Below are 115,343 nucleotides of genomic sequence, written 5' to 3'. Positions count from 1 at the left end.
CCACGAAAGCTGACTGACCTGTGTCAGACGTCGTCGTCTTCGTCGGCTTCGTAGGTGGCCAGCACCTGGTGCTCGACCGGATGCGAAGTGAACGAGCGCACGAGCAGGAATTTCCTCACGCGCCAGGGGATCGGCGGCAGGCTCATCGGATAAGCCGCGCCTTCGGTTCGCCGGGCGATGGTGATGTGCGGTGTGAAGGTCGGCGTTTCCGTGGAGATGCCCGCCTTCCGGACAGCACGGCCGATGTCCGCATGCAGGGTGCGCAGGGCGCCATGCTCGGCCGGCTGCAGCACCGCGATGTCGTTGCGCCACGTCCGCGAGCTGTCCAGCACGAGGTCCATGGGCTGCACCCGGACCTGGGCGAGCGCTTCACGCAGGCGCTTTTCGACAGCCGGGGTCTGGTCGCCGAAACAGTGGAGCGTCAGGTGCAGTCGCGGGCTGCGGGGAAAGTAGTGGCCCTTGGGCCAGATCCAGTCCTTGCGGTGGGTTTCGATGGCCGCTTGCACATCGGGCTCGGGAAACAGCGCGATGAGAAGGTGCCGTTGCCTCTCGAAGGCGGGGTAGTCCCAATCGGGTTCGGGGTCGTTCGGAAAAACATCGCCACGGTTGAAATCGTCCATTGCAGTTCTCCTGGAGAAAGAAGGATGAAAAGGCGGGTTCAGGATTCCGACGGCCACCAATGCTCGGCCGTCGTCCGGATGACGCGCGCCGCCTGAACGCGGACGTCATCCATTTCATTGCTGTCGTCGCCGTGGCCGTGTTCCCGGACCACGCGGAAGGGCCAGGTCGAGAGGCGGCCTGCACGTTGGCGCGGCTGCATCGGGTGCCGCCGGGCGGGGGAAGAAGAGGAGAAAAAAAGAACCTGCGCCGAGGGCGCAGGCGGATTGGCGGTGGTCATGGAGTCGCCTCGAATGTTGCTCTTGGAGACGATCTATTCTAGAGAAAACACTGTATCTATGTACAGTATATTTGCAGCCTATCGGGGGTCGTTGCCGAGCAGCGCATCGAGGTCGATGGCTGCCGCCATCGCCTTGTAGCCGGCGTCGCCCGGATGCAAATGGTCGCCCGAATCCATCGCCGCCTTCAGGCGGATCGGCCGCGCCGGATCGCGCAGCAGCGCGTCGAAGTCGACCACCGCGTCGAACGCGCCGCTTTCGCGAATCCAGCGGTTCACGGCCTGGCGCACCTTGTCTTTCTCGGGCGAGTGGTGGCCTTCGAGGCCGGAGCCTTCCAGCGCGCGCTCGTTGGGCGTGATCGTGCCGGCCACGATGCGCACGTTATGGGCGTGGGCCAGCGCGATCAGCTGGCGAAACCCCTGGATCAGTTCTTCCGCCCGCACCGCCGGCTCCTGCGGCGCGAAGGGGCCACCGGGCCAGCCGATGTCGTTGGTACCCAGCAGCACGATCACGGCGCGCACGCCCGGCTGCGCGAACGCGTCGCGCCCGGCGCGTTCGAGGCCGGCGCGGCCCATGCCGTCCTTCATCAGCCGGCCGCCGGAGATGCCGGCGTTCAGCACGCCGACGCCGCGCGGGGCCAGGCGCTCGGCCAGCGCATCGGGCCAGCGCGTGTTGGCGCCGGGCGTGGAGCCGTTGCCGTCGGTGATCGAGTCGCCCAGCGCGACGACGGTGGCCGGCGGCGTGGGTGTTTCGACCACGAGGCCGCTGACGTAGACGCGCGTGCTCCATTGCGATGCCGTGGCGGGTAGCTGCGCGGCGCCGGTCAGGTCGCCGCCGGCGACATACGCCGTCTCGCGCGCATCGAAATGAAAGCCCGCGGGCTGGCTGGGCTTCGGCAGATAGAGCGATACCGCAACCTCGCTGAGCGCGGGCAGCGGCAGGTCGACCGGATCGCTGACCAGCCGCGCGCCCGGCGGCACGGTCACCTCGGCCTGTCCGCCGAAGCGCACTGCGCGGTCGGTGCCTTCGACGATGGCCGAACCTTCGCCATGCCGCGCCACGCGGGCCGCGCCGATGTAGAGCGGCGCCGTGCCGCCTTCGTTGCTGATCACCACGCGCAGCCTCGCGCCGCCGATGCTCAAACGTGCCACCTGGCGAATGGTCTGCCGGTTGAACTGGAAGGGCAGGCCGTTCGGCAGCACGAAGTCGCCGCCCCAGATGGGCTGGGTGCTGGCCATCCAGCTGGGGCTCCAGTAAGTGGGGGCGGGCGGCGTGGTCTGCGCTGCCGATACGGCGGTGATGCCCGCGAGAGCCAGCGCCGCGGCACCGTGCTTGAGGATCGATCCGAAGGTGGATGCATGCATGTTCGTGTCCTTGAAAGTGAAGCGATGGCTCGACTTTCTTCCATGCAGGTTCGGAGGGGTAGATGGCAAAATTGCATCCAACGCATTCCAGAATCGAATACACCATGGACACCCTGCGCGCCCTCTCGGCCTTCGTGCACAGCGTCGAACTCGGCAGCCTCTCGGGCGCGGCCCGCGCGCTCGACACCACGCAGCCCACCGTCAGCAAGCTGGTTGCAAGCCTGGAGCGTTCGCTGGGCGTTCGGCTGTTGCGCCGCGCAGCCACCGGCCTGAGCCTCACGGAAGAAGGGCAACGCTTCCACGAGCGCGCCCGCCGCGTGCTGGAGGACTACGGCGATGCCGTCGCCGATGCGCGCGAGCAGGTGCAGCAGCCGCAGGGCCTGCTGCGTGTGAGCGCGCCGGTCACCATGGGCCAGCGGCACCTCAATGCGATGGCGGTCGAGTTCCTGCGGCTGTACCCCGACATCGAACTCGAGCTGGTGCTCGACGACCGCTTCGTCGATCCGCGCGAGGAGCGCATCGACGTCTCGCTGCGCGTGGGCGGTGCGTTGCCGCCGGATCTCGTCGCGAAGCACCTGGGCGCATGGCCGCGCGTGCTCGTCGCGTCACCCGATTACGTGGCCGCGCGCGGCAAGCCCCGCCATCCGAAGGACCTGCTCTCGCACGACTACATCCGCTACGCCGCAGGCGACGACGGCCTGCTGCTGCAGGGCCCCGAAGGCGCGGTGACCGTGCCGGTGCGCAGCCGCTACCGCGTGAACAACGCGGTGGCCATGCTCGACAGCGTGCTGGGCGGCGCCGGCATTTCTCTGCAACCGACATGGATGGTGGCCGACCACCTGGCCGATGGCAGCCTGGTGCGCGTGCTCGCGCGCCACACGGGACCGGCGCAGGAGGTGCACCTGCTCTATGCCTCGCGCCGCCACCAGCCGCTGCGCGTGCGCGTGCTGGTGGACTTCCTGGCAGAGCGCGTCGCGCAACTGCCAGGGGCAAGCCGTCAGTCGAGCGGCAAGCGCAGGTAGGTGCCGCGCAGCGGCTCCTGGCCCGCGCCGGGCTTGCTCCAGTCGCACACACCGCTCGGGAAGATGGTCTGCAGCCGCGCGAGGTCGGCGCCTGCAATCGTCACCGAATAGTCCGCGGCGTTCACCGGCTTGAGCTGGCACTTGAGCACGTCGTTCACCATGGGCGAGCCGGCCTGGATGCGCGGCGTCGTGAAGCGCGGGTACACCAGGTTGCAGCTGGCGGCCGGGTCCATCGATGCGGCTTCGTCGATGCGCGTGCCGGTCTTGTTCCAGCAGGCATCGTTGGCGCCGGCGGGCTTGTTGCGCACCACCTTGTCGGTCGAGGCGGGCGCCGGGTCGGCCGCCATGTTGTCCAGCCACTTGTTCATCAGGTCGATCGAGCCGCTCATGTAGTCGTAGGCCGAGGTGGAGCCCAGCGTCCAGATGATCTGGTTGTCGCTGCGGCCGTTGGCGCGCTGCAGGCGGGCCCGGATGATCAGGTCCTGCGTCGTGTCGTGGATGTCGCCCACCGCATCGGCGTTGCCGCGCTGCGTGATGATCGGGATGTTCGCAAGGCCCGGTCCCCGGAAGCTGTTCTTGAAGCCGCCGGCGTAGGTGAGCTTGAGCGCGTCGGGGTCGGCTTCGGAGCGCGCAGCCTGCGGATTGCCGTCGCCGTCGTAGCCGCCGACCTTCTCGTTCAGGTCGAGGAATTCCTTCACCGAGATCGCGCCGCTGTTCAGCGCCGCCAGGCCGTACTGCAGGCCGATGTTGTCCAGCGGACGGCGCGCCTCCTGCGTGCCGGGACGCTTGCCCAGCAGGTTCACGTTGGTCTGGAACAGGTCGCAGCGGATGCCGTTGGGATTGGTTGCGCGGTTGAACACGTTCGACACGTTGGCCGGTTCGAGGAAGCCGCAGCCCGTCGCGTTGTCCGACTTGATGATGCTGGCGAAGGAGAAGTCCCAGCTCATGCAGGTGGTGATGCCGGTCTTGGGGTCGGTGTTGAAGCCGTTCACCGCGGTCTGCTTGGCGGTGGTCCAGGTGGCCGCGTCGAGCTTGTAGACGTTGTTCAGGAGGCGGCACTCCATCACCTCGGGCATCAGCGTCTCGGGGAACGACACGATGGGCTGGATGCCGTCGAGCAGGCCCGGGTAGAGCTGCGCGATCAGGTACTGCTGGATCGCACCGCCCGAGCCGCCGAATCCGACGGTCCACTTGGGCACTTCGCCGAATTCCTCGATGACGTGTTCCTTCATCATCATCAGCGTCTCGCCCTGCAGGTGCGGATTGGCGTGCTGGTTGTTCCAGAGCTCGGTGGAGTTCATGAAGGCGAAGCCGCGCGACAGCTGGATGTGGCCCACGTCGCCCAGGATCGTCTCGATGGGATGCACGCCCTGGTTGTATTGCGCAGAGCCGCAGCAGTCGAAGTAGGTGACGAGCTTCTTGTTCCAGCCGGCGCCGGGCTTCCACGTGGCGGGCGAGTCCTTGGCCGGGTTGTCGAGCACCGCGAGCCGGTACACGCCGCGGTTGATGGTGCCCGACTCCACGCGCACGATGTAGGGCACGGTGACGCCGTCGTTGGTGGTGGTCTCGGCGAGGTCGGCCGGGCGCGGGCCGGTGGGGTCGGCCAGCGGCTTGAAGGTGTTGGCCTTGGTGCGGTAGTACCAGACCACCTGCGTGGTGGCCGAGCAGTTGGCGTCCAGCGCCACGCCCAGTCCGTTCTGCACGGTGCGGCATTCGTACGGCGAGATGTGCGGGCCCGAAAGGATCGGCCCGGTGATCGGGTAGTTGACCAGCTTGGCCTCGGTGCGCTGCGCCGCGACGTCGGCATTGCTCACCACCAGCGTGTTCACGCTGCCGGTGGTGCTGGCCGCATCGGTCGTGAGGCCGGTGACGAGGCCGCGCAGCACGCGCGCGGTGCTGTTGAACACCGGCACCTGCGAGGTCACGTCTTTTCCGTTGAGGCTCACGCGCACCTTGTCGAGCGCAACGCCCGCGGGCGCGGTCACCTCGATGAGCGTGTCGCCGCCGCTGATCATGTCGGGTGCAGAAGAGAGCGTCCTGATCTGGAACGAAGCCGGTGTCGGCGTTGGCGTCGTGGGCGGCGGGTTGGCGCCCGGAAAGAACGGAAACACCGGGCCGCCATCGGACCCCCCGCCGCAACCTGCAACGAGCAGCGCGCCGGCCATCGCGATGCCTGCTGCGGCAACCTGGACGCGGGGCCACGGAGAAACCCGCTTGTGCGGGCGGCGAGGTGTAGCGAGCATGGAAGTCTCCTTCTGTTATGTGTTCTGGAAGATTAAGGATGGACGTTCCACGCAGCGGTCGTCGCGACGACACATGAGGCGCCGATCGCTAGAGGTAATCCCTGATTCCGCACCGGCATCCGCGCCGTCGGCGCCCGCCATGGAAGACATGGTGCGGCAGTCGCGATGGGCCGCCGGCCTTGCGCCCGCCGACGTCGAGCACGTGCTGGGCAGCATGCAGGAGCGGCAGTTCGCGCGCGGCGCCTGCATCGCGCGGGCCGGGCAACTCGTCGAGCACTGGATGGGGCTCATCGACGGTTTCGCCAAGATGTCGGTGGCATCCGAAGACGGACGCGTCTCCACCCTCACCGGCGTCTCGGCCGGCGTGTGGTTCGGCGAGGGCTCGCTCTTCAAGCACGAGGCGCGCCGCTACGACGTGTTGGCGCTGCGGCCCACGCGGGTGGCGCTGATGCCGCGCCGCACCTTCGAATGGCTGCGCGGCACCAGCGTGCCGTTCAACCACTACCTGCAGGACCTGCTGAACGCGCGGCTGAGCCTCTTCATCGGCGCGCTGGAACACGAGCGGCTGCTCGACACCGATGCGCGTGTCGCCAATTGCCTGGCGAGTCTTTTCAACCCCGACCTGTATCCCGATGCACCGCGCTTCCTCGAGGTGGGGCAGGTCGAGATCGGGCTGCTGGCGAACGTGTCGCGGCAGCGTGTGAACGTGGCGCTGCAGCGCCTGCAGGCACTGCAGCTCATCCGCCTGGAGAAACGAGGCCTGACCGTGCTCGACCTGGGCGGGCTGGTGAACTACAAGACCATCGACACCGGCGCACCGCCCGTGCGCTGCGCCTGAGGCGGCTTCAGCGCCGCATCACTCCGCGCGGACTTCGAAGTACGCCTCGTCGGCCTCGCCGAGTGCGCGAAAGCCCGCCGTCTTCGCCGCGTCGTAGGCCTTGGCCCAGCGCGCGGCCAGCGCGATCTCGTCCTTGGTGAGTTCGTCGGCGCTGGATTCGCTGGCGTTCTCGAATGCCTTCAACGCCGGCTCGACCTCGTCGCCCAGCAGCTTGTCGAGTTCGCGGCGAAAGCGTGTCTCGGCGGTGGCAATGACGTCGGAGGGGGCGTCGGGAAAGTCGATCAGTTTCACGGTGTAGCTCATGGGCCGCGATGCTACGTGATGACCGTGTCGGCGCGCACAATCGCGGCCATTCCCTTCGACCCAGCCCGCCGCGCCGTGAACCTGCACCGCCTCGACCTCGTCTCGCTCTCGCTCTTCAACCTCGTGGTGCGCACCGGCAGCATCAGCAAGGGCGCCGAACTTGCGCACCTGGCGGTGGGCGCGGCGAGCAAGCGCATTTCCGATCTGGAGGCGGCAGTGGGCACCGAACTCTTCGAGCGGCATTCGCGCGGCGTCACGCTCACCGTGGCGGGCGACGCGCTGCACCGGCATGCGCAGCGCATCCTCAGCGACGTCGACCAGCTCGCGGCCGACCTGTCCGACTACGCCTCCGGCGTGGTGGGCGTGGTGCGCCTGTGGGTCAACACCTCGGCCGTGACGCAGTTCCTGCCGCGCGAGCTCGCGAGCTTCGTGGCGGCCAACCCCGGCATCCGCATCGAGCTCGAAGAACAGAACAGCAGCGAGATCGTGCTGGCCGTGCTCGAAGGCCGCGCCGACGTCGGCATCTTTGCCGACCGCACGCCCACGCTGGGCCTGGACATCGTGAACTATCGCGAAGACCGCCTGGTGCTGGTGGTGCCGCGCGGCCACCCGCTCGCGCGGCGCAAGAGCGTGCGTTTCGAGGAGGCGTGCGACTTCGACTTCGTGACCCTCTCGGGCGCCACCTCGCTCGCGCAGCGCCTGCAGGCGGCCAGCGAAACGCTGGGGCGGCGGCTCAAGCTGCGCATCCAGGTGCGCAGCTTCGATGCGATGTGCCAGATGGTCGCCGCGGGCATGGGCGTGGCGGTGCTGCCGCGCGAGGCGATACAGCCGCACTTGCGCTCGATGAACCTGCGCGAGATCACGCTGGAGGACGACTGGACCCACCGGCACCTGGTGATCGGCCTGCGCGACGCGGGCGCCGTGCCGCGCCACGTGCGAACCCTCATCGACCACCTTTGCGCGGGTTAACCCCTTCCAGCTTTCGCGATCCGCGAAAGCTGGCTGCGCGCCTTTGTCGTTCCCTCCGAAGAGCCGGCTGCCCAGAATCCGGGCATCGGATGCAGCGCACCGTCTGCACGCCACCGGAGACTTCAAACGCATGGCTTCCACGCTACCCACCCCCAGCGCCTTGCAAGGCGTTCGCGTCATCGAGATGGGCCAGCTCATCGCCGGCCCCTTCGCGGGCAAGACGCTCGGCGAATTCGGCGCCGACGTCGTCAAGATCGAGCCGCCCGGCAGCGGCGATCCGCTGCGCAACTGGCGGCTGATCCAGGAGGGCACCTCGGTCTGGTGGCAGGTGCAGTCGCGCAACAAGCGTTCCATCGCGCTCGACCTGCGCAGCACCGAAGGCCAGGACATCGCGCGCAAGCTCATCGCCGAGGCCGATGTGCTGATCGAGAACTTCCGCCCCGGCACGCTGGAAGGCTGGGGCATGGGCTACGACGTGCTCTCGGCACTGAACCCCGGCCTCGTGATGCTGCGCATCTCGGGCTACGGACAGACCGGCCCCTACCGCGACCTGCCGGGCTTCGGCGCCATCGGCGAGGCGATGGGCGGGTTGCGCCATCTCACCGGCGAGCCGGGGAATGTGCCGGTGCGCTGCGGCATCTCCATCGGCGACACGCTGGCCGCGCTACACGGCACCATCGGCGTGCTCACGGCGCTCTATCACCGCAAGGTCAACGGCGGCAAGGGCCAGGTGATCGACGTCGCGCTCAACGAGGCGGTGTTCAACGTCATGGAGAGCCTCGTGCCCGAGTACAGCGCGTTCGGCGCGGTGCGCGAGCCCGCGGGCAGCGCGTTGCCCGGCATCGCGCCGTCGAACGCCTACCGCTGCAGCGACGGCTTCGTGCTGATCGCGGGCAACGGCGACAGCATCTTCAAGCGGCTGATGCAGGCCATCGGGCGCGACGACCTCGGCACCGACGCGGCGCTCGCCGACAACGCGGGCCGCGTGGCGCGCGTGGAAGAGCTCGACCGGGCCATCGAGGCCTGGACGCTCGGGCGTTCGGTGGCCGAGGTGCTCGACGTCCTCGGCGCGGTGCGCGTGCCCGCCGGCAAGGTCTACACCGCCAGGGACATCTGCGAAGACCCGCACTACCGTGCGCGCGACATGCTGCTGCAACAACGCACGCGCGACGGTCACGACATCGAGGTGCCCGGCGTGGTGCCCAAGCTCATGGGCACGCCGGGCACGGTGCGCTCCTCGGCACCGGGCCTGGGCGACGACACGGATTCGGTCTTGGACGAACTCGGCTTCACTGCCGACGACATCGCCGCTTTGCGCGGCAGAAAGGTGGTTGCATGAGCGCCGCGCCGGGCCGCCCCAAGCAAGCTCGCACCGCAGTGCGAAGCACGGAGATATGCCAATGACCGCGGTATGGAACGGCGCCTCGCAGCGCATCAGGATGTTCGAAGTCGGCACGCGCGACGGCCTGCAGGCGGAAGCGGCCTTCGTGCCGACCGAGGACAAGATCGCGCTGGTCAACGCGCTCTCGCGCGCGGGCATGGCGAAGATCGAGGTCACGGCCTTCGTCTCGCCCAAGGCGATACCCGCGCTGTCCGATGCAGAGATCGTGCTGCGCGAGATCGAGCGCGTGCCCGGCGTGGTCTACAGCGCATTGGTGCCCAACGTGCGCGGCGCGGAGCGCGCCATCGATGCGCGCGCCGACGAGATGAACCTCGTGATGTCGGCCAGCGAGAGCCACAACCTCGCCAACCTGCGGATGACGCGCGATCAGTCGCTGCGCGGCCTTGCCGAGGTGGCGGCGCTCGCGCGGCAGGCCGGCGTGGCGGTCAACGTGTCGCTCTCGTGCTGCTTCGGCTGCCCGATCGAAGGCGACCTTGCCGAGAGCGACGTTTTCGCATGGTGCGGTCGCTTCATCGACGAGATCGGCGCGACCGGCGTCACGCTGTGCGACACCACGGGCATGGCCTATCCGGGGCAGGTCGCGCGGATGGTGCGCGAGTTCATTGCGCGCTGGCCCGCCACCGACCTGACCCTGCACTTCCACAACACGCGCGGCATGGGCCTTGCGAACGTGCTGGCATCCATCGATGCGGGCGCGCGCTGCTTCGACGCCTCGATCGGCGGCATCGGCGGCTGCCCCTATGCGCCGGGCGCGTCGGGCAACGTGTGCAGCGAAGACATCGCGCATGCGCTGGGGCTCATGGGCTACGACACCGGCATCGACGTGCAGGCGCTGATGGCGGCCGCGCGGCGCCTGCCGGCGCTCATCGGGCACGACACGCCGAGCCAGATCGCGAAGGCCGGACGCCGGCTCGACCTGCATCCGGCGCCGGCCGATTTCGCGGCCACGCGCGCGCGGGCCCTGGCGCGCGAGCACTGACCACTGATTTCCCATCGACTTTCACTTCAGTAGAAAACCAGGAGACAAAGACATGAAACAAGAGATGAAACGGCATCCGAATCCTTCATCCGTGTCACGCCGCAGCCTCTGCGCGCTGACCGCTTTCGCAGCGCTGATCGGCAGCAGCGCCTTCGCGCAGACCTACCCCACGCGCCCCGTCACGATGGTCGTAGGGGCCGCCGCCGGTGGCACGACCGACATCGCGGGGCGCATGCTGGCCGATCCGCTCGGCAAGGCGCTGGGCCAGTCGGTCATCGTGGACAACAAGTCAGGCGCCAGCGGCGTGATCGCCGCAGTGCAGGTCAAGCGCGCCGAGCCCGATGGCCAGACGCTCCTGATGCAGTACTCGGGCTACCACGTCATCTCCCCGCACGTGGTCAAGCAGAAGCAGTGGGCGCCCGAAGACCTGCGCGCGGTGGCCAATGTGCTGAGCGCGCCGCAGGTGGTGGTGGTGCGCGCGGACGTGCCGGTCAAGAACATGGCCGAGCTGATCGCCTATGCCAAGGCGCACCCGGGCAAGCTCACTTTCGCATCGTCGGGCCCCGGCTCGCTGCAGCACGTGACCGGCGCCATGCTCGAGCAGCAGGCCGGCATCCGCATCACGCACATTCCCTACAAGGGCACGGGGCCGGCGCTGCAGGACCTGCTCGGCGGCCAGGTCGACATGACCTTCGGCACGCCGCCGCCTTTCATGCCGTTCATCCAGTCGGGCAAGCTGCGCGCCATCGCCGTGACCGGCAAGACGCGCGTGGCGTCGCTGCCGGGCGTGCCGACGGCTGCCGAGGTGGGGCTGCCGAACCTCGACGCGACCTCGTGGTTCGCGGTGTTCGCGCCGGCGAAGACGCCGCAGCCCGTCATCGACCGGCTCAACGCCGAGATCTCGAAGATCGTGGCGACGCCGGCTTTCCAGCAGAAGGCGGCGGAGTTGGGCGCGATGGCCGACTACATGAACGCCAAGCAGCTCGACGAGTTCAGCAAGGCCGAGTTCGTGCGCTGGGGCAAGGTGGTGGAGGCCGCGAAGATCGAGGCGGAATGACCGGAGGCCGGCGGCCGCGCATCGCAGCCGCCGTGCGCATCGCGGCTACTGCACCGTGATCGCCTTGGCCGACAGCGAGGCGTCGAAGTTCAGCATCGCCGGGTACTGCGGCCAGTTGACGCCCAGCGCCGCGTTGTTGGGGTCGCCGCTGCGGGCGAACGCCGCGAGGCTCTTCATCATCGCGTCCGACAGCTCCAGCCGGCCCGGCTCGTTCGCCTTCGAATTCGCGAACTTCGAATAGAGCGAAGGGCCGAAGTTGCCGAACACGAACGGCAGGTCGAACGTGTGCGCGGCACCGAAGATGTCGTTGAACGGCGCCGGCGACTTGTCCCAGTTGAACTGGTACCACCACAGCGGCACGTTCTGCGCCTGCAGCACCGGAAAGATCTGCTTGCGCAGCGCGATGAAGAAGTACTGGTTGTACAGGTCGGTCCTCGCGTTGAAGCCGGTCACCGGTGTGGTGACCGGCAGGTACTGGCCGGGGATCCATTGCTCCAGCGACGTGGTTGGCGCCGCGTTCGGGTCGTAGCTGTAGGCCATCGCGAACACCGTGGGGTCGTCCAGGAGCCGGCCGCTGATGCCGCCGAACGCGGGCGAGGTGGCCAGGTTCTGCGGGAAGAGCTTGGTCTCGTCGCGCGTGTAGCCCGCCATCACCGGCACTTTCAGGAACTGCCCCGCGTTGATTGCCGCGATCGGATCGACCGGGACCACCGTGCCGTCGTTCAGCGGGTTGGAGGCCGACAGGCCCAGCGGCGCCAGCTTCTTGAGCACCGTCTGCAGCAAGGTGTCCGCGCTCTTGGACCGGAGGTAGGCGGCCAGGTCCGCGTTGCTCTGCCTGGCGATGTAGGTCGCCGCGGCCGCGTCGTCCGCCACGGTGCCGTCGGCCACGAGCAGGGCGCTCAGCAGCGCATTGACCTGGTTCGGCTTGGTCGTCGCCGTCGCGACGCCGCCGCTCAGCGGAACCAGCCGCTGGAACAGCGCCGGCTTGGCGTTGGCCACCAGCGGCGAGACCATCAGCGCGTAGATGTTGACGGCGCCGGCCGACTGGCCCATCAGCGTGACGTTGGCCGGGTCGCCGCCGAAGGCCGCGATGTTCGCGTTGACGAACTTCATGCCCTTGATGAGGTCCAGGATCGCGTAGTTGCCGGAGTCGTCGTTCGCATCCAGGCCGGCCTTGAGCTGCGGCGAGGCGAGGAAGCCCATGATGCCCAGGCGATAGTTCACCGTGACCACGACCGCGTTGGCCGCCTTCGCGAGCGCGGCGCCGTTGTAGACCGGATCGCCCGTGTAGCCGGTGATGTTGCTGCCGCCGTAGACGAAGACGATGACGGGCAGCTTGTCGGTCGCCTTGGCTGTCGACGGCGCCCAGATGTTGAGGTACAGGCAGTCCTCGGAGCCGGTGGTCTTGCCGATGGACGTGCCGATGGTCGCGTCGTACTGGTTGTTCTGGCCCGGGCCGTAGAGGCGGCCGGTCTGCACGCAGGCGTTGCCGAGCTTCTGCGTTGTCTTGACCGCGGTCCAGGGCGTCGGATCGACCGGTGCCTTCCAGCGCAGCTCGCCGACCGGCGGCTTGGCGAAGGGCACGCCCTTCCAGCTGTAGGTGCCGTTCGTCGCGGCATCGTCGGTGCCCAGGATGCTGCCGTAGACGGTGGCGCGCTGCAGGGGCGAGGTCGCGGCCGGAGGCGGTTCGCTGGGTGGCGGGGAGGTCGTGGCCGGGGGGAGGGGCGTGAACACGGGGTTGTTGCTCCCGCCGCCGCCGCAAGCGGTCAGCTGCAGCAGGGCAAGGACGGCGCAGGCGATGCCGGCGCGCAAGTGGCGAATCATGGTGATGTCTCCGTTTGTCTCTGTTGTCGTGGCCGTCAGCCAGGCTGCAGGCCGTCTCTGGCCCGCCGGCATGCGTGCAAGCAGGCTGGCGGGCGACCACAGTCTGGGCAGGGCGCAGGCCGAATCCAATGTGGCGCGCGCACATCGTTCGGGCGCGTTCTATGTGAGCGCCGCTGCGGGATTTCACCAAGGTGGTGCAACCGCCACTGCGGCGCATACTGCGCCAAACCCCACAAGCCGGCCCCTTCGGGGCCAGGGCGACTGTCAGGAGAAACGCATTGCAGCGAACCGACATTGCCAACCCGGCCTATTTCCACAAGGTCGTCGATTGCCAGTACGCCTGTCCGGCGCACACCCCCGTCCCCGAGTACATCCGCATGATCGCGCAGCGCCGCTACGGCGATGCGTACATGATCAACTGGGCCTCCAACGTCTTCCCGGGCATCCTCGGGCGCACCTGCGACCGGCCCTGCGAGCCGGCCTGCCGGCGCGGGCGCGTGGAGGAAAGCAATGCCCAGGCGCCTGAGCCGGTGGCCATCTGCCGCCTCAAGCGCGTGGCCGCCGACATGAAGGACGACGTGCGCGCGCGCATGCCCAAGCCCGCGGCGAAGAACGGCAAGCGCGTCGCCTGCATCGGCGCGGGGCCGGCCTCGCTCACCGTGGCGCGCGACCTCGCACCGCTTGGCTACGAGGTGACGGTGTTCGACGGCGAGGCCAAGGCGGGCGGCTTCATCCGCACGCAGATCCCGCGCTTTCGCCTGCCCGAATCGGTGATCGACGAGGAAACGGGCTATGTGCTCGACCTGGGCGTCGAGTTCCGCGGCGGTGAGCGCATCGACTCGATGAAGGCGCTGATGGCCGAGGGGTGGGACGCGATCTTCGTCGGCTGCGGCGCGCCGCGCGGGCGCGACCTCGACGTGCCCGGCCGCAAGGAAGCGGCGGCCAGCATTCACATCGGCATCGACTGGCTCAACTCCGTGTCCTTCGGCCACATCACGCGCATCGGCCAGCGCGTGATCGTGCTGGGCGGCGGCAACACGGCCATGGACTGCTGCCGCTCGGCGCGGCGCCTGGGCGGCACCGACGTGAAGGTGATCGTGCGCAGCGGCTTCGACGAGATGAAGGCCTCGCCGTGGGAGAAGGAAGACGCGCAGCACGAGGGCATTCCGATCGTCAACTTCCACGTGCCCAAGGCCTTTGTGCATGACCAGGGTCAGCTCAAGGGCATGACCTTCGAGGTGGTCCGCGCCGAGTACGACGACAAGGGCCGCCGCTCGCTGGTGCCCACCGGCGAGCCCGATGCCTTCTTCGAATGCGACGAGGTGCTGGTCGCGGTGGGACAGGAAAACGCCTTTCCGTGGATCGAGCGCGACAGCGGCATCGCCTTCGACAAGTGGGGCCTGCCCACGCTCGACAAGAACACCTTCCAGTCGACGGTGCCGAACGTGTTCTTCGGCGGCGATGCGGCCTTCGGCCCGAAGAACATCATCACGGCCGTGGCCCACGGCCATGAGGCGGCCGTGTCGATCGACAAGCTGCTGCGCGCCGAGCCGGTGTACGTGCGCCCCGCGCCCATGACCAACCTGGTGTCGCAGAAGATGGGCATCCACGAGTGGAGCTACGACAACGACACCTCCAACGACCTGCGCTACAAGGTGCCGTGGGCCAAGGCCGAGACGGCGCTCGCGAGCATCCGCGTGGAGGTGGAGCTGGGCTTCGACGCCGCCACCGCCTTCAAGGAGGCCGAGCGGTGCCTCAACTGCGACGTGCAGACCGTGTTCACCGAACCCGCCTGCATCGAGTGCGATGCCTGCGTGGACATCTGCCCGATGGACTGCATCAGCTTCACCGAGAACGGCGACGAGGCCGACCTGCGCGGCCGGCTCAAGGCGCCCGCGTTGAATCTTGCGCAGGACCTGTACGTGTCCGGCGGGTTGAAGACCGGACGCGTGATGGTGAAGGACGAGGACGTCTGCCTGCACTGCGGCCTGTGCGCCGAGCGCTGCCCCACGGGGGCCTGGGACATGCAGAAATTCCTGCTGAAGATGACGCCGGCGGGCCAAGCGCATGAGCAGGGGGTGGCGGCATGAGCGCACCTGTTCCGCAGATCGAAGGCATCAACGACTTCGTCATCAAGTTCGCCAACGTCAACGGCTCGGGTTCGGCCTCGGCCAACGAACTGTTTGCCAAGGCCATCTTGCGCATGGGCGTGCCGGTGAGCCCGCGCAACATCTTCCCGAGCAACATCCAGGGCCTGCCGACCTGGTACGAGGTGCGCGTGACCGAAGCGGGCCATCTCGGGCGCCGCGGCGGCACCGACATGATGGTGGCGATGAACCCGCAGACCTGGGACGCCGACCTGGCCGAGCTGGAACCCGGCGGCTATCTCTTCTACGACAGCACGCGGCCGTTGCCGCCCTCGAAGTTCCGCGACGACATCCGCGTGATCGGCATGCCGCTCACCGAGATCTGCAACGCGGTCTATCAGGACCCGCGCCAGCGGCAGCTCTTCAAGAACATCGTCTACGTCGGCGCGCTGGCCATCCTTTTGGGCATCGAGCCCGAGGTGGTCGAGAAGCTCTTCGGCGAGCAGTACAAGGGCAAGGAAAAACTGCTGGCCTCCAACGTGCAGGCGCTGCACCTGGGCTGCGACTTCGCGCGCGAGCACCTGCGCGAACCGCTGGGCATCCAGGTGCGGCGCGCCGACCGCGTGGGCAGCCGCATCTTCGTGGACGGCAACAGCGCGGCGGCGCTGGGCTGCGTGTATGGCGGTGCGACGGTGGCGGCCTGGTACCCGATCACGCCGTCGTCCTCGGTGGCCGAGGCTTTCCAGAAGTACTGCACCAAGTTCCGCGTGGACCCCGCCACCGGCCAGCACCGCTTTGCCATCGTGCAGGCCGAAGACGAGCTCGCCTCCATCGGCATGGTGGTGGGCGCCGGATGGAACGGCGCGCGCGCCTTCACGCCGACCTCGGGGCCGGGCATCTCCCTCATGACCGAGTTCATCGGCCTCGCGTACTTCGCGGAGATTCCGGTCACGCTCATCAACGTGCAGCGCGGCGGGCCTTCCACGGGCATGCCGACGCGCACGCAGCAGGCCGACATCCTCTCGTGCGCCTATGCCTCGCACGGCGACACCAAGCATGTGCTGCTGTTCCCCGAAGACCCGCACGAGTGCTTTGAACATGCGGCGGCCGCGCTGGACCTGGCCGACCGGCTGCAGACGCCGGTGTTCCTCATGACCGACCTGGACATCGGCATGAACCAGCGCCTGTGCGAGCCCTTCGCATGGGACGACGCCAAGGCCTACGACCGCGGCAAGGTGATGACCGCCGAAGAGCTGGAGGCGGGCCGCGATTTCGGCCGCTACAAGGACGTGGACGGCGACGGCATTCCATGGCGCACGCTGCCGGGCACGCACCCGACCAAGGGCAGCTACTTCACGCGAGGCACCACGCGCGATGCGTATGCGCGGTACTCGGAGCGCGGGCCGGACTACATCTACAACGTCGAGCGGCTGCTGAAGAAGTTCGCCACCGCGGCCACGCTGGTGCCTCAGCCGGTGCTGCGGCCCGCGGCAGAGAAGACCGACCTGGGCGTGATCTATTTCGGATCGACCAGCCCGTCGATGCACGAGGCGCTCGAGGCGCTGGAAGAAGAGGGCATCCACCTCGATGCGATGCGGCTGCGCGCGTTTCCGTTCCCCGAGAGCGTGGCGGAGTTCCTCGCCGCGCACCGGCAGGTGTTCGTGGTCGAGCAGAACCGCGATGCGCAGATGCGCAGCCTGCTGGTCAACGAGCTGGAGTTCGATCCGGCCCGGCTGGTGCGCGTGCTGCATTTCGACGGCACGCCGATCACCGCGCGCTTCATCGGCCAGGCCATCGCCGCGCATGTGCGGAAGACGGCCGGCGTCGCCACTGCGAAGGAATCCGCATGACCTATCTCGCCAAGCCACGGCTGCACCATCCGACGCTGGCCACCAACAAGGTCGGCTACAAGCGGCGCGACTACGAGGGCAAGATCTCCACGCTGTGCGCCGGCTGCGGCCACGACTCGATTTCCGCCGCGATCATCGAGGCCTGCTGGGAGCTGGACATCGAGCCGCACCGCGTCGCCAAGCTCTCGGGCATCGGCTGCAGCTCGAAGACGCCGGACTATTTTCTCGGCGCCTCGCACGGCTTCAACACCGTGCACGGCCGCATGCCCAGCGTGCTGACCGGCGCCAACCTGGCCAACCGCGACCTGCTGTACCTGGGCGTCTCGGGCGACGGCGACTCGGCTTCCATCGGCCTCGGCCAGTTCGCGCATGCCATGCGGCGCGGCGTGCGCATGGCCTACATCGTGGAGAACAACGGCGTCTACGGCCTCACCAAGGGCCAGTTCTCGGCCACGGCCGACCAGGGCTCCAAGAGCAAGAAGGGCGTGGTCAACACCGACAGCCCGGTGGACCTGGTGGCGCTGGCGCTGCAACTGGGCGCGAGCTACGTGGGGCGCGGCTTCTCGGGCAACAAGGCGCAGCTGGTGCCGCTCATCAAGGGTGCGATCAGCCACGGCGGCTCGGCCTTCATCGATGTGATCAGCCCGTGCGTCGCCTTCAACAACCACCCCGGCAGCACCAAGAGCTACGACTACGTGCGCGAGCACAACGAGGCGGTGAGCCGCATCGACTTCATCAGCGGGCGCGAGGAAATCACCGCCGACATCGGCCCGGGCGAGGTGATGGATGTGCGCCAGCACGACGGCACGCTGCTGCGGCTGCGCAGCCTCCACCCCGACTACAACCCCGGCGACCGCTACGCCGCGATGGCCTACATGCAGCGCCACCACGAGATGGGCGAGGTGGTGACCGGGCTGCTCTACGTCGACCCGCTGGCCACCGACCTGCACACGGCGCTCAACACCTCCAGCCGGCCGCTCAACACGCTGGACGCCGACGCGCTGTGCCCCGGCGCGACCGCGCTGGAAAAGCTGAACGCCTCCTTGCGCTGAGCCGGCGCCGGCGGCACCATCGACCTTACTTCCGGAGGGCGCACCATGGCCGAGCGCACCGTTTTCCAATCCGTCACGCGCAAGCACGTCGTCAGCCTGGGTCCGCAGGCCAGCGTGCGCGACGCCGCCTGCGTGATGACGCGTGCCAACTGCGGCAGCGTGCTCGTCATGGAGCTGCCCGACACGCTGCTGGGCATCCTCACCGAGCGCGACCTGATGACCCGCGTGCTCGCCAAGGGGCTCGACCCCGACCGCACGCCGGTGCGAGAGGTCATGACGCCCAACCCGATCTGCGTGCCGCCCGAGACGCTGGTGTCCGACGCGGTCGTGCTGATGCTGGAGCGCGGCTTTCGCCACCTGCCGCTGGTGTCGGGGGCGAAGATCCTGGGCGTGTTCTCGGTGCGCGATGCGATGCCGCGGGAAATCGGCGCGGCGCTCAGCCAGACGGAATTCAACGAGCAGGTGAACGACGCACTGGGTTGAGAAGCGGCAGTTGGCAGCCGTCTTGCGCTTGCCCGGTTAATTTGGCATGATGCGCGTAATGCCAAACTCGAAAATCAACGCCAGGAGTGCCGCCAAGGAGGCTTCGCACGAACGCATCGTGGCCGTGGCCGCCAAGGCCATTCGCCGCAGCGGCTACGACGGCACCGGCGTCGCCGACATCATGAAAGAGGCGGGCCTGACGCACGGCGCGTTCTACGCGCATTTCCCGTCGCGCGAAGCCATGCTGGCCGAAGCTGCCGTCCGGGCGTGCGCGGAGTCGGCGGCCGCAGCAACGGACGCCGCGGCCAGTGTCCCCACCGGCAAGGCCCTGGAGCGCATGCTGCGCGCCTACCTCTCGAAAGAGCACCAGGAGCACGCGGACATCGGCTGCCCCTTGGCCGCGCTGGGCTCGGAAACCCCGCGGCAGGCGCCTGAAGTGCGCAGCGCGACGACCCGGCACATCAAGGCGATGGTCGACCTGGTCGCCCGCCAGTTGCCCGATTGGGGGCAGCCCGGCGCCCACGAGCAGGCGCTGGTGACGATTGCCACCATGGTCGGCGCCTTGACGCTGGCCCGCGCGGTCGACGAGCCCGCGCTGTCCGAGCGCCTGCTCGAGACGGCCCTCCAGCGGCTGCTTCCCGCCGGCGCCTGATTTCAACCTGGAGGATGCCGGCCATTTGCTTGCCTTTAAATATGATGAACATCATGCGAAGTTCGATTTTTTCCTCCGCCAATCCCAAGGAAACACCATGAAGGCATTTGTTCTCGATCGGTACGGCAAGAAAGGTGCGTTGCGATCGGCGGACATGCCGATGCCCAGCCTGCGCGACGACGAGGTCCTGGTCGAGGTCCACGCCGCGGGTGTGAACCTGCTGGACGCCAAGATCAGGAACGGCGAGTTCAAGCTCATCCTGCCGTACCGCCTGCCGCTCGTGCTGGGGCACGACGTGGCCGGCGTCGTGGTCAAGACCGGGCCGCAGGTGCGGCAGTTCAAGGTGGGCGACGAGGTCTATGCGCGGACCGACGATTTCCGCATCGGCACCTTCGCGGAGTTCGTACCGGTGAAGGAAGCCTCGCTCGCGCTCAAGCCCGGGAACCTCACGATGGAGGAGGCCGCTTCCATCCCCCTGGTCGGCCTGACCGCATGGCAGGCGCTCGTTGAGAAGGCGGGGCTCGGGAAGGGGCAGCAGGTCTTCATCCAGGCGGGCTCCGGCGGCGTAGGCACCTTTGCCATCCAGCTCGCGAAGCACCTGGGCGCCACCGTCGCCACGACGACGGGCACGTCCAATGTCGAGTTCGTCCGGCGCCTGGGTGCGGACGTCGTCGTCGATTACCGCAAGCAGGATTTCGAAGACATCCTGAGCGGCTGCGACGTCGTGCTGAACAGCCAGGACGGCAAGACGCTCGAGAAGTCCCTGCGCGTGCTCAAGTGCGGCGGAAAGCTCATCTCCATTTCCGGGCCGCCCGATCCAGAATTCGGCGAGGCGATCGCAGCGCCCGGTTTCGTGCGGCTGGTCATCCGGCTGCTGAGCGCCGGCATCCGGCGCCGGGCGCGCGCCCGCGGCGTGGGCTATTCGTTCCTCTTCATGAGGGCGAACGGCGGCCAGTTGCGCGAGATCGCCCGGCTCATCGAGTCCGGCGCCATCCGCCCGGTGATCGATCGCGTCTTTCCCTTCGCTTCGACCAACGAGGCGCTCGCCTATGTCGAAGCCGGCCGTGCCAAGGGCAAGGTCGTCATCAAGCTCAAGTGAACCTGTTTTTCAACCCACAACCCCCTGGAGATATTTCATGAAGATCGAAAATGCAGTCGTCCTCGTCACCGGTGCCAACCGCGGCCTCGGCCTCGCATTCACGCGCGAATTGCTCGCCCGCGGCGCCCGCAAGGTCTACGCCGGTGCACGCGACCCCGCCACCGTCACGCAGGCCGGCGTCGAGCCGCTGCGGCTCGACGTCAACAAGCCCGACGAGGTGGCCGCCGCCGCGGCGCTGGCCTCGGACGTGACGCTGGTCATCAACAACGCCGGCATCGCGCAGGCCGGAGGTTTTCTCGCGCCCGACAGCGAAGAGGTCGCGCGCCGCCTCTTGGAGACCAACTTCTTCGCCGTGCTGCGCATGAGCAAGGCCTTTGCGCCGGTGCTCGCGGCCAACGGCGGCGGCGCGTTGCTCAATGTGCTGTCGGTCGCCTCGTGGGTGAACGGCGGCGAGTTGGCCGCGTATTCGGCGAGCAAGTCCGCGGCCTGGTCGCTCACCAACGCGCTGCGCAGCGAACTCGCGCCGCAGAAGACCCAGGTGCTGGGGCTGCACATGGCCTATGTCGACACCGACATGACCAGCAGCTTCGACGTGCCCAAGTCCAGCCCCGAGGACATCGTCCGGCGTGCGCTCGACGGGCTCGAAGCCGGCCAGGACGAAGTGCTGGCCGACGAAATCACGCAGCAGGTCAGGCGAGGCATGGCGGTGTCTTGAAGCAAGACTCGCCGGTGATCTGAAAGAACGTTCCAACGCGCACGACCACCGCGGGTGGCGTGCAATTGAAAGCCCCAGCGCCTTTTGGGGCAGAAAAAAGCCTGTGGATCTTTTTCGGGATTCACAGCGCTTTCTGGTCGCTCGCCAATGGGGAGCGGCCGCATGCTGCCGAGCAGCAATACGCACGAATTGGCAAGGCGCCTGCCAAATAGCGAACTCGTCATTTCACACCGGCTGCACGCCGGGGTGCCCGCATTTTTTTCCAATTTGATCAATTTGGCGGGAGTATTTATTGATATTCATTTGACGCCGAATAAATACGATTTTCACATCAAATGGAAATTGAATGCCAAGGGAGGCGGGTAAATCTCCTCCGAGAGATCATGATTTCGATATCAATCGATATCCAAATGATGATTAGAAATAATAACTATATTGAACTCCATCGATGGATGTGGTAAGAGTTTTATTCGTTAGTAACTTCATATTACTATTCGTGTTTATGAGTCAATTGAAAATACAAATAGGTTCGACAAAATGACTCCAAAATGCGACATGAGTCATTGCGGCACTCCATTCGTTTATTAAGATTAATTTCAAAACGAAATTTCAAAAAAATGCCCAGGGAGCGGAATGGCGCCTGCCATTCAATGGTTTTTCAACGGATGGATGGATCCCATGAATAGAACTTACCGCTCGCTCTGGAATGAGTCCCTTGGTGCCTGGGTTGCGGCATCGGAGATTTCCCACGCCCGCGGAAAACGCGGCGGCAGTCTCGTGGCGCTGGCCGCGGCAGGAAGCGTGTTTGCGGCGCTTCCGGCGCGGCGGCTGCGAGCGGGACTCGCGACTGCGCTGGTGGCCCTCAGCGCCCTCGGGTGGACTTCTTTCGCCGAGGCGCAGGCGGTGGATTGCAGCGTGGCGCCGTACAACGCGTACAACGGTACCGCCTCGTGCATGGGCCTGAGCTCCAAGGCATCGGGCATCGGCGCCACCGCGCTGGGTTCGCTTGCCGTGAGCGATGTGCTCGGCGGCCTCGCTGTCGGCTATTCCTCCCACAGCGCCGCGCAGAACTCCATCTCGTTGGGTTTCGGAGCTTATTCCGCCGGCATCAACTCCATCTACCTGGGGGCACGCACGGGGCCCACGACCGGCGCATTGGCCGGTGGCGCCATCGCGATCGGCACGGATGTGACCGCGAATGGCGGCAATGCCATTGCCGTTGGCACGATAGCTGTTGCAGGCAGCAACTTCGCCACCGCCGTCGGCTACTCCACAAGAGCGACCGCGCTACGAAGCGTCGCGGTCGGGAACGAGGCAACAGCAACCGACGAGGCTGCCACCGCCGTCGGGAACAGCGCGCGAGCGCAAGGAAACAGCTCGCTTGCGCTTGGAGCGCAAGCGCTGGCGATGGGAGCCAGCACAGTTGCGGTCGGCCAGGGGGCGGGTGCGGGTTCGACGACCGCCAATACGGGGTCGGTCGCAGTCGGCATTGCCGCGGGAACGCTGGTCAGCGGCGCGCAGAACACAGCCATGGGGGGAGGCATTCCTAGCGTGATGCGAGGCGCGGGTTCAGGCGTCACGGGAACGCGCAACGTCGCGTTGGGTACGGGTGACGGCACGGTCGCCTACGACGCCAACCTGGACGCTGCTGCGGGCAGCCTGGTAAGCGGCAACGACAACGTCGCTATCGGCACCAACGCAGGCATTGCCGTTGCTGGAAATGCGACGACATCGATCGGCCTCAACGCCGCGGCCTCGGCCACCTCTGCAGTGGCGGTGGGGACCGGCACGGTCGCAAGCAATATCAATACGGTTGCGCTGGGCGCTTCCGCCACCGCCACAGGAGCCGGGGACAGCGCCTTGGGCACCTTTGCCAACGCGTCGGGAGGGAACTCCACGGCGGTCGGCGTCAGCTCGAGCGCCAGCGGCGGCCGTGCGTTTGCCGGCGGCTGGGGCAGCAGCGCAAGCGGCGTTGATGCCGCAGCCATCGGCACCCGGTCCAACGCTTCAGGAATCAGTTCGGCCGCGCTCGGCAATCTCGCCAACGCGTCGGCGGATTTCTCGCTCGCCATGGGCAACCAGGCGGTGTCGGCCGGCGTCGGTTCGGTCGCGGCGGGGTCGGGCGCCAGCGCCGCGGCCGACGGCGCGGTCGCCGTGGGCAACAACGCCGCGGCGACGCTCTCGCGCTCCACCGCGCTGGGCTTCGGCACGGCGGCGGGCGGCCAGAACGCGACCGCCGTGGGTGCGCTCGCCCTTGCCTCCGCCAACCAGGCGGTCGCGATCGGCAACAGCGCCAAGGCCTCGGCACTCAACGCGATCGCGATGGGCACCAACGCCATCGCCGATGCCGCGGATGCCGTCTCCATCGGCAACGGTTCCACCGCTACCGGGGGCAAGGCGGTGGCCATCGGTGCGGGCAACGTCGCGAGCGGCGACGGCGCCGTGGCCATCGGCGACCCGAACACCGCCACCGGCGACGGCGCGGTGGCCCAGGGCAAGGACAACACGGCCACCGGCAACGGCTCTGTGGCGATGGGCAACACCAACAAGGTCGGCGGCGGCGGACAGGACGTCAGCGTCCCCGGCACGGCGGCGCAGGGCGCTGTGGGCATCGGCTTCCAGAACACGGTGGTGGGCCAGGGCAGTGTGGCGATCGGCAGCACGAGCAAGGCACTGGCCGCGGGCGCGGTGGCGTTCGGCGACACGGCGGTGGCCAACAACGCAGGCGACGTCGCACTGGGTTCGGGCTCCAAGACCGACACGGCGGTCGGCACGCCCAGCACCGTGATCGGCGGCACGACCTATCTCTTCGCCGGCACGACGCCGACCTCGACGGTGAGCGTCGGTGCCCCGGGTGCCGAGCGCACCATCACCAACCTGGCGGCCGGCCGGATCTCCGGCACCTCGACCGACGCCATCAACGGCTCGCAGCTGTACGCCACCAACCAGGCCATCGCGGCCATCGCCGCCAGCACGCCTACGCACTACTACAGCGTGAACGACAGCGGCATACAGCAGGCGAACTACACCAACAATGGCGCGACGGGGGCCAACTCCCTGGCGGCCGGCGTTGCGGCTCGCGCTTCCGGAACGCACTCGACCGCGGCCGGTTTCCAGTCCAACGCGACCGGAAATCAGTCGGTGGCAATCGGCGATGCCGCGGAGGCCTCGGCCAACCAATCCGTCGCGCTGGGCGTCGGGGCGAAAGCCGCTGGCGCCAGCGGTTCGACCGCCATCGGTGCGGGTGCCAACGCCCTTGCAACCAACAGCGTGGCTGTCGGCGTCTTCTCCAGGGCGAGCGGCGTGACCTCCACAGCCATCGGCCCCGGCGCCAATGCCGCGGCGGACAAGGCCGTGGCGGTCGGACAAGGTTCGAAGGCTCTCGCCACTTCGGCTGTGGCCATGGGCACCTCGGCCAACGCGAGTGCTGGCGGCGCCGTTGCAATCGGCGCGTCCACCAGTGCATCGGCAACGAATGCGACGGCGATCGGCAACGGCTCGCAGGCGCTGGCGGCTTCGACCCTGGCGCTGGGCGATAGCAACACGGTCGCTGCGGCAGCGGGCGTGGGCTCGATCGCTGCCGGCAGCAACTCGCGGGTGTTGGGCGGCACCGGCGCGGTGGCGATGGGCGCGGGCAACGTCGCCAACGGCAACGGTGCGGTCGCCATCGGCGACCCGAACACCGCCACCGGCGACGGCGCGGTGGCCCAGGGCAAGGACAACACGGCCACCGGCAACGGCTCTGTGGCGATGGGCAATACCAACAAGGTCGGTGGCGGCGGACAGGACGTCAGCGTCCCCGGCACGGCGGCGCAGGGCGCTGTGGGCATCGGCTTCCAGAACACGGTGGTGGGCCAGGGCAGTGTGGCGATCGGCAGCACGAGCAAGGCATTGGCCGCGGGCGCGGTGGCGTTCGGCGACACGGCGGTGGCCAACAACGCAGGCGACGTCGCACTGGGCTCCGGTTCGGTCACGGCCGCGGCGGTGGGCACGCCGAGCGCAACGATCAACGGCAAGGTCTACAACTTCCAGGGCGTTGCGCCGACGAGCACGGTCAGCGTGGGCGCCGGAGGCGCGGAGCGCACGATCACCAACGTGGCTGCAGGCCGGATCTCCGGCACCTCGACCGATGCGATCAACGGCTCGCAGCTGTTCGCCACCAACTCGGCCATCGCCGATGTGGCAACGACGGCAGGCAAGGGCTGGAACCTGAGCGCCAATGGCGAGGCCACGCCGCAGAACATCGCCCCCGGCGGAACGGCTGACTTCGCCAACGGGAGCAACACGACCGTGACGCGCACGGGCAACCAGATTCGGGTCGATGTGTCTGCCGATCCGATCTTCAACTCGGTGACGACAGGCAACACGAAGATCGACAACGGCGGCTTGACCATCGTAGGTGGACCTAGCGTGACGACCACCGGCATCAACGCCGGCGGCACGCAGATCACCAACGTGGCGCCGGGCGTTGCGGGCACCGACGGCGTGAACGTCGACCAGCTGAACACCACGGTGGCTGGCAGCAAGACCAAGTACTACAGCGTCAACTCGACTGGCGGCGGCAACGAAGCCAACGACGGCGCGACCGGCGCCGATGCCATTGCCTCGGGCAAGAACGCCACGGCTGCTGGTGCTTCCAGTGTTGCCATGGGCTTGGGTGCAACGGCCGGTACAGCCAACAGCGTGGCACTGGGTGCGGGCTCCTCAACGGCTGCTGCGGTGGGAACCGCCAGCACGACGATCAACGGCACAACGTACAACTTCCAGGGCACTACCCCAGTGGGCACGGTCAGCGTGGGCGCCGGAGGTGCGGAGCGCACGATCACCAACGTCGCGGCGGGCCGGATCTCCGGCACCTCGACCGATGCGATCAACGGCTCGCAGTTGTTCGCCACCAACTCGGCCATCGCCGATGTGGCAACGACGGCAGGCAAGGGCTGGAACCTGAGCGCCAATGGCGAGGCCACACCGCAGAACATCGCCCCCGGCGGAACGGCGGACTTCGCCAACGGGAGCAACACGACCGTCACGCGCACGGGCAACCAGATTCGGGTCGATGTGTCTGCAGATCCGATCTTCAACTCGGTGACGACGGGCAACACCAAGATCGACAACGGCGGCTTGACCATCGTGGGCGGACCGAGCGTGACGACCACCGGCATCAATGCCGGCGGCACGCAGATCACCAACGTGGCGCCGGGCGTCGCGGGCACTGACGGCGTGAACGTCGACCAGCTGAACACCACGGTGGCTGGCAGCAAGACCAAGTACTACAGCGTCAACTCGACTGGCGGCGGCAACGAAGCCAACGACGGCGCGACCGGTGCCGATGCCATTGCATCGGGCAAGAACGCCACGGCCGCTGGTGCTTCCAGCGTTGCCATGGGCTTGGGCGCGACGGCTGGTACGGCCAACAGCGTGGCGCTGGGCTCGGGTTCAGTCACGGCCACGCCGGTGGGAACTGCCAGCACGACGATCAACGGCACGGTCTACAACTTCCAGGGCGTCGCGCCGGTGGGTACGGTCAGCGTCGGCACGGTGGGCGGCGAACGCACGATCACCAATGTGGCAGCGGGCCGTATTTCCGGCACCTCGACCGACGCCATCAACGGCTCGCAGCTGTTCGCCACCAACCAGTCGATCGCCGACGTCGCGACGACGGCGGGCAAGGGCTGGAACCTGAGCGCCAATGGCGAAGCGACGCCGCAGAACATCGCCCCCGGCGGAACGGCGGACTTCGCTGACGGCAGCAACACGACCGTCACCCGCACGGGCAACCAGATCAGGGTCGATGTGGTGGCCGATCCGATCTTCAACTCCGTGACGACAGGCAACACGAAGATCGACAACGGCGGCTTGACCATCGTGGGTGGACCTAGCGTGACGACCACCGGCATCAACGCGGGGGGCACGCAGATCACGAATGTGGCACCCGGCGTGGCAGGCACCGACGGCGTGAACGTCGACCAGCTGAACACCACGGTGGCCGGCAGCAAGACCAAGTACTACAGCGTCAACTCGACCGGCGGCGGCAACGAGGCCAACGACGGCGCGACTGGCGCCGATGCCATCGCCTCCGGCAAGAACGCGACCGCGGCCGGTGCTTCGGCAGTGGCCATCGGCCTGGGCGCGACGGCCGGCACGGCCAACAGCGTGGCACTGGGTGCGGGCTCGTCCACAGCCACGCCTGTCGGAACCGCCAGCACGACGATCAACGGCGTGACCTACAACTTCCAGGGCGTCACCCCGGTGGGTACGGTCAGCGTCGGTTCGGGCGGCGCCGAGCGCACGATCACCAACGTCGCGGCCGGCCGGATCTCCGGCACCTCGACCGATGCGATCAATGGCTCGCAGCTGTTCGCCACCAACCAGTCGATCGAAGACCTGAGCACCACGGTCACCGCCAACAAGACGCGCTACTACAGCGTCAACTCCACGGGCGGCACCAACGAGGACAACCTCGGCGCGACCGGCGCCGACGCCATCGCGTCGGGCAAGAACGCGGCGGCGGCCGGTGCTTCGGCGGTGGCCATCGGCCTGGGCGCGACGGCGGGCGACGCCAACAGCGTGGCGCTGGGCGCGGGCTCGGCCACGAGCGCGGCGGTGGGCACGGCCAGCACGACGATCAACGGCACGGTCTACAACTTCCAGGGCGTCTCGCCGATCGGCACGGTCAGCGTCGGCACGGTGGGCGGCGAACGCACGCTCACCAACGTGGCGGCAGGCCGGATCTCCGGCTCCTCGACCGACGCGATCAACGGCTCGCAGCTGTTCGCCACCAACCAGTCGATCGAGAACCTGAGCACCACGATCACGGCCAACAAGATCAAGTACTACAGCGTCAACTCGACGGGGGGCGGCAACGAGGACAACCTCGGTGCCACGGGGGCCGATGCCATTGCGTCGGGCAAGGATGCCAGCGCGACCGTCAACGGCGCCGTGGCCATCGGCTCGGGCGCGGTGTCCGACCGGGCGGTCGCAAGCAGCAGCGGCAACATTCCCGCAGGCAGCGCGCTGATCCCGTTCAACACCGCCGACCGCACCCTGCTGGGCGCGCTGTCGGTGGGCAGCGCCACCACCTACCGCCAGATCACCAACGTGGCGGACGGCACCCAGGCGCAGGACGCGGTCACCGTGCGGCAGCTCAGCGGTGCATTGCAGTCCTTCGCCGTCACGCCGATCAAGTACTTCCATGCCAACTCCACCGCGGCCGATTCGCTCGCGGTCGGCGCGGAGTCGGTGGCGGTCGGGCCGCAGACGGTGGTCAACGGCAACAACGGCGTGGGCATCGGCAACGGCGCCGTGGTGCAGCAGAGCGCACCGGGCGGCATCGCGATCGGGCAGGGCGCAACTTCGCACCTGGCCGATTCGATCGCGATGGGCACCGGGGCATCGGCCGCGGGCGTGCAGGGCGTGGCGATGGGCGCGGGCAGCAGCGTGACGCAGGCAGGCGGCGTGGCACTGGGCGCGGGCTCGGTCGCCTCGACGGCCGCGGGCGTGGCGGGCTACGTGCCGCCCACGGCCACCGACGCGCAGCGCATCGCCATCGGCGCGACCACCAGCACGCTGGCGGCCGTCTCGGTGGGCAATGCGGCGAGCGGCCAGTTCCGCCAGATCACCGGCGTGGCCGCGGGCACGGCCGACAGCGATGCGGTCAACGTCTCGCAACTGCGGGGCGTGCAGGGCACGGTCGCGGCGATCGACCAGTCGACGGTCAAGTACGACAGCAACGCCGACGGCTCGGTCAACTACAACAGCGTGAGCATGGGCGGCAGCAATGCCACCGGCCCGGTCACGGTGCGCAACGTGGCGCCCGGCGTGGCGGGCACCGACGCCGTCAACGTGAACCAGTTGAACGCGCTCGGCAGCGGCCTGAACAACCGCATCAACGCGGTCAACGACCGCATCGACGGCGTCGAGAAGAACGCCTACGCCGGCGTGGCCGCGGCCATGGCGCTGCAGATGCCCGGCAGCTACGTGCCCGGCAAGACGGTGATGCGCATCGGCGCGGGTTCGTTCAAGGGCGAGAGCGCGGTGGGCATCAGCTTCCGGCGCACCGCCGAGAACAACGCCTGGAGCATCACCGGCGGCGTGGCCACCAGCCGTGCCGGGGTGGGCGCGACCGTCGGCGCGGAATGGGTCTTCAACTGATCGCCATCGAGAAGAACTGGACGAACTCACCATGAACAAGCTTTCTCAAGCCAGGACCTCCGTCGCGATTCGCGCCACGCCGCTCGCCGCGCTCTGCCTTGCCGCGCTGTTGGCCGGCGGCTGCGCGACGAGCTACACCATCACGCCCGAGATGCAGGCCCGCGCCGCTTCGGAGAACCCGCCGCCGCCGAAGGACGAGGACTTCCCCGCACTCGATTCGGCCACGTGGCGGCAGGGCGCCTTCCCGAACCTGGAGGCCCTGCGCACCATGCGCACCGGCATGGGCAAGGACCAAGTGCGCGAGCTGCTGGGCTTTCCGCACTTCAGCGAAGGGCTGGCCGGCGTGCGCGAGTGGAACTACATCTTCCATTTCCGCACCGGCGCCGGTCCGGAATACATCACCTGCCAGTACATGGTTCGCTTCAATGCGGATGTGCTGGTCAATGGCTCGTACTGGAAGGGCCCGGGCTGCGCCGACCTGCTCAAGCCGCCGCCCGCAGCGGCGCGGCCGGTTGCGGTCATCCAGCCTGCGCCGGCGCCCGCGAGGACGACGACCCTGGGCGCCGACGGGCTCTTCCGCTTCGATGGCCGTTCGCTGGCCGATCTGTTGCCCGACGGCCGGCGCAAGCTCGATGCGCTGGCGAGCGACATCAAGGCCAGCCCGAGGCCGGTGGATGCGGTCCGGGTGACCGGCCACACCGACCGGCTCGGCAGCGAAAGCTACAACCAGGCGCTCTCGCTGGCGCGCGCGACGACCGTGCGCGACTACCTCGTGCAGGCCGGCGTGCCGGCGCAGAGCGTGCAGGTGCAGGGCAGGGGCGAATCGGAGCCCAAGGTGCAGTGCGCGCAGGCCAGCCGCGCGGCACTGATCGATTGCCTGGCGCCGAACCGGCGCGTCGAAATCGAGGTTTCCACGGGGCGTTGATTGCCTGCGCGACGGGTCGTGTCCTCGAAAAAAGGACCGGCCCGCCGCCTTGCTTTTTCTTGCTAGGCGCCGTCCTTGTTCACGAGCGCCACGACTTCCGCGAGCTTGGCCACCTGGTTCTTGTGCAGGGCGGCCAGCGTCTCCAGCTTCTTGCGCCCCGCGGCCAGCAGGTGCACCTCGACCTGCCGCCGGTCGGTGCTGCTGGGCTTGCGCTTGACCAGACCCGCTTCCTCGCAGCGCGACACGAGCGCGACCACGCCGTGCGGCTGGGCCTGCAACCGCTCGGCGATTTCACTGACCGTGGCCCATTCCCGTCCTGGAAATCCCTGCGTGTGAAGCATCAGCTGGTATTGCAGCACCGTGATGCCTTCGGCCCTGGCCGCGTCCTCGCTGAAACGCAGAAAGCTGCGCAGCCTGAACCTGAAATCGGACAGTGCCTCCAAGTGCTGCTTCCCGACGCTTCCCCGTAGGCTGGCCATTGCGTTTCCAAAGTGAGGTGCGAACGGCAAGCAATGTAGCAGCGCGCGCCGGGGCGCCTCCGGGCCTTTGGGCCGCACCAAACGGGGCGACGCATGCGCCACAACGGCGCATGGCGCAGGGCGATGCGGCCATGGGGCGTCGTATTTGGTGCGGCCGGAGGCCTGGGGACCTGACCGCAGGCTGAATCGCCTGGCACGGATGTTGCGCAGGGTCTTGCACTGTTCCGCGGCAACGCCGCCGCGGCACTCACAGTGCCTCCGCTAACGACGGCGGACCCGAGCGCACTGCAAGCTTTGTTCAACCAAGGCCGGCAGTACGTCCGTTCCAACCCGATTCGCATCCGTCCCTTGCGGGGGCTCGCCCTGACTGTCGTCTTTCCGACGCGGTCTGCGGCGGACTGACGCATGGCCGGCTGCACGCAGGATCCGACATGAAAATCGCAGTCATTGGCCACGGCATGGTGGGCCACAAGTTTCTAGAGCAGCTCCACGAACTCGGCGTTGCCGATGCAGAGGTCACGGTGTTCTGCGAAGAGCCCCGCGCGGCCTACGACCGGGTGCATCTCTCCGAGTTCTTCGCAGGCAAGACCGCCGAAGACCTCTCGCTCGTGGAGCCCGGCTTCTTCGAGCGCAGCGGCTTCACGCTGCGCCTGGCGGCGAAGGCCGTGGCCATCGAGCGCCGCAATAACACGCTCACCACGGCCGATGGCGAAGTGGTGGCCTACGACAAGCTCGTGCTGGCCACCGGCTCCTCGCCGTTCGTGCCGGCCGTGCCCGGGCGCGACCGCGCCAACTGCTTCGTCTACCGCACCATCGAAGACCTGGAAGCGATGAAGGCCTGCGGCGCGCGCTCCAAGAGCGGCGTGGTGGTCGGCGGCGGCCTGCTGGGCCTCGAATGCGCCAAGGCGCTGCGCGACATGGGCCTGGAGACGCACGTGGTCGAGTTCGCCCCGCGTCTCATGGCCGTGCAGGTCGACGAGGGCGGCGGCCGCGCGCTGCGCAGCAGCATCGAGGCGCTGGGCCTGCATGTGCACACGGGCCGCAACACGGTGGAAATCACCGACGGCGCCGCCGCGCGGCACCGCATGGTGTTCGCCGACGGCACGTACCTGGAGACCGACATGATCGTGTTCTCCGCCGGCATCCGTCCGCGTGATGAGCTGGCCCGTCAGTCGGTGCTGGCCATCGGCCCGCGCGGCGGCGTGGCGATCGACAGCCACTGCCGCACCAGCGACCACGACATCTACGCCATCGGCGAGTGCGCGTCGTGGAACGAACAGACCTTCGGCCTCGTGGCGCCTGGCTACGACATGGCCCGCGTTGCCGCCAAGCACATCGCCGGCCAGCAGGAGGCGGCCTTCGTCGGCGCGGACATGAGCACCAAGCTCAAGCTCATGGGCGTGGACGTCGCGAGCATCGGCGACGCGCACGGCAAGACGCCGCATTCGCGCACCTACCAGTACATCAACGAGCACAAGCAGATCTACAAGAAGATCGTGGTGAGCGAAGACGGCAAGCAGCTGCTCGGCGCGGTGCTGGTCGGCGATGCGACCGAATACGGCACGCTGCTGCAGATGGCGCTCAACGGCATCGCGCTGCCGGCGGACCCGGAGTTCTTGATCCTCCCCTCAAGCGACGGCAAGGCGCGCCCCGGCCTCGGGGTGGATGCGCTCCCCGACACCGCCCAGATCTGCTCGTGCAACAACGTGACCAAGGGCCAGATCTGCGCGGCCGTGGGCGAGGGCGCCTGCACCGTCGCCGAGATGAAGGCCTGCACCAAGGCCGGCGCCACCTGCGGTGGCTGCGTGGCGCTGGTGGGGCAGGTGATGAAGGTGGAGATGGCCAAGCGCGGCATGGCCGTGAACAACCACCTGTGCGAGCACTTCGCGTACTCGCGCCAGGAGCTCTATCACCTGATCCGCGTCGGCGAAATCCGCAGCTTCGAAGACCTGCTCGCCAAGCACGGCAAGGGCCTGGGCTGCGACATCTGCAAGCCCACGGCGGCGAGCATCTTCGCCTCGTGCTGGAACGAGTTCGTGCTGAAGAAGAATCTCGCGAGCCTGCAGGACAGCAACGACTACTTCCTCGGCAACATCCAGAAGGACGGCACCTACTCGGTCGTGCCGCGCATGCCGGGCGGCGAAGTCACGCCCGACGGACTCATCGCCGTGGGGCAGGTCGCGAAGAAGTACGGCCTCTACACCAAGGTCACCGGCGGCGCCCGAGTGGACATGTTCGGCGCGCGCGTCGAGCAGTTGCCCTCGATCTGGGAAGAGCTCATCGCCGCGGGCTTCGAGTCGGGCCATGCCTACGGCAAGTCGCTGCGCACCGTGAAGAGCTGCGTGGGCTCGACGTGGTGCCGCTACGGCGTGGACGACAGCGTGGGCCTCGCCGTCGAGCTGGAGAACCGCTACAAGGGCCTGCGCGCGCCGCACAAGATCAAGTTCGGCGTCTCGGGCTGCACCCGCGAATGCGCCGAGGCGCAGGGCAAGGACGTCGGCATCATCGCCACCGAGAAGGGCTGGAACCTCTATGTGTGCGGCAACGGCGGCATGAAGCCGCGCCATGCCGAACTGTTCGCCTCCGACCTCACCAAGGCGCAGCTCATCCAGCTCATCGACCGCTTCCTGATGTTCTACGTGCGCACCGCCGACCGCCTGCAGCGCACCAGCACCTGGCGCGAAAACCTCGAAGGCGGGCTCGACTACCTCAAGGGCGTGCTGCTGCAGGACACCCTGGGCATCGCCGGCGAACTCGAGGCGCAGATGCAGAGCGTGGTCGACACCTACCAGTGCGAGTGGAAGACCGCGGTGAACGACCCCGCAACGCGCCAGCGCTTCCGCTCCTTCGTCAACAGCGAGAAGCCCGACGAGCACATCGTGTTCGTGAAGGAGCGCGGCCAGATCCGCCCGGCCCGCGCCGAAGAGCGCAGCACCGAAGCCGACGCCGAAACCGTCTGACGAAAACCGAGGATCTCCACGATGACCACCGACACCCTCCAATGGACCGCCGTGTGCGCGGCCACCGACATCCTTCCCGACACCGGCGTCTGCGCGCTGGTGGAGGGCGTGCATGTCGCGATCTTCAGCGTGGGCCGGGAGCAGGCCCTGTACGCCATCGACAACGTGGACCCGAAGGCCGGCGCCAGCGTGCTCTCGCGCGGCCTCGTGGGCAGCCTGGGGGACCGCATCGTGGTCGCCTCGCCGCTCTACAAGAACCACTTCGACCTGCGCAGCGGCGAATGCCTGGAGGCGCCCGAGTACTCGGTGCGCGCCCATGCGGTGCGTGTTCATGAGGGCCGCGTGCTCGTAGCGCTGGGTTGAGCCGGCCGTCTTCGTTTTCTTTTCTTCTTCGCTTTTTCGCTTCTCCAAGGAATCCCGATGGCCTACCTAGCCCCCGCCGAGTTCGTGACCAAGATGGTCGATGCCGGCGAATCCAAGCTCTTGATGTCCACCCGCGACACGCTCATCCGCTCCTACATGGCCGGTGCGATCCTGGCACTGGCCGCGGCCTTCGCCGTGACCATCACCGTGAACACCGGCAATGCGCTGGTGGGCGCGATGCTGTTCCCGGTCGGTTTCATCATGCTGTACCTGCTGGGCTTCGACCTGCTGACCGGCGTGTTCACGCTCGCACCGCTCGCCGTGCTCGACAAGCGTCCTGGCGCCACCTGGGGCGGCGTCATGCGCAACTGGAGCCTGGTGTTCGTGGGCAACTTCGCCGGTGCGCTCACCGTGGCGGTGTTCATGGCGATCATCTTCACCTTCGGCTTCAGCGAGGCACCCAACGCCATCGGCGAGAAGCTCGGCCACATCGGCGAAGGCCGCACCGTCGGCTATGCGGCGCATGGCGCCGCCGGCATGCTGACGCTGTTCATCCGCGGCGTGATGTGCAACTGGATGGTCTCCACCGGCGTGGTCGCGGCCATGATGTCCACCACCGTGTCGGGCAAGGCCATCGGCATGTGGATGCCGGTGATGGTGTTCTTCTACATGGGCTTCGAACACTCGATCGTCAACATGTTCCTGTTCCCCACCGGCCTCTTGCTGGGCGGCAAGTTCACGCTGATGGACTACCTGATCTGGAACGAGATTCCCACCGTCATCGGCAACCTCGTCGGCGGCCTGACCTTCGTGGGTCTGACGCTGTATTCGACGCACTACAAGACGGCGCCCAAGCGCAAGGCCAGCTGAGCACCGGTCACTCCTCACTCACGCACCACGCACGCATCGTCCGATGCTGATGCCTGTGCACAAGGCGCTGCGCGTGACGCTCGGCCAGCACTCGCTGGCCAAGCCGGGCGCGGTGAACCAGGACTTCCACGGCGCGATGCTGCCCGAGGGAACGCTGCGCATGTCCAAGGGCATCGCCGTGGCGCTGGCAGATGGCATCGGCTCCAGCCGCGTGAGCCAGGTGGCGAGCGCGGCGGCGGTGCGAGGCTTTCTCGACGACTACTACGCCACCTCCGATGCATGGTCGGTGCGCCGCGCAGCCCAGCGCGTGCTGGGCGCGACCAACTCGTGGCTGCACGCGCAAACGATGCGCAGCGACGCGCGCTTCGACAAGGACAGCGGCTACGTCTGCACCTTCAGCGCGCTCGTCTTCAAGGGCCGCGACGTGCACATGCTGCACGTGGGCGATGCGCGCATCCATCGGCTGCATCCGAACGGGCTGGAACAACTCACCGAAGACCACCGGGTGCATCTGTCGTCGGTCGAGTCGTACCTCGGGCGAGCACTCGGCGCGGGGCCGAACGTGGAGATCGACTACCGCTGCTGGGAGGCGGAGGTGGGCGAGGTCTACCTGCTGGCCACCGATGGCGCCTACACGCACATCGATGCCGCTGCGGTACACGACGCGATGGCGCGCAGCGGCGACGATCTGGACAAAGCCGCACGGCTGCTGGCCGAGGCCGCGCGAACCCGCGGCAGCGACGACGACTGCACAGTGCAGCTCGTGCGCATCGACGAACTGCCGCCGGCCGACGCCGCGCAGCTTCCGCTGCAACGCGAAGGCCTCGCCATCGCACCGCCGCTCGCCCCCCGCACCCGCTTCGAAGGCTTCACCCTCGTGCGCGAACTCCATGTGAGTTCGCGCAGCCACGTGCACCTTGCGGTGGACGACGCGAGCGGGCAGCAGGTCGTGCTGAAGCTGCCCTCGGTCGATCTGCGCGACGACCCGGAGTACCTCGACCGCTTCGTGCTGGAAGAGTGGGTGGCGCGGCGCATCGACAACGTTCATGTGCTGAAGGCAAGCGCGATCGACCGCACGCGCGGCCATCTGTACGTCGCCATGGAATACGTCGACGGCCAGACGCTGGCGCAGTGGATGGTCGACAACCCCAAGCCGTCGCTCGACAGCGTGCGCCGCATCGCCGAGCAACTGGCGAGCGGGCTGCAGGCGCTGCACGGCAAGGAAATGCTGCACCAGGACGTGCGCCCCGAGAACGTGATGATCGACCGCACCGGCACCGTGCGAATCATCGACCTCGCGACGACGCACGTGGCGGGGCTCGCAGACGGGGCGGGCGAGGGCAGGCCGCTCGCGATCACCGGCACGCTGCAGTACACCGCGCCGGAGTACTTCACCGGAAATGGCGGCAGTGCGCGGTCTGACCTGTTCTCGATGGCGGTGATCGTCTACCAGATGCTTGCGGGGCAGTTGCCGTATGGGCTGCAGGTGTCGCGGGTGCGGTCGCCCGCTGATGTGAACCGGCTGCGCTACATGCCCGTTCGCCATCTGCGGCCCGACCTGCCCGAGTGGGTCGATGCGGTGCTGCAGAAGGCGCTGAACCCGAACCCGACGAAACGGCAGGAGGCCGTGTCCGAATTTGTGCATGACCTGCGCGCGCCCGGGCGGGAGTTTCTGCGTGCGCGGATGCCGCCGTTGATCGAGCGGCATCCGGTGCGGTTCTGGCAAGGGGCGACGGCGCTGCTGGCGGTGGTGTCGGTCGCGTTGGTGGGGGTGTTGGTGCTGGCGCGTTGAGGCTGCAGCCCAAGGCATATGCCTTCTTGCGTATGTCTTCCTGCGTGCCAGGATCGCGTCCTTCATGACTTTGGTCATTTCAGATTCGCAACCGCCCGCACTAACATGCCCGGACCATGGGCACCGCCACACCACAGCCGCCGCACGCTACACCGCTGCGCAGTGAAATCGGCTTTGCGATCCCCGCACGGGGCATCCTGGTGGTCGACGATCACGAGCTGGTGCGCCTGGGCCTGCGGGCGCTGCTGCTGGCGGAGACCGCCAGCGTGCCGGTGTACGAGGCGCGCAGCCTGGCCGATGCACTGCATCTTTACGAGCGCCATCTGACATTGCATTTCCTGGTGCTGCTCGATCTCGACCTGCCCGACGCCCAGGGACTGGACACCCTGGTGCGCTTCAAGCGCGCCTTTCCCGCATCGCGCGTGGTCGTGCTCTCGGGCAAGGACAGTCACGCGCTCGTGCAGGGGGCGATGGCGCTCGGGGCGCAGGCATTCCTGCCCAAGACCGGTCACCTGGGCGAGGTGCTGCGCTATGTGCGGGACAACGATCTGGTCGGCCTGCCGGCGCTGCCGTCCGCGGCCCCCGTCGCCGTGCATGCGAAACCGGCGACCACCGAGTTGCCGCCGCAGCTCAACGTGCGCCAGGTCGAGATCCTCGACTGGCTGCTGGCCGGCAAGTCGAACAAGGAGATCGCGCAGCTCTCGCACCTGACCGAGGGCACGGTCAAGAACCACGTGTCCACCCTGTTGCTGCTGTTCGGCATGCGCTCGCGCGCCCAGCTCATCAGCAGCCTGAGGTGACGACGCTGGCTTGCCGGGCGGCCTTCGAGATGACGATTCCGGCATGGCTGCGATGAACGCCGACGTGCATCCACCGGGATTGACCCAGCGGGTGCTGCGCGAGCAGGTCGCCGCGGTGCATGCCAACGCACCGGCGGCCTATCTCGCGGACCTCCTCACCGCGCAGACCTTGGGCATCGGCCTGTTCGTCGCCACGCGGCGCTGGCAAGTCCTGCTGTGGATGGCGCTGCACCTGGCATTGACGTTGCGGCGCGCGTACCGGCGCTACGAGCGCAGCCCCGATGCGGCGGCGCAGCCCGAGTACTGGGCACGCTTCAATGCGCGCAACGTGCTGCTGCGCTCCTGCATCTGGGGCCTGGCGCCCTGGCTGTGCGTTCCGCCGGGGCGCAACCTGGGGCTGTGGGTCATGGTCATCGTCATGATGATGGGCGGCTGTGCCGGCGGCGCGCTGTCGCTGGCGGTTCTCAAGCGCAACATCCCCCGCTTCATCGTGCCCAGCATGGCGAGCCTGACCCTGGCGCTGGCCTGGCGCGGCGACACCGTGCACCTGTTCCTGGCGACCGGCTGCCTGCTGTACATGTGCGTCATGATCATCTTCGCGCTGCAGCACCATCGGCTGCTGACCGCCGCGTTGACCATGCGTTTCGAGAAGGAGGCATTGGCCGAGCAACTGAGCCACCAGATTGCCGCCACCCAGCGTGCCAGCGCGGAGAAGACGCGGTTTCTTGCCGCGGCCAGCCACGACCTGCGCCAGCCCCTGCACGCCATCGCGCTGTTCGGGGCCGTCATCGAGAAGAAGCTGCAGGGCAGCGAGGAATGGCACCACGCGGCGCGGCTGATGGATGCGGTCGGAACGCTCGGCGACTCCCTGGACACCCTGCTCGACATCTCGCGGCTGGATGCCGGCGAGGTGTCGCCGCAGATTCGTCCCGTGGAACTGAACCCTCTGTTCCTTGCGCTCAACAATGTGTTCGCGGCGCAGGCGGCCGACCGGGATCTGCAATTGCGGCTGCTCGCCACGCCTTGCTGGGTGCTCAGCGACCTGCAGTTGTTGCAGCGGCTGCTGTCCAACCTCGTGGACAACGCGCTCAAGTACACGCCGCGCGGCGGCGTGGTGGTGGCCGCCCGTGCGCGTGGCCCGCTGGTGTGGATCGATGTGCGCGACACCGGCATTGGCATCGCGCACGAGCACCTGGGCCGCATCTTCGACGAGTTCTACCAGATCGGTAATCCGGGGCGCGACCGGGCCAAGGGGCTGGGCATTGGCCTGTCTATCGTCCAGCGGCTCTCGCGCCTGTTGGGGCATCCGCTGCAGGTGCGCTCCCGGCTGCATCGCGGCAGTCACTTTCGGCTGGTGCTTCCGGCGGTGACGGCCTCGGGCGTCGTGCCGCTCGCCGTATGTCCGGGTGCTGCCTTGCCGTTGCCGCAGCGCGTGCTGCTCATCGATGACGAAGCCGCGATCCGCCAGGCCGTGACCGGGCTGTTGCAGGCTCACGGCGTGGCCATCGACGCCGTAGCGGGCGAAGCCGAAGCCGAGGCCGTGCTGGCGCAGGCCTCGCAGGAGGGGCTCCCGGTCGAAGTGCTGTTGTGCGACGTGCGGCTGGCCGACGGTGCCGACGGCCTGGCCGCGGCCCAGCGGCTGCGCGCGCGTTCCGGCTCCGGCCTGCAGGTGCTGTTGATCACCGGGGAAACCGCGCCGCAGCGACAGCAGCAGATGCTCGACGCCGGGTTGCAGGTGCTGCTCAAGCCCGTGGCCGCCGACCGGTTGCTGCAGGCGCTGGCATCGCTGGTGCAGCACGATGCGCAGCCCGTTTGCACGCGCTCCTGAGCAAGGATTTATTGCCGCGGGCGGATGACCTTCGACACTGGATCGAGGGTATCGCCGAACCTAACGTGGAGGCCTTCTCATCCACTCCACTTGGAAAAAAGGAGGCCTTTCATGAATACCCGTCGTACCGTTTCCCGTGCATGGCGTACACCCGCCGCACTGCTGATGATGAACATGGTGCTGGTGGCTTGCGGTGGTGGCGGAGGCGCAGGCGCTGGCTTCCCCGGCTTCGCCGTCGCTCCCGCACCGGCCCCGGCCCCAGCCGCCCAGGGCACACCGCCGCCCACGCGGGAAGACACCACGACCGCCATCACCACGCAGCCGTCGGACACCACGGTGGGGCAGGGCGCGGCCGCCACGTTAAAGGTCCAGGCCACGCACGCGACGGCCTACCAGTGGCAGCGCAGCGTGGATGGCGGTACCAGCTGGACCGATGTGCCGGGCGCCACCGGCGACAGCTTCACCACGGCGGCCAATCGACTGGCCGACAGCGGCCAGCAACTGCGCGTGCAGGTGGCGGGCGCGAACGGCAGCGTGACCAGCCATGCCGCCACGCTGACGGTCAAGCCCTGGATCGCCACCGTGCTGGCGACGACCGGGGTGACCTACAACCGTCCCTATCAGATGGTCGTGGACGCCAGCGGCGCGAACCTGTACGTGGCCATGGGAGGCAATGGCGCGGTCTACAGGATCGACACGGCCAGCGGCAGCGGCGCCGAGGTGACGCCCGGCATGAGCATGAACACGCCATTCGGCCTTGCACTGTCCGCCGACGGCACGCTCTACGTGAGCGACCAGCATCGCATCAACAGGATCACTCCCAACGCCACGACCTACAGCACCTGGGTCGGCACCGGCAGCAGCGGGTATGCCGACAGCCCGGCCGCGGTGATGTTCAACACCCCTGCCGGCATCGCGCTGGACGGCGCGGGCAACCTGTTCGTGGCGGACCTGGAAAACAAGCGCGTGCGCAAGGTCGCGGCCGATGGCACCACGAGCACGCTGGCGGGCGACGGCACGCAGGCCTACCTCGACGGCGTCGGCACGAGCGCCCAGCTCGCACGCCCGCAGGGCCTGGCGATCAGCCGCGATGGCCGCACGCTGTACGACACGGACACCGACGGTCTGTGCCTGCGCAAGATCGACGTGGCCAGCGCCACGGTGAGCACGCTGCTGGGCGATTGCAGCACCGGCACGGGCCCCGGCGTCGTCGACGGAACGGCCGCCACGCCGGCCGGGCTCGGGTACTCCTACGGCGTGACGGTGGATGCGCATGACAACGTGTTCCTCACGCATGCCTGGGACGGCGTGGTGCGCATGGTCACGCCCGCGGGCGAGATCAGCACGCTGCGGGACAGCACCGGCGCGGCGTTGTCGTTCAATTTCCCGATCGGTGTGGCGGTGGCTGAGGACCAGACGATCTATGTGGGGGCATCCAATGGCAACCAGATCTTCAAGCTGACGCTGGCGCCTTGAGGGGAGTCGAGGTCTTCGGTTCGCGCCGTGCGAGCCGAAGACCCGGGCAGAGGACGAATCAGTCCATTGATCTGCGCTGCAGCAGCGGCGCTACCTCATCACAGGGACATCTAGCCCAGCGCCAGACGCAGCGATTGAATCGTGGCGTCGGCCGTGTCGATGCGGCGCTGCAGTTCTTCGTTCACCAGCTGCATCAGGGCGCCCAGCTCGCTGCGGATGGGGTGGATTTCTTCTGTGTCGTTCACATGCTGCGGAACGACGAGCTTTTCGATGCACGCGTAGGCGAGCCGCACGTCGTGCAGGCTGTCGATGTTGTCGCAGGCCCGCAGCGCGAGCGATGCGGCGCTGCTGGGGTCAAGGGATTCGGGGAGCGGGGGAACGTGAGCCATGAATGGCCTCCAAGGGTTTCGGTTTACTGAAACCGACGCACCCGAGGCCAATCGGAGGCGGCGGCTCGACGGGTTGGCCTACCGGGAAACCACTTGCGTGAAACCGGCCGGGCTTGCGCCCGCCCATCGAGCCGCCTAAACAGGAAGCAAGAGTGACGAAGCCGCAGACCCTGCGGGGGTAACTGCGGCTTGCGTCGCAGTGATTTCAACGGGAGGCCAATCCCGATCACGTCTGTTCTGACGTGACGGGGCGCAGTATAGCTACGCGAATGTGTTTGCCTTTGCAGTCCGGGTGGTCGCTGCCACGTACGGCTATTGAGATCAGGACGAGCCAGCAATCCGTTCATGCTGAGGCAAAGGTCATGGCCGCTAGTTGGACAACGATGATGTGCTCGTGTGTTGCCAGTTAGAGCCGCGCCAACGTTCACTTCGACCGAGCGAAGGTGGCGCATAGCCGCTGCACAGCGGCTCATCTTCGGCGGAAATACCTAATAAAAGAACGCGCAAATATCATGGGTTTCCGGCTACCCTTCCGATATGTGACCAGTACGTACAACGGAGGGCGGAATGCAGGTCGAACTAGAGCATTGCAACAACATCGAACGCGGCCAGATCGCGATCACCGAGGGCGTACTCAACATCAAATACGCGATCAACGGCACAGGCAAAAGCACCATCGCAAAGGCAATAGCGTACGCGGTCGAAGAAAAAAATGGTGCCGCGAAAAAACTCGCCAACCTAATCCCGTTCAAACACCGCGCAGCTGCCACAGCAGTCCCCAGCATCACGGGTATAGACGACATCGCGTCCACGAGGATCTTCAACGAAGATTACATCAACGGCTTTGTTTTTCAGCAAGATGACTTGCTGAAGGGCAGCTTCGAGATATTCATCAAGACGCAGGACTACGACGATGGCCTGCAGAAGATCGAGGAACTGATTCAAGACTTCAAGAGTTCGATTTCGACGGACCCCGAAGTCGACATCCTTCTTGCCGACTTTGAGGAGATTAGCAGCAGTTTCGGCAAGCCGGTGAAGACCGGTATCCATGCAGCCGGCAACATCGCGAAGGCCTTCAAGGACGGCAACAAGGTTGCAAATATCCCTGTCGGACTGGAAGCATATACACCGTACATCCGCCACGAATCCGGATACAAGTGGATTCGGTGGCAGCAAGAGGGAGCAAGCTACCTCCCTTTCGGTTCTGATTGCCCGTACTGCACCAGCGACATCAAGACCAAACGCGAAACAATAGACAAGGTCTCGCAAGCCTACGACCCGAAATCCATTGAAACGCTCAACAAAATTGTCAGCACTTTTGACCGCCTTAACAAATACTTCTCAACGGCCACGAAAGACAAGATTTCAGAATTCGTCAAAAATACTGAAAAATATACGGACGAGCAAGTCGCCTTTCTGAATGAGGTAAAAACGCAAATTGAACGCTTGGCCGGGAAGTTCAAGCAAAACCGAGCCATCGGCTTTGGCTCACTCAAAGATGTCACAAAAGTTATTGACGAATTAGGATCGTACAAAATTGATTTGGGACTTTATTACCACCTCAAATCGGAGGAAACCGCAGCTAAGGTTCAGATCATCAACGAGAGTATTCAGATTCTGATCGAAAAGGCGGGTGCATTGCAGGGTGCCATTGCTAAGCAGCGAACTACGATCGAACGTCTAGTCAAAGCCTACAGCACGCACATTAATGACTTCCTCGCGAATGCGGGCTACTCTTATAGAGTCGAATTGCGAGAAGGTGCGGATTCCAAACACAAGCTACTACTCACGCATTTAGAGTTTCCTGAGCAATCGGTCAGCAATGTGCGGGATCACCTGAGTTTTGGCGAAAGAAACGCCATCGCCTTGGTCCTTTTCATGTTCGATGCGGTCAGGTCCGATCCCAAATTGATCGTGCTGGATGACCCCATTTCATCGTTCGATAAGAACAAGAAGTACGCCATCATCGAAATGCTCTTCCAAGGGGGGCAGTCACTGCGCGGGAAAACCGTGCTTTTGCTGACTCATGATCTTGACCCCGTGGTGGACATGGTCGTTCACCATTCAGACCGATTCACCAAGCCCGCCGTCGCCTTCCTTGAAAACAAGGATGGCATTCTTTACGAGAAGATCATTACGCGGGCGCAGATTAAGACTTTCATTGACATCAATCATGAAAATATTGCACAGCCGATCCCGCTTTTAAACAGACTTGTCTACCTTCGCCGCCTGCTGGAGGTGACGCAGCAAAAGGGCAATGCGTTTGACATTCTGTCAAACGTCTTTCACAAGCGTCCCGCTCCAAAGAAATTCGAAGGTGGAGAACTGCGAGATATGACTGTCGAAGAAATCAAAGCGGGATGTGAGGCTGTCCTCGAAAAAATTCCCGACTTCAGTTACGCGGCAGCCCTTAGTCTGGTCACTGATAAACAGCAAATGAAGCAGCTCTACCATGCTTCACTCAGCAACTACGAAAAGCTGCACCTCTACCGTATTCTTTTTGATCATGAGGAAGACCAGGTCAAGTCCAATGTCATCTTGAAGTTTATCAACGAGGCTTTTCACATCGAGAATAACTACATTTATCAACTCAACCCGCGTGAATACCAATTGGTCCCGCACTTCGTTATCAAGGAATGCGACAAATACGTTGCCACGATCCAATAGTGGGTCTCCCGCTGAAAAGTGGTATCGGCACACGGCATCATAATTGATGCGCCGATATGACTGCAGTCGACCAGGAACAGAAATTTGGATTGAAATAAGCCGCAGCCCCTATCCCGATAGGTAGATTAACTTCTATTCGAGCCGTCGTTTATTTCCATCATTTTGAAATGGAAGTCAATTATAAATGACTCCCCAAGAGATTTTATGAGCGGCATCTTTTTGCCTCGCGACCTCTTTGTTGCCTACATCAGTGAACAAATTGGATTTAAATCTGGATTGGCTTTGTCGCTTGATGAGTTGATATCGCACACCGACATAAAAAGCAAGCTGCACACCCAGCTTTCCAGCGCCGAAGCCACTCATGTGTCTATACATCATCACGAATTGCTGGATTCGTTTCAGATGATTCTTCATCGATTGGGAGTGTTGCCCCATCCGGTCGCCTATCATGCCCCAACGTTCTTTCGGTTTTCACCTAGAAATGACGCGATTCGTCAGTCAGTGATCGAAGGAGTTTTTGATTTACTCGCAGGGGAGAAAGATTGGCTATTGCCAAAGCCAGGATTGGAGTTGAGCCAATTTCTTAGAAATGCAGAAGAAAGATGGGGGTATTTGGGGCAAGAACTGGCAAAAGAGATCGTTGACATGATGTACCTTTATCGAATCGGCTCCTTATGCGAGTTTGACCGCTTCAGACGAATAGATTGGAATGGCACAATAGAATTAAAAGAGTTATTTTCAAGTGAATCATTGGATGCGCCTAATGGACATTTCATCGATCAAAGATTTCTTGACTACTTAGGGGCAAACTTTTCGGCCATTGACACAATGAATTGGCGAAAGTTCGAAGGCTTGTCTGGCGAATTTTTCTCACGTGCTGGATACGATGTGGAAATGGGGCCTGGTCGCGGAGATGGCGGGGTAGATATTCGAGTGTGGAAACCGAAAATTAACAAAAATGGCAATCCTCCGACAATTCTCATTCAATGCAAGAGGCAGAAATCCTCAATTGAGCAGGTGATTGTTAAAGCGCTTTGGGCTGATGTTGTTCACGAAGGGGCAGAATCCGGATTAATAGTTACATCATCTCGTATTGCTCCGGGGTCTCAACGTTTGTGTAGTGCACGGTCATATCCAGTGAGGGTTGAAGAAAGAGCCTCTCTTGCTCGTTGGCTTAAAGCGCTACGCACTCCTGGTAGCGGAATACTAACGAGTATTTAGGCCAAAATTAAAGACTAGTTTCACGCGTGAGTCAGGGGCAGTAAATTACTTCCTTTGCGCCGTATATCCATCTTCGGTCAAGAAGTAGATTTTGGATGCCGGCCTGAAGTCATCTTAGAAATCAGAAGAATGGAACAGGGACGGGCGACATACAGATGAGGTGAACGCCTCCAAAATGTGCGTGTTTGTGGGGAGGCGCTTTCGTGCTCACGCCCCTTTCTCAATGTGCATGCACCCAAGCGACTTGCGTGGAAATCTTTTGAATAGATGCCGCACACGATCCTTCCCGACTTGGCTTGGTAGTTCAGCGGAGACACTCCTGAATCCATCAAGTGCAACCACGCGAGTGTCGGCTTTCGGCCGACCGCTGAGATCCAGACCTTGGAGCAAAAAAAGGCAATAAGGTGGTTAGCGTGTCACGGCCGATAGCACACGTCCCGCCAGCAAGTCCCTCAAAAACCCCCAAGGAAAAATCCCCCGGTCGTGCCCATCGCTGAATACGAACTGCACGCCATAAGCCCCGACCGGCTGTATGTCCGCGAGTTGCACGTCGTCACCCGCATCGCCATCGCCCCCAACCGCACGCAGCGCCTTGCAATCCGCACAAGGGCAACTGGCCCGCAGCATCCGGTACGTCGCCACATACCGCTCCCCATCGCCCCAGCAAAACTCCAGCGCAGCCCGCGCGCGGTGATCGACGATGGACTCAGGCGCCATAGGTCGCCTCGCCGATCCGCACGATGGCCAGCCGGGCCGATTGATTTGCGCACTTCGGGATCAAGATCGTCCGCAGCAAGTTCGAGTGCGGGCAGCGCCCCTGCATCGCCGATGTCGCCCAGCGCCGCCAGCAGCGCGGCGGTCGCGGTGGGCTATCGATCGATCACTCTCTGTCCGTTCAAAGCCGTCGAGTCGTCATGCAAGCCTTCCCAGTCTGAAAGACCGCCACCGGGTGACCGTCGGCACTGACGGTAGAATCCGCGCCTGCTGCGGGTGTAGTTCAATGGCAGAACGGCAGCTTCCCAAGCTTCATACGAGGGTTCGATTCCCTTCACCCGCTCCAGCTCTCCATATGCCATGCGGGTTTGCGGCCGGTTGATTGGGGCTTACCCAGCCACCCGCCTCACTACAAATCCAAGTCGCCTCGACGCTCATGCCGCCACTTGCCGAGCGCGCGAGCCGAACAAGGCGCCAACCCGACGCCGAGTCGATTCACCTTCCTGCCGTGTAGGCGATGAGGGCTTCCCTCGGTGACCTCACTTCCTCCACGTTGAGCACGGCGTAGCCCGGAGGTCCTGCTGGCCCTCTCACGTGAATACGCCCCTAGTAAACTCCGCGGCCTTTTCTTACTGCAGAGGAGCGATGGGCGATGACTGTCCTGGACACCGGTCCTTACTTCCATGGCACGCGAGCGGACCTCCAGGTGGGCGACCTGCTGACCGCAGGCTTCCGCTCCAACTACGACGGCCGCGTCGTGATGAACCACATCTACTTCACCGCGTGGCCAAAGGGCGCCGGGCTGGCCGCCGAGATGGCGAAGGGCGAGGGCCGTGGCCGCGTCTACATCGTCGAACCCACGGGCGCCTTCGAGGACGACCCCAACGTCACCGACAAGAAGTTTCCGGGCAATCCCACACGTTCGTACCGCAGTCGGGAGCCGCTTCGCATCGTCGGCGAACTGGAGACCTGGGAGCTCTTTGATGCGGAGTACATCCGGCAGCTCAAGGAGCGTGTGCGCGCAGGCATGGGAGAGATCATCAACTGAATCGGGCCTGCCATGCCGCGACATGCGCCGGGTCTGCAGATCGAGCGTAGCCGGCTGGCGACTGCCCACGCCTCGGTGCCGCGTGGAAGCGCTACGGCCGCAGGTGCCAGCCAAGTTCCCCCTGGAGAAACTGGGCGGCTTCGGCAGGCAAATCCTCTGAATCGAAGAAGTGCGCAACCGGACGCTCGACGACGATCCGTCCTGCATGCAGATAGGCCACGCGCGTGGCCAGGCGCTTGGCCTGTCCGAGGTTGTGGGTGCTCATCACGATCGTCACGCCGCTGCTGGCGACCTCTTCGATGAGGGCCTCGATCTCGTTCTTGGCGCCGGGGTCCAGGCTGGCGGTCGGCTCGTCCAGGAACAGGATGTCGGGCTGCAGCGCCCAGGCGCGCGCGAGGCCCAGGCGCTGCTGTTGTCCGCCCGAGAGCGAACGGGCGGACCGCGCCGCAAGTTCGAGCAGGCCGACGCGCGCCAGCGCCTCGCGGCAGCGCGGGCCGCGCTCGGTCGCCGCAACGCCGGCCAGCCAGAGGCCGACGCGCACATTGCGTTCCACCGAAAGGCTCAAGAGAAAGGGGCGCTGGAACAGCATGGCCGCGCGTGGCAGGCGGCCTTCGGGTTGCAGCGGCAACCATTGGCAGCGGCCTTCGCAGGGCAGGAGGCCGTGCAGCAGCCGCAGCAGGGTGGTCTTGCCCGAGCCGTTGGCACCGACAAGGACGAGCCGGTCGCCGCGGTTCAGGGTGAGCGAGGCATCGTCCAGTGCGACCAGTGTGCCGAAGCGCACCGTGACGTTCTCCGCCTGAATCAAAGGCGTTGCCTCGGCCGCGACCGGCGCGCGAAGGCTGGGCTTCGGCACCGCAACATGCGGCGCCACCTGTACGGCGCGCAGCGGGCGGGTGGCGATCCATTGAAGCAGCCCGATGGCGCCGTTGACTGCGCCGACGACCGCCAGCAGCACGAAGCCCAGCGCCAACGCGAGCGCCAGGTCGCCCTTGCTGGTCTCCAGCGCGATGGTGGTGGTCATCACGCGCGTGACGCCGGCGATGTTGCCGCCCACGATCATCACGGCGCCCACTTCTGCAATGGCCCGCGCGAAGGCGGTGAGCAATACGGTGGCCACGCCCATCCGGTCGTGCACCAGCATCAGCAGCGAGGTGGTGAGGGGCCCTGCGCCCAGCGAGCGCAGCTGGTCGCCGCCATCGGCCAGCGCCGCCATCACGAGCCGGCGCGACAGGGCGGCGATCAGCGGTGTGACGAGCACGCTCTGTGCCACCACCATCGCCGTCGGCGTGAAGAGAATGCCCAGTTCACCCAGCGGCCCCGAGCGCGAGAGCAGCAGGTACACCAGGAGGCCGACCACCACGGCGGGCAGGGCGAGCAGCGTGTTCACCAGCCACACGGCCAGCACATGCCCCGGGAATCGCGCGACCGCCAGCCACGCGCCCAGCAGCAGGCCGAACAGCGCACCGATCGCACAGGCCGTTGCGCTCACCTGCAGCGAGAGCGCCGTGATGCGTACGAGTTCGGGGTCGGCGTGGCGGATGAGTTGCCAGGCCAGCGCCCAGCCTTCGGTCATGGTGTTCATCGCAGGACGGCTATTGCTGCAAGCGCGAGGCCATGGTCATGCAGCGAGCGATGGAGGCCGCAGGCCGTAGCCGGACGGCACGGCACCCGGAACCTCTCCGTCCAAACTGCCGCCGTTCACTGGTTCGCGTTCGGGAAGAAGAGCTGCTCGCCGCCGATCTTGTACGAGGCGATGGCGGCTTGCCCATCGCGCGACACCACCCAGTCGGAGAAGGCCTGCGCCAGTTCCTTCTTGACGTGCGGATGTTTGGCCGGGTTCACGACGATCACGCCGTACTGGTTGAACAGTTGCTTGTCGCCTTCGACCACGATGCCCAGGTCGCCGCGATTCTTGAAGTTGAGCCAGGTGCCGCGGTCGGAGAGCACATAGGCATTGGTGGAGGCGGCGATGTTGAGCGCCTGGCCCATGCCGCAGCCGCACTCCTTGTAGCCGGCAGGCTTGGCGGCGGCGAGGTCGATGCCGGCCAGCTTCCACTGCCGCAGCTCGGCCGAATGGGTGCCGCTCTTGTCGCCGCGCGAGACGAAGCCGCTGCCCGTTGCGCCCAGCCGCTTGAGTGCCGCCGCGATGTCGTTGCCGCGCACGCCGGCCGGGTCGGCTTTCGGTCCGATCAGCACGAAATCGTTGTACATGACCGCGTGGCGCGGGAGCCCGAAGCCTTCGGCGACGAACTTCTCTTCGGCCGGCTGGTCGTGCACGAACAGCGCATCGGCATCGCCGCGGCGCGCCATGTCCAGCGCCTGGCCCGTGCCCACGGCCACCACGCGCACCTCGATGCCCGAGGCCTGCGTGAACTGTGGCAGCAGGTGCTTGAAGAGGCCGGACTGCTCCGTCGAGGTGGTGGACGCCAGCACGATGAACTTGGCCTGCGCCTGCGCGAGCGGTGCGAAGAGCGCGCCGGCGAGAACGCCGGCAAGGGCGAGGAGGGCGGAGCGTCTGCGGGAGGTCATCGTGCGGTGGTCCTCAAGAGTTGGAAGCGTTGGAAATGCATCGGATGTCAGGCCGCAGCAGTTGCGCCGGGCGCGTCGTCAACGCGAAAGCCCAGGCCGCGCAGCGCCTCGCGGGCCGCGGCCGATTGCAGCAGCGCAACGAAGGCCTGCACGGGCGCGCGGTCCCGCCGCGCCTTGGGTACGACGAAGTCGTAGCGTTCTTCCTGCACGGGAATGAAGCCGAGGCCGTACTGCCGCGCGACGGTGTCGATGGCCATGCCCCAGTCGGCGCGCTCCTGGGCCACGGCCACCGCCACCGCGTTGTGCGACTTGGTCTGCACACCGTAGCCGGGCGGCTTCGCGCTGCCGAGCAGGCGGTCGATGAGGATGCGCGTGCCGCTGCCGGCGTTGCGGTTGACCATGGTGCAGCCGGGCTGCGTGGTCGCGACCGCGATGGCCGCGGCGGCATCGAGCCCGTCGAAGCGCTTGTCGCCCGGGCGGTAGACGATGCCCTGCATGCGGCCGTACCCCGGAACCAGCTCGAGCGCCGGTGTGAGCAGCGGCAGGTTGTAGACGCCGGTCGCCGGGTCCATCAGGTGGATGCCCGCCACATCGCATTCGCCCCGCCGGGCGGCCATGAGCCCGCCGGTGCTGCCCACGTTCATGGCCTTGATGCGCAGGCCCTGGCGCATCAGCTCGCCGGTCAGCCAATCGAGGCCGACGCAATGGCTGCCGATGAAGATCAGGTCGGCCGGGTCCAGCCCCTGGCCCAGCAACTGCACCTGCACCGGCGCGCCGGCATCGACGATTTCGGTGTGCTGGCCGATGGTGATGAAGCCATCCGCGCTGCTGAACGTGGTGACGGAGCCCGAGCCCTTGCCCATCGGGTAGGCGGCCACGCCCCGGTCGGTGGGCACCAGGCCCACCAGCAAATACTCGGTGCGGCCACGCTCGGAGTTCACGCGCATGGGCAGCGTGGCCGCGATGTGCTCGCGCCGCTCGGGCGGCTGGCCTGCGAAGGCGCGGATCACGGGCGCGAGGAACTCATGAAAGGTGAAGACCGCCGAGGTCGGAAAGCCCGGCAGGATCACGACCGGCTTGCCGCCCGTGACCGCCAGGCACACCGGCTTGCCGGGCTTGAGCGCCACGCCGTGCGCCACGATGCCCGGGTCGCCGAGCGCGGCGACCACGCGATACGAGAGGTCGCCTTCACCCTTGGACGTGCCGCCGGAGAAGACCACGGCATCGCATTCCAGCCCTCGCGCGAGGGCGGCCGACAGCAGGGCCTCGTCGTCCGGAATCACGCCCAGGCGCACCGGCAGGCCGCCCAGTTCCTCGACCGCGGCGCCGATGATGGCGGCGTTGGAGTCGTACACCGCGCCCGTGGGCAGCGGCGCACCGGGCGCAACGATTTCGTTGCCGGTGGAGAAGATGGCCACGCGCGGTTTGCGATACACACCCACCTCGGCCAGGCCCAGCGCCGCGAGCACGCCGATCTCCCGCGAGCTCAGCGGCTGGCCGGCGCGCAGCACGGTTTCGCCGCGTGCGATGTCGGTGCCGGCGTAGCTGACGTTCTCGCCCTCGGTGGCCGCGCGGCGGATCTGCACCCGGCCATCGTCGGCATCGGTGTGCTCCACCATCACCACCGCATCGGCGCCGCGCGGCAGCATGCCGCCGGTGGCGATCGCGGTCGCCTGGCCGTGCGCCACTTCGCGCCGGGGCACGATGCCGGGCGCCAGGGTCTCGCCGATCAGGGCCAGCGAGCGCGCCTGTTCTTCCATCGCGCCCCAGGTGTCGGCGGCCTGCACGGCAAAGCCGTCGACGTTGGAGCGGTCGAAGCCGGGCACGTCGATCGGCGCGGCCACGTCTTCGGCGAGCACGCGGCCCAGCGCCGCGTGCAACGGCACGCTCTCGCGGCCCAGCGGCGCGAGGTTCAGGTGCTCGCGAAAACGGCGCTCGGCCTCGTCCCGCGTGACGACATCGAGAAATTGGGATTGGGCTTTCACGGGCATTCGTAGAGATGGACAGTGACTTCGGTCCCCGCGCCGAAGCCTTCGCTTTCGGCAGGGACGACCACGAAGCCGTCGGCGCGCGTGGTCGAGCTCAGCACGGAGGCACCGGAGAGCGCGAGCGGCTCCACGCCCTCCGGGCCGATCTTCACGCGCACATAGTCGACACGCCCCACTTGCGAGACGATCTTGCGCGCGACGGCCGCACGCGTGCGGGGGTAGGGCCAGTCGGCGGGCCGGCCGCCGAGCCGGCGGATCGCACGGCCTGCGAAGAAGTCGTAGGCACAAAGACAGGAGACAGGGTTGCCCGGCAACAGGAAGACCAGCGTGTCGCCGATGCGGCCCATGCCGGCCGGGCTGGAAGGCCGCATCGCGATGCCATGGATGGCCAGCTCGCCCCGTTCTGCCAGGAGGCGCGGCGCATGGTCCTCGGCACCCACGCTGGAGCCGCCGGAGACGAGCACCACGTCGGCACCCGGAGCCGCAAGCGCTTCTGCAATGACCTGCGGATCGTCGCCCAGGCGCTGGTGAGATTCGAGCAGCCCGCCGTCGCGTGCGACCAGGCCGCGCAAGGTCACGGAGTTGGCGTCGTAGATCTCGAAGGGGCCCTTGGGAGTGCCGGGCGGCCGTACCTCGTTGCCGGTGACGAGCAGCCGCACGCGAGGCTGGCGCACGACCTGCAGTTGCGCGAGACCGAGCGAGGCCGCCAGTCCCGCGTCCTGCGGGCGAAGCCGGCGGCCTGCGGCGAGGGCCGCGCTGCCGCGCGCGATGTCTTCGCCGACGTGGCCTACGTGCTGGCCGGGCGCGACGGCCCGCGTGATGGCAAGCCGCCCGTCCTGCTCGCTCGCGTATTCGGCGGGCACCACCGCGTCCAGCCCCGATGGCACCGGTGCGCCGGTCATGATGCGGACGGCGGCGCCCGGGGGCACGTTGCCTTCGAAGGGCCGGCCCGGCCAGGCATGGCCCACGACCGGGAACTCCAGCGGGTTGTATTCGCCGGCACCCGTGGTCTCGCCGCCGCGCAGCGCATAGCCGTCCATGGCCGCGCGGTCGAACTCGGGCACCGCGATGGGCGCGATCACCTCATGCAGGAGCACGCGTCCCGTGGCTTCGTCGACCGCCACGGATTCGCCGGGCAGCAGCGCCGCATGGGCATCGATCCACGCCAGGGCGGCGGGAACCTCGGCGCGCTGGCTGAAGCCGCGCATACGCACATCGGTCGAGACGGGTCGTTCGGGTGGGGGCATCGGGCCAGTATAGAAAGTTGGGTGTCGCTGGCCTCGACGCGCGTCGCGCTTCGCCAATCGCCTGGCCAGTCATCCGCCGAGGGGGGCAGAGGCGGCCAACGGCACCTGCCGCCGGCCTACTTCTTCGGTGCGGGATTCGTCTGGGCCGAGGTCTGGTTCGTGCTGGGCGGCGACGCCGCCGTGGGGGCCGGCGAATGTGCGCCCGATGCCTCGATGGGCTTGGTCTCGGCCGGAGGCGCCGCGGCGTAAGGGCCCGGATCGACGCAGGGCGGCGTGGCCGTTGCCGCGGGCACCGGCTTGCCTGCGGCCTGGGCGCTGGCGCGGTACTTGGCCGCGACCTGGTCTTGCGCCTTGCAGAGCAGGTAGCCGTCGATCTTGGCGTTCCACGCGGTCCGGGCCGCGGTGTCGGCGGCCTTGGCTTGCGCTTCGGGCGACGGAGCCGGCAGCTTGGCGAAGACGGAAGGTGCAGCCAGCGGGAGCGCCAGCGCGCAGAGAAGGGTCAGCGTGTGCTTCATGCGGAGGTTCCTTGCACTGGCACCGGCCGCGCAGGCTCCGATGCGGCGGGCGGCGACGAACGTTGCGCCGGAATCTTGCCGGCCTCGATGTCGTCGTACCAGAGCTTGTGATGCTCGCGCGCCCAGGCCTCGTCGACGTAGCCTTCGCGCATCGCCTTGTAGGCGCCGGTCATGCCCAGCGTGCCGATGTAGATGTGGCCCATGATCATGGCCATCATCAGCAGCGTGGCCACCGCATGCACCATGTGCGCGATCTGCATTTCGCCGCGCGTGTAGACGAAGCCCGGCAGCAGTTTGTCGAGGAACAGCCCGGAGCCGATGACGATGCTGCCGAGAAACAGCACGCCGCCCCAGAACACCGCCTTCTCGCCGGCGTTGAAGCGGTGCGACGCAGGCTCCGTGCCGCCGAACAGGCCGCCGCCTTTGCGCAGCCAGGTGAGGTCTTCCTTGCGCGGCCAGTTGCTGCGGATGAAGGTGAAGATCATGAACAGCGTGGTCACCACGAACAGCGGCCCGACGAAGTTGTGCACGGTCTTGAGCACGTACGCGAGGTAGCCGAACAGCGAACTGCCGAGCACCGGCATCAGGAAGAACTTGCCGAAGGCCATCACGATGCCCGAGATCGCGAGGGTGACGAAGGCAATCGCATTCGACCAGTGCGTGGCGCGCTCGAAGGGCGTGAAGCGCTCGATCTTGCGGCCGGTCTCCGGCTCGTGCAGGCGGATCGGGCCGCGCGTGAAGTAGAAGATCGCCAACGCCAGCAGCGTGACGAACAGCAGCGCCGCGCCGTACGGAATGATCCAGTTGTTGCGCACCTGGCGCCACGCCTCGCCCGCGTTGGTGAAGCGCGAGCCCGGGTACTGCACGAAGCCCTGGATCAGGTTGCCGGCCTCGGGCGCCTCGCTCACGGGCAGGCTGCTGTAGCCGGTGACGCCGCCGCTGACCTGGCGCCACATCGGCGCGTTGTTGCCGGGCTGGACCTTGTTGCGCTCGCCGTTGGTCTGGTTGAGGTAGTTGGGGTCGGCGCTGGCCTCGGGCTTGACGTCGAAGATGTTCTGGCTGCGGATGCCGCCGTTGGCTTGCGGCGCCGAGGGAGCGGGGGGCGCGGCGGGTGCAGCGGTGACTGCACCGCTTGCAGCAGGGTTGGCGCCCTGCGCCAGCGCCACTGCGCCGCAGCCCAGGAGCACGGTCGCCAACAGCGCGCTGAACGCTTGCCTGGTGCGAATGGTGACGACGCTCATGCGGCCTCCGGCTCAGTTTTCTCTGGTGTATTCGTTCTGGCCGTTGGAGCGGAGCTTGATCTGTTGCTCCCAGGCGGTCTTGTCGCCCACCTTCCAGCCGGGCGCGGTGAAGACGGTGCCGGTGTTGGCCTGCGTGCCCGTGCCGCTCCAGGGCACCGCATCGTGCTTGACGCCCTCTGCGTTCGTCTGCGGCTTCTCGGTGCAGGCCGCGAGCAGCAAGGCGCCCGACGCGAGCGCGAAGAGGGTCAGGGCCGCGCGTCTCACTTCTTGTCTCCGGTGGGCGGCGTGCCGGCCTGCTGCGAACCGTAGGCCGTGCCCCAGCCCCAGACCTCGGCGCCCGTGCCTCGGTGCAGCACGCGGGTGCGGAAGATGTCGGCCACCACATCGCCGTCGCCGGCCAGCAGCGCCTTGGTCGAGCACATCTCGGCGCAGGCCGGCAGCTTGCCTTCGGCCAGGCGGTTGCGGCCGTACTTCTCGAACTCGGCTTCGGAGCCGTTGGCTTCGGGGCCGCCGGCGCAGAAGGTGCACTTGTCCATCTTGCCGCGCGCGCCGAAGGTGCCCTGCGACGGGAACTGCGGTGCGCCGAAGGGGCAGGCGTAGGAGCAGTAGCCGCAGCCGATGCACACGTCCTTGTCGTGCAGCACCACGCCTTCGTCGGTGCGATAGAAGCACTGCACGGGGCACACCGCCATGCAGGGTGCGTCGGAGCAATGCATGCAGGCCACCGAGATCGACTTCTCGCCCGGCAGGCCGTCATTGAGCGTGACCACGCGGCGCCGGTTCACGCCCCACGGCACCTCGTTCTCGTTCTTGCAGGCCGTGACGCAGCCGTTGCACTCGATGCAGCGTTCGGAATCGCAGACGAACTTCATTCTTGCCATGGGATTTCCTTATGCTTTCTCGATGTTGCAGACCGTGGTCTTGGTCTCTTGCATCATGGTGACGCTGTCGTAGCCGTAGGTGGTGCCGGTGTTGATCGCCTCGCCGCGCACGATGGGCGCCGCGCCCTTGGGGTAGTAGGCAAGCATGTCCGCGCCTTGCCAGTGGCCCGAGAAGTGGAAGGGCATGAACACCGTGTCGGGTCCGACGCGCTCGGTCACCAGGGCCTGCACGTTGAGCTTCGCGCCGGTGGGGGTGTGCACCCAGGCGCGCTCGCCGTTGCGGATGTTCTTCTCGGCCGCGACCTTCGGATTGATCTCGACGAACATCTCCTGCTGCAGCTCGGCGAGCCAGGGGTTGGAGCGCGTTTCCTCGCCGCCGCCCTCGTATTCCACGAGGCGGCCCGAGGTCATGATGTAGGGGAACTTCTCGGCGATCTTGTCGGCGATGTTCTTCTGCTGGACGCTCTTGTAGAGCGTGGGCATGCGCCAGAAGGCCATCTTGTCGTCATGCGTCGGATACTTCGCGGCCAGGTCGGGCCGGGTGCCGTAGAGGGGCTCGCGGTGCTGCGGAATGCCGTCCGGGAAGTTCCACACCACGGCCCGCGCCTTGGCATTGCCGAACGGATGGCAGCCGTGGTTCTTCATGAACACGCGGATCATGCCGCCCGAGCTGTCGGTCTTCCAGTTCTTGCCTTCGGCCTTGGGCTTCTCGGCCTCGGTCAGCTCGTCCCACCAGCCGAGCTTCTTGAGCAGCAGGTGGTCGAGCTCGGGGTAGCCGGTGGTGATGTCGGCGCCCATCGAATGCGAGCCGTCTTCGGCCAGCAGGTTCTTGCCGTTGCGCTCGACACCGAAGTTCGCGCGGAAGTTGCCGCCGCCGTCCATCACATGCTTGGACGTGTCGTAGAGGTTGGGCGAGCCCGGGTGCTTGAGCTCGGGCGTGCCGTAGCAGGGCCAGGGCAATCCGAAGTAGTCGCCCGTCATGTCGTAGCCGTTGACCTTGTCCTTCACGGAGCCCTTGGCCTTGAGCGTGCGCACATCGAAGGCGGCCATGTTGCGCATGTGCGCCTGCAGCCGCTCCGGGCTCTGGCCCGTGTAGCCGACGGCCCAGCACGACTTGTTGATCTCGCGCAGGATGTCGTCGGGCACGGGCTCGTCCATGCCCTTGACCTTCTGCATCTTGTAGTTCTTGCTGAGCTCCTTGCCGAAGCCCAGGCGGTCGGCGAACTGCTGCATGATCATGTGGTCGCTGCGGCTTTCCCACAGCGGCTCGATGACCTTCTCGCGCCATTGAATCGACCGGTTCGACGCCGTCACCGACCCGCTGGTCTCAAACTGCGTGCAGGCCGGCAGCAGGTAGACCGCGCGGTTCGCATTGGCGTCCTCGGGTCGTCCCGGCATCGCTGCCATGGCGGCGGTGGCCGAAGGGTAGGGGTCGACCACGACCAGCAGGTCCAGCTTGTCCATGGCCCGCTTCATCTCGAGACCACGGGTCTGCGAGTTGGGCGCATGGCCCCAATAGACGACGCCGCGCAGGTTCGAGTCCTGGTCGATCAGCTCGTTCTTCTCGAGCACGCCGTCGATCCAGCGCGACACCGTGATGCCGGGCTTGCTCATCATCGCGGGCGATGCGAAGCGGCCCTTGATCCATTCGAAGTCCACGCCCCAGGTGGCGGCGAAGTGCTTCCACGAACCCTCGACCAGGCCGTAATAGCCGGGCAGCGAATCGGGATTGGGGCCGACGTCGGTGGCGCCTTGCACGTTGTCGTGGCCGCGGAAGATGTTGGTGCCGCCGCCCGACTTGCCGACGTTGCCGAGCGCCAGTTGCAGGATGCAGGACGCCCGCACGATGGCGTTGCCGATGGTGTGCTGCGTCTGGCCCATGCACCAGACGATGGTGCCGGGGCGGTTCTCGTGGAGCATCGTGGCGACCTTCAGCACCTGCGCTTCGCTGACGCCGCAGGCCTCCTCGACCTTGTCGGGCGTCCACTTGCTCATCACGTCCGCGCGCACTTCGTCCATGCCGTAGACGCGGTCGTTGATGTAGCGCTTGTCTTCCCAGCCGTTCTTGAAGATGTGGTGCAGCAGGCCGAACAGAAACGCGATGTCCGAGCCCGAGCGGATGCGCACGTATTCGTGGGCCTTGGCCGCCGTGCGGGTGAATCGCGGGTCGACCACGATCATCTTGCAGCCGTTTTCCTTCGCATGGAGCATGTGCAGCATGCTCACCGGGTGCGCTTCGGCGGCGTTCGAGCCGATGTACATCGCGACCTTCGCATTGCGCATGTCGTTGTACGAATTGGTCATGGCGCCGTAGCCCCACGTGTTCGCCACGCCCGCGACCGTGGTCGAGTGGCAGATGCGCGCCTGGTGGTCGCAGTTGTTGCTGCCGAAGAAGCTCACGAACTTGCGCAGCAGGTAGGCCTGCTCGTTGCTGTGCTTGCTCGAGCCGATCCAGTAGATCGCATCGGGACCGCTGGCCTTGGTGAGCTCCTTGAGCCTGGCGGTGATTTCGTCGAGCGCGGTATCCCAGCTGATTCGCTCGTACTTCCCGTTGACCAGCTTCATCGGATAGCGAAGGCGGTATTCGCCGTGGCCGTGTTCGCGCAGCGCGGCCCCCTTGGCGCAGTGAGCGCCGAGGTTGATGGGGGAGTCGAACACCGGTTCCTGCCGCACCCACACGCCGTTCTCGACCACCGCATCGGAGGCGCAGCCCACCGAGCAGTGCGAACACACGGTGCGCTTCACCTCGATCTTGCCGGCGCCGATGGCGACGGGCCTGCCGTCAGCCGCCCGCGCCTTCTGGATCAACGTGAGCTGGCTGGCGGCGAGGCCCACACCGACCCCGAGGCCGGAGCGCCGAAGAAAGGCGCGCCGGTCCATGGTGGGCAATGCGTTCCCGAGGCCGCGCCGCAGGCTGTGGACGAAGGGTGACGTGGTCGGATCGGCGTCGCGCTGACTCGCGCTGCCCGGGGATTTTCTTGTCAGAAGCACGGGGACTCCTCAGGCTGAAGCGGTCTTGTAGTAGCGCTTGACATGCTCGCTCAGGGAATAGCCGCCGCCGTTTTCGGGCGCAGGCGGCAAGGAGGGAGCGGCGGTGGCGACGGGCGCCTCGACAACTTTAGGCAGCGCCGTGACGGCTGCTGCGGCGACGCCAGCGGTGGCGGCACCGAGGAAGAATCCCCGACGGGAGGCCGGTTTGGGACCGGCGTTATGGCTGTCCTGCATCTTGACTCCAGGAGTGGCTAGGCTCGACACGATGTGAAACCGATGTGTGCTTTTGGATACTAGACCAGCATCACTTCATGGGCAACCCGATTTCCCCTTTCCTCAGGCCAGCATGTCGAAAGCCTGCGCCTCGACCTCGCCGAATGCGCGCGTGAAGACCGCGAGCGCCGCATAGAACCGGGCCTTGGGATGCTGGGCGACGGCGTCGCACAACGCGGGCAGCAAGGGCTGGATGTGCTTGGAGAAGATAGCCTGTTGTTGTGTAAGGTTGGCGACCTCCACGTCTTCGCCGGCGATGAGGTAGCGCATCACCTCGAACAGGCAGGCGATGTGGTCCTCGGTTTCGTAGGTGGTCTCCGTGCGCGCAAGACCCAGCCGGTCGAGGTCTTGGCGCAGTTGCACGAGTGGCTTGTCGTTGAGGAAGCCGCTCAGGTAGTGCGAGCCGAAAAGAAAGATATCGGGCTTGCCGATGCCGCCGAAGAGCGCGTCGTATTCGTCGTGCGCGGCGGCCACGCTGGTGTCGCGCGCGATGCCGACCAGCTGGCGCCACGGCTCCTCCAGAAAGGCGCCCGTGGCCGGAGCCTCGGTGGGCGCAACCTGGAAAGCCTCCAGCAGCCCGGCATCGGGTGCCGCGTACCACAGGCGCGAAAGCAGGCCGTAGAGTTCGGCCCGGGCCACCTCCTCGTCGAGTGCGGAGGACGCAGGAAAAGGCTGGCTCATAGCGGGGCGATCTTCACTTCGTTGGAGGCACTGTAGAGGTCGATGACCCGGCAGTCGCTGCACATCTTGAGGCGTTCCAGCGCTTCGCCCTGGAACATCGCATGGCCGGCCAGCTTGCCGAGCATGGCCTCGATCGCTTTCTGCGTGCCGAAGGGCTTGCTGCAGCGGATGCATGCCCAGGGCTTTGCCTCGTTGAGAAGCACCTGCTGCTTGCGTTCGGGCGAGGCCAGCAGACGTGGCACGAGCGAAACGGCATCCTCGGGGCAGGTGGTCTCGCACAGGCCGCATTGAACGCAGTTCTTCTCTATGAAGCGAAGCTGCGGCGCGCTCTGGCTGTCCAGCAATGCGCCGGCCGGGCAGGCACTGACACAGGCCAGGCACAGCGTGCATTTTTCCTTGTCGACCGCGATGGCACCGAGGGGGGAGCCTCGCGGCAGTTCGAAAGCCAGCGGCGCATCGGCAGGCGCCTGCAGGGCAGGCGCCACATCCATCAAATGGTCGAGCGCCATCTCGAGCCTGTCGCGCTTGACGGCGCCGATTGCGAAACGTGCCGGGGTTGCAGGGACCCGTTGTGTGGTCGTGCGCAAATCGGCCAGCGCGGCGTCCAGCACCGCCGTCGAATCGGTCTCGATCACGCGGAAGTGCGTTCCGGTGTAACCCAGTCCCAGCAACAACGCCTGTGCGATCTCCATCTGCTTCCTGAGCGCTGCCAGGTACTGCGGCGCTTCCTCGCGGGTGCAAAGCACGGCCACCTGCGAAGCACCGAAGGCGATCGCACTGAGCCACAGATCGATGCCGGTGCTCGCCGCGTGAAAGAGGCCCACTGGAATGACCCGGGCCGGCACGCCTTGCGCCTTGCCCAGTTGCGCCTGCCGCCCGAGCTGCTCGACCAGCGCCTGGCCGCCTTCCTGGCTGTGCAGAAGGAGCGCGGCATCCCGGCCGCCCGCTGCGGCATAGGTGGTGAGCAGCTTGCGCAGCTTGAGCCCCTGATCGGGCGCGCGAGGGTAGGTGTAGCCCAGCGCGCCTGTGGGGCAGACCGTGGTGCACGCGCCGCAGCCAACGCACAGGTTCGGATTGACCACGATGCGCTGGCGCTGCCTGTCGCTGGTCACGGCATGGGCCGAGCACACCTCGACGCACGCATTGCAGCCGACCACCTCGTTCCGGCTGTGCGCGCAGAGGCTCTGCTTGTAGTCGAAGAACTTGGGCTTTTCGAACTCCCCGACCAGTTCGCGCAAGCGCAACAGCGTCTGGAGGCCCTCGGCATGCGCGACGCCGCCCGGCAGGTGGAAGTAGCCCTGGGGTGGCGCGTGCCAATCGATACGCGGCGAGGCGCCAAGATCGAGCACCAGGTCGAACGCCGCGTCGAGCACTTGAGGCTCGCGCGCGAAATTGATCGCACCGGCCACGGTGCAGGCGCGCTCGCAGTCGCGGTGCGAAGTGCAGCGGGCGTTGTCGATCTGGTAATCCAGGCCGATCGCCTGTTCCGGGCAGGCGACGATGCACGCATTGCAGCGCGTGCACAGGTCGAGGTCGATCGCGTTGTCGCGCGTCCAGCGGAGCTTGAAGGCGCCCAACCAGCCTGCGAGCGAATCGATGCGACCCGCGATCACCGGCCAGCGGCGCTCCTGTGTGCCGCCGAGTGCGCCCGGACCCTGCGCCATGAGGGTCACGTCGAGCGTGTCGCCGACCAGCGCCGCAGCGCGCTCGGCCTCGTCGAGGGGCCCGATGATCAGCAGCCGGCCCTGGCTGTTGTAGCTCACGGTCGAGACGGGTTCGGGCTCGGGCAGGCTGGCCGCGGCCAGGAGCGCTGCGATCTTCGGCATCGCGCGCTTCGCGTCGCGGCTCCATCCTCCTGTCTCGCGGATGTTGACGAAGCGGATCGGCGAAGTCGCAGCGGGCGTCTGCGTGGCGAGCTCGCCGAACAGTCGCTTTTCCTGGGTGCAGGCGACCACCACTTCGTCGCCGGACTGGATGGCGCGCTGAAAGGAAGCAGCTTCGCGGCGGCAGAGCGCCGAATGCAGGGGAAGAGATTCAGCCAGTGCCGCGCCGAGGGTCTTCGGCTCGAGCGGCATCGTCTGGTTGCAGTCGCAGATCAGCGTGGTGGTCATCGTTTTCTTGGCTGGCTGGTTGCGTATCGGCAACCGGCGGGCTGGGAAGATCTCCAGGGTCGGTGGACTGTGCCACGTCCTGCGTCCCCATGGCTTTGGGGGTTTCAGGGGGAATGCTCTCGGGCTCCTCGTCGAAGAGCTTCAGAAATCGGGCGCTCGCCATCTGGCGCAACACGCTGTCGGGCATCGGGGTGGGCTTGGAATAGTCGTCGACGTAGGTGTCGAGACCGTCCATCACATTGAAGTGCGGATCGGAGAAGAGCTTGCGGAAGGCCGCGTTCTTGACCTCGGGTGCCACCTCTTTGGCCAGGAAGGGCTTGTAGTCCGATTCGACGCCCAGCCCCTCCACATCCACGAGTGTCAGTGGCGGCGCCTTCTCCGGTTCGTTCTCGGAGGCAGGGGAGGCATGCGGGGGCAAAGCCTGCGGCAAAGGGGGGGGCTCGGTCGCCTGCATCGGCGCAGGCACCGGCTCGGGCACGGTCTTCGCCTCGACGGCCGCCTCGGCCGCCCGCACCTCTTGCTTGCGCCGTGACCACCGTCCGAGAAAACCCTCAGACATCCCCGGCTCCCCGTCCGCGCTTCTTTTCGGTGGTCACGCTCGCGGCGTTGCCGAAGCGATCGACCAGCGACCGGAAACTCTCGGGCCGACGACGGCGCTTCGGTTCGATCACGTAGTGCTCATCCACGAAAACGCGCACCCAGTCGATCACCTCCGAAGGCGCCGGCACTTGTTCGACAGTCTCCTGCGCGTCGAGCCAGCGCCCGGCCTCGTAGTAGCTGAGCGTCACGACGACCGGACGCGGGATCGGCTCGGGTCCGAGCGTCGCCACCTCGTCCATTCGCCAGAGCACGAACCAGCAGGGCGTCGGCGTGGTCGCGTTGAGGTGGTAGCCCTCGGCCTCGTCGCGGAACAACTCGACCTGGAAGCCCGGATGCAGCCAGCGTTGCTCGCCTTCGTCGTCGTGCAGCAAGCGCGGCTCGGTTCCGAACCCGGGCTCGTCGGGCACCACGCTGTCGAGCGTCCAACGCCAGGGTTGCCAATGGCTGGACGGGCCGTGCAGCCGCTCGCGGCGCATGACGACCGCGACGTCGAGTGTCGGGCGGCCGGCGGCGGAGATCGCAGGAGTTTCCGGGGAAGGCATGGGGCGAACGATAGTCGATGGCGCAGCAGACATTCTGCTGATATCCAGTTTCGCCGGGATGGTCATGCGCGTGGCGCAGCCCTCGAAGAGCGCATCGGTGAATGCCATGCCCCGGCGGGAGTGCGCCGGCTGCGGCAGATCGATCGCACGGCACCACCTTCGCGCCCGTGCGAGGGCAGCATGGCCGCCGCCTCGCCGATACGCGAGAGGAATACATGGGGTAGCATGCCGCGCAAATAAGGAGTCGCATGGCAAACGCCGAGGCCACTCCGCTGCACGGCGAGCTTCGGGTATCGCCCGATCGCCGTGCTGCAATAAGTTGACCACGATCAATGACCTGGCCTCGGGCACCCATCAGCATCGCCACTCAACCGGGTGGCCAAGCAGGACTTGTTGTCCGTCCCCGGCACACGGAATGTGCCGCCTTCGGCGTCATGTTGGTCCCAACGTTCCTTTGCCCCACCCACTGCTGCGAGGCCTGATCACCTCGCCGATGCTATGACCACAGCCATGCGCTCACCTGAACCGGTGCGACTAGCCACGTTAGACGAACTTCGCGGGCAGATACGCCGCAAGAGCAAGCTGAAGGGACGCCAGCCCGACCATGCGGCACTCGAGGAGGTCCAGGCGTTGCTCGGGCCCGGGCCGCACAGGAGGGATCTGCTGATCGAGAACCTGCACCGCCTGAACGACGAGTGGCAATGCCTGCACGACCGGCATCTCGTTGCGCTCGCTCGGGAAATGAACCTCCCGATGGCCGAGGTCTTCGAAGTGGCGACCTTCTACCATCACTTCGAAGTGCTTCGGGGCGACGAGCAGCCTGCCGCGCTGACCGTGCGCGTCTGCGACGGGCTCTCCTGCGAACTGGCGGGTGCCCGCGACCTGCTGCAGCGCCTGCCGGCATTGCTCGGCGCCGACGTGCGGGTGATCGCGGCGCCGTGTGTCGGGCGCTGCGAGCAGGCGCCGGTGGCGGTGGTCGGCCAGGCCCCTGTGGCCAGGGCCACGACAGCCAATGTCAGGACGGCAGTCGACCAGGATGCGAAGACGCATGCGCTGCCTGCCGACGACGGGGTATTTGATGCCGCAGCGGCAGGGCCGGCGTCCATCACCTCATCGCCAGATGAGACGGCACCTGCCTATGTCGGCTATCAGGCATACAGGGCGCGCGGTGGCTATCGGCTCGCGGCCGCGGTGGCCTCTGGCGCGAAGCCGGCAGACGATGTTCTGAAAACAATGACCGATTCCGGCTTGCGCGGCCTTGGCGGTGCGGGTTTCCCCGCGGGGCGCAAGTGGAGCATCGTGCGGCAGCAGATGGCTCCGCGCCTGATGGCCGTCAACATCGACGAAGGCGAGCCCGGGACGTTCAAGGATCGAACCTATCTGGAGCGCGACCCCCATCGATTCCTCGAAGGGCTGCTGATTGCCGCCACGGTGGTCGGCATCGACGCGTGCTATGTCTATCTGCGCGACGAGTACCACGGCTGCCGCGCGATCCTCGAGCGCGAACTCGCACTGCTGCAGGCAAATCCGCCTTGCGCGTTGCCGCGCATCGAGCTTCGGCGTGGCGCGGGCGCCTACATCTGCGGCGAGGAGTCCGCGATGATCGAGAGCATCGAAGGCAAGCGGGGCGAGCCCCGCATGCGGCCGCCCTACATCGCGCAGATCGGGTTGTTCGGCCGGCCGACGCTCGAACACAACTTCGAGACCCTCTATTGGGTGCGCGACATCGTCGAGCGCGGCGCGGCATGGTTCAGCGATTTCGGCCGCAACGGACGCCACGGCCTCCGATCGTTCAGCGTGAGCGGCCGGGTGCGGGAGCCTGGCGTCAAGCTGGCGCCGGCAGGCATCACCCTGCAGGAACTGGTGGACGAATTCTGCGGCGGGATGCTCCCGGGGCACGAGCTGTATGCCTACCTGCCCGGCGGAGCCTCGGGCGGCATCCTGCCGGCCCGCATGAGCGACATTCCGCTCGACTTCGACACCCTGCAGCCGCACGGCTGCTTCATCGGCTCGGCCGCCGTCATCGTGCTGAGCCAGCAGGACCGGGCCCGCGACGCCGCGCTGAACATGATGCATTTCTTCGAGCACGAGAGCTGCGGCCAGTGCACGCCGTGTCGTGTCGGTACCGGCAAGGCAGCCCGGTTGATGGCGGAACCCCATTGGGACCATGCCACGCTGGAGGACCTGAACCAGGTGATGATCGACGCGTCGATTTGCGGCCTCGGTCAGGCGGCGCCGAATCCGGTGCGCTGCGTCCAGAAATACTTCCCCCACGAGGTGCTTTGAATGAATGCACGCGAAGGAACCCTCCTGACGCCCGCCGTCGTCGAGTTCGAGCTCGACGGCAAGCCGGTCCAAGGCTACGAGGGCGAAACGATTCTGCAGGTGGCGGATCGGCACGGCGTCCAGATTCCGCGGCTCTGCTACACGCCGGGTTACCGGGCGGACGGCAATTGCCGCTCCTGCATGGTCGAGATCGATGGCGAGCGCACCCTGGCGCCCAGTTGCTGCCGTGCGCCCGTCGCCGGCATGAAGGTGCAAGCGAAAAGCGAGCGCGCCCTCAAGAGCCAGAAGATGGTGCTCGAGATGCTGCTGTCGGACATGCCGCAGAAGGGGCACAAGTGGATCGGCAACGACGAGACGCTGCAGCATGGCGAGCTGAGCGAATGGGCCTCCCGCATGGACGTCGAAGTCCGCCCCGCGCTTGCGGCCATCAGCCGGACGCAACCCGCGCCCGACCTGTCGCATCCAGCCATGGCCGTCAATCTCGATGCCTGCATCCAATGCAACCGCTGCGTGCGCGCGTGCCGCGAGGAGCAGGTCAACGACGTGATCGGCTACGCCTTCCGCGGCCACGACAGCGCGATCGTGTTCGACCTGCAGGACGGCATGGGCGACAGCACCTGCGTGGCCTGCGGCGAATGCGTGCAGGCCTGCCCGACCGGTGCCCTGATGCCGAAAAGCCATATCGGCGCCCAGGAGGTGGATCGCAAGGTCGACTCGGTGTGCCCGTTCTGCGGCGTCGGCTGCCTGCTGACCTACAACGTGAAGGACGAAGTCATCGTCAGCGTCGACGGCCGCGACGGTCCGGCCAACCACAACCGCCTGTGCGTCAAGGGCCGCTTCGGCTTCGACTACGCACACCATCCGCAACGGCTGACCAAGCCGCTGATTCGCAGGGCCGGCGTGCCCAAGGACCCCGATGCGATCGGCGACCCGGCTGACTGGAGCAAGGTGTTCCGCGAGGCAACCTGGGAAGAGGCGCTCGACCTGGCGGGCAGCAAGCTCAAGTCCTTGCGCGACACGCATGGCCTCAAGGCCCTGGCCGGCTTCGGATCGGCCAAGGGCAGCAACGAAGAGGCCTATCTGTTCCAGAAGCTGGTGCGCACCGGCTTCGGCAGCAACAACGTCGATCACTGCACGCGGCTGTGCCACGCTTCCAGCGTCGCCGCGCTGCTCGAAGGCGTCGGCTCCGGCGCAGTGAGCAACCAGGTCAGCGACGTCGAGCACGCCGGGCTGATCCTGGTGATCGGATCGAACCCGACGGCCAATCATCCGGTCGCCGCGACGTGGATGAAGAACGCTGCGAAGCGCGGCACGAAGATCGTGCTCGCCGATCCGCGGGTGACGGACATCGGCCGGCATGCCTGGCGCACGCTGCAGTTCCGCGCCGACACCGACGTGGCGCTGCTCAACGCGCTGATCCACACCGTGATCGACGAAGGCCTGGTCGACGCCGACTTCCTGACCCGTCGCGCAAGCAATTACGAGGCGCTGAAGGCCAATGTGCAGGGGTATTCCGCGGAGGCGATGGCGCCGATCTGCGGCATTCCGGCCGAGACGATTCGCGAGGTTGCGCGCGAGTTCGCGACGAGCAAGGGCTCGATGATCCTTTGGGGCATGGGCATCAGCCAGCACGTGCACGGCACCGACAACGCGCGTTGCCTCATCGCACTCGTCAGTGTCACCGGGCAGATCGGCAAGCCCGGCAGCGGATTGCACCCGCTGCGCGGACAGAACAACGTGCAGGGTGCCAGCGATGCCGGCCTGATCCCCATGATGCTGCCGAACTACCAGCGCGTGGACGATCCGGGCGTGAATGCGTGGTTCGAAGATTTCTGGGGCGCGCCGCTGGACGACAAGCCCGGCTACACCGTCGTCGAGATCATGCACAAGGCGCTTGCGCCGGACAGCGATCCGCACAAGATCCGCGGCATGTACATCATGGGCGAGAACCCCGCGATGAGCGACCCGGACCTGAACCATGCGCGCCATGCGCTGACCTCGCTCGAGCATCTGGTCGTCCAGGACATCTTCATGACCGAAACCGCCTGGTATGCCGATGTCGTGCTGCCGGCGAGCGCGTGGCCGGAGAAGACCGGGACCGTCACCAACACGGACCGCATGATCCAGATGGGCCGTCGCGCGCTGAACCCGCCCGGCGATGCGAAGCCCGACCTGTGGATCATCCAGCAGATTGCGCAACGCCTGGGCCTGTCGTGGAACTACGAAGGCCCCGAGTGCGGCGTCGCGGCGGTCTACGAGGAAATGCGCCAGGCGATGCATGCCGTGATCGAAGGCGTCACATGGGAGCGCATCGAACGCGAGCAGAGCGTGACCTACCCCTGCCTGTCCGAGGACGATCCGGGGCAGCCCACCGTGTTCATCGACACGTTCGCGACGAAGGACGGTCGCGTCAAGCTGGTGCCGGCGGACATCATTCCTGCCGATGAGCGGCCCGACGCGGCATTTCCCTTCGTCCTGATCACTGGCCGCCAGTTGGAGCACTGGCACACCGGCAGCATGACGCGGCGGGCCAGCGTGCTCGATGCCATCGAACCGATTGCCACCGCATCGATGAATGGTGGCGACCTGCGCAAGCTGGGCGTCGAGGCGGGCGACGTGATCACCGTGAAGTCTCGTCGTGGCGAGGTCGCGCTGAGCGTGCGGCGCGATGACGGCACGCCGACGGGCGCGGTGTTCATTCCATTCGCTTACTACGAGGCGGCCGCCAACCTGTTGACGAACGCGGCGCTGGATCCGTTCGGCAAGATTCCCGAATTCAAGTACTGCGCCGTGGCCATCGTGGCCGGGGGAACCCCGGCGCCGACAACGGGCTATGGCCGGGAAAGCACGGAGGCGGAATCCGTGGTGGCGTAGGATTTCGCATGCCCACACTTGAAGACGAAGAGCCACTGGCTTTCGATGCGGTCCAGTTGCCCCGGCGTGCCGACGCGCCTCGGCTGAATCTGGTGCGCGGCACGCTGCTGCGCCGCATCGAGATCGTCGATCAGCACGGAGAACGCCGCGACATCGATATTCCGGCGGAGCGGCCGTTGACGGTTTTCGTGGACAAGCGCGAACTCGTGACGCTGATGACCCTGGGCGCCGCGCCCGGCTTGCTGGTGCTGGGCTATCTGCTCAACCAGGACCTGATCCGGCATGCGAGCGATGTCGAGAGCATCGATGTCGACTGGAGCGTGGACGCGGCGGCCGTGAAGACGCATCGCGGCATCGACGGCCTTGCAGAGAAGACCGCGCGCCGGGTCGTGACCACCGGCTGCGGGCAAGGCACCGTTTTCGGCGATGCGATGGCCCAGATCGGCGCCGTCCGGCTGCCGACGGCGCAGTCGGCACGCATCGCGCAAGGCACGCTGCTGCGCATTCTCGAACTGATGAAATCGCGCGACAGCGTGCATCGGCAGGCAGGGTCGGTGCACGGTTGCGCGCTTTTCAGCGGAACCGACATGCTGGTGTTCGTGGAGGATGTCGGACGGCACAACGCCATCGACTCCATCGCCGGCTGGATGGCGGTCCATGGCATCGACGGCGGCGACAAGGTCTTCTACACGACGGGGCGTTTGACGAGCGAGATGGTGATGAAGTCCGCTCACATGGGCGTGCCGATCATCGTTTCGCGCAATGGCGTCACTGCGATGGGGCATGAACTGGCAAAGAAGCTCGGCATGACGCTGTTCGGGCGTGCCGCTGGTCGTCACTTTCTTTGCTACTGCGGGTTCGAGCGCTTCGATGCCGATCCGATGGCATATGCGCCGGCGCAGGTCCTTGCCGCCGACTGAGGTTCGGGCCGTTGCGGCTTTTACGCTGCACTTCGGTTCCCTTTGCCCGCGCCAATTCATCGATTCCTGACTCAATTCCTTTTCCAAAGCGCAAAGCGCAAACGGCACAGTCCGGCGTCGGGTTTGGCCATGTCGAAGCTGGCCCTGTGCACAAAAAAAGAAGCCCACAACGAGGCGGGCTGAATGGCCCGTACTTGCGCGGGGCCGGAGGGAGGAACCCGTCACAGCAGGAAGCGACGGGCAACGCCATCATGGATGTCGAATTAGGAGACTTCTGGGAGGAATCGGCTTGAATACCGGCTCGGGATCCTCCATTGAACAGATGTCGCGCATCAACCCTTCGGGCAAAAAAATACCCGCCGAAGCGGGTTCGAGGAGCCCTGGAGGGCGCTCTAAGGACGAAACAGAGAGCTCTTCTTCTATGCGGCCCTGTTGCGTGACAGCCCCTTGATCGTCGTTGGATCAGTTGTTATCGGCTGTAAGCCAAAAATAGGCTGTTCGCGTAGGACACACTTAAAAACGTGAAGTATTTGGCAGGCGCTGGAGCCCGTCGGACGGGGGATAGATTCGAAGTGTCGGTCTCGTCTTACAGAGGCAGCTTGTGCGAAGCCCTAGATTTTGCGAACTCGCTTCGAACTGCGAGTTCTCTGTGTGTGACAGCACTTAAAGAGATTCAACCCAGCCTGGTGCTGGGTTTTTTTTGGGCTTTGGGTTCCGAACGGCTGTGAATTAATGCCATTTCAAGCCATCAAGTTTGTGTAAATGTGTCTTGGTGTGCCTTATGTCGCAGGCTAACCATTCCCAATGTGCGGATCGCTGCAGCACACTCTTTGCAACAAAAAGAGGTGTCTCATGGGAGTTATGAATGAACTGTCACCTGAGGTGGACACATTCGTGTGCCGCTTCAGCATTCCGGTCCGGCTCGATGAAGAGCGGTTCCAGTATTTTCCCGTCGTCGGGGTTTTTCGCGGCATGCCGTTCGACCAGGTCGATCAATGGGTGATGCGGCCGGACGGCCGCGCGCGCACTGATCGTGAACTGGCGGCCGAGGTTCTTCTGGAGTTGCGCAGGCCGCTCGGCTCCACGAGCAAAACGGCTTCGCTCAAGTTCGGGATCACCGATGTGCTCGAGGTGGATCGGGCTGCGGCCATCATCGTGTCGACGTTCCTGGCCGAGCTTCCGCGCGGGGCGGGGCAGGAACTCGAGAGCGAACTCCCGGGCTAGCCTCATCGTTGGCCATGAAAAAAGCCCGCACGAGGCAGGCTTTGGGAATGTGGTCGTGAACTCTCACGCGGTCCACGGTTACGGCAAATGTTCAATTGCGGAAGCCACCTGTTATTTTTTCGTCGCAGTGACTTCGACGCGCCGGTGTGAGATTCGGCTTGCCTGGCCAGGCAACACCCGGAGCAAGTCCGGGCGACGCGGATTGTACCCGATGGCGTTCTTGTGCCCGGCAAGGAACGAAATCTGCAGTCCGTCCAAATATTTTTCGCCCGCTGCTGCTTTTGCAGGCATCGTGTTGCAGGCCACGCCAGGCAACGATCTTGAACTCTTCACACATGGTTTTCCACAACATTGTCCCCATTGAAAATGGAAAACGTGACACGGTCATGTGCTAGGTAAAAGGTGGTTGCATAAATCGGGGTAGGTGCGCGCTGACAGACGTCATGGGCTCGCGGGAGGACCATCTCTGCACCGCACTCTTGCGGCAAGGAGCATGAAATGACCTTCGACTTCTTGTTTCGTCCCAGCCATACCGCATACCTCAAAAGGGCGTCGGCATTGCTCGAGGAAGCACAGATGGCCCGCATCGAGCACCAGGCGGCCGCGGAGCACCACAGCGCATTGGCGCGAATGTACGCAGAGCGCGTCAGGCGACTCGAGAGCGAGCTCTATCGGCAGCCGCGAGGCGCGGAGCACGGACCTGCCGACGTCCTCGCGGAGGACCGGCCGCAGCTGTATTCGCTGGATGGCAACCGCAAGCCGGGCTTGACCTCCGCGACCTGATGGTCGTCCCTATCCCCGGGATGAATATTGTCAAACCCGCGGCAGGCACAGGCGCGGCACCATGACGACTCACTGCTGGAGAGTCGCATGAAGACGTTGAGAAAAATCATTGGTGGGGCCATCTCGCTGGCCGGTGCTGTGGTGATCGTCGCGCAGCACCTGTAAGAAGCTCGATCAGGAAGGCGGTCGGCCGCAGATGACTTTCGGCACTGGCGAGCGGCCGGGCCTCCCACTAACCTTGTGACCTTGTTTGCAAGGGCAGACATCGGTTTTCAGCCCGGCTTAAGGTTGGAGAACGATACTGAATCTTGACGGTCTTCCGGCGTTGGTAGAGGTCGCTTCTGCATCCCGCTTTTGCACCCGCTCACCGAGAGCGGTTCCTCGAGGCTGAAGGTCGTCAAGATTTCTTTCTCCGTCCGCGCTCCCCGCATCTCCATCGAGCGTCCAGGGATTCAAAAAAGATGCGCCACACGTTGTTGCACTACCTTTCCACGCAGCGATTGCCAGCCACCGTCGCAGGCGCGCAGGGCATCGCGGCTGTGCAGGCGCTGCAGCAGGAGGGCTGTGTCAAGGCGGTGTTTCCACAGGCACGCGCCGACAAGGATGGCGTGCCCATGGCAACGGTGATCGAACTCACCCGGCTCGGCCACCGCACGCTGCGCCGTTTCGGCGGCGCTTGAAGCGCCCCTTCCGCTAACGCTGCGCCAGCCGCCGCAGCGCCATCGACAGCTCTTCCATGTCGACGGGTTTGAGCAGGTGATGGTCGAAGCCGGCCTGGGCAATGCGTACCCTGTCGTCCGGCTGGCCCCAGCCGGTCAGCGCGATCAGCGTCAGCCCGCTGTGCGTCGGGTCGGCCCTGAGTCTGCGGGCCAGTTCGCAGCCGTCCATTCCGGGCATGCCGATGTCCAGGATCGCCAGCGAAGGGCGAAAACCTTCTGCGATCTCCAGCGCTTCGGCGCCACTGAACGCCACCGCGGTGCGCGCCCCGAGGAGGCCCAGCAGCGCCGCCAGCGACTCCGCCGCGTCTCGGTTGTCGTCAACCACCAGGATGTCGTGCCGGGCGATGGCTGCCTCGGTAGAGGGAATCGGGCGCTTCCCGGTCCCCGCGTCGTGCGCGATCGCCAATGGCAGCGTCACCACGAACTCGCTACCCCGGCCGAGGCCTTCGCTCTTCGCGCTGACCGTGCCGCCGTGCAGTTCCACCAGGCTCTTCACCAGCGTGAGCCCGATGCCCAGGCCTCCCTGGGCGGCCCTGGCCGTGCCGCTTACCTGCACGAACATCTCGAAGATCGACGCCAGCATGTCGGGCGGAAGGCCGGCGCCGTTGTCGCGGACGCGAACTACCGCATTCGCGCCGTCGTGCTCGACGAACACATCGATCCGGCCGCCTTCGGGCGTGTACTTGGCCGCGTTGTTCAGCAGGTTCGAGAACACCTGCGTGAGCCGCACCCCATCGCCTTCCACGGCCAGCGGAGCATCTGCTGCGTGCACCTCCAGCCGGTGCCGGCCGGCGTCCATCAGCGGCCGGCTGAGCTCCACCGCATCGCGGATCACCTGGTCGATCTTCAATTCGCCGAGCTGGAGTTCGATCTTCCCGCGGGTGATCCGCGATACCTCCATCAAGTCGTTCACCAGGCGCACCATGTGGTCGATCTGGCGGCCCATGAGCTGGTAGTAGGGCAGTGCGGCCTCGGGCGTGAGCGTCTTGCGCGTGAGGATGGCGAGCGCCGTGCTCAACGGCGCCATCGGATTGCGAAGCTCGTGCGCCAGCGTGGCGAGGAACTCGGTCTTGCGTTTGTCGGCCTCGTTCAGGTCATTGAGGATCCGCCGCAGCTCGTACTGCCGGCGCCGGGCCCGCAAGGCGCTTCGCAATGCGCTGACCAGCGCCGCCACGCGGATCGGCCGCTCCAGCACCGTGACGTTGGCCATGCCTTCCATCGCCACGGCAACGGCGCGCGAATCGGCGCCTTGCTTGGCCAGTACCAGCACCGGCAGGTCCGACCAGGGTGGCTGCATCGAGACCGCGTCGGACAAAGCGGCGGCGTCGTTGCCCGAGAGCATTTCCTCGGAGACCAGCACGGCGCCCGCGCCCTGGCTGATTTCCAGCACCAGTTCGTGCAGCGTGGCGCAGACCCGGGTGGGGATGCCAGCGCGTTCGAGCACGGCCGTCGCCATCACGGCGTCCCTCGAAGTTGCCGTCCTGAGCAGGACGCGCAGTTGCGTGTCTTCTTGCGTGATGGGGGATGCCGTCGCGTTCGTCGTCACGGCGGGGTGGCGGTGACGCCATCGATAGGCACCGGAATGCCGCTCAGGATGCCCCTGAAATGGCGCAGGGGCTCGCCCACATGCAACCCGCTGCCGGTCATCGAGAAGTCGCGAATGGTCCGCTCATGCGCGCCGCCGCGTTTCTTGAGCACCGAGATGGCCTGCCGGACTTCGCCCTCGAATTCGAAGTAGCGCAGCAGGACGACCGCATCCGCCAGGTAGCTGGCATCGACCGGCGTCTGCATCTGCATGCCGATCAACCCGTGCTGCGCGCCGACCAGCAGCGTGGCCACGCCGGCCTGCCCGAGGTAGGTCAGCAGTTCATGCAGCTGGACGATGAGAAAGCGCTCGTCGGGCATGGCGTTGAGATAACCGTTCAGGCTGTCGATGACCACGACCTTCGCGGCATGCTGCGTCACGGCCAGGCGGATCTCGTGGACCAGCTCGCCGGGCGAGAGTTCGGCGGGGTCGACCTGCTTGATGCGCAGGTGTCCCGACGCGAGGTACGGCTCCAGGTCCATCCCCAGGCCGGCGCAGCGCGTGCGCAGCGTGTTGACGCTCTCGTCGAAGATGAAAAGCGCGGCGCATTCGCCACGCTGCGCGGCTGCAATGGCAAACTGCACCGCCACCGACGATTTGCCCGTGCCCGGCGCACCGACGAACAGGGTGCTCGTTCCCTTCTCGAGGCCGCCTCCCAGCAGGTCGTCGAGTTCCGCGATGCCGCTGGGCATCTTGAGCAGCGGTCCGTTGGTCGCGTGTTCGGAGGCCACGAGCCGTGGAAACACCTGAAGGCCGCCTCGGTTGATCTTGTAGTCGTGGAAGCCGCCGCGATACGACTGGCCGCGGTACTTGACGACCAGGAGGCGGCGCCGCGCCGAGCCATAGTCCGAATTGAGCTGCTCGAGCCGCAGCACGGCGTGCGCGATGCTCTGCACCTGCAGGTCGTGCTCCGTGGCCGTCATGTCGTCCAGCAGCAGCACGGTGCATTGCCTGCCCGCGAAGAACTGCTTGAGCGCGAGGATCTGCCGGCGGTACCGCAGCGACGTGCCGGACAGCAGCCGCAATTCCGAGAGCGAGTCGAAGACGATGCGCGAGGGCTTGAGCGCGTCCACGTCGCTGAGGATGCGCAGCGTCGTTTCGCTCAGCTCCACCTCGGAGGGGTGGAACATGGTGTATTGCTCTTCGGGCTGGAGGCTGTCCTGCGCGGGAAGCATCTCGCGAACGTGGATCCCCGACAGGTCCCAGCCGTGGGAGTTGGCCACGCCGCGCAGTTCGTTCTCGGTTTCGGAGAGCGTGACGTACAGGACCGACTCGCCCTGGTCGGCACCCTCGAGCAGGAACTGCAGGGCAATGGTCGTCTTGCCGGCGCCCGGCGTCCCCTCCACCAGATAAAGGCGGTTGGGCTCGAGGCCCCCTCCCAGCACGTCGTCCAAGCCCGGCACGCCGATGCCCAGCAGGTGGCTTTTCCGTCCCCCGAGGCGTGATGCCTTGGCCTCCATCGTTGTTGCTCCATGAAAAATTCGGATACCAAATTCAATCATGCGAGCGCGAAAAACCCATGCAGGACAAGGCCGGAAAAATGGCCCAACCCTTGTCGGCGGGGACCGACTTTTCCCGTGATGCCCAGGGGAGGGAGGGGCTCCGAGGCCGCTAACGCAGGAACACGTGCTGCATGAACTGCTTGATCGGGTACTGAATCACCGTCTGCACCCGGGCCGGCAGCTCCAGCGGCCGCATCAGCATCTTGAGCGTGCTGCCGGCGCTCAGATTGGTGCGGATGGTGCTGTTCATGCGCGCGCTCAACTGCTGCACATAGGCCGTGTCGTCGGCGCGGTGGGGTGCCCGGGCCTTCACGACGTGTCGGATGGCGCAGTCGGCGTCTTCGCTCTTGAGCTCCAGCGTGCGCCGGCCGATGGTGCCGACCACGCGGAAGCGGCTCAGTTTTTCCTGTTCGCGGTAGCGGCGGAAGAACCGGTAGAAGTGCTTGTAGTGGTTGACCTCGTCGGTCGCGATGCGGGTGGCCAGGTCGTGCAGCACCGGCTCGTCGGTGGCGCGGGCCATGGCGCGGTAATAGGTGGCGGTGCCGGTCTCGACCACGCAGCGCGCGGTCATCTCGAGAGCGCGGGTCGGGGCCAGCAGCTCGACCTTGCAGTAGGTCGCGTACTCCTCCAGAAAGCCGCGGTAGGCCGTGTCCCATTCGAACTCCGGCCACACATGGCGCACATAGGCGCGCAGGGCCTGGCCGTGCTGCAGCTCCTCGGGCTCCCAGTAGTTCGAGAGCCAATCGGTGACTTCGTCGTCGCCGCGGAAGAAATCCACCAGGTTGTGCGTGTACAGGTCCGAGCCGCTTTCGATGAACGAGGCGGAGGTCACGAGGTAGAAAAGATTCTCGTCCGGACGCACCTTGTCGAGTGCGATGCGAGAGAAATCGAGGTCCTCGATCTTCCAGTGTTCGGCCTCAAGACCTGGCATGCGGACTCCTTGATTCATGTTGTGCATATGAATAGGACGAAGCCCGCCACGTTTGGTTCGTTCGCGCGGGCTCCAGGGCGCATATTAGCCGCGGCGCCCCGATCATGCAGTTGGCCCCGGGGCCGCCCGGGCGCCATGGGCAAACCTATAATCGTTTGTTCAAGCAAATCAAGCAGTTAGGTCGGTTCAACGCAGTGGTTTCGACGAGAGGTCGCCATCGCCAGGTCGACCTCGACAGAAGACGAAATCCAAAGATGAGCCAGCCCACATTCACGGTCGCGGACATCCGCAAGACCTTTCTCGATTTCTTCGCCTCCAAGGGCCACACCGTGGTGCCTTCGAGTTCGCTGGTGCCGGGCAACGATCCGACCCTCATGTTCACCAATTCGGGCATGGTCCAGTTCAAGGACGTGTTCCTCGGCGAAGACAAGCGCAACTACGTGCGCGCGGCCTCGGTTCAGGCCTGCCTTCGCGCCGGCGGCAAGCACAACGACCTCGAGAACGTGGGCTACACCGCGCGCCACCACACCTTCTTCGAGATGCTGGGCAACTGGAGCTTCGGCGACTACTTCAAGCGCGAATCGCTCACCTGGGCCTTCGAGCTGCTGACCAAGGTCTACAAGCTGCCGGCCGAAAAACTCTGGGCCACCGTCTACATCGAGGACGACGAGGCCTACGACATCTGGACCAAGGAAATCGGCCTGCCGCCCGAGCGCGTCGTGCGCATCGGCGACAACAAGGGCGGCCGCTACATGTCCGACAACTTCTGGATGATGGCCGACACCGGCCCCTGCGGCCCGTGCTCCGAGATCTTCTATGACCACGGCCCCGAGATCCCCGGCGGCCCGCCCGGCAGCCCCGATGAAGACGGCGACCGCTACATCGAGATCTGGAACAACGTGTTCATGCAGTTCGACATGCAGCCCGACGGCTCGGTCAAGAAGCTGCCCGCGCCTTGCGTCGACACCGGCATGGGCCTGGAGCGCCTGGCCGCGATCCTGCAGCACGTGCACAGCAACTACGAAATCGACATCTTCGACGCCCTCATCAAGGCCGCGGCCCGCGAGACCGGCGAAAAGGACCTGGGCAACAACTCGCTGCGCGTGATTGCCGATCACATCCGCGCCACCTCGTTCCTGGTGGCTGACGGCGTCATCCCCTCGAACGAAGGCCGCGGCTACGTGCAGCGCCGCATCGTGCGCCGCGCGATCCGCCACGGCTACAAGCTGGGCCAGAAGAAGCCGTTCTTCCACAAGCTCGTACCTGACCTCGTGAAGCTGATGGGCGACGCCTACCCCAAGCTGGTGGCCGACGAGAAGCGCATCACCGAAACGCTCAAGGCCGAGGAAGAGCGCTTCTTCGAGACGCTCGCCAATGGCATGGAAATCCTCGACGCGGCGCTGGCCGGTGGCGCCAAGACGCTGCCGGGCGAAGTCGCCTTCAAGCTGCACGACACCTACGGCTTCCCGCTCGACCTGTCGGCCGACGTCTGCCGCGAGCGCGGCGTGAGCGTCGACGAAGCCGGCTTCAACGTCGCCATGGAAAAGCAGAAGGCCGCTGGCCGTGCGGGTGGCAAGTTCAAGATGGACCGCAACGTCGAATACACCGGCGCGGGCAACACCTTCACCGGTTATGAGCACCTCGAGGAAAGCGCCAAGGTCGTCGCGCTGTACTTCGAAGGCGCTGCCGTGAACGAGCTGAAGGAAGGCCAGCCCGGCATCGTCGTGCTCGACACCACGCCCTTCTACGCAGAGAGCGGCGGCCAGGTCGGCGACCAGGGCGTGCTCAGCGCCGAAGGCGTGCAGTTCGGCGTCGAGGACACGCAGAAGATCAAGGCCGACGTGTTCGGCCACCACGGCACGCAGACCCAGGGCACGCTCAAGGTCGGCGACGCGGTCAAGGCCGCGGTCGATGGCGAGCGCCGCAACGCGACCATGCGCAACCACTCGGTCACTCACCTGATGCACAAGGCCCTGCGCGAAGTGCTCGGCGACCATGTGCAGCAAAAGGGCTCGCTGGTCGATGCCGACAAGACGCGCTTCGACTTCGCGCACAACGCACCCGTCACGCGCGACCAGATCCTGGAGATCGAGAAGCGCGTGAACGCCGAAATTCTTTCCAATGCCGCCACGCAGGCGCGCGTGATGGACATGGAATCGGCCCAGAAGACCGGCGCCATGATGCTGTTCGGCGAGAAGTACGGCGAGACCGTGCGCGTGCTGGACATCGGCACCAGCCGCGAACTCTGCGGCGGCACCCACGTGAGCCGCACCGGCGACATCGGCCTCTTCAAGATCGTGAGCGAAGGCGGCGTGGCCGCCGGCGTGCGCCGCATCGAAGCGGTCACGGGCGCCAACGCGCTCACCTACCTGCAGGACCTCGAATCGACCGTGCAGAGCGTGGCTGCCACGCTCAAGTCGCCGGCTGCCGAGCTGCAGGGGCGCCTCACGCAGGTGCTGGAGCAGGTGAGGGCGCTGGAGCGCGAAGTGGGTTCGCTCAAGGGCAAGCTCGCATCGTCCAAGGGCGACGAGCTCATCGCGCAAGCAGTCGACATCAACGGCATCAAGGTGCTCGCGGCCAAGCTCGACGGCGCCGATGCCAAGACGCTGCGCGACACCATGGACAAGCTGAAAGACAAGCTCAAGACCGCCATCATCGTGCTGGCCGCCGTCGACGGCGACAAGGTGCAGATCGCGGCCGGCGTCACCGCCGACACCGTGGGCAAGGCCAAGGCCGGCGAGCTGGTCAATTTCGTGGCGCAGCAGGTCGGCGGCAAGGGCGGCGGCAAGGCCGACATGGCCATGGCCGGCGGCACCGATGCGTCAGGCGTGCCTGCCGCGCTGAAGTCGGTTCAGGGCTGGGTCGCGGAACGCGTCTAGGATGAAACTTACCCCCAGTCTTCGCGCACTTCGTGTCGCTTCGCCAACCCCCTTTCAGGGGGTGACACCAGCGGCCCGGCAAAGCCGGTTCCGCGGTGTCTCCAGACTGAATCACGGCAGTTTCATGCGTCGAGGCTCACGCGCAGCGTGATGGAAAACTGAGATGACAGGCGCGCTGCCCGGCGAAGTGCTCGTGATGGGCGCGGGCACCATCGGCTGCTACATCGGCGGCCGGCTCGCTGCGGCGGGCGTGCCCGTCACCTTCGTCGGCCGGCCCCGCGTGCTCAAGAAGCTCGCGGACCATGGGCTCTCGATCAGCGATCTCGACGGCGCCAAGCACCACATCCTGCCTTCGGCACTGCGCCTGTGCGAGCAGGTGCCCGTCGGCGCGAAGCCCGCGCTGGTGCTGCTTTGCGTGAAGAGCGGCGCCACCGCCGAGGCGGCGGGCGAACTGGCCTTTGCGCTGCCCGCGGGTACCACGGTCGTTTCGTTGCAGAACGGCATTTCCAACAGCGCGGCCGCATCGCACGCGGGTCCGTCGCTCAATGTGCTGCCGGGCATGGTGCCGTACAACGTCGCCGAGATCGGCGAAGGCGCGTTCCATCGCGGCACGCCCGGCCGGCTCGCCGCGAAGGACGACGTGGCGCTTCGCCCCTGGCTGCCCATGTTCGAACGCGCTGGCGTGCCGCTCGACCTGCATGCAGACCTGCTGCCGGTGCAGTGGGGCAAGCTGCTGCTGAACCTCAACAACCCGGTCAATGCGCTCTCGGGCCTGCCGCTGCGCGAAGAGCTGATGCATCGCGGCTACCGCCGGTGCTTTGCGGCGCTCATCGACGAAACCCTGACCGTGCTCGGCGTGAGCGGGATCGTTCCGGCGCAGGTGGCCGCCGTGCCGGCGCAGCGATTGCCCGGCTTGCTGCGCCTGCCCGACTGGCTGTTTCGCATCGTCGCGGCGCGCATGCTGCGCATCGATGCCAAGGCGCGCTCCAGCATGGCCGACGACCTCGCGCTCGGTCGCCGCACGGAGATCGACGCGCTCAGCGGCGAGGTCGTGCGCCTCGCGCAGGAACACGGCCTGAGCGCACCGCGCAATGCGCGCATGGTCGCGCTGCTCGAGGCTTGGCCGCAACAGCCCGAGCGCTGGCCGGCACGGCGATTGCAAGACGCCCTCGGCCTCTAGCAAGTTTCGCGGCCCCTTGCGTAGGGTGAACAGGCCCGCAGCCTGTACCCTCGGCCCGTGTTGCGGCCCACAAGAAAGAGGGAGTTCTCATGCAGGTCCTGATTCTCGGCAGCGGTGTCATAGGCACCTCGGTGGCGTACTACCTGGCACGCGCCGGCCATGAGGTGACGGTGCTGGAGCGCCAACCGGCCCCCGCGCTCGAAACCAGCTTCGGCAATGCGGGCGAAGTCTCGCCCGGTTACTCGGCGCCCTGGGCCGGGCCCGGCGTTCCGGTCAAGGCGATCAAGTGGATGCTGATGCAGCACAGCCCGCTGGTCGTCAAGCCCATGCTCGATCCGGCAATGTGGCGCTGGGGCCTCTCGATGCTGCGCAACTGCACGCAGGCGCGCTACGAGCTCAACAAGGGCCGCATGGTGCGGCTGGCCGAATACAGCCGCGATTGCCTGAAGGCCCTGCGCGCCGACACCGGCATCCGGTACGACGAGCGCATGCAGGGCACGCTGCAGCTCTTTCGCACGCAGCAGCAACTCGACGGCACATCGAAAGACGTCGAGGTGCTCAAGGCCTCGGGCGTGCCCTACCAGGTGCTCGACCGCGACGGCTGCCTGCCCTACGAGCCCGCGCTCGCGGCGGTGAAGGAGAAGTTCGTCGGCGGCCTGCGCCTGCCGGGCGACGAGACCGGCGACTGCTTCAAGTTCACGCAGGCGCTGGCCAAGCTGGCGGAGGCCGCGGGCGTCACTTTCAGGTTCGGCGTGAACATCCAGGCCATCGAGCACGATGCAGCGAAGGGCGTGACCGCCGTGCGCACCGACAAGGGCAGCTTCACCGCCGACCGTTATGTGGTCGCGCTCGGCAGCTACTCGCCTGCGCTGGTCAAGCCGTTGGGCATCGACCTGCCGGTGTACCCGGTCAAGGGCTTCTCGATCACCGTGCCCATCACCGATGCGGGCGGCGCACCCGAATCCACCGTGATGGACGAGACCTTCAAGGTGGCCGTCACGCGGCTGGGCGACCGCATCCGCGTGGGCGGCACGGCGCAGCTCTCGGGCTTCGACCTCGCGCTCAACCCGCGGCGGCGCGACACGCTCGAGCACGTCGTGACCGATCTCTTCCCCAGAGGCGGCAACGTGCGCGACGCCTCCTTCTGGACGGGCCTTCGCCCCATGACGCCCGATGGCACGCCGGTCATCGGCGCCACGCGCATCCCCAACCTGATGCTGAGCACCGGCCACGGCACGCTCGGCTGGACGATGGCGGCCGGCACCGGCCGCGTGATGGCCGACCTCATCGGCGGCAAGGCGCCGGAGATCGACATGGAAGGCCTGACCGTGGCGCGCTACGGCGGCTAGCAGGGCCGACAGACACACCATCTCTCAAAGCAGGGCGGCCCCAAAAGGCCGCCCTGTTTACCTTGGGTTGCGTTATCTAGGGTTTCTACCTAGTCATGAAGTTGTCTTCGTGTTTATCCTTCGTGCGTTCCATTAATAAATCGCTGTTTCTCTAATGAAACAAAACGCCGACCACGACGGACCCATGAAACACACACGCCGCCTTGCCATCGCAGCCGCCATTTCCATGGCCGGCGTTTGCGCCACCGGACTCGCCTGGGCTCAGAGCTACCCCGCCAAGCCGATCACGCTGGTGGTCGCCTATCCGGCAGGTGGCGACACCGATGCGCTGGCGCGGCTCTTCGCCGAGAAGCTCTCGGCGCGGGTGGGGCAGCCGGTGGTGGTCGACAACCGGCCAGGCGCCAGCGGCATCATCGGCAGCGGCTACGTGTCGAAAGCGGCGCCCGACGGCTACACGCTGCTGCTCGCGCCGAGCACCTTCTCGATCGCGCAGCTGGTTCTGAAGACCAACGGCGCTTCCGGCTACGACGTGCTGAATGGCTTCACGCCGATCGTGCAGACCGGCAGCCAGCCGCTGTTCCTGGTGGCGAGCGCCGGCAGCGGTTTCTCCGGCCTGAAAGACGCCGTGGCTGCTGCGAAGGGCGCCGGCAAGTCCGTCTCGTACGCGAGCCCGGGCAGCGGCTCGCCGATGCACATCCTGGGCGAAATGTTCGCCCGCGCCTCGGGCGCCAGCCTCGCGCACGTGCCGTACAAGGGCGTCGCCCCGGCGGTCAACGACGTGCTGGGCGGCCATGTGCCGGTCACCTTCATCACGCTCGGCCCGGTGGCGCCTTACTTCGCCAACGGCAAGCTCAAGCCGCTGGCCGTGGCATCGGCCCAGCGCTCGCCGCTCGCGCCCACGGTGCCCACGCTCGCCGAGCTGGGCTACAAGGACGTCGAGGTGGTCGCCTGGAACGGCCTCTGGGGCCCGCGCAACCTGCCGCCCGAGATCGTGAAGACGCTCAACGGCCATTTCAACGAGATCCTCAAGATGCCCGACATCGTCGCGCGCATGGCCGTGCTCGGCACCACGCCGGTGGGTGGCGATGCCGACGTGCTCGGCAAGACCAACGCGGCCGACTACACACGCTTTAGCAAGGTCATCAAGGAGCTCGGCATCCAGGCCGACTGAACAAGCACACCTCATGACCGAACTCAAAGCCATTCCCGATCCGTCGAGCCAGCAGTCGCTGCTGGCCGAACTGCCCGCGAACCTGCTGGCGGGACGTCGCGTGCTCGTGACCGGCGGCGCGCGCGGCCTCGGCCTCGCGTTCGCCCAGTGCATCGCCGCAGCGGGCGCGAGCGTGGTGCTGGCCGACATCCTCGGCGAACTGGCCGAGACCGAAGCCAAGGCGCTGCGCGATGCGGGCCGCAAGGCGCATGCGCTCACCGTCGACCTGTCGGAGCCGGCCTCCATCGACGCCTGCGCGGGCGAGGCGATCCGCCTGCTTGGCGGCCTCGATGGGCTGGTGAACAACGCCGCCATCACCAACTCGGGCGGCCGCGATGCGCACCAGCTCGAGATCGACATGTGGGACCGCGTGATGAACGTCAACGTACGCGGCACCTGGCTCATGGGCCGCGCCTGCCGCAGTGCGCTGGCGGCGAGCGGCCGCGGCGCGGTCGTCAATCTCGCTTCCGACACCGCCCTGTGGGGCGCCCCCAACCTGCTGGCCTACGCATCGAGCAAGGGTGCGGTCATTTCCATGACGCGCTCGCTGGCGCGCGAATGGGGCGGCGACAACATCACCGTCAACGCCGTGGCGCCGGGCCTCACGCTGGTCGAGGCGACCGAGTACGTGCCGATGGCGCGCCACCAGAAATACCTCGAAGGCCGTGCCATCCCGCGCGAGCAGCAGGCGGCCGATGTGTGCGGCGCCACGCTGTACCTGCTGTCAGGCCTCTCGCGCTTCGTGACGGGCCAGCTGCTGGCCGTCAACGGCGGCTTCGCGATGCATTGACCGAATTTTCCCGACGAAGGAGTGAACCCATGAGCGATTTGTCCGAACAACAGAAGATCACCGACGCTGCTGCCAGCACCCTGGCGCAGCCCGAAGGCACGAGCCTGGCCGAGTGGATGAACACCCGCATCGCGCGCTACGAAACCCGCAAGTACGACTGGGATGCGCTGAAGTTCCAGGCCGACTTCGACCCGAAATACCGCCGCGCGCAGATGCGCTACGTGGGCACCGGCGGCACCGGCGTCGCCAAGGACGTGAACACCGTGCCTTCGGAGCACTTCACCTTCTCGACCATGGTGATCCCGGCTGGCCACGAAGGCCCGCCGCACCTGCACACCGATGTGGAAGAGGTGTTCTTCCTCATCCGCGGCAAGCTCAAGGTCGTGATCGAGAAGGACGGCGAGCGCTTCGAAACCATCATGACCGACCGCGACCTCATCTCGGTGCCGCCCGGCGTGTACCGCGAGGAGATCAACATCGGCGACGAAGACGCGCTGATGTGCGTGATGCTCGGCGCGAAGAAGCCGATCACGCCGACGTACCCGGCCGATCACCCGCTGGCCAAGATCAAGCGCTGAGGGCCGGATGAGCGACGCGATGGCCACCGACGCACTGGCGCTGCCCGCTTCCGAGCTGGCGCTGCTCGACGCCCGCTTTCCCGCACGCTCGGTGCCGGTCGGCGGCGGCGCAGTGGTGTCGGTGCGCGAGCACGGCGCGGGGCCGGCCCTCGTGTGCCTGCACGGCATCGGCTCGGGCGCGGCATCGTGGCTCAACGTCGCTTTGCTGCTGGCACCGGAGGCCCGCGTGATCGCGTGGGATGCGCCGGGCTACGGCGCATCGACGCCGCTCGCGCCTGCCGCGCCATCCGCAGCCGACTACGCGGACCGCCTGCATGCCTTGCTCGATGCGCTCGATATCCAGTCCTGCGTGCTCGTCGGCCACTCGCTCGGCGCGCTCACCGCGGCATCGGCCGCGCGCAATGATTCGGCAATCGCTTCGCGCATCCGCCGCCTCGTGCTCGTCAGCCCGGCTGCCGGCTACGGCGCACCGTCGCGCAGCGAAGCCCGCGCCAAGGTGCGCACCGAACGCCTCGCCACGCTCGATGAACTCGGCATCGCCGGCATGGCTTCGAAGCGCGCGGGCCGCCTCGTCTCCGACACCGCGAGCGACCTCGCGCGGCAATGGGTGCGCTGGAACATGGCCCGCCTGAACGATGGCGGCTACCGCCAGGCCGTCGAGCTGCTGTGCAACGGCGACTTGCTGGCCGACCTGCCGCCCGCCATGCCGGTGCGCGTGGCCTGTGGCACGCTCGATGTCGTCACCACGCCCGAAGCCTGCGCCGACGTTGCGCGCGGCTGCGGGGTGACGCTCGAACCCATCGACGGTGCCGGGCACGCCAGCTACGTGGAGCGGCCCGAAGCCGTCGCCGCGCTGCTGCGCGAGGCACTCGCCGCCTGATGCGGACCGCGGCAGAACAACCAAAGGGAACAACGAACACATGACCACCAACGACAACAGCGAAGCGATGGAAGAGGGCGCCGACCGCTACAACGTGCCCGCGCTCGAACGCGGCCTGCGCGTGCTGTGCGAATTCAGCCGCGAGAACCGCACGCTGTCCGCCCCCGAGCTGGCGCGTCGTTTCGACCTGCCGCGCTCGACCGTGTTCCGCCTGCTCACCACGCTGGAGAACATGGGCTTCCTCGAGCGTGCCGAGGGCGGGCGCGACTACCGCCTGGGCCTCGCGGTGCTGCGCCTGGGCTTCGAATACCTCGCCTCGCTGGAGCTCACGCAACTGGGCACGCCGCTGCTCAACCGCCTCTGCGATGAGCTGCGCACGCCCTGCAACCTGGTGGTGCGAGACGGCCGCTCGATCGTCTACGTCGCCAAGGTCGCGCCGCCCACGCCGTTCGCCAGCTCGGTCACCGTGGGCACGCGCCTGCCGGCCCACGCCACGGTGCTGGGCCGGGTGCTGCTCGAAGACCTGACGCTGCCGCAACTGCGCGCGCTCTACCCCGAGGACAAGCTGGAGACCTTCTCCCCGAGCACGCCCAAGACGGTGAACGAACTCTTCGACATGGTGCAGGCTGACCGCTCGCGCGGCTTTGTGCTGGGCGAAGGGTTCTTTGAATCGAACATCTCCAGCATCGCCGCGCCGGTGCGCGACCACAGCGGCCACATCGTGGCGGCGCTGGGCGCGACCATCACCTCGGGCCATATCGAGGAGAGCCGCATGGACGAGATGGTGGCGCGCGTGCGCAGCGTGGCTGACGAGATATCCGGCCTCTTGAACTACTCGCCCGCGCGCAGCAACAAGGTGGTGCCGCTTCGCAGCGCCTGACGGTCATGACAGTGCAGTCTTCTTCCTCTTCTCATTTCTTTGCCGCCGATGCGTTGGCGGGCCGCGTGGCGGTGGTCACGGGCGGCTCCTCGGGCATCGGCCTCGCGACCGTCGAGCTGCTGCTCGCGAGCGGCGCCGCCGTCGCGCTGTGCGGCCGCAACGCCGAGCGGCTGGACCGCGCGGTCGCCGGTCTGCGCGAACAGTTTCCGGGCGCCATGCTCTTCGCCCAGCCCTGCGACGTGCTCGACGCCGCCGCGGTCAAGGCTTTTGCCGCCGCGAGCGAGGCCGCGCTCGGTGCCGCTTCGATGCTCGTCAATAACGCGGGGCAGGGACGCGTCTCCACCTTCGCCACGACCGACGACGCGGCCTGGACCGAAGAGCTCAACCTGAAGTTCTTCTCGGTCATCAATCCGACGCGCGCCTTCCTGCCGCAGCTTGCCGCGCAGCGCGCGGTGCTGGGCGATGCGGCCATCGTCTGCGCCAACTCGCTGCTGGCACGCCAGCCCGAGCCGCACATGGTCGCCACCTCGGCCGCGCGCGCGGGCCTTTTGAACCTCGTGCGTTCGATGGCCACCGAGTTCGCGCCGCAGGGCGTGCGCGTCAACGGCATCCTGATCGGGCTGGTCGAGTCGGGCCAGTGGCGCCGCCGCTTCGAGGCGCGCGAAGACAAATCGCAGGACTGGTCCGCCTGGAGCGGCCAGCTCGCAGAGAACAAGCACATCCCGCTGGGTCGCCTGGGGCTTCCGACCGAAGCCGCACGCGCGATTCTTTTCCTCGCTTCGCCCCTCGCGTCGTACACGACGGGCAGCCATATCGATATTTCCGGAGGCCTTTCGCGCCATGCATGAATCCAACAACAACATGGTCACGGTCGGCGCGGTCGTCGCGGCCTTTCTCGAACAGTGCGGCGTGAAGGCGGCCTTCGGCGTGATCTCGATCCACAACATGCCGATCCTCGATGCGTTCGCGCAGCGCGGCATGGTGCGCTTCATCTCGGCGCGCGGCGAGGCGGGCGCGGGCAACATGGCCGACGCCTATGCGCGCTCCACCGCCAGCCTGGGCGTGTGCATCACCAGCACCGGCCCGGCCGCGGGCAACATCGCGGGCAGCCTGGTCGAGGCGCTGACCGCCGGCGCGCCGCTCTTGCACATCACCGGACAGATCGAGACGCCGTACCTCGACAAAGGCATGTCGTACATCCACGAGGCGCCCGACCAGCTCACCATGCTCAAGGCGGTGTCGAAGGCGGCCTTGCGCGTGCGCAGCGTGGAGACGGTGCTCGGCACGCTCAAGCGCGCGGTGCAGCTGGCGCTCACGGCGCCGACCGGCCCGGTGAGCGTGGAGATCCCGATCGACATCCAGTCGGCGCTGACGACGATGCCCGCCGACCTGTCGCCGCTGCCCATCGAACGGCCCGTGCCGTCCGCCGCTGCGCTCGACGCCCTGGCCGCACGCCTGGCCACTGCCAAGCGCCCGCTGCTGTGGATCGGTGGCGGTGCGCGCCACGCGCGCAGCGCGATCCAGCGTCTGCAGAAGCTCGGCTTCGGCGTGGTCACCACCACGCAAGGCCGCGGCACCGTGCCCGAGGACGATGCCGGCTCGCTCGGCGCCTACAACATCCAGAAGCCGGTCGAGGCCTTCTATCAAAGCTGCGACGCGATGCTCGTGGTCGGCTCGCGCCTGCGCGGCAACGAAACGCTCAAGTACGAACTGAAGCTGCCGCGCCCGCTGTACCGCATCGATGCCGATGCCGCCGCCGAAGGCCGCTGCTACGCCTCCGAAGCCTTTGTCTGCGGCGACTCGGCACTCGCGCTCGAAGGCCTGGCAGATCGCCTGGAGGCCAAGGGCTACCGCGCCGACGCGCAACTGCTGGTCGACCTGCGCGCCGCGCACGACCAGGCCGTGGCCACGCTGCGCGACGGCCTCGGCCCGTATGCCGAACTCGTGCGCCGCATCCAGTCGGCGGCGGGCCGCAAGTTCAACTGGGTGCGCGACGTCACGGTTTCCAACAGCACCTGGGGCAACCGCGAACTGCGCATCTTCGAGCCGAACGCCGGCGTGCACGCCACGGGCGGCGGCATCGGCCAGGGCATGCCCATGGCCATCGGCGCGGCCATCGGCGCGGCGGTCACCGGCTCCGGCCGCAAGACCTTCTGCCTGGCCGGCGACGGCGGCTTCATCCTGAACCTGGGCGAACTCGCTTGCATGGTGCAGGAGAAGGCCCCCATGGTGATCGTGCTGATGAACGACAAGAGCTACGGCGTCATCAAGAACATCCAGGACGCGCAGTACGGCGGCCGCCAGTGCTATGCCGAGCTGCACACGCCCGACTACGACCTGCTGTGCAAGTCGATCGCGCTGCCGCACGCCCGAGTGAAAGACCTGGCCGATTTGCCGGCGCGGCTGGACGAGGCGCTGTCCACCGAAGGCCCGTTCCTGCTGGAGATCGACATGCTCTCCATCGGCGGCTTCAAGACCAGCTTCGCCGGCCCGCCGACCAACACGGTCACGCAGATTCCCGCGCTCGGCACGGTCAAGTGAGAGTGAACGGAGCCATGTCCATGACCGCCATCACACGCATTGCACTCGTCGGCTGCGGCGCCATCGGCACCGCGGTGCTCGATCTCTTGCGAGGCGATCCGGCGCTGCAGGTGGCGGTCGTCGTCGTGCCTGCCGAAGGCATGGCCGCCGCGCAGAAGGCGGTGCCGGGTGCACAGGTGACAAGCAGGGTGCCGGTCTCGGGCATCGACCTCGTGGTCGAGACGGCTGGACACGCCGCCATCGAAGAGCATGTGCTGCCGGCGCTCGCGCGAGGCACGCCCTGCGTGGTTGCCTCGGTCGGTGCCCTGTCGGCCACGGGTCTTGCTGAAAAGCTCGAAGCCGCCGCCGTCGCGGGCCGCACGCAGGTGCAGCTGATTCCCGGCGCTATCGGCGGAATCGATGCGCTCGCCGCCGCCCGCATCGGCGGCCTGGACAGCGTGCGCTACACCGGCCGCAAGCCGCCGAAGGCCTGGAAGGGAACGCCGGCCGAGCAGGGCCGCGACCTTGACGCGCTGACGCAAGCCACCGTGATCTTCGAAGGCAGCGCACGCGAAGCCGCCTTGCTGTACCCGAAGAACGCCAACGTCGCGGCCACCGTCTCGCTGGCGGGCCTCGGGCTCGACAAGACGCAGGTCCGCCTGATTGCCGACCCCGCCACCGCCGAGAACGTGCACACCGTCGAAGCCGAGGGCGCATTCGGCAGCTTCGAGCTGACCATGCGCAACAAGCCGCTGGCGGCCAACCCCAAGACCTCCGCACTGACCGTCTACAGCGCGGTGCGTGCGCTGCGCAACCGCGTCGCACCTCTCGCCATCTGAGTTTTTCCACATGATCTCTTCCGAACTTCTCCCGATCTGCATTGCCGGCGAATGGCGCCTGGGCGGCGGCGATGTGTATGAAAGCCTGTACCCGGCCACGGGCGAGCCCATCGCGCGCCTGAAGGCCGCGAGCCTCGCCGATGTGGAAGAGGCGATCACCCGCGCCGACCACGCCTTCCGCACCAGCGGCTGGGCGCAGCGCCTGCCGCACGAGCGCGCCGCAGTGCTGCACCGCGTGGCGCAGCTGATCCGCGAAGAGAGCGAATCGCTCGCGCAGAAGCAGCGCCTGGACAACGGCAAGCCGATCAACGAAACGCGCAACCTTGTGGCGAGCGCGGCGGGCACCTTCCAGTTCTTCGCCGCCGCGCTGGAGACGCTCGAAGAAACCATCACCCCGTCGCGTGGTGCGTTCGTCACGATGAGCGTGCACGAGCCCATGGGCGTGGTCGCCGCCATCACGCCGTGGAACTCGCCGATCGCGAGCGAAGCGCAGAAGCTCGCGCCTGCGCTGGCGGCAGGCAATGCGGTGGTCGTGAAACCCGCCGAAGTCACGCCGCTCATGGCGCTGGAACTCGCACGCATCTGCGAAGCGGCCGGCGTGCCCAAGGGCATCGTCAGCGTGCTGCCGGGCAAGGGCTCGGTGATTGGCGATGCGATCACCAAGCACCCGCTGGTCAAGCGCGTGTCGTTCACCGGCGGCACCACCACCGGCAAGCACATCGCCCACATCGCGGCCGACAAGATGATGCCGGTGTCGCTGGAGCTGGGCGGCAAGTCGCCCACCATGGTGCTGGACGACGCGGACCTCGACCATGCGGTGAACGGCGTGCTCTACGGCATCTTCAGTTCGTCGGGCGAGTCGTGCATCGCGGGCTCGCGCCTGTTCGTGGCACGCGGCATCTACGACGAGTTCCTCACGCGGCTGGCCGAAGGCGCCAATGCGCTGCGCGTGGGCGATCCGGCCTCGGAGCAGACGCAGATGGGCCCGCTCATCACGGCCAGGCACCGCGAAGGCATCGAGCGCTATGTGGACCTGGGCGTGTCCGAAGGCGGACGCATCCGCACGGGCGGCGTGCGCCCGCACGGTGCCGGCTACGACAACGGCTATTTCTACAAGCCGACCATCATCGAAGGCCTGGACAACCGCGCACGCATCAGCCAGGAAGAAATCTTCGGCCCGGTGCTCGTCGCGATGCCCTTCGACAGCGAGGAGGAACTGATCGCGCAGGCGAACGACAGCGTCTACGCGCTGGCGGCCGGCGTGTGGAGCCGCGACTTCAAGCGCGCCTGGAAGCTCGGCCGCGCGGTGCAGGCCGGCACGGTCTGGGTCAACACCTACAAGCAGTTCTCGGTCTCCACGCCGTTCGGCGGCTGGCGCGACAGCGGCCTCGGCCGCGAGAAGGGCCGCGAAGGCATCTTCCAGTACATGGAGCAAAAGAGCATGTACTGGGGCACCAACGACCAACCGCTCCCCTGGGCGAACTGAAGAGAGCACGACCATGAGCGTTCTAGGCATCGACCAGATCACCTACGGGGCAGACGACCTGCCTACCTGCCGCCGGTTCTTCGAGGACTGGGGGCTCGCGCTGAAGTCGGAAGCCGCCGACGAACTCGTGTTCGAGTGCCTCAACGGCTGCAAGGTCGTCGTTGCGGCGTTGGACAAGGCGAACCTTCCGCCCGCGATGGAAGAAGGCCCGACGCTGCGCGAAGTGGTGTGGGGCGTGGAAAGCGATGCGGACCTGGACCGCTACGCCGCCGCCATCGCGCAGGACCCGGCTTTCTTCGACAACACGGTGGACGGCGCACGCCGCATCGGCTGCATCGACCCCAACGGCCTCGCGGTGCGCCTGCAGGTCAGCCGCAAGCACGCGGTCGAAGTCGATTGCGGCGCGATGAACACCTGGAACGCCAAGCCGCGCGTCAACCAGGCTGCGCCGATCTACGACCATGCGACGCCGATCGAAGTCGGCCATGTGGTGTTCTTCGTCAACGACGTGAAGACCACGAGCGCGTTCTATGCCGGGCGCTTCGGCTTCGTCGGCTCCGACAGCTACCCCAACCGCGGCGCCTTCATGCGCTGCGCGGCCGAGGGCGGTCACCACGACCTGTTCCTGCTGCAGATTCCCTCGGGCAAGCGCGGGCTCAACCATGTGGCGTTCACCGTGCGCGACATCCACGAAGTGTTCGGCGGTGGGCTGCATTTCTCGCGCCGCGGCTGGGAAACGCAACTCGGCCCGGGGCGGCACCCGGTGTCGTCGGCGTACTTCTGGTACTTCAAGAACCCGGCAGGCGGCCTCATCGAGTACTACGCCGACGAAGACCAGCTCACCGCCGACTGGCAGCCGCGCGAGTTCGAGCCCGGTCCGACGGTGTTCGCCGAATGGGCGGTCGATGGCGGCCTCGATGGCCACACGCGCCGCCAGAAGAACGCGGAAGGCCCGAAGGGCGCTTTCCTCACCGAGAAGAAATGACTTCCCCGATCACCATGCAACGACGTTTTTCCATCTCCCTTCTGATCGCGGCGGCGGCGGCGGCGCTTGTCTTGCCCGCGCACGCGCAGAGCGACGCACAGAAGCAGCTCTCCAGCGACCGCTTCACCGTCGTCTCGCCATTCCCGCCCGGCGGCCCCGTCGACATGCTGGCGCGCGTGCTCTCCGATGGCCTCGCCAAGCGCTACGGCCAGGCGGCAGTGGTCGAGAACCTGGTCGGTGCGGCCGGCAACATCGGCATCGACAAGGTCAAGCGCGCGAAGGGCGACGGTCACACGCTGCTCGTGGTGCCGGCGGGCAACCTCACGATCAACCCGACGCTGATGCCGAACTTTCCGTTCGACATCGAGAAAGACTTCGTGCCCGTCACCATGCTCGCCAAGGCGCCCAACGTGCTGGTGGCCGCGCCCTCGTCAGGCATCAAGAGCGCGAAGGAGCTGGTGGCAATGGCCAAGGCCAAGCCCAACACGCTGTCGTATGCGTCGCCCGGCGTGGGCAGCGGCCTGCACCTGGCGGGCGAACTCTTCAAGCAGCAGGCGGGCATCGACCTGCTGCACGTGCCCTACAAGGGCACGGCGCCCGCGCTCAACGACGTGCTGGGCGGTTCGGTGCCGCTGATGTTCAGCAACCTGCCTGCGACCATGCCTTTCATCAAGAACGGCAAGCTCATCGCGCTGGGGGTGACCGAGGCCAAGCGCAGCGCGGCTGCGCCCGATATCCCGACGCTCGCGGAGCAGGGCATCCAGGGCGTGACCGTGACCTCTTGGTATGGCCTCCTCGCGCCCAAGGGCACGCCGCCCGCCGTGGTCGAACAGCTCGCGAAGGATGCGGCGCAAATGCTGGCCCAGCCCGACGTGCGCGAACGCCTGAAGGTGCAGGGCATGACCGATGCGGCGATGAAGCCCTCCGAATTTGCCGCGCACATCCGCGAGGAAACGGCCGTGTGGGCCCGAATCATCAAGGCCCGGAACATCGTGGCCGAGTGAGCCGCACGCAAGAACGAAGAGCGAGACATCCATGAAGACAAGCGAATCCACCATCGGCATCGTCGGTGCCGGCATCGGCGGCCTGGTCGCTGCCATCGCACTGCGGCGCGCGGGGCACGATGTGGTCGTGTTCGAGCAGGCGAAGCAGTTCGCCCGCGTCGGCGCGGACATCAACCTCACGCCCAACGCGGTGCGCGCGCTCGACGGCCTGGGCGTCGGCGAGGCCGCCCGCGTGACGGCGGCACGCCCGTCGCACCGCATCAGCCGTACCTACGACACCGGCGAAGAAACCTCGCGGCTCGAGATGGCCGATTCAGCCGAAGAGCGTTATGGCGCACCGCAGCTCACCATTCACCGCGCCGACCTGCTGGCCGCATTGGCCGACATGTTCCCGGCCGAGCGCGTGGCCCTGGGCAAGCGCGCCGAGAAGATCGCCGCGGACGAAGAGGGCGTGACCCTCTCGTTCACCGACGGCACCAGCGCCCGCGTCGGCGTGCTGCTCGGTGCCGACGGCATCCACTCGTGCGTGCGCACCGCGATGTTCGGCGCCGAGAGCCCGCGCTTCACGGGCATCGTCGCCTACCGCGCCGTGGTGCCCGCCGAGCGCGTGGCCGGCGTGCCGAACCTCGGCGCGTTCACCAAGTGGTGGGGGCCGAATCCGCAGAGCCAGATCGTCACCTTCCCGCTGAACCGCGGCAAGGACGTCTTCATCTTCGCGACCACGCCGCAGGACACCTGGCACCTCGAGTCGTGGACCGCGCCCGGCAGCGTCGACGAGCTGCGGGAGCAATACATGGCCTACCACCCCGAGGCCCGCGCCTTGCTCGACGCCTGCGACACGGTGCTCAAGACCGCGCTGTACGAACGCGACCCGATGCCCGCGTGGGCCGAGGGCCGCATGGCGCTGCTCGGTGATGCCGCGCATCCGATGCTGCCTTTCATGGCGCAGGGCGCGGGCATGGCGATCGAAGACGCCGTGGTGCTGTCGCGCCACCTCGAAGGCGTGGCGACGGCGGACGCTGTCGATGCGCTGAAGGACTACGAGAAAGCCCGCATCGAGCGCGCCGGCCAGGTGCAGCTCGGCTCGCGCGGCAACAACTGGCTGCGCGAAGGCGGCAATGCGGACTGGGTCTACGGCTACGACGCCTGGGCCGTGCCGCTCGGTGCGCCTGCCGTTGCAGCCGCCACCGCCTGATTTCATTTCACCTCACCCCCGGAGGCCCACGATGCAACAAGACCGCTATCTCCAACCGCACCAGGCGCGCCAGCGCCCCGCGACCACCTACGAAGACCTGCTGGGCGACGTGATCGAACGCGCCTTTGCCGACGGCATCCACGACCTGGGCGGCCTGGTGCAGCGCCTGAACGACAGCGGCCTCGCCACGCCCGGCGGCCAGCCCTGGACCGAAGCGCTGTACCGCAAGGAAATGGCCACGCTGGCCGGCTGAGGAGACACCCATGAACATCGCCATCCAACCCGTTCCCGCCGACCCGGTGGACCACTTGCTCGAGATCGGCCTCAAGGACCTCTGGTACCCGATCTGCCCCTCGCACTTCATCAAGGAGAACCCCATCTCCCTGCGCCGCCTCGGCCGCAAGATTGCCCTGTGGCGCGACGGCGAAGGCGTGTTGCATGCGCTGGAAGACCGCTGCCCGCACCGCGGCGCACCGCTGTCGCAAGGCGTGGTGCTGGGCGACCGGCTCTCGTGCCCGTACCACGGCGTGGAAGTGCGCCATGACGGCGTCGTCACGCGCGTGCCCGGCAGCCCGGGCTGCAAGCTCGAAGGTTCGAAAGCCACGCGCCACTTCCACGTGCAGGAGCGCGCGGGCGCCGTGTTCCTCTACAACTCGAAGGAGCCGGTCGACGTTCCGCCGCCGCTGGTGCTGCCCGAGCAACTGACCGACGACGCCGAGTATTCGAGCTTCCTTTGCTACACCGAGTGGAAGGGCGACTACCGCTACGTGCTGGACAACGTGATGGACCCGATGCACGGCACCTACCTGCACAAGCAGTCGCACTCGATGGCCGAGGGGGATTCGAGCGCCAAGTTCGGCATCCGCCCGACCGACATCGGCTTCGTGTTCGAGAAGGAAGGCCAGCGCAACGTCAACTTCGACTGGACCGAGTGGGCCGACACCGGCATCCACTGGATGCGGCTCGAAATTCCGTACCCGAAGACCGGCGGCCCCGGCGGCAACTTCATCATCATCGGCGCGTTCTCGCCGATCGTGAAGGGCATGACCGCGACCTTCTTCTGGCGCGTGCGCAAGCTGGAGCCCGGCTGGCAGCGCGACACCTGGCGCTTCCTCTACAAGAACCGCCTGGAGGCGCGCCACTGGCATGTGCTGGAGCAGGACCGCGTGATGCTCGAGGAGATGGAGGCCGACGCCAACCAGCACGAGAACCTGTACCAGCACGACCTGGGCATCGTTCGCCTGCGCCGGCACATGCGCAACCTCGCGGTGGCGCAGCTGGCGGAAGCGGCCGAGCCAGTCGCGGCCTGAGCGGGGAAGCGATCGCCATGTCTTCTCCCACGCTGAACGCCCTCGTGCACACGATGCGCTACGAGGCCGACGGCATCGTCAGTGTCGAGTTCCGCCCGGCCACGCCCGCCGTGGACTTTCCGGCTTTCGAGGCCGGCTCCCACATCGACCTGCACCTGCCCAACGGGCTGGTGCGCAGCTACTCGCTGTGCAACCCCTCCAGCGACCGGCAGCGCTATGTGGTTGGCGTTCTCAACGACCGCAAGAGCCGCGGTGGCTCGCGCTATGTGCACCAGCAACTGCGCGTGGGCATGACGCTGCCGATCTCGGCGCCGCGCAACAACTTCAGGCTGCAGGAAGATGCCGAGCGCTCGGTGCTGGTGTCCGGTGGCATCGGCGTGACGCCCATCTGGTGCATGTTGCAGCGGCTCGTGACCATCGGCCGGCCGGTGGAGCTGCTGTACTGCGCGCGCACCCGCAAGGAGGCCGCGTTCTGCGAGGCCATCGAGGCGCTGGCCCAGGAGAAGTCGATCCAGTTGACCTGGCACTTCGACGACGAGAAGGGCGCGCCGCCCGACCTCGCGAAGCTGCTGGCCGGCAAGGGCGCTGCGAGCCACTACTACTGCTGCGGCCCGACGCCGATGCTCGATGCGTTCGAGAAGAGCTGCGAGCAGTTGGGCTATGCCAACGCGCACATCGAACGCTTCGCCGCGGTGCATGTGGAGGCTCCCAGCGCCACGCAAGGCTGCGTGGTGCAGTGCGCGAAAAGCGGCAAGAGCGTCGAGGTGCCGGCAGGAAAGTCGATTCTCGACAGCCTGATCGACGCCGGCCTCAACCCCGACCACAGTTGCAAGGAAGGCGTGTGCGGCGCCTGCGAAACAGCGGTTCTCGAAGGCGAAGTCGAGCACCACGACGGCATCCTCACCAAGATCGAACGTGCGTCCAACAAGACCATGATGATCTGCGTCTCTCGCTGCAAGGGCGAGCGGCTGGTGCTGGACATCTGAGGCTACGGCCAGAGAAAAACCAACCGAGACATCCTTTGAAAAACTACTTGATCGCGCTGGCTGCGGCCAGCACGGCTGGCGGAGCGCTGGCCCAATCTTCCCTCACGCTCTTCGGCGTGGTCGATGCCGCCGTCACCTACACGCGCGGCAGCGGCGACGGATCGGCGCACAAGACGCAGCTTTCCAACAGCGGCAACATGTTCAGCCGCCTCGGCTTTCGCGGCACCGAAGACCTGGGCGGCGGCTACTCGGCCAACTTCTGGCTGGAGATGGGGCTGCAGAACGACAGCGCGATGGGTTTTCCCTCGAACGCCAACAACCAGGCGAGCGGCAACGGCCCCGCGGGCGTGCTGAGCTTCAACCGCCGCTCCACGGTGAGCCTCGCCGGCCCGTTCGGCGAGGTGCGCCTGGGCCGCGACTACGTGCCCGCGTTCTGGAACACCGCCATCTTCGACCCGTTCGGCACGGGCGGCGGCATCGGCGCCAACCAGATCTACTTCTCGGGCCTCGGCGGCCTGGTCGCGCCGACGGGCACGCGCGCATCGAACAGCATCGGCTATCTGCTGCCGGCCTCGCTCGGCGGCTTCTACGGCCAGGTGATGTACGCGATGGGCGAGAACGATTCGAACTCGGTGCTGCCGGGCACGCTGGTGTCGAACAAGCGCGACGGCAACCACACGGGCCTGCGGTTCGGCTACCAGAGCGGCGGCCTCAACATCGCCATCGCCACCGGCAAGACGCGCTACGCAAGCGGCGACCTGCGCGTGACCAACCTCGGCGCGGCGTACACCTTCGGCCCGTCGCTCATGAGCCTGAAGCTCACGAGCGAGCTGTACACGGAGTCGAAGGGCACGACCGATGCAAAGGGCGCGCTCATCGGCTTCCAGCTGCCCATCGGCGTCGGCGAGATCAAGGCCTCGTACGCGCGCTACCGGCTCGAGCCTGCGGGCGCGGCGCTGAAGCCGACCTCGTCGAAGCTGGCCATCGGCTACGTGCACAACCTCTCCAAGCGCACCGCGCTCTACGCCACCATCGCACGCATCAGCAACAGCAACGGTGCCGCGCAGGCGCTCTCGGGCGCGATCACCGCGCCGAACCGTGCCTCCAGCGGCACCGAGTTCGGCATGCGCCACATGTTCTAGACCCGGCGCACGCGTCGCCACAGCAGCAATAGCAACAGCAGCAAGACCCATGCAGAGCAAATACCTTCGTTGGTACGGCGTCGCCACCCTGTTCGCGATCGTCGCGATCTCGTACGTGGACCGCATCAACATCGCGGTGCTGATCACCGACGCCGCGTTCCTGAACCACGTGGGCCTCGCGGCGACCGACCGCGTGAGCCAGGGCCTGCTGGCGACGGCGTTCATGCTCGGCTATGGCGTGTCGGCCTTCGTGCTCACGCCGTTCTGTTCGGCGCTCTTCGGCGTGCGGCGCAGCCTGATCTATGGGTTGATCCTGTGGGGCGTGGTGACGTGGGCTTCGCCGATGTTCAACAGCTACGGCCTGCTGCTGGCTTCGCGCGTGCTGCTGGGCGTTTCGGAGGGGCCGCTGTTCTCGCTCGCTTCTTCGTACATCAAGGCGCACTTCCAGAGCCACGAGAACGGCAAGCCCAACGCGCTGGTGAACATGGGCACGGGCCTGGGCCTGGCCATCGGCTATCCGCTGGTGGGCTACCTGCTCGCGCAGTTCCAGTGGGACACCTCGTTCCATGTGTTGGGCATCATGAACATCGCGCTCGGCATTCCGCTGGTGCTTGCTTTCGTACGCATGCCGCCCGGCAAGGAAGACACGGCGCGGCCTTCGTCGCTCGGCGAAGCGATGGGGCGCGTCGGCGCCATCGTGAAGGGCGCGCTGCAGACGCGGCATCTGTTCCTCATCACCTTGCTCACCTCGGCGGCGCTGGCCTACCTCTGGGGCAGCAGCAACTGGCTGCCGACCTACCTGCACGAAGCGCGGGGCTTCTCGCTGCGCGAGATGGGCTGGCTCGCTTCGTTGCCGCAGTACGCGACGGTGCTCGCAGTGCTCGTGAGCGGCGTGCTCATCGACAGGATCGAACGCGAGCACGTGCCTTTCATCTTCATGGGGGCGAGCGTGGGCGTGGCGCTGTCGGTGCTGATGGCCATCAACGCGCGCGATCCGTATGCCGCGGCATGCTGTCTTGTCGCGGCCAACTTCTTCTGGGGACTGCAGAGCCCCGCGATTCCGAGCACCATTCAATATTGCTCGCGGCCCGAGCACACCGCGAGCGCATTCGGCGTGACCAACGGGGCAGGGAGCCTCGTGGCGGGCTTCATGCCGGCGTTGATGGGTGGTGTGATCAGCGCGGTGTCGCACGGCGCGCCGGCATCGGGCGCGGCTGCCGCATCGGCCGCATCCGCATCGGGATTCTTCGCGGGCTTCGCGCTGCTGATCGGTACGCAGGTCGTGGTGTTCGGCTGCGGCTTCGTGCTGTGGTTGCGCGAACGCACACGCGTGGCTTCGAGCGCTGCGCATTCGCAGGTTTTGTAGCGCCTGTATCGCATTGAGGCGCGGAGTGTGGCTGCATCGTCACACTCGATGCCTACGAGTTTTCGTACGAACGCAGCGCATGCACCGCATCTGCGAAACCATCTTCGTATCGCACGACGTGCATTGAATGTGGTGACTCCATTCGTCCTATCGCGCGCGAACATTTTGAGAGCGAAAAGTTCCGCGAGTCATTGAGAGAACACATTCGATCAGCTACAACTGAGCGCATTCAATGGACGAGGGAATGCGCGTGATATCAACGACAAGAGCCGCAAGAATTCTGATCCTGACGAGCACAGCGCGTGTCGTTCCTGCTGCGCATGAACGAGCCACGCCGATGCGCGGGCACTAAGGCACACAGCCGCCTCAAGGCCCGGTCCCCCCGCATCCCATTCACCCGCGATCCGACGGGAATGGAAGCCATCACCCCCCGCATCCTGGGGCCGCCTGCATAGCTTGCAGCGTGGCCCGGTGTCGCACGTGCATTCGCTTGCGCGTGGTGCCGCATCGGTCTCGGAAAAATTCCGGTGGTTCCGTGTTGTCCTGACGAACGTGTCGTTCGCCGGGAGGGTGCGGTGCTGCCTGTTCGCAGCGTCAGTCGTTCTTCCATCACCGCGCGTGTCCGCGCATCACCGGCTACCCGCCGATGCATGCAAGGACAGCGCAATGTCCTTACCAAAAGGCGATCATGAAAAAACTCAATTACTCCCTCGTGAATCATCTTGCCATCACCGCGGTGACCCTTGCCGTTCTCACGGCTTGCGGCGGCGGCGGAGACAGTGGCTCTTCGTTCGGTGGCGGCTCGGGTGTCGGCCTTTCGGGCCCGATCACCTCCGGCCCGGCATCCGACAGCACAGGCAAGACACCGGACGACGGCGTGCCCGCGCCGGCCGCCGTGTCCGCGGTCGACAAGTCCGCCAAGCCGATGGAATTGCCCGACACCGTCTGGCCGAGCAACTACAAGCTGTGGTTCCGCCCCGATGCGGCGCTCAAGACTTTCGTGGGCCGCGGCGACGTGGAGATCGAGGTGCTCAAGCCCGTCGATGCCATCGTCGTGGCCGCACACAACCTGAACTTCGCCAAGGGCCGCACCACGCTGCGCAAGGTGTCGAACCCGGGCGAGGCGATTCCGCTGATCCCGACACCGCAGACGCTGGGCGACTTCGTGCAGCTGCGCCTGAACGACGGCCAGATCGCCAAGGGCAAGTACCTGCTGCACATGGAGTGGGACGGCAAGATCCAGTTCTCCGATGCGGAGTACTGCCCGCCCGCGGAGATGGCGCGCAACCCGTTCTGCTCGGCTGCCACCGGCATCTTCAAGGTGGGCCTGTCCACGCCCGAAGGCGTGAGCAGCGATGCCATCGTGACGCAGGGCGAAACCAACTACGCACGGCAGTGGTTCCCGGGCTGGGACGAGCCGGCCTTCCGCCACACCTTCGAGATCTCGGCCGAAGTGCCGGGCGACTGGAAGACGGTGTCCAACGGCGCGCAGAAGTCGGCGGTGAAGCTGCCCGACGGCTACCAGCAGGTGTCGTTCGAGAAGACGCCTTCGATGCCGATGTACCTCACCTTCTTCGGCGGCGGCAAGTTCGACATCCTGGCCGACACCTTCAAGAACCCGCTGGATGGCAGCGACATGCCGCTGCGCTGGTTCACGCCGCCGGGCCGCTCGGACTGGGCCAAGTTCGCGATGGAGTGGACCAAGGTGTCGATGGACTACTACTACAAGTACACCGGCATCCCGCTGCCCTTCAAGAAGTTCGACACCGTCGCGGCCAACGACAGCTACGACAACAAGCCCAACACCGGCTTCGGCGGCATGGAGAACTGGGGTTCGATCTTCGAGTTCGCCGATTCGGTGCTGACCAAGCCGGGCGACAAGCCCACGCTGTACTCGGTGACGGTGGTGACGCACGAGATCGCGCACCAGTGGTTCGGTGACCTGGTCACGCTCGACTGGTGGGACAACGTGTGGCTCAACGAATCGTTCGCGCGCTGGTTCGAAAGGCGCACCACGATCAAGTTCCACCCCGAGTACTACAGCTTCTCGGACTACGTGCTGGACAAGCACAACGTGATCGTGGCCGACCTCAAGAGCACCGCGGTGCCGGTGCAGCGCAACCTGAACGACGCGGGTTCGTTCGGCTTCATCAGCCCGTCGATCTTCGTCTACAACAAGGGCAGCCATGTGCTGGAGACGATCCAGAACTACATCGGCGAAGAGGCGATGCAGAAGGGCCTGCAGATCTACCTGAAGGACTACGCATACGGCAACGTCACGCCGTCGCGGCTGTGGAGTTCGCTGGAGAAGGTCACCGACAAGAAGGTGAGCGACATCGGCGACAGCCTCATCCGCCAGACGGGGATTCCGCTTCTGACGGTGGACGCGCAATGCGCCGGCGACCGCACCTACGTGAACATCACGCAGGAGTCGTTCCCCAACCAGAACCAGTTCCCGGCCTCGACGTGGACCATTCCCGTCACGCTGGCGTATGGCGATTCGATGGAGCAGCGCAAGACCTTCGTGATGTCCAACAACGCGGTGCAGCTGGAGCTGCCGGGTTGCACGGCGGTGCTGGCCGGGCCGACCGGACAGGACTACTACGTGAGCAACTACAGCGCGCAGTCGTGGAGCGACCTGCTGGCCAAGGCGCAGAACTTCGCCGCCAACAAGCCGCTCTTGCTGAACATCGAGCGCGACGCGTTCCGCCTCCTGAGCGTGGGCCGCATCACGCAGGCGCAGTACGACCAGATCAAAGGCGTGCTGAACCTGCCCGCACCGCTGCTCGCCAAGACCGAGCTGAGCCAGCAGAAGATGGCGGCGGTGGATGCGGGCGGGAAGGAAGAGTACCCGCATGCCCTCCGCTTCCAGGGCAGCCTGAAACTGCGCGAGAACGACAAGCGCTGAGCCTCGTGACCATTTGTGCGTGATGCCGGCCGGACGCGCCTTCGGGTGCGTCCGGCGGCTCACGCCTCACACCATGACCATCATGAAAAACCTATTCAAGTACATCGTGGCGGGCGCCTGCGTCTCGCTGCTGGCCGGCTGCGGCGTGGACGGTGCGGGCGGCGGACCCGAGGCCGAACTGGTCGGCGTCTACGCCATCAAGAAGAACGGCGTGCTCAAGGAGGTCGTGAAGATCGAGCGCCAGGGCGACCGCTACATCATGCGCGACAAGGTGCGCACGCCCGAGTGGAGCGAGCCGAAGATGCAGATGCAGCCGGTGACGCGCGAGCGCTGGGCCAGGATCACCACCGACAGCGAGAACACGAAGTTCGTGGGCGTATCGAGCGACCAGCTCGCGATCTTCAAGGTGCCGCCGGGCTGGCAGAAGAACAGCTTCAAGACGGAGACCGGGTACTTCCTGTTCTATTCGCAGGGGCCGGTGGAGGCCTTCAAGCTCTGACGCCAGGCCGCGTCAGGCCGAAGGCGCGACGATCGCGCCTTCGATGCGGTGGCGCTTGAGCGCATCGGTGACGAAGCCGCTGGCCTTCATCTCTTCGACGAAGGCGGCGAGCAGCGCCTGTGCCTCGGCGCCGCGGCTGGCCGGCGTGCCCATGGCCTGCTGGATCACCATGAAGCGCCCCGGCAACACACGCACGCCCGGTGCGCGGGCTGCCTCGCCTTCGAGCAGTTGCCGGATGCCGGCCGCCACTTCGACATCGCCTGCCCGCAGGGCCGCCAGCGCGGGGCCGGCACCTTGCAGCCGGACGATTTCGGCGTGCTTGATCTCGCGTGTGAGGAACAGGTCGTAGGCGCTCCCCGAGCCGACCGAGATGCGATGGCCTTGCGCATCGACCTGCGCGTTGTCGGTCAATGCGGACGATTCGGGCACGAGGTAGCTGCCCTCGATCAGCACATAGGGCGCGGTGAAGCGCAGGCCTTCGCTGCGGGCCGGGTCGACGGCGAAGAAGCCGATGTCGGCTTTCTCGTTCTTCACCGCGTCGACCGAGGCCGCGGCCTTCTCGAACACCACGAGTTCGACCGCCACGCCGAGCCGCCGCGCGAACTCGCGCGCGAGATCGACCGACACGCCCACCGGCTCGCCGCTCGCGGCATCCCGGTTGGCGAGGATCGGATTGCCGAGGTTGATGGACGCGCGCAGCGTGCCGCCGGGCGCGAAGGCGGAGACGAGGGCGGGGGAAGGCTGGGGCTGGGTCATGGCGTGCGTTCTTCCAGGAAAAGTCGGGAAAAAGGAGGAGGGCGAGGCAGAAGCGGCGGCCAGTTTACGTGCGGGCCGGCCGGATTTCCTACTGGAGAAAGGGAAGCGCGCCCACCGGCGCCGCGCGGCGTTTGCGTAGGCTCGGTGTACCCCGGATCGAGCATTCGTCTCGTTCCGTCCGACTTGCCGCTTCGCCTGCTTCATGACGACCAACCCGCCCGATATCGCCGACGTCCTGCGCCCCCTGCGCACCGCCACCCAAGCGCTGCACGAGGCGCTGGACAGCCGCCTGCCGATGGCGCGAGACGATGCATCGCTGGCCGACTATGCAGTGCATCTGCATGCCCTTCGGCCCTGGTTGCAGGTGGTGCGCGATGCGCTCGCAGCTTCCGGCGTGCCGGGTCTCGAACGCATCGCCCGGCGCACCGACCGGCGGCTTGCGGCGCTTGCACTCGATCTCGACGATCTCGGGGCATCGAACACCGGCGAGCAAGACAGCGCTTTCCAATCCACGGCCCCCGGGCTGGCCGAAGAAGCCGCACGCGACCCCGCCTTTGCCTGGGGCCTGGCCTATGTGCTCGAAGGCTCGCAGCTCGGCGGCATGGCGATGCACAAGCGGCTCGGCCCGCGCCTCGCGCCGCATCCGATGCGGTACTTCCAGCCGGTGGATGCGCCCGGCGGGGTCGCGGCGCAATGGAGGGAATTCGTTGCCCAGCTCGGCGCCGCGCTGGTGGATCCGTTGGCTGTGGACGCGGCCCGCCGCGGCGCGGTCGCGGGCTTTCGCAGCCTCATGCCCCGTTTCGGGTTGCAGGGCTTGTAGGAAACGGCCCACGAGATCCCAGAGGACGCCAAGGCATGATCCCCGCCACCCGTCTCTTCAGCTTTTCTTACCGGACCCAGCGCGCAGCCGCACGCGCCGATTGAACGTGCCCCAGTCTCACGCGACCATTCCCACCCCCCATGCCTTGCGGCCGCCCGAGGTCGACCTGTCTTCCTGCGACCTCGAGCCGATCCGTGTTCCCGGATCGATCCAGCCGCACGGCCGCATGCTGGTGCTGCAACCCGGCTCCCTGGACCTCGTTGCCTGGAGCGACAACTGGCCCGACGGCCAGCGCGATGCCGCGCAGCAGGTCCTTCGCGGGCTGGTGCTGCCCGCACTCGAGCCGGGCGCGACGCCCGTGTCGCTCGGCGCGCTGCGCCTGGCGGGGGAGACCTTCGACGTGGCCGCGCACCGCAGCGACCGCCACCTGTTCGCCGAGTTCGAGGCCGCGTTGCCCGTCGCCGGCAACGCGGCGCCGATCTACTCGCTCGGCCGCGTCTTCCTGCCGAAGCTGCAGGAAGCGGGCACGCTCGAGCAGCTCACGCAGCTGACCGCGGCCGAGATGAAGCGCCTGACCGGCTTCGGCCGCTGCCTGATCTACCGCTTCGATGCGGCCGGGCATGGCGAGGTGCTGGCCGAGGAGGCCGACCCAGGCTACGACAGCTACACCGGCCACCGCTTTCCGGCCTCCGACATTCCGCAGCAGGCGCGCGCGCTGTACCTGGTGAACCACTTCAGGCTCATCGCCGACGCCAACTACACGCCGGTGCCGCTGCGTGCCGCCGACCCGGCGCTCACCGCGGCCGACCTCGATCTCTCGCAGGCCCAGTTGCGCAGCGTGTCGCCCATCCACCTGGAGTACATGCGCAACATGGGCACGCTCGCGTCCATGTCGGTGTCGATCGTGATCGACGGGCGCCTGTGGGGGCTGATCTCGTGCCACGACCACCAGCCGCGCTTTCTGGACCCCGGCACCCGCCTTGCGTGCGAGCACCTGGGGCAACTGCTGTCGCTGCAGATCCAGTCCAAGGAGAGCAACGTCGCGGTGGCCGAACGGCTGGAGCTGCGCCAGCTCACGCTGCAGATCGTCTCGCACCTCGCGGACAGCGACGCTACGCTGCAGCGGCTGGTGGCGGAGTCCTCGCTCATGCTGCGGCTGGCGCGCGCCACCGGCGCGGCCGTGGTGCTGGACGACGAGGTCTGGAGCGTGGGCGACGTGCCTTCGCGCGCGCAGGTGCAGGAGCTTGCCAGCTGGATCTCCGGGCTCGGCACCGAGGTTTATGAAAGCAGCGAGCTGCCCGCGCACTTCGCGCCGGCGAACGAGTTCCGCGAAGTGGCGGCGGGCGTGCTCGCGATCTCGATCTCGCAGGTGCACCGGCACCTCATCCTGTGGTTCCGGCCCGAGATCGTGCAGACGATCCAGTGGGCCGGCGATCCGCAGAAGCCGAAGGCCGCGGCCAGCGGCCGCATCCATCCGCGCATCAGCTTCTCCAGCTGGATCGAGGAGGTGCGCGGCCGCTCGGCGGCCTGGTCGCAGGCCGAGGTGGGCGCGGCGGTGGAACTGCGCCAGGCGCTCATCGGCGTGGTGCTGCGCCGCGCGGAAGAACTGGCGGCCGTCGCCACGGAGCTCGGCCGCGTCAACAAGGAACTCGAAGCCTTCTCGTACACCGTCTCGCACGACCTGCGCGCGCCGATGCGGCACATCGCCGGCTACGTCGACCTCGTCGCGCAGACCGAGGGCAAGCAGCTCAGCGAACGCGCGCACCGTTACCTCGGCCACGTCAAGGATGCGGCCGCGTTCGCGGGGCAGATGGTCGATGCGCTGCTCGACTTTTCGCGCATGGGCCGGGCGGCGCTGAAGCAGCGCATGGTCGACACCGACTCGCTGGTCGAAGGCCTGGTGCGCGAACTCGCGCGGCTGGAGCCGGCGCGCCGCATCGAATGGCAGGTCGACCCCGGGCTGCCCGCGCTCTACGCCGACCCGCTGCTGCTGCAGGTGGCCGTTCGCAACCTGCTGGCCAATGCGGTGAAGTACTCGCGCACGCGCGATCCGCAGCGCATTGCGGTGCGCGGGATCCGCAGCGACCTGGGCAGCGGGCTGGAGGTCGAGGACAACGGCGTGGGCTTCCAGATGAAGTACATCGACAAGCTCTTCGGCGTGTTCCAGCGGCTGCACCAGGCCGAGGAATTCGAAGGCACGGGCATCGGCCTGGCCAACGTGAAGCGGATCGTCGAGCGCCACGGCGGGACGGTCTGGGCAAAGGGCGCGACGGGCGAGGGCGCGACCTTCGGCTTCATCCTGCCGAACCGGGAACCGGGCAACGACCACGCGGTGGGCACGCCGCCAGACAACGGAGAAACACATGCTTAAGCCGATCCTGCTCGTCGAGGACGACAAGCGAGACCTGGAGCTCACCCTCATCGCGCTGGAGCGCAGCCAGCTCGCGAACGATGTCATCGTGCTGCGCGACGGCGCGCAAGCGCTCGATTACCTGCGGCGCGAGGGCGAGCACGCGGGGCGCTCCGAAGGCAATCCGGCGGTGATCCTGCTGGACCTGAAGCTGCCCAAGGTGACCGGCCTGGAGGTGCTGCAGGCGGTGCGCGCCGACGCGGCGCTGCGCAGCATTCCGGTGGTGATGCTCACCTCTTCGCAGGAAGAGTCGGACGTGCTGCGCAGCTACGAGCTGGGCGTGAACGCCTATGTGGTGAAGCCGGTGGCATTCGACCAGTTCGTCTCGGCCATCGCCGAGCTGGGTGTCTTCTGGGCGGTGCTCAACGAGCCGCCGCCCGGCTCCTTGAAGGCGACGCGCCGACATGAATAAGCCCGGCGTCGCGAGCGTGCCGGACGAAGTGGACATGGCGGACGAGGCCAACGCCCCGGATGCCCGGGATGTCCCGGGCTCAGCGACGCCCGGACCGATCGACGTCCTGATCCTGGAGGACTCGCGCTTCGACGTCGAACTCCTGGGCGAGGCCCTTTCCGCGGCGTTGCCGCAGTCACGGATGCATGTGGTGCGCGACGAGCGTGGCTTCGTCGCGGCGCTGGGCGAGCGCAGCCATGCGCTGATCTTGTCCGACTACGAACTGCCGGGCTTCTCCGGCGCGGAGGCGCTGGAGATCGCGCAGCGCGTGGCGCCCGAGACGCCCTTCGTCTTCGTCTCGGGCGTGATCGGCGAGGACAACGCGGTCGAGCTGCTCAAGCGCGGCGCGACCGACTATGTGAGCAAGGGGCGCCTTGCGCGCCTGCCGGTGGTGCTGGACCGCGCGCTCAAGGAGGCGGCCGACCGGCGCGCCAAGCGCGTGGCGGAGTTCCAGCTGCAGGTGGCGAACGAGACCTTCCGCGAGGCGGAGTCGCGCCGGCTCGCGCTGATGGAGCTGGGCGACCGCATCCGCGACATCGACGACCCCGCCGAAATCGCCTACGTGGCCTCGGCCATGCTGGGCCAGCGGCTGCGCGTGGACCGCGCGGGCTACGGCCTGGTGGACAAGGCGGCCGAGACGATCTCCATCGACCGCGACTGGACCGCGCCCGGCGTGGCCAGCCTCGCGGGCCTGCTGCACTTTCGCGACTACGGCTCCTACATCGAGGACCTGCAGCGCGGGGTGACGGTGGCCTTCGCCGATGCGCGCATCGATCCACGCACCCGCGACACCGCCGACGCACTGGAGGCGATCACCGCGCGCGCGGTGGTCAACATGCCGATCACCGAGCGCGGCGGACTGGTCGGGCTGCTCTACCTGAACCACGGGCAGGAGCGCGAATGGACGCGCGACGAACTCGACTTCGTGCGCGAGACCGGCGACCGCGTGCGCTCGGCCATCGCGCGGCGCGAGGCGCAGATCGAACTGCAGGCCTTTGCCGAATCGCTGGAGCGCCAGGTCGAGGAGCGCGCCGCCGAGCTGGAGGCCGCGCGCGAGCAGTTGCGCCAGAGCCAGAAGCTGGAGGCCGTGGGCCAGCTCACGGGCGGGCTCGCGCACGACTTCAACAACCTCCTGGCGGCCATCAGCGGCAGCCTTGAGCTGATGCGCCGGCGCGGGCTCGACGGCAAGCCCGCCGAGATGGAGCGCTACATCGGGGTGGCGCAGGGCGCGGTCAAGCGCGCGGCCGCGCTCACGCACCGGCTGCTCGCGTTCTCGCGGCGCCAGACGCTGGAGCCCAAGCCCCTCAATGCCAACCGGCTGGTCTCCGACATGGAAGAGCTGCTGCGCCGCACGCTCGGGCCGCAGATCTCGCTGGAGGTGGTCGCGGCGGTGGGCCTGTGGAGCGTGCATGCCGATCCGAGCCAGCTGGAGAACGCGCTGCTCAACCTGTGCATCAACGCGCGCGACGCCATGCCCGAGGGCGGCAAGCTGGTGATCGAGACCGCCAACCGCTGGGTGGATGCGCGCACCGCGCAGGAGCGCGACATGCCCACCGGCCAGTACGTGTCGCTCACCGTGAGCGACAACGGCGTGGGCATGACGCCCGAGGTGGTGGCGCGGGCCTTCGATCCCTTCTTCACGACCAAGCCGATCGGCATGGGCACGGGCCTGGGCCTTTCGATGATCTACGGCTTCGCCAAGCAGTCGGGCGGCCAGGTGCGCATCTATTCGGAGCCGGGCAAGGGCACCTCGGTCAGCCTCTACCTGCCGCGCCACGACGAACAGGAGGAAGCCGCGAGCGAGCCGGTGGAAGCCTCCCTCGCGCCGCGCGCCGACCAGGGCGACACAGTGCTCGTGGTGGACGACGAACCCGCGCTGCGCATGATCATCGTGGAGGTGATGCGCGGCCTGGGCTACGCCACGCTGGAGGCCGGCGACGGTGCGGTCGCCCTGCGCATCCTGCAGTCGCCGCGCCAGCGCATCGACCTGCTGGTGAGCGACGTGGGCCTGCCCGGCGGCATGAACGGCCGGCAGGTGGCCGATGCGGCGCGCACCGCGCGGCCGGGGCTCAAGGTGCTCTTCATCACCGGCTATGCGGAGAACGCGGTGCTGAGCCACGGCCATCTCGACCGCGGCATGCATGTGATGACCAAGCCGTTCGAGATGGACGTGCTCGCGCGGCGGGTGAAGGCGCTGATCGAGTCGCGCTAGCGAGGATTGCGGACGTGCGTGCCGCGCGGCGGGGTCAACGCGCCGTCAGCGGCTCCAGCCCGGTCTTCGCGATGGTGGGCGCGGCGGCCGGGGAGTTGAGGTAGCGAATCAGCTGCCGCGCCGCATCGGGCTGCTTCGATGCCGTGGCGATGCCGGCCGAGAACACGGTGTTCTGCTGCACCTCGGCGGGCAGCGGGCCGATGTAGTCGATGCCGGCGATGGGCAGCAATTCGCTCACCTGCTGCAGGCCGAGCGCCGCATCGCCGCGCGCGACGACGGTGCCGACGCGCTCGCTCAGGATGCGCTTGCTCTTGGGCTTGACCTGGTCTTCGATGCCGAGCTTCTTGAGCAGCTCGGTCTCGTAGTAGGTGCCGCTTGCGCTCGCCGAGTAGGCAATCGACGGCGCCGCGATCAGCGTGCGCTTGAGCGCATCGACGGTACTGATGTCTGGCTTGGGCGCTCCCTTGCGCACTGCGAAGCCGATGGCCGAGCGCACGAGGTCGACCTGGCTGCCCGGCACCACCTTGCCCTTGGCGACGAGGTCATCAAGGGCGGGGCGCGCGAGGATCACCACGTCGGCCGGCTCGTTGCGCGCGAGGCGGCTCGGAATCGAGTCTTGCGCGTTGCCCATCGAGGCGCCGTACGCCGTCTTCACCGTGCGGCCGCTGCTGCGTTCGAATTCGGGGCGCAGATCGTTGTAGGCGGCGGTGAAGCCGCCGGAGGTCATGACGTGGATGTCGTCGGTGGCCGGCTTGTTGTTGCTGCTGCTGAAGCTGCCGCAACCGGCGAGCGCGAGGGCCGCGACGAGCGGGAGTGCGGCGCGGCGCGTGAGAGAGAAAAGGGGCTTCACGATGATGTCTCCTGGAGGAAGAGGGCGGCGGCGTGGGTGCCGCCTGCCATTGCCATCGTAGAAGCCGAGGCTGTCAATCAGCCTTCAGGGGTTTAGTGGTTACTACGGAGTGGGCGGCTTGCCGGCGTTCTTGCCACCGGCGTCCGCGGCTGGCAGGCGGCCCCGCTTGGCGAGCCCTTCGCTGGGCCGCAGCATCACCGTCAAGGATTTTCCGGATGCCCTCGTGCGAGGTTCGCGGGCCGCTTCCTGCAGGCACTGCGCAAGCTGCGCGACCACCGGCGATCCGGCGCGTGGCTTGCGCTGGAGCAGGCCGACTTCGCGATGGAATGTGTGCTCGCCGAGAGACAGCATGCGAACGCCGGGCGGCAACGGCAGATGCGCCTCGACGAGCGGAACGAGGCCGACGCCCAGCCCCTTCGCCGCGAGGTGAATGAGGGCGGGGATTTCATCCACCTCGACGGAGTCGCTGACCTGCAGTCCCTCGCGTCGAAGGAAGCGCTCGACCATCCGCCCGCCGAACGAGGCGCGGTCGTAGCGCAGGAAGGGTTGCGCCTGCAGCAGGGAGCGCCAATCCATCTTTGCGGACGTGTCCGCCGGCACGATCAGCACATAGGGCTCCTGCACCAGCGGCTGCCACGCCAGATCGGGAGGAAGGCCGAAGGGCGGCCGGATGATCACCGCCGCATCGATGCTGCCCGCATCCAGGTCGTCCATCAGCCGCATCGATACGCCCGGAGAGACATGCACCCGCAGCAGCGGCAGGCTCTGCCGCAGGCGGGCCAGCGCCCGCGCAACCAGCGTCGGCTGCGCCGAGGCGATGGCGCCGATGCGCAGCAGCCCGCGGTTCGCGGCATCGTCGGGCAGGTCGCCGAGCCTGGCATAGAGGGCGCAGATTTCCTCGGCGCGCGCCAGCGTCGTCTCTCCTGCGGCATTCAAGGTGGCGGAGCGTCCCGTCCTGTCGAAGAGCGCGAAGCCCAGGCTGTCCTCGAGCCGCTTGATCTGGCTGCTGACCGCCGATTGCGTGAGGCCGATGCGCTCTCCCGCTGCAGCGAAGGTGCCGTGGCGGCAGACGGTGATGAAGGTCTGGAGTTCGCTGATCATGGTTGAGTCATCGAAATTATTGGAGCTCAGCGAAGAAATATATCGCTTTTGGTTATGAGACTGGTTGCCTAAAGTCTCGGTATCCCGACCCCTTCCACACGATGAATCCCATGAGCACCCACACCACCCGCATCCCTTTTCACCTGGCCTTCCCCGTTCGCGACATTGCCGAAGCCCGTGCGTTCTACGGCGAGCTGCTCGGATGCCCCGAGGGCCGCAGCGCGCCCCAGTGGGTCGATTTCGATTTCTATGGGCACCAGATCGTGGCGCACCTCGCGCCCGACGAGTGCGGCCACAAGGCCCTGAGCGCGGTGGACGGCCACGATGTGCCGGTGCGCCATTTCGGCGCGATCCTTCCCATGGACCAATGGCAGTCGCTCGCCGACAAGCTGGTCGCCCGCGGCACGAAGTTCGTGATCGAGCCCTACATCCGCTTCAAGGGCGAGCCGGGCGAGCAGGCGACGATGTTCTTTCTCGACCCCTCGGGCAATGCGATCGAGATGAAATCGTTTGCGAACCTGGATTCGCTGTTCGCGGTCTGAGACGGATCGCGTCCCGCCGCGGGACGCGTCTCAGACCAGGTCGAAGCACCCGCCCGCGTAGTAGGCCTTGTCGCCACCATCGACAAAGGGCACGTCGATCGGCTTGCCTTCGTTGCGCCAGGCGTCGCGCTTGCGATAGCCCGAGCGGGTGAGCATTGCGAGCAATTCGTCGTAGTGCTCGATGCGGTAGGGGCAAACCGCCACGCCGATGCTGTTGAGCGTGAAGAGCGTGCGCTCGGGGTGAACGGCCGTCGTGTTCAGCACGATGCGTTTGGGCTTCGCGGGTAGCGACGACAGGATTTCGTCGATGCGCACCGGCAGGTACTGCAGGCTGCCGGAGGCGTACAGCACGTCGCTGCCGCTGGCGTCGCGGTAGTCGGTAGTGAAGGAGAGCTGGTCGGCGGTCTCGCGCTGCACCGCCAGCGCGCGCCCGCTGTCGATCACGCTGGGCACGTCGCACACGGTCCAGCGCAGGTTCTGGGGATAGCTCAGCACACGGCGGAAGGCGTAGTACTTGATGCCGATGTGGCCGCCGAGATCGAAGATGCGCGCAAGGCCCGCATCGATCGAGCGGCCCAGCCAGAACAGGCCCGGATAGTCGTAGAAATAGATCTGCGGGCTGTAGAGGCTGGCGGTCTCGGCATGGTCGTAGCCCACTGCTTTGGAGGACGGCGCTCCGGCCTCGGCCGCAGCGAAGCTCTCGAACGAGCCCATGAACAGGTTCTCGTCCTGGTTGTTCAGGAACTTGTGCCGGTAGGCGCTTTCGCGGGAAGAGAACGACAGCAGGCTTGAGAGCATTTCTTTCTCCATTTATCTCTGCGTTGATGCGGTCATTCTGAAGACCAATGCTTTTGCATTCAATGACCGGAAAACCCGGGGGGTGGGTACCTACCCCCTCAGGCCAACTGCCCGCTCGCCAGCGCCGCAGCTGCCGCGCGCGTTTCCACTCCCAGCTTCTCGAAGATGTGCTCCAGGTGCTTGTTCACCGTGCGCGGACTGGTGCCCAGGATCTCGCCGATGTCGCGGTTGGTCTTGCCCTTGGCGAGCCATGACAGCACCTCGGTCTCGCGCGGCGTGAGCGCTGCTTCGGCCAGCCGTGCCGACGAAGCGCCCCCTGTCCCGCCAACGCCGTCGCGCTGCATCGCGAACAGCAGCATCGTCTCGCCGAGCGCCGCCGCGCCCAGGTTGCGCACCGACAGCCGCATGCCCGTCGCCGTGCCGATGACGATCGCCGCGCCCGGCACGAGGGCTGCTTCGAGCGACTGCGGCAGCAGCCCCGGCGACACCGGGTTTTCGAGCGCATGCAGCCACAGCGCCGCCTGCGGCGAACGCCACGCGATGCGCCCGCGCGTGTCCACGAACACCACGCCCATGCCGGCCACGTCGACCGCATCGCGCGCCATGCGGGTGATGCGGGCGTTGCGCGCATGCGTGTGGAGCCGGGCCAGCACTTCCTGCGCGCGGATGGGCTTCACCACGTAATCGACGCCGCCGCACTCGAAGCCTTCGACCACATGGGAGGTTTCCGAAAGGCCTGTCATGAACAGCACGGGGATGTGTGCCCATGCCGGGTTGGCCTTGATGCGCCGGCAGGTCTCGAAGCCCGAGAGGCCGGGCATCAGGCCGTCGAGCAATATCGCATCGGGTACCACGAGTTCGAGCCGTTGCAGCGCGGCCTCGCCGTCGGCGGCGACCAGCACGGTGTAGCCGCTGGCCTCCAGCGTGTCGCACAGCATGCCCAGGCTGCTGGGGGCGTCGTCCACGACCAGCACCACGGGGCGCTCGGATTCATGACTACTGGGCGAGGGGAGTGTCTGCATCTTCTGCCAGTGCGTTGCGGAGGTTGTCGAGTTCGAAGCGGGTGACCATGCCGCGCAGCCATGTGCAGGTGGCCGCCGCCGCGGGCGACGCGGCGGCCAGCCGGTCGAGCGCCGTCTGCAGGCCGCGCACATGGCCCATCTGCACGAGGCGCATCAGCTCGGCGCGGTCGTCTTCAGAGAGCACGAGCTGCGGCGGGCGCAGCGCGCTTTCTTCTTCGCTCGCGGGCGGCATCGCGTCGCTGGCCGACAGCCATTCGAGGCCCAGGTGCCGCTCCAGCGTGGCGATGAGTTCCGACTCGATCACCGGCTTGCCGACGAAGGCCTGGCATCCCGCGGCATTCAGGCGCTCGATCTGGTTCTCGAACATGTTGGCCGAGACGATGATGATCGGGATGTCCTTGAAGCCCGATGCGCGCACCGAGGTGGCGGTCTGCCAGCCGTCCATGTCGTCCATCGTGAGGTCCAGCAGGATGGCCGAGGGCAGCTCTTCCCGCAGGCTGTCGAGGCACTCGGTGCCGCTCGCGGCCTCGCGAACCTCGAAGCCCAGCGGCATCAGCATGCCGGCGAGCATCTGGCGCTGCACGGGCTGGTCGTCCACCACGAGCAGCGTGCGGCGCGCGCCGATGTAGCCCGATACCGGCTGCCGCAAGGCACCGCCCTTGGCTTGGGGGCCAGGGTCGGCCACTTCGCGCAGGTACACCCGCACGCTGAAGGTGCTGCCCGCGGGCGAGGTCTGCGCCAGCACCAGTTCGCCGCCCATGAGCGAAGTCAGCAGCGCGGTGATCGTGAGGCCCAGCCCCGTGCCCGGCTCGCCGCGGCGGCGCCCCGCGGCGCCACGCTCGAAGGGCTCGAAGATGCGCAGGTGGTCCTGCGGCGCAACGCCGATGCCGGTGTCGACCACGTCGAAGCGCAGCACCTCGCGCCGTGCATCCACATGCAGCGTGACGGTGCCGCTGTCGGTGAAGCGCACCGCGTTCGTCAGCAGGTTGATGAGGATCTGCCGCAGCCACTTGGCATCGGCATGCACCCAGGCCGGCAACTGCCCCGCGTGCGTGTAGACGAACGCCAGGCCCTTGCTCTCCGCCTGCGGGCGCACCATGTGCACGAGCTGGTCGAGGAAGGCCGGCAGCGCGAGCGGCGCTGGTTCGAGCTGCAGGCGGCCGGCCTCGATGCGCGCGAGGTCGAGCAGGCCGTCGATGAGCCCGAGCATGTGTTCGCCGCTGCGGTGGATGGTCTGCACGGCCTCGCGCGGCGGTGCGGCGGCATCGCCCTTGAGCAGGATCTGCGAGTAGCCCAGGATGCTGTTGAGCGGCGTGCGCAGCTCGTGCGTCATGCCCGCGACGTAGCGCGTCTTGGCCTGGTTGGCGGCCTCGGCGGCTTCCTTGGCTGTTTGAAGCGCGGCGTCGGTACGGCGGTGGGCTTCGATCTCCAGCGCGAGCAGGTTGTTGTGGCGGTTCGATTCTTCCTGCGCCATCTGCCGGCTCTCGCTGCCCAGCACCACCCACCATGCGGCCACCGCGGCCACCACCGAGAGCAGCGCGAACACTTTCAGGAAGGCCGTGGCCAAGGTCGGATCGCTGGTGCCCGCGATGGCCTCCTGCGCATAGACCACGCCGACCACCGTGGCCAGCAGCGCGATCAGCGATGTGGCGACCAGCAGATAGTGCGCCACGCGGAAGTTGAGCCGCGCCGACAGCGCCGGCGGCAGCAGTGCCTGCAGCCAGCCGCTCATCTGCTCGGCGGCGCGCGAGTCGGTCTTGCAGCGGTCGTGGCAACGCGATTCGAGCGTGCAGCACAGCGAGCAGATCGGCGCGCTGTAGGCCGGGCAGTGCGCCATGTCTTCCGATTCGAAGCTGTTGTCGCACACCGAGCACTTCACGCTCTGGCCGGGCGCCCAGCGTTCGATGTCGGTGCGCGCGAGGTAGTAGCGGCCGCGCGTCTTCCAGGCGAGCAGCGGAGAAACGGCCATCGCGGTGGCCAGCGCGATGAAGGGCGAGAAAGCCTTCGCCCATTGGCCCAGCGCGCCCGAGTACGCGAGCATCGCGAGCGCCGCCGCGACCAGCATCGCGACGAGGCCCACCGGATTGATGTCGTACAGGTGCGCCCGCTTGAACTCGATGGTCTTCGGGCTCCAGCCCAGGGGCTTGTTGATGACCAGGTCCGCCACCAGCGCGCCCACCCACGCGATGGCGATGTTGCTGTAGAAGCCCAGCACATGCTCCAGCGCGGCGAACACGCCGAGCGCCATCAGCAGGATCGCGATGGCCACGTTGAACACCAGCCACACCACGCGCCCCGGGTGGCTGTGCGTGAGCCGCGCGAAGAAGTTCGACCATGCCAGCGAGCCTGCATAGGCGTTGGTGAGGTTGATCTTCATCTGCGAGACCACCACGAACAGCACCGTGATGCCGAGTACCCAGGCCGGGTCGCGCAGCACGTACGAGAAGCCCGTGAGGTACATCTGCGTCGGCTCGATCGCATGCGCGGCCGGAATCTCGTGCTGCAGCGCGAGGAAGGCGAGAAAGGCGCCGCCCATCATCTTGAGCATGCCCGGCACGATCCAGCCCGGCCCGGCGACCAGCACCGCGGTCCACCAGCGGCCGCGGTTGGCGGCGGTCTTCTCGGGCAGGAAGCGCAGGTAGTCGACCTGCTCGCCGATCTGCACCACGAGCGAGAAGGCCACCGTGGCGGCCGCGCCGAACATCAGCGGATCGAAGCCGCTGCTGTCGGAGGTGCGGCCCACGAGGCTGGTGAAGTCGGCGTAGAGCTCGGGCTTCTTCACCATCACCGCGATGAAGGGGCAGACGAACAGCACGATCCAGATCGGCTGCGTCCACAGCTGCAGCCCCGAGATGAGCGTGATGCCGCGCGCCACCAGCGGAATGATCACGATGGACGACACCAGGTACAGCAGCCACAGCGGCCAGTCCAGGTACATCTGCAGCGCGAGCGCGAGGATGGCCGCCTCCAGCGCGAAGAAGATGAAAGTGAAGCTCGCATAGATCAGCGAGGTGAGCGTGGAGCCCAGGTAGCCGAAGCCCGCGCCGCGGGTGAGCAGGTCCATGTCCACGCCGTGCCGGGCCGCGTAGTACGAGATCGGCAGGCCCGTGAGGAAAGTGATGAGCCCCACCACGAGGATGGCCCACAGCGCGTTCGAGAAACCGTAGCTCAGCGCAATGGCGCCGCCGATGGCCTCCAGCGCCAGGAACGAGGTGGCACCGAACGCCGCATTGGCCACCCGGAACTCCGACCACTTGCGAAAGCTGCGCGGGGTGTAGCGCAGCGCGTAGTCCTCCAGCGTTTCGTTCGCGACCCAGGCGTTGTAGTCGCGGCGAATGCGAAAGATCTTCTGTCCGGAGACGGATTGCATGGCGGGTTCTCGCGGCGGCGGTGGCATGCGGCAGGTACAGCAAGAAGCGCTCCCTGTGCCTTCTTCCCCCGTGGCCGGCTTGCG

Annotated in this window: 91 protein-coding genes and 1 tRNA gene; 60 read left to right on the top strand and 32 right to left on the bottom strand. The window is 66.8% G+C overall.

The genetic code is table 11. The features are described from left to right. Nucleotides 1-23: 23 nt before the first annotated feature. The 3 genes from thpR to J2W23_RS02055 form a co-directional block, all read right to left on the bottom strand. A complete protein-coding gene (gene thpR / locus J2W23_RS02065; protein ID WP_307647495.1) occupies nt 24-620 on the bottom strand; it encodes an RNA 2',3'-cyclic phosphodiesterase in 597 nt (198 codons plus the stop codon). A 38-nt stretch (nt 621-658) separates the two neighbouring features. Continuing rightward, on the bottom strand, nt 659-898 hold the full coding sequence (locus tag J2W23_RS02060) for a hypothetical protein (protein ID WP_176658126.1): 240 nt from the start codon (nt 896-898) through the stop codon (nt 659-661). 78 nt (nt 899-976) lie between these two features. Continuing rightward, a complete protein-coding gene (locus J2W23_RS02055) occupies nt 977-2,260 on the bottom strand; it encodes an SGNH/GDSL hydrolase family protein (protein WP_307647494.1) in 1,284 nt (427 codons plus the stop codon). A gap of 104 nt (nt 2,261-2,364) precedes the next feature. Between J2W23_RS02055 and J2W23_RS02050 the strand changes: the two genes are divergently transcribed. Then, nucleotides 2,365-3,282, top strand: coding sequence for a LysR family transcriptional regulator (locus tag J2W23_RS02050; protein ID WP_176658124.1), 918 nt, complete (start codon nt 2,365-2,367; stop codon nt 3,280-3,282). Here the strand turns inward: J2W23_RS02050 and J2W23_RS02045 are convergent. Beyond that, complete coding sequence (locus tag J2W23_RS02045) at nt 3,258-5,525, bottom strand: DUF6351 family protein (protein ID WP_307647493.1); 2,268 nt, start codon at nt 5,523-5,525, stop codon at nt 3,258-3,260. The two genes, J2W23_RS02050 and J2W23_RS02045, sit on opposite strands and share 25 nt — an antisense overlap. 139 nt (nt 5,526-5,664) lie before the next feature. On the opposite strand from J2W23_RS02045, the gene J2W23_RS02040 reads away from it, so the two are divergent. Then, a complete protein-coding gene (locus tag J2W23_RS02040) occupies nt 5,665-6,363 on the top strand; it encodes a Crp/Fnr family transcriptional regulator (protein ID WP_307647492.1) in 699 nt (232 codons plus the stop codon). Nucleotides 6,364-6,381: 18 nt separating this feature from the next. Here J2W23_RS02040 and J2W23_RS02035 read toward each other — a convergent pair whose 3' ends face one another. Beyond that, nucleotides 6,382-6,666: a hypothetical protein gene (locus J2W23_RS02035; protein WP_176658121.1), complete on the bottom strand. Its 285-nt coding sequence runs from the start codon at nt 6,664-6,666 to the stop codon at nt 6,382-6,384. Nucleotides 6,667-6,741: 75 nt separating this feature from the next. Here J2W23_RS02035 and J2W23_RS02030 point away from each other — a divergent pair, with 75 nt between their 5' ends. From J2W23_RS02030 to J2W23_RS02015, 4 genes are all read left to right on the top strand, one after another. After that, nucleotides 6,742-7,635, top strand: coding sequence for a LysR substrate-binding domain-containing protein (locus tag J2W23_RS02030; protein WP_176658974.1), 894 nt, complete (start codon nt 6,742-6,744; stop codon nt 7,633-7,635). Nucleotides 7,636-7,765: 130 nt separating this feature from the next. Beyond that, nucleotides 7,766-8,974, top strand: coding sequence for a CaiB/BaiF CoA transferase family protein (locus J2W23_RS02025; RefSeq protein ID WP_307647491.1), 1,209 nt, complete (start codon nt 7,766-7,768; stop codon nt 8,972-8,974). Between the two features lie 61 nt (nt 8,975-9,035). Beyond that, nucleotides 9,036-10,016, top strand: coding sequence for a hydroxymethylglutaryl-CoA lyase (locus J2W23_RS02020; RefSeq protein ID WP_307647490.1), 981 nt, complete (start codon nt 9,036-9,038; stop codon nt 10,014-10,016). Between the two features lie 52 nt (nt 10,017-10,068). Beyond that, nucleotides 10,069-11,073, top strand: coding sequence for a Bug family tripartite tricarboxylate transporter substrate binding protein (locus tag J2W23_RS02015; RefSeq protein WP_307647489.1), 1,005 nt, complete (start codon nt 10,069-10,071; stop codon nt 11,071-11,073). A 45-nt stretch (nt 11,074-11,118) separates the two neighbouring features. Here J2W23_RS02015 and J2W23_RS02010 read toward each other — a convergent pair whose 3' ends face one another. Next, nucleotides 11,119-12,897, bottom strand: a complete 1,779-nt coding sequence (locus J2W23_RS02010; protein WP_307647488.1) for a carboxylesterase/lipase family protein — start codon at nt 12,895-12,897, stop codon at nt 11,119-11,121. Between the two features lie 278 nt (nt 12,898-13,175). On the opposite strand from J2W23_RS02010, the gene J2W23_RS02005 reads away from it, so the two are divergent. The 10 genes from J2W23_RS02005 (at nt 13,176) to J2W23_RS01960 (ending at nt 29,911) form a co-directional block, all read left to right on the top strand. Further along, the gene (locus tag J2W23_RS02005) at nt 13,176-14,987 is read left to right on the top strand and encodes an FAD-dependent oxidoreductase (RefSeq protein ID WP_307647487.1); all 1,812 of its coding nucleotides are present in this window, start codon (nt 13,176-13,178) and stop codon (nt 14,985-14,987) included. Then, nucleotides 14,984-16,834, top strand: a complete 1,851-nt coding sequence (locus tag J2W23_RS02000) for a 2-oxoacid:acceptor oxidoreductase subunit alpha (RefSeq protein ID WP_307647486.1) — start codon at nt 14,984-14,986, stop codon at nt 16,832-16,834. Before J2W23_RS02005 ends, J2W23_RS02000 begins: the two co-directional genes overlap by 4 nt. Then, entirely contained in the window at nt 16,831-17,886 is a 1,056-nt protein-coding gene (locus J2W23_RS01995; protein WP_176658115.1) for a 2-oxoacid:ferredoxin oxidoreductase subunit beta, read from the top strand. The genes J2W23_RS02000 and J2W23_RS01995 overlap by 4 nt, the downstream gene beginning before the upstream one ends. A 45-nt stretch (nt 17,887-17,931) precedes the next feature. Next, nucleotides 17,932-18,369 carry a CBS domain-containing protein gene (locus J2W23_RS01990; RefSeq protein WP_176658114.1) on the top strand — a complete coding sequence of 146 codons (438 nt, stop codon included), beginning with the start codon at nt 17,932-17,934 and terminating at the stop codon, nt 18,367-18,369. 46 nt (nt 18,370-18,415) lie between these two features. Further along, nucleotides 18,416-19,021, top strand: a complete 606-nt coding sequence (locus tag J2W23_RS01985) for a TetR/AcrR family transcriptional regulator (protein ID WP_307647485.1) — start codon at nt 18,416-18,418, stop codon at nt 19,019-19,021. 97 nt (nt 19,022-19,118) lie between these two features. Next, nucleotides 19,119-20,120, top strand: a complete 1,002-nt coding sequence (locus J2W23_RS01980; protein WP_307647484.1) for an NADP-dependent oxidoreductase — start codon at nt 19,119-19,121, stop codon at nt 20,118-20,120. Between the two features lie 37 nt (nt 20,121-20,157). After that, entirely contained in the window at nt 20,158-20,835 is a 678-nt protein-coding gene (locus J2W23_RS01975; RefSeq protein WP_307647483.1) for an SDR family oxidoreductase, read from the top strand. A gap of 162 nt (nt 20,836-20,997) precedes the next feature. Next, nucleotides 20,998-21,201 (top strand): hypothetical protein, encoded by a 204-nt coding sequence (locus J2W23_RS01970; protein WP_307647482.1) that lies wholly within the window; start codon nt 20,998-21,000, stop codon nt 21,199-21,201. Nucleotides 21,202-21,513: 312 nt separating this feature from the next. Continuing rightward, nucleotides 21,514-28,986 (top strand): ESPR-type extended signal peptide-containing protein, encoded by a 7,473-nt coding sequence (locus tag J2W23_RS01965; RefSeq protein WP_307647481.1) that lies wholly within the window; start codon nt 21,514-21,516, stop codon nt 28,984-28,986. Between the two features lie 31 nt (nt 28,987-29,017). Continuing rightward, nucleotides 29,018-29,911: an OmpA family protein gene (locus tag J2W23_RS01960; RefSeq protein ID WP_307647480.1), complete on the top strand. Its 894-nt coding sequence runs from the start codon at nt 29,018-29,020 to the stop codon at nt 29,909-29,911. Nucleotides 29,912-29,973: 62 nt separating this feature from the next. Here the strand turns inward: J2W23_RS01960 and J2W23_RS01955 are convergent, their stop codons facing one another. Beyond that, the gene (locus J2W23_RS01955; protein WP_307647479.1) at nt 29,974-30,390 is read right to left on the bottom strand and encodes a MarR family winged helix-turn-helix transcriptional regulator; all 417 of its coding nucleotides are present in this window, start codon (nt 30,388-30,390) and stop codon (nt 29,974-29,976) included. A 431-nt stretch (nt 30,391-30,821) separates the two neighbouring features. Here J2W23_RS01955 and nirB point away from each other — a divergent pair, with 431 nt between their 5' ends. The 7 genes from nirB (at nt 30,822) to J2W23_RS01920 (ending at nt 40,479) form a co-directional block, all read left to right on the top strand. Then, nucleotides 30,822-33,350 carry a nitrite reductase large subunit NirB gene (gene nirB, locus J2W23_RS01950; RefSeq protein WP_307647478.1) on the top strand — a complete coding sequence of 843 codons (2,529 nt, stop codon included), beginning with the start codon at nt 30,822-30,824 and terminating at the stop codon, nt 33,348-33,350. A 21-nt stretch (nt 33,351-33,371) separates the two neighbouring features. Next, on the top strand, nt 33,372-33,713 hold the full coding sequence (nirD, locus tag J2W23_RS01945; RefSeq protein ID WP_176658107.1) for a nitrite reductase small subunit NirD: 342 nt from the start codon (nt 33,372-33,374) through the stop codon (nt 33,711-33,713). A 57-nt stretch (nt 33,714-33,770) separates the two neighbouring features. Next, a complete protein-coding gene (locus tag J2W23_RS01940; RefSeq protein ID WP_176658106.1) occupies nt 33,771-34,583 on the top strand; it encodes a formate/nitrite transporter family protein in 813 nt (270 codons plus the stop codon). Nucleotides 34,584-34,626: 43 nt separating this feature from the next. Continuing rightward, complete coding sequence (locus tag J2W23_RS01935; RefSeq protein ID WP_307647477.1) at nt 34,627-36,375, top strand: bifunctional protein-serine/threonine kinase/phosphatase; 1,749 nt, start codon at nt 34,627-34,629, stop codon at nt 36,373-36,375. A 116-nt stretch (nt 36,376-36,491) separates the two neighbouring features. After that, nucleotides 36,492-37,175, top strand: coding sequence for a response regulator transcription factor (locus tag J2W23_RS01930; protein WP_218104491.1), 684 nt, complete (start codon nt 36,492-36,494; stop codon nt 37,173-37,175). A gap of 43 nt (nt 37,176-37,218) precedes the next feature. Then, entirely contained in the window at nt 37,219-39,003 is a 1,785-nt protein-coding gene (locus J2W23_RS01925; RefSeq protein ID WP_307647476.1) for an ATP-binding response regulator, read from the top strand. A gap of 111 nt (nt 39,004-39,114) precedes the next feature. Next, on the top strand, nt 39,115-40,479 hold the full coding sequence (locus J2W23_RS01920) for a hypothetical protein (protein ID WP_307647475.1): 1,365 nt from the start codon (nt 39,115-39,117) through the stop codon (nt 40,477-40,479). A gap of 110 nt (nt 40,480-40,589) precedes the next feature. Here the strand turns inward: J2W23_RS01920 and J2W23_RS01915 are convergent, their stop codons facing one another. Further along, complete coding sequence (locus J2W23_RS01915; RefSeq protein ID WP_307647474.1) at nt 40,590-40,868, bottom strand: hypothetical protein; 279 nt, start codon at nt 40,866-40,868, stop codon at nt 40,590-40,592. A 567-nt stretch (nt 40,869-41,435) separates the two neighbouring features. On the opposite strand from J2W23_RS01915, the gene J2W23_RS01910 reads away from it, so the two are divergent. Next, a complete protein-coding gene (locus J2W23_RS01910; protein ID WP_307647473.1) occupies nt 41,436-43,535 on the top strand; it encodes an AAA family ATPase in 2,100 nt (699 codons plus the stop codon). Between the two features lie 204 nt (nt 43,536-43,739). After that, complete coding sequence (locus J2W23_RS01905; RefSeq protein ID WP_307647472.1) at nt 43,740-44,756, top strand: restriction endonuclease; 1,017 nt, start codon at nt 43,740-43,742, stop codon at nt 44,754-44,756. A 408-nt stretch (nt 44,757-45,164) separates the two neighbouring features. Here the strand turns inward: J2W23_RS01905 and J2W23_RS01900 are convergent, their stop codons facing one another. After that, a complete protein-coding gene (locus tag J2W23_RS01900) occupies nt 45,165-45,473 on the bottom strand; it encodes a gamma-butyrobetaine hydroxylase-like domain-containing protein (RefSeq protein ID WP_307647471.1) in 309 nt (102 codons plus the stop codon). 269 nt (nt 45,474-45,742) lie between these two features. Here J2W23_RS01900 and J2W23_RS01895 point away from each other — a divergent pair. Together J2W23_RS01895 and arr are read left to right on the top strand one after the other, a co-directional pair. After that, a tRNA-Gly gene (locus J2W23_RS01895) sits at nt 45,743-45,816 on the top strand. 306 nt (nt 45,817-46,122) lie between these two features. Then, complete coding sequence (arr, locus tag J2W23_RS01890; protein WP_307647470.1) at nt 46,123-46,518, top strand: NAD(+)--rifampin ADP-ribosyltransferase; 396 nt, start codon at nt 46,123-46,125, stop codon at nt 46,516-46,518. 91 nt (nt 46,519-46,609) lie between these two features. Here the strand turns inward: arr and J2W23_RS01885 are convergent, their stop codons facing one another. From J2W23_RS01885 to J2W23_RS01820, 14 genes are all read right to left on the bottom strand, one after another. Then, complete coding sequence (locus J2W23_RS01885) at nt 46,610-48,100, bottom strand: ABC transporter permease (RefSeq protein ID WP_307647469.1); 1,491 nt, start codon at nt 48,098-48,100, stop codon at nt 46,610-46,612. Between the two features lie 116 nt (nt 48,101-48,216). Beyond that, entirely contained in the window at nt 48,217-49,047 is an 831-nt protein-coding gene (locus J2W23_RS01880; protein ID WP_176658094.1) for a substrate-binding domain-containing protein, read from the bottom strand. A gap of 47 nt (nt 49,048-49,094) precedes the next feature. Further along, nucleotides 49,095-51,032 (bottom strand): molybdopterin biosynthesis protein, encoded by a 1,938-nt coding sequence (locus tag J2W23_RS01875; RefSeq protein WP_307647468.1) that lies wholly within the window; start codon nt 51,030-51,032, stop codon nt 49,095-49,097. After that, a complete protein-coding gene (locus J2W23_RS01870) occupies nt 51,029-52,282 on the bottom strand; it encodes a molybdopterin molybdotransferase MoeA (protein ID WP_307647467.1) in 1,254 nt (417 codons plus the stop codon). Before J2W23_RS01870 ends, J2W23_RS01875 begins: the two co-directional genes overlap by 4 nt. Nucleotides 52,283-52,398: 116 nt before the next feature. Further along, the gene (locus J2W23_RS01865; protein WP_307647466.1) at nt 52,399-52,797 is read right to left on the bottom strand and encodes a hypothetical protein; all 399 of its coding nucleotides are present in this window, start codon (nt 52,795-52,797) and stop codon (nt 52,399-52,401) included. Further along, nucleotides 52,794-54,038 carry a formate dehydrogenase subunit gamma gene (locus J2W23_RS01860; protein WP_307647465.1) on the bottom strand — a complete coding sequence of 415 codons (1,245 nt, stop codon included), beginning with the start codon at nt 54,036-54,038 and terminating at the stop codon, nt 52,794-52,796. Before J2W23_RS01860 ends, J2W23_RS01865 begins: the two co-directional genes overlap by 4 nt. Before the next feature lie 12 nt (nt 54,039-54,050). Beyond that, nucleotides 54,051-54,302: a hypothetical protein gene (locus tag J2W23_RS01855; RefSeq protein WP_307647464.1), complete on the bottom strand. Its 252-nt coding sequence runs from the start codon at nt 54,300-54,302 to the stop codon at nt 54,051-54,053. After that, entirely contained in the window at nt 54,299-54,919 is a 621-nt protein-coding gene (gene fdh3B / locus J2W23_RS01850) for a formate dehydrogenase FDH3 subunit beta (RefSeq protein WP_176658089.1), read from the bottom strand. The genes J2W23_RS01855 and fdh3B overlap by 4 nt, the downstream gene beginning before the upstream one ends. 9 nt (nt 54,920-54,928) lie before the next feature. Continuing rightward, nucleotides 54,929-57,910 carry a formate dehydrogenase subunit alpha gene (locus tag J2W23_RS01845; protein WP_176658088.1) on the bottom strand — a complete coding sequence of 994 codons (2,982 nt, stop codon included), beginning with the start codon at nt 57,908-57,910 and terminating at the stop codon, nt 54,929-54,931. 9 nt (nt 57,911-57,919) lie between these two features. Next, entirely contained in the window at nt 57,920-58,144 is a 225-nt protein-coding gene (locus tag J2W23_RS01840; protein WP_176658087.1) for a formate dehydrogenase, read from the bottom strand. A gap of 102 nt (nt 58,145-58,246) precedes the next feature. Next, on the bottom strand, nt 58,247-58,864 hold the full coding sequence (locus J2W23_RS01835) for a TorD/DmsD family molecular chaperone (RefSeq protein ID WP_176658086.1): 618 nt from the start codon (nt 58,862-58,864) through the stop codon (nt 58,247-58,249). Continuing rightward, entirely contained in the window at nt 58,861-60,939 is a 2,079-nt protein-coding gene (locus J2W23_RS01830; protein ID WP_307648049.1) for a 4Fe-4S dicluster domain-containing protein, read from the bottom strand. Before J2W23_RS01830 ends, J2W23_RS01835 begins: the two co-directional genes overlap by 4 nt. Further along, the gene (locus J2W23_RS01825) at nt 60,899-61,534 is read right to left on the bottom strand and encodes a DUF3306 domain-containing protein (RefSeq protein WP_307647463.1); all 636 of its coding nucleotides are present in this window, start codon (nt 61,532-61,534) and stop codon (nt 60,899-60,901) included. The genes J2W23_RS01830 and J2W23_RS01825 overlap by 41 nt, the downstream gene beginning before the upstream one ends. Beyond that, nucleotides 61,527-62,117, bottom strand: coding sequence for a DUF3305 domain-containing protein (locus J2W23_RS01820; RefSeq protein ID WP_307648048.1), 591 nt, complete (start codon nt 62,115-62,117; stop codon nt 61,527-61,529). Before J2W23_RS01820 ends, J2W23_RS01825 begins: the two co-directional genes overlap by 8 nt. A 498-nt stretch (nt 62,118-62,615) precedes the next feature. Here J2W23_RS01820 and J2W23_RS01815 point away from each other — a divergent pair, with 498 nt between their 5' ends. The 6 genes from J2W23_RS01815 to J2W23_RS01790 all read left to right on the top strand — a co-directional run bounded on the left by J2W23_RS01815 (nt 62,616) and on the right by J2W23_RS01790 (nt 70,884). Next, complete coding sequence (locus J2W23_RS01815; protein ID WP_307647462.1) at nt 62,616-64,403, top strand: NADH-ubiquinone oxidoreductase-F iron-sulfur binding region domain-containing protein; 1,788 nt, start codon at nt 62,616-62,618, stop codon at nt 64,401-64,403. Continuing rightward, nucleotides 64,404-67,277, top strand: coding sequence for a formate dehydrogenase subunit alpha (fdhF, locus tag J2W23_RS01810; protein WP_307647461.1), 2,874 nt, complete (start codon nt 64,404-64,406; stop codon nt 67,275-67,277). Nucleotides 67,278-67,285: 8 nt separating this feature from the next. Further along, nucleotides 67,286-68,197, top strand: coding sequence for a formate dehydrogenase accessory sulfurtransferase FdhD (locus J2W23_RS01805; protein WP_307647460.1), 912 nt, complete (start codon nt 67,286-67,288; stop codon nt 68,195-68,197). Nucleotides 68,198-69,079: 882 nt separating this feature from the next. Further along, nucleotides 69,080-69,421 carry a hypothetical protein gene (locus J2W23_RS01800; protein ID WP_307647459.1) on the top strand — a complete coding sequence of 114 codons (342 nt, stop codon included), beginning with the start codon at nt 69,080-69,082 and terminating at the stop codon, nt 69,419-69,421. Nucleotides 69,422-69,919: 498 nt separating this feature from the next. Beyond that, nucleotides 69,920-70,204, top strand: a complete 285-nt coding sequence (locus J2W23_RS01795; RefSeq protein ID WP_176658080.1) for a hypothetical protein — start codon at nt 69,920-69,922, stop codon at nt 70,202-70,204. Nucleotides 70,205-70,665: 461 nt separating this feature from the next. Continuing rightward, entirely contained in the window at nt 70,666-70,884 is a 219-nt protein-coding gene (locus tag J2W23_RS01790) for a hypothetical protein (protein WP_307647458.1), read from the top strand. Nucleotides 70,885-70,897: 13 nt separating this feature from the next. Here the strand turns inward: J2W23_RS01790 and J2W23_RS01785 are convergent, their stop codons facing one another. The 3 genes from J2W23_RS01785 to J2W23_RS01775 all read right to left on the bottom strand — a co-directional run bounded on the left by J2W23_RS01785 (nt 70,898) and on the right by J2W23_RS01775 (nt 74,941). Beyond that, complete coding sequence (locus tag J2W23_RS01785) at nt 70,898-72,469, bottom strand: hybrid sensor histidine kinase/response regulator (RefSeq protein WP_307647457.1); 1,572 nt, start codon at nt 72,467-72,469, stop codon at nt 70,898-70,900. Then, nucleotides 72,466-73,968, bottom strand: coding sequence for an ATPase domain-containing protein (locus J2W23_RS01780; RefSeq protein WP_176658078.1), 1,503 nt, complete (start codon nt 73,966-73,968; stop codon nt 72,466-72,468). The genes J2W23_RS01785 and J2W23_RS01780 overlap by 4 nt, the downstream gene beginning before the upstream one ends. A 151-nt stretch (nt 73,969-74,119) precedes the next feature. Beyond that, nucleotides 74,120-74,941 (bottom strand): ferritin-like domain-containing protein, encoded by an 822-nt coding sequence (locus J2W23_RS01775; RefSeq protein WP_176658077.1) that lies wholly within the window; start codon nt 74,939-74,941, stop codon nt 74,120-74,122. A gap of 254 nt (nt 74,942-75,195) precedes the next feature. Between J2W23_RS01775 and alaS the strand changes: the two genes are divergently transcribed. The 22 genes from alaS to J2W23_RS01665 all read left to right on the top strand — a co-directional run bounded on the left by alaS (nt 75,196) and on the right by J2W23_RS01665 (nt 100,927). Beyond that, complete coding sequence (alaS, locus tag J2W23_RS01770) at nt 75,196-77,820, top strand: alanine--tRNA ligase (RefSeq protein ID WP_307647456.1); 2,625 nt, start codon at nt 75,196-75,198, stop codon at nt 77,818-77,820. A gap of 163 nt (nt 77,821-77,983) precedes the next feature. Continuing rightward, the gene (locus J2W23_RS01765) at nt 77,984-79,000 is read left to right on the top strand and encodes a 2-dehydropantoate 2-reductase (protein ID WP_307647455.1); all 1,017 of its coding nucleotides are present in this window, start codon (nt 77,984-77,986) and stop codon (nt 78,998-79,000) included. An 89-nt stretch (nt 79,001-79,089) separates the two neighbouring features. Then, a complete protein-coding gene (locus tag J2W23_RS01760) occupies nt 79,090-80,349 on the top strand; it encodes a D-amino acid dehydrogenase (protein ID WP_307647454.1) in 1,260 nt (419 codons plus the stop codon). A 184-nt stretch (nt 80,350-80,533) separates the two neighbouring features. Next, nucleotides 80,534-81,520, top strand: a complete 987-nt coding sequence (locus tag J2W23_RS01755; RefSeq protein WP_307647453.1) for a Bug family tripartite tricarboxylate transporter substrate binding protein — start codon at nt 80,534-80,536, stop codon at nt 81,518-81,520. 13 nt (nt 81,521-81,533) lie between these two features. Beyond that, entirely contained in the window at nt 81,534-82,349 is an 816-nt protein-coding gene (locus J2W23_RS01750; RefSeq protein WP_307647452.1) for an SDR family oxidoreductase, read from the top strand. 29 nt (nt 82,350-82,378) lie between these two features. Continuing rightward, the gene (locus J2W23_RS01745) at nt 82,379-82,927 is read left to right on the top strand and encodes a cupin domain-containing protein (RefSeq protein ID WP_013542005.1); all 549 of its coding nucleotides are present in this window, start codon (nt 82,379-82,381) and stop codon (nt 82,925-82,927) included. Between the two features lie 7 nt (nt 82,928-82,934). Continuing rightward, nucleotides 82,935-83,807: an alpha/beta fold hydrolase gene (locus tag J2W23_RS01740; protein ID WP_307647451.1), complete on the top strand. Its 873-nt coding sequence runs from the start codon at nt 82,935-82,937 to the stop codon at nt 83,805-83,807. Nucleotides 83,808-83,847: 40 nt separating this feature from the next. Next, the gene (locus J2W23_RS01735) at nt 83,848-84,687 is read left to right on the top strand and encodes an IclR family transcriptional regulator (RefSeq protein ID WP_176658069.1); all 840 of its coding nucleotides are present in this window, start codon (nt 83,848-83,850) and stop codon (nt 84,685-84,687) included. Between the two features lie 5 nt (nt 84,688-84,692). Then, nucleotides 84,693-85,535: an SDR family oxidoreductase gene (locus J2W23_RS01730; protein WP_307647450.1), complete on the top strand. Its 843-nt coding sequence runs from the start codon at nt 84,693-84,695 to the stop codon at nt 85,533-85,535. Continuing rightward, on the top strand, nt 85,528-87,228 hold the full coding sequence (locus J2W23_RS01725; protein WP_307647449.1) for a thiamine pyrophosphate-binding protein: 1,701 nt from the start codon (nt 85,528-85,530) through the stop codon (nt 87,226-87,228). The genes J2W23_RS01730 and J2W23_RS01725 overlap by 8 nt, the downstream gene beginning before the upstream one ends. 29 nt (nt 87,229-87,257) lie before the next feature. Then, nucleotides 87,258-88,046, top strand: coding sequence for an aspartate dehydrogenase (locus tag J2W23_RS01720; RefSeq protein ID WP_307648047.1), 789 nt, complete (start codon nt 87,258-87,260; stop codon nt 88,044-88,046). Nucleotides 88,047-88,056: 10 nt separating this feature from the next. Next, nucleotides 88,057-89,532, top strand: coding sequence for an aldehyde dehydrogenase (locus J2W23_RS01715; RefSeq protein WP_307647448.1), 1,476 nt, complete (start codon nt 88,057-88,059; stop codon nt 89,530-89,532). Between the two features lie 13 nt (nt 89,533-89,545). Then, nucleotides 89,546-90,517, top strand: a complete 972-nt coding sequence (locus J2W23_RS01710) for a VOC family protein (protein ID WP_307647447.1) — start codon at nt 89,546-89,548, stop codon at nt 90,515-90,517. A 14-nt stretch (nt 90,518-90,531) separates the two neighbouring features. Further along, the gene (locus J2W23_RS01705; protein WP_307647446.1) at nt 90,532-91,521 is read left to right on the top strand and encodes a Bug family tripartite tricarboxylate transporter substrate binding protein; all 990 of its coding nucleotides are present in this window, start codon (nt 90,532-90,534) and stop codon (nt 91,519-91,521) included. Between the two features lie 31 nt (nt 91,522-91,552). After that, nucleotides 91,553-92,716 carry an FAD-dependent monooxygenase gene (locus J2W23_RS01700; protein WP_307647445.1) on the top strand — a complete coding sequence of 388 codons (1,164 nt, stop codon included), beginning with the start codon at nt 91,553-91,555 and terminating at the stop codon, nt 92,714-92,716. Between the two features lie 31 nt (nt 92,717-92,747). Beyond that, nucleotides 92,748-92,969 carry a recombinase-like helix-turn-helix domain-containing protein gene (locus J2W23_RS01695; RefSeq protein WP_307647444.1) on the top strand — a complete coding sequence of 74 codons (222 nt, stop codon included), beginning with the start codon at nt 92,748-92,750 and terminating at the stop codon, nt 92,967-92,969. Between the two features lie 10 nt (nt 92,970-92,979). Next, nucleotides 92,980-94,026 (top strand): aromatic ring-hydroxylating oxygenase subunit alpha, encoded by a 1,047-nt coding sequence (locus J2W23_RS01690; protein ID WP_307647443.1) that lies wholly within the window; start codon nt 92,980-92,982, stop codon nt 94,024-94,026. Nucleotides 94,027-94,043: 17 nt separating this feature from the next. Further along, on the top strand, nt 94,044-95,012 hold the full coding sequence (locus J2W23_RS01685; protein WP_307647442.1) for a PDR/VanB family oxidoreductase: 969 nt from the start codon (nt 94,044-94,046) through the stop codon (nt 95,010-95,012). 35 nt (nt 95,013-95,047) lie between these two features. Further along, nucleotides 95,048-96,154, top strand: coding sequence for a porin (locus J2W23_RS01680; protein ID WP_307647441.1), 1,107 nt, complete (start codon nt 95,048-95,050; stop codon nt 96,152-96,154). Between the two features lie 49 nt (nt 96,155-96,203). After that, on the top strand, nt 96,204-97,520 hold the full coding sequence (locus J2W23_RS01675) for an MFS transporter (RefSeq protein ID WP_307647440.1): 1,317 nt from the start codon (nt 96,204-96,206) through the stop codon (nt 97,518-97,520). A gap of 688 nt (nt 97,521-98,208) precedes the next feature. Further along, on the top strand, nt 98,209-100,428 hold the full coding sequence (locus J2W23_RS01670) for a M1 family metallopeptidase (protein ID WP_307647439.1): 2,220 nt from the start codon (nt 98,209-98,211) through the stop codon (nt 100,426-100,428). A gap of 82 nt (nt 100,429-100,510) precedes the next feature. Next, nucleotides 100,511-100,927 (top strand): hypothetical protein, encoded by a 417-nt coding sequence (locus tag J2W23_RS01665; RefSeq protein WP_307647438.1) that lies wholly within the window; start codon nt 100,511-100,513, stop codon nt 100,925-100,927. 12 nt (nt 100,928-100,939) lie between these two features. Here the strand turns inward: J2W23_RS01665 and J2W23_RS01660 are convergent, their stop codons facing one another. Beyond that, the gene (locus tag J2W23_RS01660; protein WP_307647437.1) at nt 100,940-101,683 is read right to left on the bottom strand and encodes a transporter substrate-binding domain-containing protein; all 744 of its coding nucleotides are present in this window, start codon (nt 101,681-101,683) and stop codon (nt 100,940-100,942) included. 202 nt (nt 101,684-101,885) lie between these two features. On the opposite strand from J2W23_RS01660, the gene J2W23_RS01655 reads away from it, so the two are divergent. From J2W23_RS01655 to J2W23_RS01640, 4 genes are all read left to right on the top strand, one after another. Then, complete coding sequence (locus J2W23_RS01655; protein WP_307647436.1) at nt 101,886-102,503, top strand: biliverdin-producing heme oxygenase; 618 nt, start codon at nt 101,886-101,888, stop codon at nt 102,501-102,503. A 106-nt stretch (nt 102,504-102,609) separates the two neighbouring features. Continuing rightward, a complete protein-coding gene (locus tag J2W23_RS01650; RefSeq protein ID WP_307647435.1) occupies nt 102,610-104,874 on the top strand; it encodes an ATP-binding protein in 2,265 nt (754 codons plus the stop codon). Further along, nucleotides 104,867-105,325 (top strand): response regulator, encoded by a 459-nt coding sequence (locus tag J2W23_RS01645; protein WP_176658053.1) that lies wholly within the window; start codon nt 104,867-104,869, stop codon nt 105,323-105,325. Before J2W23_RS01650 ends, J2W23_RS01645 begins: the two co-directional genes overlap by 8 nt. Further along, nucleotides 105,318-107,576 (top strand): response regulator, encoded by a 2,259-nt coding sequence (locus J2W23_RS01640; RefSeq protein WP_307647434.1) that lies wholly within the window; start codon nt 105,318-105,320, stop codon nt 107,574-107,576. The genes J2W23_RS01645 and J2W23_RS01640 overlap by 8 nt, the downstream gene beginning before the upstream one ends. Nucleotides 107,577-107,610: 34 nt before the next feature. Here the strand turns inward: J2W23_RS01640 and J2W23_RS01635 are convergent, their stop codons facing one another. Next, the gene (locus J2W23_RS01635) at nt 107,611-108,426 is read right to left on the bottom strand and encodes a substrate-binding domain-containing protein (RefSeq protein ID WP_307647433.1); all 816 of its coding nucleotides are present in this window, start codon (nt 108,424-108,426) and stop codon (nt 107,611-107,613) included. A gap of 102 nt (nt 108,427-108,528) precedes the next feature. Further along, nucleotides 108,529-109,527: a LysR family transcriptional regulator gene (locus J2W23_RS01630; RefSeq protein WP_307647432.1), complete on the bottom strand. Its 999-nt coding sequence runs from the start codon at nt 109,525-109,527 to the stop codon at nt 108,529-108,531. A gap of 110 nt (nt 109,528-109,637) precedes the next feature. On the opposite strand from J2W23_RS01630, the gene J2W23_RS01625 reads away from it, so the two are divergent. Next, nucleotides 109,638-110,069 (top strand): VOC family protein, encoded by a 432-nt coding sequence (locus J2W23_RS01625; protein ID WP_307647431.1) that lies wholly within the window; start codon nt 109,638-109,640, stop codon nt 110,067-110,069. 30 nt (nt 110,070-110,099) lie between these two features. Here the strand turns inward: J2W23_RS01625 and J2W23_RS01620 are convergent, their stop codons facing one another. The 3 genes from J2W23_RS01620 to J2W23_RS01610 all read right to left on the bottom strand — a co-directional run bounded on the left by J2W23_RS01620 (nt 110,100) and on the right by J2W23_RS01610 (nt 115,259). Beyond that, a complete protein-coding gene (locus J2W23_RS01620) occupies nt 110,100-110,867 on the bottom strand; it encodes a TIGR04325 family methyltransferase (RefSeq protein WP_307647430.1) in 768 nt (255 codons plus the stop codon). A 98-nt stretch (nt 110,868-110,965) separates the two neighbouring features. After that, a complete protein-coding gene (locus J2W23_RS01615; RefSeq protein WP_307647429.1) occupies nt 110,966-111,889 on the bottom strand; it encodes a response regulator in 924 nt (307 codons plus the stop codon). Then, on the bottom strand, nt 111,864-115,259 hold the full coding sequence (locus J2W23_RS01610; RefSeq protein ID WP_307647428.1) for a hybrid sensor histidine kinase/response regulator: 3,396 nt from the start codon (nt 115,257-115,259) through the stop codon (nt 111,864-111,866). The genes J2W23_RS01615 and J2W23_RS01610 overlap by 26 nt, the downstream gene beginning before the upstream one ends. Nucleotides 115,260-115,343: the final 84 nt, after the last annotated feature.

Origin of the sequence: Variovorax boronicumulans, assembly GCF_030812215.1 — a bacterium.
GTDB lineage: Bacteria > Pseudomonadota > Gammaproteobacteria > Burkholderiales > Burkholderiaceae_C > Variovorax > Variovorax boronicumulans_C.
This window is presented reverse-complemented; position numbering and strand designations above follow the sequence as displayed.

Excerpts from the sequence above, each read along its gene's own strand:
- J2W23_RS01965 (WP_307647481.1), top strand. The coding sequence starts at position 21,514 with ATGAATAGAACTTACCGCTCGCTCTGGAATGAGTCCCTTGGTGCCTGG.
- J2W23_RS02045 (WP_307647493.1), bottom strand. The coding sequence starts at position 5,525 with ATGCTCGCTACACCTCGCCGCCCGCACAAGCGGGTTTCTCCGTGGCCC.
- J2W23_RS01655 (WP_307647436.1), top strand. The coding sequence starts at position 101,886 with ATGACGACCAACCCGCCCGATATCGCCGACGTCCTGCGCCCCCTGCGC.
- fdh3B (WP_176658089.1), bottom strand. The coding sequence starts at position 54,919 with ATGGCAAGAATGAAGTTCGTCTGCGATTCCGAACGCTGCATCGAGTGC.
- J2W23_RS01645 (WP_176658053.1), top strand. The coding sequence starts at position 104,867 with ATGCTTAAGCCGATCCTGCTCGTCGAGGACGACAAGCGAGACCTGGAG.
- J2W23_RS01780 (WP_176658078.1), bottom strand. The coding sequence starts at position 73,968 with ATGGAGGCCAAGGCATCACGCCTCGGGGGACGGAAAAGCCACCTGCTG.
- J2W23_RS01830 (WP_307648049.1), bottom strand. The coding sequence starts at position 60,939 with ATGCCGCTCGAGCCGAAGACCCTCGGCGCGGCACTGGCTGAATCTCTT.
- J2W23_RS01630 (WP_307647432.1), bottom strand. The coding sequence starts at position 109,527 with ATGATCAGCGAACTCCAGACCTTCATCACCGTCTGCCGCCACGGCACC.
- J2W23_RS02050 (WP_176658124.1), top strand. The coding sequence starts at position 2,365 with ATGGACACCCTGCGCGCCCTCTCGGCCTTCGTGCACAGCGTCGAACTC.
- J2W23_RS01765 (WP_307647455.1), top strand. The coding sequence starts at position 77,984 with ATGACAGGCGCGCTGCCCGGCGAAGTGCTCGTGATGGGCGCGGGCACC.
- J2W23_RS01980 (WP_307647484.1), top strand. The coding sequence starts at position 19,119 with ATGAAGGCATTTGTTCTCGATCGGTACGGCAAGAAAGGTGCGTTGCGA.
- J2W23_RS01865 (WP_307647466.1), bottom strand. The coding sequence starts at position 52,797 with ATGAAGCACACGCTGACCCTTCTCTGCGCGCTGGCGCTCCCGCTGGCT.
- arr (WP_307647470.1), top strand. The coding sequence starts at position 46,123 with ATGACTGTCCTGGACACCGGTCCTTACTTCCATGGCACGCGAGCGGAC.
- nirD (WP_176658107.1), top strand. The coding sequence starts at position 33,372 with ATGACCACCGACACCCTCCAATGGACCGCCGTGTGCGCGGCCACCGAC.
- J2W23_RS01665 (WP_307647438.1), top strand. The coding sequence starts at position 100,511 with ATGAAAAACCTATTCAAGTACATCGTGGCGGGCGCCTGCGTCTCGCTG.
- nirB (WP_307647478.1), top strand. The coding sequence starts at position 30,822 with ATGAAAATCGCAGTCATTGGCCACGGCATGGTGGGCCACAAGTTTCTA.
- J2W23_RS01885 (WP_307647469.1), bottom strand. The coding sequence starts at position 48,100 with ATGAACACCATGACCGAAGGCTGGGCGCTGGCCTGGCAACTCATCCGC.
- J2W23_RS01760 (WP_307647454.1), top strand. The coding sequence starts at position 79,090 with ATGCAGGTCCTGATTCTCGGCAGCGGTGTCATAGGCACCTCGGTGGCG.
- J2W23_RS02040 (WP_307647492.1), top strand. The coding sequence starts at position 5,665 with ATGGAAGACATGGTGCGGCAGTCGCGATGGGCCGCCGGCCTTGCGCCC.
- J2W23_RS01795 (WP_176658080.1), top strand. The coding sequence starts at position 69,920 with ATGACCTTCGACTTCTTGTTTCGTCCCAGCCATACCGCATACCTCAAA.
- J2W23_RS01610 (WP_307647428.1), bottom strand. The coding sequence starts at position 115,259 with ATGCAATCCGTCTCCGGACAGAAGATCTTTCGCATTCGCCGCGACTAC.
- J2W23_RS02000 (WP_307647486.1), top strand. The coding sequence starts at position 14,984 with ATGAGCGCACCTGTTCCGCAGATCGAAGGCATCAACGACTTCGTCATC.
- J2W23_RS01880 (WP_176658094.1), bottom strand. The coding sequence starts at position 49,047 with ATGACCTCCCGCAGACGCTCCGCCCTCCTCGCCCTTGCCGGCGTTCTC.
- J2W23_RS01715 (WP_307647448.1), top strand. The coding sequence starts at position 88,057 with ATGATCTCTTCCGAACTTCTCCCGATCTGCATTGCCGGCGAATGGCGC.
- J2W23_RS01970 (WP_307647482.1), top strand. The coding sequence starts at position 20,998 with ATGCTGCCGAGCAGCAATACGCACGAATTGGCAAGGCGCCTGCCAAAT.
- J2W23_RS02055 (WP_307647494.1), bottom strand. The coding sequence starts at position 2,260 with ATGCATGCATCCACCTTCGGATCGATCCTCAAGCACGGTGCCGCGGCG.
- J2W23_RS01660 (WP_307647437.1), bottom strand. The coding sequence starts at position 101,683 with ATGACCCAGCCCCAGCCTTCCCCCGCCCTCGTCTCCGCCTTCGCGCCC.
- J2W23_RS01735 (WP_176658069.1), top strand. The coding sequence starts at position 83,848 with ATGACCACCAACGACAACAGCGAAGCGATGGAAGAGGGCGCCGACCGC.
- J2W23_RS01955 (WP_307647479.1), bottom strand. The coding sequence starts at position 30,390 with ATGGCCAGCCTACGGGGAAGCGTCGGGAAGCAGCACTTGGAGGCACTG.
- J2W23_RS01690 (WP_307647443.1), top strand. The coding sequence starts at position 92,980 with ATGAACATCGCCATCCAACCCGTTCCCGCCGACCCGGTGGACCACTTG.
- J2W23_RS01920 (WP_307647475.1), top strand. The coding sequence starts at position 39,115 with ATGAATACCCGTCGTACCGTTTCCCGTGCATGGCGTACACCCGCCGCA.
- J2W23_RS01990 (WP_176658114.1), top strand. The coding sequence starts at position 17,932 with ATGGCCGAGCGCACCGTTTTCCAATCCGTCACGCGCAAGCACGTCGTC.
- J2W23_RS01840 (WP_176658087.1), bottom strand. The coding sequence starts at position 58,144 with ATGCAGGACAGCCATAACGCCGGTCCCAAACCGGCCTCCCGTCGGGGA.
- J2W23_RS01860 (WP_307647465.1), bottom strand. The coding sequence starts at position 54,038 with ATGAGCGTCGTCACCATTCGCACCAGGCAAGCGTTCAGCGCGCTGTTG.
- thpR (WP_307647495.1), bottom strand. The coding sequence starts at position 620 with ATGGACGATTTCAACCGTGGCGATGTTTTTCCGAACGACCCCGAACCC.
- J2W23_RS01825 (WP_307647463.1), bottom strand. The coding sequence starts at position 61,534 with ATGTCTGAGGGTTTTCTCGGACGGTGGTCACGGCGCAAGCAAGAGGTG.
- J2W23_RS02010 (WP_307647488.1), bottom strand. The coding sequence starts at position 12,897 with ATGATTCGCCACTTGCGCGCCGGCATCGCCTGCGCCGTCCTTGCCCTG.
- J2W23_RS02035 (WP_176658121.1), bottom strand. The coding sequence starts at position 6,666 with ATGAGCTACACCGTGAAACTGATCGACTTTCCCGACGCCCCCTCCGAC.
- J2W23_RS01755 (WP_307647453.1), top strand. The coding sequence starts at position 80,534 with ATGAAACACACACGCCGCCTTGCCATCGCAGCCGCCATTTCCATGGCC.
- J2W23_RS01625 (WP_307647431.1), top strand. The coding sequence starts at position 109,638 with ATGAGCACCCACACCACCCGCATCCCTTTTCACCTGGCCTTCCCCGTT.
- J2W23_RS01915 (WP_307647474.1), bottom strand. The coding sequence starts at position 40,868 with ATGGCTCACGTTCCCCCGCTCCCCGAATCCCTTGACCCCAGCAGCGCC.
- J2W23_RS01685 (WP_307647442.1), top strand. The coding sequence starts at position 94,044 with ATGTCTTCTCCCACGCTGAACGCCCTCGTGCACACGATGCGCTACGAG.
- J2W23_RS01725 (WP_307647449.1), top strand. The coding sequence starts at position 85,528 with ATGCATGAATCCAACAACAACATGGTCACGGTCGGCGCGGTCGTCGCG.
- J2W23_RS01790 (WP_307647458.1), top strand. The coding sequence starts at position 70,666 with ATGCGCCACACGTTGTTGCACTACCTTTCCACGCAGCGATTGCCAGCC.
- J2W23_RS01820 (WP_307648048.1), bottom strand. The coding sequence starts at position 62,117 with ATGCCTTCCCCGGAAACTCCTGCGATCTCCGCCGCCGGCCGCCCGACA.
- J2W23_RS02060 (WP_176658126.1), bottom strand. The coding sequence starts at position 898 with ATGACCACCGCCAATCCGCCTGCGCCCTCGGCGCAGGTTCTTTTTTTC.
- J2W23_RS01975 (WP_307647483.1), top strand. The coding sequence starts at position 20,158 with ATGAAGATCGAAAATGCAGTCGTCCTCGTCACCGGTGCCAACCGCGGC.
- J2W23_RS01805 (WP_307647460.1), top strand. The coding sequence starts at position 67,286 with ATGCCCACACTTGAAGACGAAGAGCCACTGGCTTTCGATGCGGTCCAG.
- alaS (WP_307647456.1), top strand. The coding sequence starts at position 75,196 with ATGAGCCAGCCCACATTCACGGTCGCGGACATCCGCAAGACCTTTCTC.
- J2W23_RS01960 (WP_307647480.1), top strand. The coding sequence starts at position 29,018 with ATGAACAAGCTTTCTCAAGCCAGGACCTCCGTCGCGATTCGCGCCACG.
- J2W23_RS01925 (WP_307647476.1), top strand. The coding sequence starts at position 37,219 with ATGGCTGCGATGAACGCCGACGTGCATCCACCGGGATTGACCCAGCGG.
- J2W23_RS01640 (WP_307647434.1), top strand. The coding sequence starts at position 105,318 with ATGAATAAGCCCGGCGTCGCGAGCGTGCCGGACGAAGTGGACATGGCG.
- J2W23_RS01935 (WP_307647477.1), top strand. The coding sequence starts at position 34,627 with ATGCTGATGCCTGTGCACAAGGCGCTGCGCGTGACGCTCGGCCAGCAC.
- J2W23_RS01740 (WP_307647451.1), top strand. The coding sequence starts at position 82,935 with ATGAGCGACGCGATGGCCACCGACGCACTGGCGCTGCCCGCTTCCGAG.
- J2W23_RS01985 (WP_307647485.1), top strand. The coding sequence starts at position 18,416 with ATGATGCGCGTAATGCCAAACTCGAAAATCAACGCCAGGAGTGCCGCC.
- J2W23_RS01900 (WP_307647471.1), bottom strand. The coding sequence starts at position 45,473 with ATGGCGCCTGAGTCCATCGTCGATCACCGCGCGCGGGCTGCGCTGGAG.
- J2W23_RS01870 (WP_307647467.1), bottom strand. The coding sequence starts at position 52,282 with ATGCCCCCACCCGAACGACCCGTCTCGACCGATGTGCGTATGCGCGGC.
- J2W23_RS02015 (WP_307647489.1), top strand. The coding sequence starts at position 10,069 with ATGAAACAAGAGATGAAACGGCATCCGAATCCTTCATCCGTGTCACGC.
- J2W23_RS01995 (WP_176658115.1), top strand. The coding sequence starts at position 16,831 with ATGACCTATCTCGCCAAGCCACGGCTGCACCATCCGACGCTGGCCACC.
- J2W23_RS01670 (WP_307647439.1), top strand. The coding sequence starts at position 98,209 with ATGAAAAAACTCAATTACTCCCTCGTGAATCATCTTGCCATCACCGCG.
- J2W23_RS01775 (WP_176658077.1), bottom strand. The coding sequence starts at position 74,941 with ATGCCAGGTCTTGAGGCCGAACACTGGAAGATCGAGGACCTCGATTTC.
- J2W23_RS01700 (WP_307647445.1), top strand. The coding sequence starts at position 91,553 with ATGAAGACAAGCGAATCCACCATCGGCATCGTCGGTGCCGGCATCGGC.
- J2W23_RS01940 (WP_176658106.1), top strand. The coding sequence starts at position 33,771 with ATGGCCTACCTAGCCCCCGCCGAGTTCGTGACCAAGATGGTCGATGCC.
- J2W23_RS01930 (WP_218104491.1), top strand. The coding sequence starts at position 36,492 with ATGGGCACCGCCACACCACAGCCGCCGCACGCTACACCGCTGCGCAGT.
- J2W23_RS01675 (WP_307647440.1), top strand. The coding sequence starts at position 96,204 with ATGCAGAGCAAATACCTTCGTTGGTACGGCGTCGCCACCCTGTTCGCG.
- J2W23_RS01835 (WP_176658086.1), bottom strand. The coding sequence starts at position 58,864 with ATGAGCCAGCCTTTTCCTGCGTCCTCCGCACTCGACGAGGAGGTGGCC.
- J2W23_RS01815 (WP_307647462.1), top strand. The coding sequence starts at position 62,616 with ATGACCACAGCCATGCGCTCACCTGAACCGGTGCGACTAGCCACGTTA.
- J2W23_RS01910 (WP_307647473.1), top strand. The coding sequence starts at position 41,436 with ATGCAGGTCGAACTAGAGCATTGCAACAACATCGAACGCGGCCAGATC.
- J2W23_RS01730 (WP_307647450.1), top strand. The coding sequence starts at position 84,693 with ATGACAGTGCAGTCTTCTTCCTCTTCTCATTTCTTTGCCGCCGATGCG.
- J2W23_RS01905 (WP_307647472.1), top strand. The coding sequence starts at position 43,740 with ATGAGCGGCATCTTTTTGCCTCGCGACCTCTTTGTTGCCTACATCAGT.
- J2W23_RS01745 (WP_013542005.1), top strand. The coding sequence starts at position 82,379 with ATGAGCGATTTGTCCGAACAACAGAAGATCACCGACGCTGCTGCCAGC.
- J2W23_RS01620 (WP_307647430.1), bottom strand. The coding sequence starts at position 110,867 with ATGCTCTCAAGCCTGCTGTCGTTCTCTTCCCGCGAAAGCGCCTACCGG.
- J2W23_RS01615 (WP_307647429.1), bottom strand. The coding sequence starts at position 111,889 with ATGCAGACACTCCCCTCGCCCAGTAGTCATGAATCCGAGCGCCCCGTG.
- fdhF (WP_307647461.1), top strand. The coding sequence starts at position 64,404 with ATGAATGCACGCGAAGGAACCCTCCTGACGCCCGCCGTCGTCGAGTTC.
- J2W23_RS01750 (WP_307647452.1), top strand. The coding sequence starts at position 81,534 with ATGACCGAACTCAAAGCCATTCCCGATCCGTCGAGCCAGCAGTCGCTG.
- J2W23_RS01705 (WP_307647446.1), top strand. The coding sequence starts at position 90,532 with ATGCAACGACGTTTTTCCATCTCCCTTCTGATCGCGGCGGCGGCGGCG.
- J2W23_RS01695 (WP_307647444.1), top strand. The coding sequence starts at position 92,748 with ATGCAACAAGACCGCTATCTCCAACCGCACCAGGCGCGCCAGCGCCCC.
- J2W23_RS02025 (WP_307647491.1), top strand. The coding sequence starts at position 7,766 with ATGGCTTCCACGCTACCCACCCCCAGCGCCTTGCAAGGCGTTCGCGTC.
- J2W23_RS02020 (WP_307647490.1), top strand. The coding sequence starts at position 9,036 with ATGACCGCGGTATGGAACGGCGCCTCGCAGCGCATCAGGATGTTCGAA.
- J2W23_RS01710 (WP_307647447.1), top strand. The coding sequence starts at position 89,546 with ATGAGCGTTCTAGGCATCGACCAGATCACCTACGGGGCAGACGACCTG.